The following is a 108,200-nucleotide window of genomic DNA, read 5'->3' as shown; positions in this document are numbered from 1 at the left end:
ATACCAGTTCCCGCGGACACCGCCGCCCGCAGATCTGCCCGCCAACACCTGCGCCCGAACGGTCAGCGCGGTGGGCAACATCGGACTGAACTCAGTCGCCTACAAGGTCGGTGCCCAATACGCCTTTCAACAGGTTCTCGTCGTCAGTGACGGCGACAACATCATCATCACCGATCTGGACGGCGAGGTCCTCGCCGAACGAACCCGACCCGCACCCGGCGTCAAATACGTCGGCAACGGCCGACCCCGCGGCCCACGCGCCAAAGACGACGAAGCGTCACCGAAGTCCTGACACACCTACTGTCACCAAAGTCCTGATACAGAACTGTCACCGATGTCCCGAGACATCACAAAGATATGTACGACTTTTCGCCTAAAAATCGAACATATGTTCACGCTCGGCGGTGGGGTTGGCGGTCGTTACCGGTCGGCGGCCGCGTTCGCGGCGAGCTGCGCGGCGGCCAGGCTGTCGGCCACGTCGCGGCGCCCGAGGAACATCTCGTCGAAGTAGGGCTTGATCGCCTGGAACCCGGCGGCGAAGCCGGGCCCGCCCGGTGCCGGGATACGCGGCCCGCTGAGCACCTTGAAGAACGGCGTGACGTCGACGCCACGGGACGCCCAGTACGCGAAGTAGGTCGGTTGGGCCGCGGTGACGGCGGGGATGGCCGCGCCGTTGGCGCCCAGGTACTGGTTGCCGCGCGCGCTGCCCATCCACGCCAGGACCTCCCGCACCGCCTCCGGGTGCTTGGTCGACGAATTCCCCGCCGCAGCAATGCCATTGGTGACGCTCACTCGACCCGTCGGGCCGGTCGGCAGCATCGCCACGCCCCACCTGAATTGGGCCTGATCGGCGACCGGCGCGAGGTTGTACGTGCCGGACTGGAACAGCGCCATCTTCCCGGACAGGAACTGGTTGCGGGAGAAGTCGCCGTTGTCGTTGGTGTCGGACGCCGGGGGAGCGACGTGGTCGCGGTTGATCAGTCCGACGAGGTACTCGAATGCCTGCGTCGCCGCGGAGTTGTCGAACGCGAACCGGTCGCCGTCCTGGAACACCCCGCCGGCCGAGCCGATGTAGTTGAGGTAGATGCCCTGCAGGTCGTTCGCCGCGTTGTAGCCCCACTGCCGGACTCGGCCGGGGTCGAATCCCGGTGTCCCCGGATGGTTTCCGTCGGCGTCGACGGTGAGCCGGGCCAGCAGCGGCCGCAGCGTGTCACCTGCGCCCGGCGACCAGCGCAACCGCAGCAGGTCGACGAGGTCGACGCCCGCCGCGTCGAGGAGGTCGGCGTTGAAGTACACCGCGATTCCGGCGTCGGTGAGCTGCGGAACGCCCCACAGCGCGCCACCGCGGGTGAACTGTGCGACCACCGACCGTTCCCAGGCGCGCGACGCGTCCTGCCCCAGCGTCTTGCCGATGTCGAGCAGCCTGCCGGTGTCGGCGTAGCCGGCGAAGTAGGCGTTCGACAGCCAGAACACGTCATCCGCACCGCCGCCCGCGACGTCGGTGCGCAGTGTGTCGAAGTAGGACTTGTAGGCGACGACGTTGATGCGCACCTCGATGTCGGGATGCTCACGGCTGAACTCGTCGAACGACTGCCGGTAGGCCGCCGCCACCTGCTGATCCCACAGCCGCACCGTCACCACGGTGCGGCCGTCGGCTCCGTCGGTACGGCCCAGCAACAGCGCCGCCACGAGTAGCACGGCCATCGTCGCGGCGATCCCGGCCGCCACGAGCGTGGAGCGTCTCGGCATCACTTGATCCCCGTCACGACGATCGACGAGACGATGTGGCGGCCCAGCGCCACGAACACCACGATCAACGGCACGATCGCGACCGTCGTCGCCGCCATCACCAGCGTCCACTGGCCGTCGTACTGCGACTGCAGGCCCGCGGTGGCCACGGTCAGCACCCGCCACTGGTCGCCGCTGGTGATGACCAACGGCCACATGAAGTTGTTCCATTGCGACACAACGGTGATGAGCGCCAGTGTGACGAGGATCGGGCGGCTAGCGGGCAGTACCACGTGCACGATGACGTCGAGCGTGTTCGCACCGTCGACGCGGGCGGCCCTGATCAGGTCGGCCGGGATGGTGCGGAAGTACTCGCGCAGCAGGAAGATCGCATACGGCGAGCCGAACATGAACGGCAGCACCAGCGCCCAGAACGTGTTGCGCAGCCCGGCCTCGGCCATCATCAGATACAGCGGCACCACCGTCACCGTCGCAGGAACCATCAGCGTCGCCACGTACACCCAGAACAACGCGTCACGGCCCGGAAACTCCAGGCGCGCAAACGCATACGCCGCGAGCACGGAAAACGTCAGCTGCCCGAGCAGGATCACCGCGGTCATCAACGCCGTCACCACGAGGGCCCGGCCGAATCCGGCGTCGGCCAGACCGGTGTAGTTGGCCAGCGTCGGTGGGGTCGGCAGGGACAGCGGCGACTCGGTGTTGAACTGCCGAGCGGAGGTGAACGACGTCAGCAGGCCCAGTCCGAACGGGAGCAGCGTGATCACCGCGCCGACTATCAGCAGAGAATAGATGGCGATGCCGGACGCCCGGCTGACGCGCACTTTAGACGACGTCACACATCAGCCAACGCGGTAAGGGTCAGGCATTCGCAGAGCACAGTCTTGGACGGTAGTCGGTGCATTCGAAGATCTCGACGATCGGGGATCAACACTCACCGCGGCTACCGAGAATCACCGCATGGGCCGAAGACTTCCGTCGGGCCACCACCGGGGACCACAGCTTGGCCATGCGCAGCGAACGTCCCGCACGAGTTCACCGGCACCCTCGCCGCCAGCACCGAGGACCCGTGTGGGCACGAGCGGTGCCGTGTTGGTTGGCACGCACCAGACGCCACCGCCGGCGCCGGTACCGCTGCCGCAGCCATCCGCTGAAGCTACGCCCACCGAACCAACCGGCCCGCCAAGGACGCCAGCCATCGGTGCGCCCACGATGGCCAGCGCGATGGCCGTCCCGGCCACCAAGTTGCGAATTTCCATGCGCTTCTTCTTCCCCGTGCGCGGATCAGGCGCTGCCCGCCGCCGGCGGTTGCCGTCATTGGAATCGTCCGGCGGGCTCGGAGTAAACGCACGCGTAGCCGACTACTCGTTCCGGTGGACGGCAGGGTCATTCATTAGACGAGGTCATAGCTGATCCGCCGTCGGAAGTAGAGGTGCTGGGCGATGGTGACACCGACCAGCAGCACGAACAGCACCACCGCCATGACCGCTGCCCTGCCGACCGCGGCCGCGCCGAACGCTTCGGCGTAAATGCGGTGCGCCACCAGGTCGGTGCGACCCTGGGGTCCGCCGCCGGTCAACGCGTAGACGGTGTCGAAAACCTGTGCAGCGCTGACGATCCCCGTCACCAGGACGAAGAACAGCGTGGGCCGAAGCATCGGCACGGTGATGTGCCGGAACCGCTGCCACGACGTCGCGCCGTCGGTGCGCGCCGCGTTCTGCACGTCCTTGGGGATCGCCAGGATGCCGGCGAGGAAGAACAGGGTCACGTAGCCGACGTTGGTCCACACCGTCACCGCCGAGACCACCGGCAACGCCAAGTCCGGATCGGTTAGCCATTCGATGCGCTGCCCGAGCACGGTGCCGACCGCGCCGTCGGTGGGCGCCAGGATCCAGCGCCACAGCACGGCGATCGCCAGCGGTGAGCAGATCCACGGAAGCACGTAGAGCGTGCGGAAGGCGCCGGTGCCCGGCAGGCCACGGGCGAGCATCGCCGCCGCGAACAAGCCGAGCACGGTTTGCACGGGGACCACCATCGCGATGAACAGCACCGTCACCACCAACGACGTGCCGAACGACGAGTCGGTCAGCACCGCGCGCCAATTGGACAGTCCGACATACTCGATCGGCGCGAGGAGATCCCAGTGCTGCAGGCTCAGCCACGCCACCACCAGCATCGGCAGGAGAAGGAAGACCACCACGCCGAACAGGCTGGGCGCGAGCAGGCTGTATCCGAGCGCAGTCCGCCTCAGCCCTACCCCCGACACTCTCACCCTCGACATTAAAGGCCATCCCGGCCCGTCGACGGCGATGCCACTACCGTGTAGGGCGTGACAGCGCACCGCCCCGTCGATGCCGACTTCCTCGCGCTGCCGCGCCACGAGCTTGCTGACGCCGCCCTGTCGACGGCCGTGAGCGCAGGCGCCAGCCACGCCGACGTGCGGATCCACCGCATCACCACCGAGGTCGTGCAGTTGCGCGACGGTGAGCTGGAGACCTCCGTGCTTACCCGGGAGATCGGGTTGGCCGTGCGGGTGATCGTCGACGGAACGTGGGGGTTCGCCTCGCACGCCGAGCTCGATCCTGCGGTGGCCGCCGACACCGCGCGCCGGGCCGTTCGGGTGGCCACCACGTTGGCCGCGCTGAACGGCGAGCGCATAGAACTGGCCCCCGAACCGGTCTACGCCGACGCGACCTGGGTGTCGGACTACCGGATCGATCCGTTCGAGATCGCCGCCGCCGACAAGATCGGCGTGCTCGACGAATACTCCGGGCGCCTGCTCGCCGCCGACGGCGTCGACCACGTATCGGCGGGGCTGCAGGCCGTGAAGGAGCAGGCCTTCTACGCCGACACGTTCGGCTCGTCGATCACCCAGCAGCGGGTGCGGATCCAGCCGACGTTGGAGGCGGTCGCCGTCGACGCCTCGGCAGGCACGTTCGAGACCATGCGCACCCTGGCGCCACCGACCGCGCGCGGCTGGGAGGTCGTCGCCGGCGACGACGTCTGGGACTGGTCGACCGAGCTCGCGCAGCTGCCGTCGCTGCTGGCGGAGAAGACGAAGGCGCCCAGCGTCGTGGCCGGGCCCACCGATCTGGTCATCGACCCGTCGAACCTCTGGCTGACCATCCACGAATCCATCGGCCACGCCACCGAATACGACCGGGCCATCGGCTACGAGGCGGCCTACGCGGGCACCTCGTTCGCCACGCCGGAGAAGCTGAACACCATGAAGTACGGCTCCCCGGTGATGAACGTGACCGCCGACCGGACCGTCGAGTTCGGCCTGGCCTCCGTCGGTTTCGACGACGAAGGCGTGCGCTCGCAGAGCTGGGATCTGGTGCGCGACGGGATCTTCGTCGGTTATCAACTCGACCGGGTGTTCGCCCCGCGGCTCGGGGAGGCGCGGTCCAACGGCTGCTCGTACGCCGACTCACCGCATCACGTGCCGATCCAGCGGATGGCCAACGTGTCGCTGCAACCCGGCGTCGACGACCTCAGCACCGAGGATCTGATCAGCCGGGTCAACGACGGCATCTACGTCGTCGGGGACAAGTCGTGGTCGATCGACATGCAGCGGTACAACTTTCAGTTCACCGGGCAGCGGTTCTTCCGGATCCGCGGCGGACGCCTCGACGGGCAACTGCGTGACGTCGCCTATCAGGCCACCACGACGGACTTCTGGGGCGCGATGGAGGCCGTCGGCGGTCCGTCGACGTGGCGGCTGGGTGGCGCGTTCAACTGCGGCAAGGCCCAGCCCGGTCAGGTCGCTCCGGTCAGTCACGGCTGCCCGTCCGCATTGTTCCGCGGCATCAACGTACTGAACACCCGCACCGAATCGGGGCGCGACTGATGATCAGTGCTCCGCAGGTCGTCGAGATCGCGCTGGCCGAGGCGGCGCGGCTGGGCGGCGCCGACGAGACCATCGTCCTGGTCACCGACCGTGCGGCAGCATCGCTGCGCTGGGCGGGCAACTCGATGACCACCAACGGCGAATCGTTCAGCCGCGACACCACGGTGATTTCGATTGTGCGCCAGGGTGAGAAGGCGTTCGTCGGCTCGGTGAAGTCCAGTGAGGTGGACCCCACGTCGATCGGCGGTCTGGTTGCAGCGTCCCAGGCGACGGCGCGCTCGGCGCCGGAAGCCCGCGACAGCGCGCCGGCGTTGGCCGGCACCGACACCCCGGCCGACTGGGACGCACCGATCCCCGTGACCGGTGCGGACGTCTTCGCCGACGTCGCGAAGAGCCTCGCGGCCGGCTTCCGCGGGACCGACCGGCTGTACGGCTTCGCCCGCCACGAACTGGACACCACGTTCGTCGCGACGTCGAGCGGTCTGCGACGGCGCTTCACACAGCCGACGGGCTCGGTGGAGATCAACGCCAAGCGCGACGGCGCGAGTGCCTGGGCGGGCGTCAGCACTCCCGACTTCGCTGCGGTCCCAACGGATTCCATGCTCGACGATCTGTCGACGCGGCTGGACTGGTCGCGGCGCACCATCGAATTGCCGCCCGGCCGGTACGAGACGCTGATGCCGCCGTCGACCGTCGCGGACATGATGATCTACCTCGCGTGGACCATGGACGGCCGGGGTGCGCAGGAGGGCCGCACGGCCCTGTCGGCGCCGGGCGGCGGAACCCGGGTGGGGGAGAAGCTCACCGATCTCGGGTTGACGTTGTACTCGGATCCCTTTGCGGCGGGGCTGGAGTGCGCGCCGTACGTGGCGACGACGAATTCGTCGGAGCGGGTGTCGGTCTTCGACAACGGCATGGACGTTTCGCGGGTCGACTGGATCCGCGACGGGGTGATCAACGCGTTGGCCTACCCGCGGGCGGTGGCCGCCGAGTTCGACGCACCCGTCGCGGTGCCCGCCGACAATCTGTTGATGACGGGCGGCGCGGCCAGCCTGGCGGACATGATCGCGGCGACCGAGCGCGGCCTGCTGCTGACCACGATGTGGTACATCCGCGAGGTCGACCCGACGGTGCTGCTGCTGACCGGGCTGACCCGGGACGGCGTCTACCTGGTCGAGGACGGTGAGGTCACTGCGGCCGTCAACAACTTCCGCTTCAACGAAAGCCCGCTGGACCTGCTGCGTCGTGCCACCGAGGCCGGGGTCAGCGAGGTCAATCTGCCCCGGGAGTGGGGTGACTGGGCGACGCGCGCGTCCATGCCGTCGCTGCGAATCCCCGACTTTCACATGTCCTCGGTGAGTCAGGCGCAATAATCCGGGCATGGACGATGATGTCTACGGCCTGCTGACCCGACTCATCGCGCTGTCTCCCGAAGGGGACGCCGCGCGCAACGCGCTGGTGCGCGAGACGTGCGCCCGCGCGGTGTCACTGCCTGCGCTGGCATCTGAGGCTGCGCCCGACGACGATTCGTTGCTCGCCGCGTTCGCCGAACAGTTCGCGGTCGATGTGTCGATGATCGGCGCCGAGCAGCGCGCAGCCTTCTTCGCGGCTTTGGGCGCCAACGCGTTTCGGGTGACGGCGTTGATCTTCGTGGCCGACTTCGTGCCGCGGGTGCGGGCGGGTCTCGGCGCGCTCGGCCTGCCGCCGATCACAGAGCCGACGGAGTGGGATCACGTCACCGATCCGGTCGATCTGCTGCTGAACCGGTTCGCGTCGACGGTCGGGGCGTTGCGGTCGCTGGATCCGGTGACCACCGAGGTGGTCCGGCTGCGTGGTGCGGTGCAGCACAACTGCCGGCTGTGCAAGTCGCTGCGCGAGGGGGCTGCACTGGATGCGGGTGGGACGGAGTCGATGTACGCCGACATCGAGCGCTACGAGACGTCTGCGCTGCTGGATGAGCGGCAGAAGGCGGCGCTGCGCTACGTCGACGCGCTGATCTGGACGCCGTCCTCGATCTCGCCCGACGTCGCCGCCGGGGTGCGGGCGCACTTCTCGGACGGGGAGGCCCTCGAGATCACGTTCGACGTGATGCGCAACGGGATCAACAAGATCGCCGTGGCGCTTGGCGGGGACGCGCCCCGGGTTGAGGAGGGGACGGAGCGCTACCTGCTGGGTCTGGACGGCCAGCCGGTATACAGCTGACCCGTATCTCCACGCAGTCTCCACACTTTCTCCAAGTTCGGACGTCCGCGCCCGAGCAGGCTGGTGAGCACCAGGAACCCCGACATGAGGGGTCCAGCCAAGGAGAAGCCATGAAGAAGTTCGTCGTTAGCGCCGCCGCTGTCGCCTCGCTCGCCGCAGGAGGTCTGGCGTTGGCCAGCAGCGCCGCTGCCATTCCGTTGACCGGGAACCCGGCGGACCAAGCCGTCCGCGTCCTGGAGGCGGAGGGCTACACCGTGCGGATCAACCAGACCGTCGACGTGCCGTTGTCGTCATGCAGCGTCACCGGCGTCAGCGGCCTGCGCGGAGCCGAGGAGAACGGCGTGCTGCGGGACCCCGGCAGTTTGAACGTCGCGTTCCTCGACGTCAACTGCCCTCCCCGCTCGTAGCCCACACGGCGGCGGACCCGTCTGCGGCTTCACCTCGCGACGTGGGAACATTGGTGCGCTTTCGCGCACGGGGCGGTAGCTCAGTTGGTTAGAGCCGGGGACTCATAATCCCTTGGTCGCGGGTTCGAGCCCCGCCCGCCCCACTTGAGATGTGTATTGCGTCGGGTGATGGCTGACATTTCGTCTCCGGTTGATGGGCGACAGTGTTTCGGCTGATGCTTGACACTCCCGCGATGAGGGAGCATCAAGAGTCTCCCAAGGCGCCCGTCGCGGCGGCCGCCGACGGCTTGGTAGCCGGCTTGCTCGGCGTGGCGTCCGGCGTCGACGGGTCGGGTTCGTCGGGCGCCTTTAATGATGTGGTGGGTTTGGCCGCCGTGGCGGATTCGGCTGATGTGGTGGGTTCGGCCGCCGTGGTGGGTTTGGTCGATTTGGTCGGTTCGGCGGCCGTCGTGGGCTCGGGTGATGCGGTGGACTCGGCGATCACGACACGCTCAGGGACGTCGCCGGATTTCCCGGTTATCGAGGTTTCCGCGACACCCGAAGTCCCGGCCTCCGCCGTATCGACGGCAGCCACGCGCGCCACCTTGACTGATGATCGCTGGGCAGGGGGATCGATCGCGTCGACGGCGGGTTGTGTGGCACGCACCGCGGCGGTCGACGACAAGGCGGTGACGGCCGTGGCGGGCGGCGGCGGGCGGTCGGTGATCCGATCCACGAAGTCACGGACCAGCTGTGCCCCGGCCTGGATTAGGCCCACGGTGAAGTCGACCAGGCCCCTGATCACCGATACCGTCGCGTTCACCGCGAATCGGATCGCGTCGACGAAGAGGCCGGCTACGTTCCGTGTGATCTGCGCGAGCGCGTAGGCCACCGCCTTGATGGCTGCGAGGATGGGTCGCGACGGGATCGCCCCCGGTGGCTGCGCGCCGAGGAACTCGGCGACGATCGCCGCTGCCGGCTTGGGTTGCCCGGTGTCATAGAAGAGTCCGAGTGTTTCGCTCGGTTTCGTGCTGGCGGAATTGATGTCCTTCGTGGTGTAGATGAACATGGGGCCGGTGCCGTCGACGGTGTGCCAGGAGTTCAGGAAATCCTCGGTGAAGTCGGCCTGTTGCTGAACCCCGCCTTCCGAGGCGGGCTCCCCGTACTCGGTGGCCCAGACCTTGAGGCCGCCGTCGCCGTTGAGGTCCATCAACTGCCTGATGGCCATGAGCTGACGCATGGGAGATTGCGGTACGTCCGCGCCCTCGGAGAATGGAAGCGTGTAGTGGTACGGGTGAAATGACAGCGCGTCGAAGTACCCGTGTGCACCTGCCGCGTACATGCCAGCGACGAAGTCCACCGGATTCATGGTGATCTGCCCGATGGTGAGGGTCGAGCCCACGACTGCCCCGATGACGAGCGCCGACGGATCAGCTTGCTTGATCGCCGGATAAGCGACCTTCAACAGATCGGTGTACGCGGCGGGGTCGACCGGGTCGAAGAAGAACTTGGCGTTCGGCTCGTTCCAGACCTCGTAGGCGGCAATCTTGCCCTCGTAGCGTTCGGCCACCTTGCCGACGAACGTCGCGTACGCCTCCGGTGAGTTCGGTTGCCCGTTGATGGGAGGACTGCCTGCCCACCACGGGGTGGCGTTGATCTCAGCGAGCACGCCCATGTTTCGGGCATACGCAGCGTTGACCTCGTTATCGACGTACTGCCATAGGTACGAATTGGGGCCCAGCAGTTGCACTCCCGCCCAGGGGATCTGAATCCGCACGTTCTGCACGCCCATCGCCTGGAGGGCATCCAGCGTTTCCTCGATCTGTTCGGGAGTTTCGAAGTACAGCGCCGAGTCCGCGACGCCCACCGTGGTCGGCGTCTCGCTGATCGAGGCAACGGACTGTACGGCGATCGCGACGGATTTCGGTCCCGCGACGGCGAATTGCGTGGCACCGCCGCAAACCATCGAGATGGCCGCGACAGCTATGCCGAAACGAACCCCAAACCGTCGAAACGGCCCACTAGTGAATTGCGTCATCACGCGCCCCCGGAGCCGACGCTACGTCTACGGCAGGCCGTCGGTCGGAGATCCGCCAAACCCACAGGATCAATGTGGCAAGCCGTGACAACGTTCGGATGGCCCAGACAGTGAACGCCCTGGGATATTGGGACGCGTCAGCTCTGGCGCGCTCCCACGCCAGCGAGGTAACGCCCAGTAACACTCGCCGCGGAGTGGGCGATGTCGGCCGGCGTGCCCGTGGCGACGATGGTTCCGCCCGCGGCGCCGCCTCCAGGCCCCAAGTCGACGACGTAGTCGGCGTTGGCGATCATGTCGAGATCGTGTTCGATGACGATCACCGTGGCGCCCTTCGCGCCCAAGCGGTCGATGACGCCGAGGAGGACGCGGATGTCGAGCGGATGAAGGCCGACGCTGGGTTCGTCGAGCACGAACATTGCGTTGGACTGTGTGCGGCCGAGTTCGGTTGCGAGCTTTAGTCTTTGCGCTTCTCCACCGGAAAGCGCTGGGGTGTCCTCGCCGAGAGTCAGGTAGCCCAGCCCGAGGTCGATGAGGGTCTGCAGCTTGCGGTGCACCTTGGGGAGGTCCTCGGTTGCCTTCAGGGCTTGTTTCACCGTGAGGCAGAGCAGTTCGGGCAGCGACAGCCCTCCGGGTCGTCGGATTTCCTGTGCCGCAGGGGCGTAGCGGGTGCCGTCGCAGTCCGGGCACGGGATGTCGACGTCGGGCAGGAACTGGACGTCCAGCGAGATCTGCCCCGTCCCTTCGCAGCGCGGGCATCGCAGGGAGCCGGTGTTGTACGAGAAGTCGGATGCGGTCAGGCCAAGGCGTTTCGACTCGTCGAGGGCGGCGTAGTAACGACGTAGGTCGTCCAGGACGCCGCTGTAGGTGGCGATCGTCGATCGCACGTTGGTGCCGATGGGCGTGGCGTCGACGACGTTGACCCGCTGGATACCCGACGGGTCGACCGACGCGATGTGCGCGGGCAGGCGTTCCCCGGCCGCCGTTGTTTGCAACGCTGGCACCAGGCTTTCCAGAACCAGCGTGGTCTTGCCGGACCCCGAGACTCCGGTGACCGCCGTGAGTCTGCCCTTGGGGATCTCGACGTCGAGCGCGTGTACGGTGTGCAGCGGTCGGGTGGCCAGCCGGATCCGGCCGTCTTCGAACAGCTGCCCCGAGGCGACGGTGTCTCGCACGCGGATCGGCTCGGTGCCGTCGAGGAAACCGGCGATCAACGACGACGGGTCGTCCACCAGATCTTTCAACGTTCCTTCGGCGAGGACGGTGCCGCCCTCGCTGCCGGATCCAGGCCCGATCTCGATGAACCAGTCGGCTTCGCGGAGGACCTGGACGTCATGGTCGACCAGCACGACGGAGTTCCCGTCGCGCAGCAGGTCGCGGATGACGCCGTTGAGGCCGTCGATGTTGGACGGATGCAGGCCGATCGAGGGTTCGTCGAGGACGTAGAGCACTCCGGTGGTCTGATTGCGCACGGCGCGGGAGAGCTGAACCCGTTGCCGCTCACCGGTGGACAGCGTGGAGCTCGGCCGATCCAGGCCGAGATATCCCAGGCCGAGTTCGACGAGCCGCTCCGCCATCTCGAGCAACTGCGCGACGATCGCGGTCGCCATCGTGCGCATGTCGTCGGGCAGGGTGTCGATGACCGTTGGCGCCCAGCCGATTACGTCGTCGAGGGTCTTGGCCGTCGCCTCGGCCAGGTTGATGCCGGTGACGTGGGTGGCCAGCACCCGTTCGCTCAGCCGGGTGCCGTGGCACGTCGGGCACGTGCCGGTGTGAATGAACTTGTTGACTCGGTTGACGCCGCCCTCGCTCGCCGCCTTGTCGAGCGCCTCCTGCACCGCAAGGCGGGCGTTGCGATAGACGAAGTTGACCTCGAACAACTTCCCGCTCTTCGACGGCACCGTGATGCGGTGCTTCTCCGCGGGGCCGTGCAGGACGACGTCGCGCTCCTCGTCGGTGAGATCGCGGTACGGCACGTCGGTGCGCACGCCGAGTTCACCGACCATCTGCGGCATGACGGTCAACCCCATCATCTTCCACGGCGCCACCGCCCCGTCGGCGATCGTCCGCGAGGGGTCGGGAACCAACAGCGCGTCGTCGATCTCCCGCACGACACCCAGGCCGCCACAGGTCGGACATGCCCCGTCGGAGTTGAAGGCCATCGCTTCGGCGCCGGGCGGGGTGAACGTGACGCCGCAGACCGGGCAGGTGAGGTCCAGGCCTGCCGCCACGTCGATCGTGGGCTCCTGACGGTGGCCGTTCGGGCAGACGTGTTCTCCCAAGCGGGAGAACAGCAGGCGCAGGACGTTGAGGAGTTCCGTCGACGTGCCGAAGGTGCTGCGTGCACCGGAAACACCCGGTCGTTGCCGCAGCGCCAGCGCTGCGGGGACGTGGCGGACGCTGTCGACGGTAGCCTTGGTGGCGTGCGACATCCTGCGCCGGGTGTAGGTCGACAGCGCCTCGATGTAGCGCCGGGAACCCTCCGCGTACAAGACTCCCATCGCCAGCGACGACTTTCCCGACCCGGAAACCCCTGCGATGGCGACCATTTGGTTCAACGGCACGTCGACGTCGACGTTGGCGAGGTTATGCACGCGCGCGCCGCGCACCTCGATGGTCGTGGGTGCGGCCGGCTTCTCGCCCGCGGTGCTCTCTGGACTGGACACTGCGTCGCACCTCTTCTGTCGGACGACGGAAGCCTAGCGGCAACCCCCGACAGCGGGGGTTCGTGAATGGGAACGCTGAATCGGTCGTTCAGTCGCCGCCCACACCCCGGTCGGGTGCGCTCATGTCGCCCGTCGCGGGCGTGCCCTCGGCGAGCCCGTAGCGCAGGTACACGCTGCCCTTTGGTCCGACGATCGGCGCTTCGAGGAGGGTGACGTTCGTGGGCACCGTGCCGTCTTCGAACACCTTCTTCCCGACGCCGAGCAAGATCGGGTGCACCCAGAGGTCGAGACGGTCGAACAGCTTCTCGCGCAGCAGGGTCTGCACCAGGTTCAGGCTTCCGACGACCTTTATGTGCTCGTGCCGATCACGGATCTCACGTACCGCGTCGGCCAGATTTGGCCCGAGCTGCGTGGACCCGGCCCACGACAGGTCGGGCTTGCCGCGGGACGCCACGTACTTCGGCACGCGGTTGAAGAGCGTGGCGATCTCGTTGTCCTCGCCGCCCTCCTGATGCGGCCAGTAGCCGGCGAAGATGTCGTACGTCCGCCTGCCGAGCAGGAGGGCGTCCGTGTCCTCGTACGCGGCCATGATCTGCGCCCCGGCGACGTCGTCCATCAACGGCGCCTGCCAGCCGCCGAACGGGAAGCCCTCTGGGTCCTCGTCGGGGCCGCCGGGCGCCTGCCCGACGAGGTCGAGGGTGGCGAACAGTTCGATGTGGATGAGGCCCATGGCTGGCTCCTGATGAGTCGATTGTCTCGGTCGGGAGGTAGACCAATGTGCAGCACCAAACTCATCGCTGTGATGAGATTTACGTCCGGTCCCGCGGCCGAAGGATTGGGGAGCATGCACAACGTTACCGAGGTTGTGATATCGATCGTTATGCAATTTTTCGTATACTTGCTGCGGTTCGTAGGGCGACGCGCCTCGCGAGGATGACATGAGATATCCACCGGATCACAAGGCGAAAGCGCGTGACGCACTCCTGCGCGCCGGCATGCGGTCGATGAAGATCGCTGGCTTCAACGGAGTGGGAGTGGACGGACTCGCTGCCGCAGCCGAAGTGACCTCAGGTGCGTTCTATTCGAGCTTCGCGAATAAGGAGGCGATGCTCGAGGCGATAGTCGAGGCTGGGGTCGGCGAGCCGTTTCTCTCCGATACCGAGTCTGGGAGTAAAGCCGCGCGTCGGTCTCAGCTGGAAGACTTTCTCGCGGAGTACATTAGCGCCGACCACGTTGCGGACCCGGGAGCCGGTTGTGTGATGCCCACGCTGAGCGCGGACGTTGCGAGGGCGGGGCCGCCCGCACAAGAGGCGTACGAACGCAAAATCACCGCACTGGCAGCGCGAGTAGCTGATTCGCTCGACGGCGTGCGCTCCGACCGGGACCGCCGAGCGTGGAGCATTGTGGCGCTTATGGTTGGGGCGATCTCGATCTCGCGCGCCATGCCCGACGCTGCAGCGCGGGGGCAAGTCATTGGCGCGGCGCGGCGGACGGCCGACATGCTCATGGCGCCTGCGAAACCACGCAAGTGACGCCAAGGGTATGACCTGAGTTCCCGGACCCACAGTCCGTGGCGTCTGGACCGAATCCAGAGGATCCGTCAGGGGATCCGCTCCTGCGTGAGCTCGGCGCGGTCACAGCAAGGGTGTCAGCGATTTCCGAATTATCCTGGCGGATAACGGATGCTGGCTGGCTACTACCACTTGTCTGTAGCTCAGCTGAGCTCCCTTATGCAATAACGATGGTGAGATTACGCTCGTTATTCTAAGGCTTGAGGCCCTTCCCAAGTCCTAGTCCGGCCGCGTGCACGAGTGCGCCCCGCGTTGACACGATCGACACACTCAGACGGAGGCTTCAATGTCGGTAAATCCCGGACACACCCATCTGGTCCGGCCCATCGGGGCGCTCGAGCGTCAGTTCTTCCGGTATAGCGAGCGCAATCCCCTGCATTTTCTACTGGTTGCCGAATTCGACGTCGTCGTGGACGCCGAAGACTTGCACAATGCCCTGGACGCCGTTCAGCGACGGCATCCCCTGCTATCGGTGCACGTCGAAGATGACCCGTCGATCCGCCTTGGGTTCTTTCGAGCACCCACGGTGGCTCGGATACCGCTGACAGTGCACGAGGGAATCACTGACTGGCGGTCACTGGCCGCAACGGAATTGGCCCGGCCACTCGACCGGTCGATTGCTCCTCTAATGCGTGCGGCCCTTCTGAGGGCACATGGGTCGTCGGCGATCGTGCTGACGTTCGATCACACCATCAGCGATGGCGTCTCCTCATTTCTTGTTCTCAACGACCTAGTGTCTGCGTTGAACGGTCGCCAGCCCGAGATCCGGCCGGTCCCGCCCGCCATCGAGGACTTGATCGAGCGCTCGTTGGGAGGCGCTGCCGCCGAGGCACTTCCCGAGCTCGATGAGCGAATGGCCCGCGCGATATCGCAGCGACCGTTCGACGGCACACCCCCATTTCTGCATACCTTGGCTATGACCGAGGCCGAGACCACCCGGCTGGTGGTGCGGAGCCGCGCCGAACACACCACCGTTCACGCGGCCATTATCGTGGCCGCCTGCCGGGTCCGCGGCCAGCAGGGCGGTGACACGTTCGTCCGCGCGCTCAGCCCGATCAACGTGCGCGAATTGATACACGCCGATGGTGATTGTGCGGCCTATTTCACCGGCACGTGCACGGGATTGGCGCCCGCCGACGGAAACTCGTTCTGGGACCAGGCCCGCGCGATGTCGGCCGATCTCGCCGGTGCTCGCTCTGCGGCCGGCGTCGTTGCGACCGCACAGGCAATCGGACAAGCCATGACTGTGGACGCGACGACCGAGACCGCCGAACACGTCTTCGGCAAGGTCTTCGCATGGGAAGTGTTGACCACCAATCTGGGCCGAAAGGAACTCACCGACACCGGACCCATTGCGCCATCGGCCGTCTGGGCGCCGATCGTTCACATGCAGTCGGCTGGCGAGTACGCCATCGGCATCATCACCTACCGAGGCCGGCTACGGATGACCTGCGTCGGTTACACGCCGGTCGCCGACTACCTGCAGCAGGTGGGGGACACACTGACGGCGTCGTTGGTCGCCGCCTAGACGGGATGTGCGAGACGACCGATTGGAATTCCTCTGCGCCCGGAGGTCGTTCACTCCTGTCCGCGACGCGCCCGCCAGTCACCGATCGCCGCGAGGCGCCGTCGCTGCTGCGCGGCGGCTGCCCCGTCGAGTCCGCGGCCCCGCTGCTCGAGATTCTCGATGACGCGTTCGCGGTGTTCGACGGGGTTGGCGTCGTCGTACTTGAACTTGGCCTCCACGCGCAGCACCTCCAACCGGATGCCGCGGATCCCGGCGAGCATCCGCCCGTACGGATCCTCGCCGACGGCGATCTCGGCGTGGCGGCCTTCGGGTTGGAAGTCGCCGAGTTGCGCACGCAGGATCTGCGTCTTGCCTTCGGGATCGTCGATCACCGTTGGGCGGCAAACGAATTGCACGGCTGAGTAGTAGCTGGTCGGCACGCCGTCCTCGTCGGGTCCGCCCGCCTTGGCCCGCCAGTACGTCGGGATGTACGCGTAGTCACCGATCACGGCAAGCCGCACTTCGGCGGCCGCCTCCAGATGCGGCCACACGGGATTGGGCCGGGCGAGGTGCATCAACAGTTCGTCGCCGGCGAGCGTGAAGTGCGTTGGCACGATGACGGGGGCTTCGGCTGGGGCGACGTTGTTGACCGCTAGGACGCCGAACCGGTCGGTGGCGGCCAGCCAGTTCTGCCATTCCTGTTTGTCCAGTGCGGCATCCCACGGGTGGATGAGCATGTCAGTCTCCTTGGTCGGGTGCGGGCTCGCCGGAGAGCACGCGGCGAACGATGTGGACGTCGGGCCCGAGCCGATCGAGGTGGCCGCTCAACTCGTCGGCGGCCGCGTGCAGCGCCTCGTCGGTCATCGGGTGGAGCGCGTCGAGGATGAACAACGCGCTCGTGGTGTCGTCGCGAAGTTGAGTGCGCCGAGCCTGGCGCCAGTTCCAGCGCCGGCAGGTCACGCCGGTGTCGTCGCACCACACCACTTCGCCCGGCTCGGGGTGCTCGATCACCACGGCGCCGTCGGCGGTGGTGTCGAAGGGTTCGGTACCGGTGGCGCGGATCAGTTGCGGCGCACCGACGTACCGGGCCAGGTCCTCACCGCCGAGGGGCAACTGATGCAGGACGGACACCGCGTTGTAGATGTCGGTGAGCCGGTTCACGCGTGGCAGCCCCGACTCCGCACGGCGCAGCAGCGCCTCCACGCTGTTGCGCGTGCGCTGCGGTTTGGCGCCGAATGCTCGGTACGCCTCCCGCCACGCCGCGACGTGCGGCAGCTGGTCCACGGGTTGCGTGCTGATCGCTTGGCGTGCTGTGGTTTCCGCCGTCTGCAGCAGCGCGTCGCTTCGGTCGTCGCTCGGCGCAGGCACCAGGCCGTCGACCGCCAGCAGCAAGGCGCGGTAATCGGGTCGCAACGCGAACACCGCGGCATCGACGTGCGCGTCGGCCAAAGACCCTGCGAGCTCAGTCATCACGCGCCTTCCGTCCGCGGTGGTCCCGTCCCGACACCGGGCTCGAAGACGGCCAGCGAGAACCGTGCCGGCTTGGTGTGCTGATTGGCATAGGAATGTGCGACGTCGCCCGGGAACGCGACCGCGTCGCCGACACCGAGAGTGACCGATTGGCCGGCGACCTCGACGGTGATCGAGCCCTCCTGCACGTGGATCAGTTCCTTGGTACCAGGGGCGTGCGCCTCGCTGGTGTGCTGCTCACCCGGGCACAGGGTCCAATCCCACAGTTCGACGACGTCCGGGGGAGTGGTGCCGGCAACCAGCACGCCGCGTCCACCGGCCTCGCCACTCCAGAGTGTGGCGCCCTCGCCCCGGCGGGTCACCTTCACGGACTTGGGCTCGGGTCGCTCGACCAATGCCGGCAGTCCTACGCCGAGTGCGTCGCTGATCTTGAGAAGGGTTCCCACGCTGGGATTCACGGCACCTTGCTCGACGCTGACCAACATGCGACGGCTGACCCCGGCAGCCTCGGCCAACTGGTCCAGCGTCCACACGCGTGCCTGCCGTTCCTGCTTGACCCGGGCGCCGATCGCCGACGCAAGGTCGGCGGCGCTCTGATCCATGAGTGCACTATAGCGCACTGATAGTGCGCTATAAGCCGCCGTCAGTTCGGCTTGCGTGACGCTTCGTAGCCGCTCGTCAGCCAGTACACCGTGCGATCGAGGCCCGGCACGATCTCGGTGATGTCGAGCTCGCCCACCGCGAAGCGGCCAAGCAGTCCGTAGATCACCGTCGAGAGAATCGTCTCGAGGTCACGGAGAAAGTCGTCATCGACGTCGGCGAGCACCTCCATGAAGGACGGACTGACGATGCCAAGGCCCTGGCGGAACAGCTGCTGTCCGCCCGGCGAAGCCCTCGCCCGATAGAACGCCCTGAGCATCGCCGGATGCTGCTCCCACGGCTCGAAGATCGTCCGCAGCAGGCGCATCATGCCGTCGTAGACCGACTCGCCGGGCCGGGGAGTTTGGTGGACGAGGCCCGAATATCGGTTCTCGTCCATCCAGCTCTGCAGTGCGGCGAGGATCAATTCGTCGCGGTTCGCGTAGCGTTTGTAGATCGTCGCCAGCGACGTCCGCGCGCGGCGCGCGACCTCGCGGAGCTGAACCGCGTCGTATCCCTCGGTCTCGAGCAGCTCGGCGACGATGTCGAGGATCTTGTCCCGCGGGACGGCGGTTTCTTGGCGGCTCACTTCGGCGCTGTTCATTCGCTCAACACCCCCCTTGCCGTCGCCCAGTAACCAAGTTACCGTACCTTGAGTAACACGGTTACTCACGTCACACGACACAGCGGTTGTGGCAGGCGCAACGGAGCGAGGGTCAATGAGTTCTCTAGAAGGCAAGGTCGCATTCATCACGGGAGTGGCCCGTGGGCAGGGACGCAGTCACGCGGTCCGGTTGGCTGCCGACGGCGCCGACATCATCGGCGTGGATATCTGCGCCGACATCCCGTCCAACGGCTACCCGATGGCCAGTCGTGACGAACTCGACGAGACCATCGCCCTCGTCGAAGCGGCGGGCGGCAAGATGCTCGGCTCGGTGGCCGACGTCCGCGACTTCGCCGCGGTCAACGCGGCGCTCACCGCGGGTGTGGAGCACTTCGGGCGCCTCGACATCGTCTGCGCCAACGCAGGCATCGCCACGATGGCGTTTCGCGAGCTGACCATCGAGGAAGAACTCGAGCAGTGGACCGACGTGCTCGACGTCAACCTCGTCGGCGCCTTCCACACGGCGCGGGCGGCCATCCCGCACCTGATCGCAGGCAAGCGTGGCGGATCGATCGTGTTCACGAGTTCGACTGCGGGCCTTCGCGGATTCGGCGGCCAGCAAGGCGGCGGGCTCGCGTACGCCGCGTCCAAGCACGGCATCGTCGGCCTGATGCGGACACTCTCCAATGCGCTTGCGCCAGAGAGCATCCGGGTCAACACCGTCCACCCGACGGCGGTGAACACGATGATGGCCACCAACCCCGCGATGACGTCCTTCCTGGAGAACTATCCCGACGGCGGCATTCACCTGCAGAATCCCATGCCGGTCTCGCTCCTCGAACCCGAGGACATCAGCGCGGCGATCGCCTACCTCGTCTCCGACCAAGCCAAGTACGTCACCGGGGTCACGTTCCCGGTCGACGCCGGCTTCTGCAACAAGCTGTGAGCGACGCGACCGGCCGCGCCGCCGGCAAGCGGGTCCTGGTCACCGGTGCCGCCCGCGGGATGGGACGCAGCCACGCCGTACGACTGGCCGAGGAGGGCGCGGACCTCATCCTCGTCGACATCTGTGAGTCCCTGCCCGAGATCGAGTATCCACTCGCCTCGGTCGAGGACCTCGAGGAGACGGCGCGGCTGGTGGAAAAGCAAGGGCGCCAAGCCGTCACGAAGGTCGTCGACATCCGCGACGCGGCCGCACTGGCAGCTGCCGTCGACGACGGCGTCGCCCAGCTGGGCGGCCTGGACGCGTCGGTGGCCAACGCCGGCGTGCTGACCGTCGGCACCTGGGACACCACCACGCCGGAGCAGTGGCGCACGGTGGTCGACATCAACCTGATCGGGACGTGGAACACGTGCGCCGCCGCACTGCCCCACCTGGTCGAGCGCGGCGGCAGCCTGGTGAACATCAGCTCGGCTGCCGGATTGAAGGGCACCCCACTGCACACGCCGTACACCGCGTCGAAACACGGCGTCGTCGGATTGAGCCGGGCGCTCGCCAATGAACTTGCCGCCCAGAATATCCGGGTCAACACGGTGCATCCCACCGGTGTCGCGACCGGCATGCAGCCCGCATCGCTGCATTCGTTGCTCGCCGAGTCGCGCCCCGACCTCGTGCCGCTCTTCCTCAACGCCATGCCGATCGTCATGGCCGAACCGATCGACATCAGCAACGCCGTGCTGTTTCTCGTCTCCGACGAATCCCGGTACGTGACAGGGCTGGAATTCAAGGTCGACGCAGGCGTCACGCTGCGATGAACAGAAGGAATCGACTTCAATGACGACGCTCGACACCGAACGCTCCAGCCGGGGGAGGCGAGCCTTCGCCGACGTGATGACGTTCGCCGCGCCCGACGACACGACGCCCGCGAACGCCGGTCTCGTCGACTTCGTCTTCGGCGAGGTCTGGGACCGACCAGGACTCAGCCGTCGAGACCGACGCTTCGTGACGCTGCCGTGCGTCGCAGCGGCCGATGCCGAAGGGCCGCTGCGAGACCACGTGTACGCGGCGCTGAACAGCGGCGACGTCACGATTACCGAAATGCGGGAAACGGTATTGCATTTCGCCGTCTACAGCGGCTGGCCGAAGGCGTCGCGATTCAACTCGATCGTCGACGAACAGTGGGAGCGCATCAATCGCGATCGTGGGCAGACCGTTCCACCGCCGGAGCCGCTGTTGCCGCTGCCCACGCCCAGCGACCCGGAAGCCCGGCTGCTGACCGGCGAGCAGGCGTTCCGCGACGTCAACTGCCTGCCCTTCGTCCCCATTCGGGACAATCCCTACTCGGGCGCCGGGATCCTCAACTTCGTGTTCGGCGAGATGTGGCTGCGGCCGGGATTGGGCATGAAGGAACGGCGGCTGGTCACCGTGGCCTGCGTCGCGTTTCAGGACGCGCCGTACCCGATCCTCAGCCACGTCTACGCGGCGTTGAAGAGCCGCGATATCTCGTTCGACGAGATGGACGAGCTGGCCTTGCATTTCGCGGCCTACTATGGCTGGGCGAAGGGTTCGCATCTCAACGACGAGATCGAGCGGCAGAAGCAACGCGTGCTCGAGGAGTGGCGCGCCGAAGCGGGTGGGCCGGAGTGAGCACCGCGGTGTCGTTGGCCGCTGGCCTGCTGATCGGGGGAGACCTGATCACCAGCGCCTCGGGCGGAAGCCACGAGCACATCTACCCTGCGACCGGGCAGCCCAATGTGACGGTCCCGCTTGCGGGTTCGGCGGAGATTGACCGTGCGGTCGCGTCCGCGTGGGAAGCGCATCGCGCGTGGATGGCGTTGACGGTGGATCGCCGCCGCGACATGCTGATCGACCTGGCCGACGTGGTGCACGACCACCTCGACGAACTCGCCGTGCTCAACGTGCACGACTATGCGGTGCCGATCTCCTTCGCCGGCACCGCGCACATGCTCGAATGGTTCTTGCGTCACTTCGCCGGCTACGTCGACAAGCCGCACGGCACTAGTTCGCCGGTCAACGGCTCGTTCGACGTGAACCTGATCGAGCGTGAACCCTACGGGGTGGTCGGTGTCATCACGCCGTGGAACGGCGCACTGGCCGTCACCGCGTCGTGTGTGGCTCCCGCGCTCGCCGCGGGCAACGCCGTGGTCCTGAAGCCGTCGGAGTTGGCGTCGTTGGCCGCGTTGCGGTTCGGGGAACTGTGCCTCGAGGCGGGTCTGCCGGCCGGACTGGTCAACGTCGTTCCGGCCGGCGCCGAAGGCGGTGAGGCACTCGTCCGCCATCCGGGCATCCGCAAGGTCCACTTCACCGGTGGCGATGTCACCGCACGGCGCGTGCTCGCGACGGCTGCGGTCAACTTGACGCCGGTGGTGGCAGAACTGGGCGGCAAGTCGGCCAACGTCGTCTTCGAGGACGCGGACCTCGACATGGCGGCGGGAATGGCGGCCCATCAGGGACCGCTGATGCAGTCTGGTCAGAGCTGTGCGTGCGCCAGCCGCGTGCTGGTGCACGAGTCGGTGTACGACGCGTTCACCGAGAAGTTCCTCGCGGCCGTCGGATCGGCCAAAGTCGGTGACCCGCTTGACCCCAGCGTCTTCTTCGGCCCCGTCATCACCGAGGCGTCCGCCGACCGGATCGTCGGCGTCATCGACGACGCCGTTGCGCAGAAGTCCGGCGAACTGCTCCTCGGCGGCAAGCGGATCGGCGGCGAGCTCGCGGCCGGTTACTACATCGAGCCGACGGTGTTCGGCGGCGTCGACAACTCATCCCTGCTCGCGCAGACCGAAACGTTCGGTCCCGTCGTCTCTCTCATCAGATTCCGCGACGACGCCGAGGCGTTGCGGATCGCCAACGACACCCCCTACGGCCTGAACGCGTTCGTGCAGACCCGCGACCTCACCAGGGCCCACCGGTTCGCGCGGCAACTGGAGTCGGGATCGGTGTGGATCAACCAACTCAGCATCATCTCGCCGCAAGGACCGTACGGTGGCTACAAGCAGAGCGGATTCGGCCGCACCGGCGGCGTCGACGGGTTGCACGAGTTCATGCAAGTCAAGAACATTCGCATCGGAATGAGCTGACGGGAGCCCGATGAACACGACGGCCGCCACCGACGTCTACTACGACCCCTACGACATCGGTATCGTCGGTGACCCGTACCCCGTCTACGCCCGCCTGGTCGAGGAGGCGCCGCTCTACTACAACGAGCGATACGACTTCTGGGCGCTGTCCCGGCACGCCGACGTCGACAAGGCGCTGAGCAACTGGGAGACGTTCTCCAACCGGCGAAGCGACATCCTCGAACTGGTGCAGTCGAAGTTCGACATGCCGCCGGGCGTGATGATGTTCGAGGACCCGCCGCTGCACACGATGCTGCGCGGCTTGATGTCTCGAGTGTTCACACCGCGGCGGATGGCGGCGATCGAAGACCAGATCCGGCAGTACTGCGTGCGCTGCCTCGACCCGCACGTCGGGTCCGACGGGTTCGACATCGTGGCCGAGCTCGCCGCGATGATGCCGATGCGGGTGATCGGCATGCTGCTTGGCATTCCGGAGTCGGCCCAGACCGAGTTCCGCGACGCCAACGACGCCAACCTGCGCACCAAGCCGGGCGCACCGATGAAGGTCGCCAACGCCGACAAGATCGCCGACGGGCGGATGTACGCCGAGTACGTCGAGTGGCGCGCCAACAACCCGTCCGACGACCTGATGACCGCGCTGCTGAACGTCGAGTTCGAGGACGAGCACGGCGTCACGCGCAAGCTCACCCGCAAGGAAGTGCTGCACTACACCCAGGTGGTAGCCGGCGCGGGCAACGAGACCACCGGCCGGCTCATCGGCTGGTTGGCGAAGGTGCTCGCCGAACATCCCGACCAGCGCCGCGAGGTGGAGCAGGACCGCTCACTCCTCATTCCGGCGATCGACGAGACGCTGCGGTTCGAGCCGACCGGGCCGCACGTCGCCCGGTGGATGGCACGCGACTTCGAGGCCTACGGTCAGACGGTGCCCGCGGGCAGCGCGATGCTGCTGCTGTTCGGTGCGGCAAACCGCGACCCGCGGCGCTTCCCGAACCCCGACACGTTCGACATCCACCGCACCAACAGCCATCTCACGTTCGGCAAGGGCATGCACTACTGCCTCGGCGCGAACCTGGCCAGGCTGGAGGGCCGCGTCGCGCTCGACGAACTGCTCAACCGCTGGCCCGAATGGGGCATCGACTACGACACCGCACGCCTCGCCCCGACGTCGACCGTGCGCGGCTGGGAAGAGCTGCGAATCCTGTTGCCGTGATCCTCCGCGGCGGCACCAACCCGTTCCACCCCGAACTGCGTCGCATCGCGCGGGTTCTGCCGCGCACGGCCGTTACACCCCTGACGGTCAAGCTGTTTCGAGCGTTGCCGACGCCGCGCAAGTCCGGCCGTGGGAACGGCGTCGAGGTCGTGACCTTGCCGTCGGGGGTCGACGTCCGCGTCCACCGACCGCGGGGTGTCCGAGCTCAGGTCGGCCCCGCGCTGCTCTGGATCCATGGTGGCGGCTACGTCCTCGGCCACGCGGGCATGGACGACGTCCTCTGTGCTCGGCTCGCCCGCGACCTAGGTGTCACCGTCGCTGCGGTGGACTACCGGCTGGCGCCGGCGTACCCATACCCCACCCCGCTGCACGACTGTTACGACGCGCTGGCGTGGCTGGCGGGACAAGCCGCGGTCGACCCGACGCGGATCGCCGTCGCGGGGGCCAGTGCTGGCGGAGGCCTGGCCGCGGCGCTCGCCCAACTAACTCGCGACCGATCCGAAATCACCCTGGCAGCACAAGTACTGGCATATCCGATGCTCGATGACCGCACCGCTCAGCGGCCAGATCCCGCCAGGCGGAGTCGGCGGATGTGGAACGACACCAGCAATCGACTGGGTTGGCGGGCATACCTCGGCGCGGCAGACCCGAACGTCGCCGTACCGGCGCGGCGGGAGGACCTGAGCGGACTTCCACCGGCGTGGATCGGCGTGGGGACGTTGGACGTCCTGCACGACGAAGCCGTGGCGTACGCACGGCGATTGCGAGCGGCCGGTGTGCCATGTGAATTGGAGGTCGTCGAAGGCGCATTCCACGGCTTCGATGCGGTGGCGCCGAAGACGGCGATTGCGCGAGAGTTCATCGCCAGCCAGCACTCCGTGCTGCGTCGGGCCTTCGCGGCGGGTTAGCGCTGGTCCGTCGGTTCTCAGAAGCGACGCAACGCAAACGCATACGTATCGGTGCCACCGGGCGCGCCGTAGCAGCCCGCGTCGTAGGTGGTGACGATCGTCCCAGCCAATGACACGGCGTCCCAGGTGTACACGTCGTGCGACGGCAGGTTGTAGCCGATGCACCGCACGCCGTCGGGCACGTCGACCGTCAGCGTGTACTGGCCGTTGGCGAAGAACGCCGACTGCTGAAAGGCCTGGCTCTTCAACGGTCGTGGGATGGCTTGCACGTTCATGGTGTCGGTTGCTGGAGCGACGACCGGGTCCTGCAGCCAGGTACCGCAATCGGGAGCACCGCAGGAGTGCTTCACCGACCAGATGAACGAGTGGTCATTCCACCGGTCGGTGAGCACTTCGTAGTTGCCGATGTGCATTGCGGCGCTTGCTGGGGGAGCGAACGCCGTCGCCATGACGGCGAGCGCCGCGCTTGCTCCGGACACGAAAAGCCTAGCCAATCGGCTCATTTACCATTCCCATCGGTGAAGTGGACGCAGAGCGGCGGTGTCAGAGCTGGGCCCAGACCGCCTTGGTCTTCAGGTAGGCCTCGATGCCCTCTTGCCCGTGCTCGTAGCCCCAGCCGGACTGCTTGTAGCCGCCGAAGGGCACGGCGTGGTCGAACACCAACTGGCAGTTGATCGAGACGGTCCCCGCCTGGAGTCGCTTGCCGAGCCGATGTGCACGGCTGAGATCGTTGGTCCACGCCGTGGCGGCCAATCCATATGAGCTGTCGTTGGCCATCGCGACGGCTTGGTCGTCGTCGTCGAACGGCAGGATCGACACCACGGGCCCGAAGATCTCCTCCCGGTACAGCCGCATTTTGGGATCGACGTCGGTGAGCACCGTCGGGTGCACGAAGTAGCCCTTGCGGTCCAACCGGTGTCCGCCGGTGACGACCTCGACGCCCTCGGAGCGGCCCTCGTCGATGTATCCCATGACGCGGGCGAGCTGTTTGGCGCTGATGAGTGGCCCACTCGCGCAGCCCTCTTCGTCGGGCCCGCCCAGTTTCATGTTATTGGCCACGCGTGCGACGCCCTCGACCACGTGGTCGTAGACCCCGCGCTGGACGAAGATTCGCGAGCCACACACACATCCCTGGCCGGAGTGCACGAAGATGCCCATCGCTGCCATGAAGATGGCCTTCTTCAAGTCGGCGTCGTCGTAGATCAGCACAGGGGACTTGCCGCCCAGCTCGAGGGCGACCTTCTTCAGGTTGCCCGCAGATGCCCGGACGATCTCCTTGCCGATCTCTGTCGAGCCGGTGAAGGCGACCTTCTCGACGTCGGGATGTGCGGTGATCGCCGCGCCTGCGGTGTGCCCGTAGCCGGTGACGAGATTGACGACGCCGTCGGGCACTCCGGCTTCGGCGATCAGCCGGGTCAGCAACAGGGCCGAGAGCGGTGTCTCCTCAGCGGGTTTCACGATCGTGCTGCAGCCGGCCGCCAGTGCGGGAGCGAGCTTGGCGCACGCGTTGAAGATCGGCCCGTTCCACGGGAAGATCAGGCCGACGACGCCGTAGGGCTCCTTGAGCGTGTAGGTGTGCATGTCGACCCAGGCATCCGACGCAATGCCCGCGGTCTTTACGTCGTAGGCGTTGCCGCTGATCTTGGAGCACCAACCCGCGTGGTAGCGGAAGAACTCGGCGCAGTTGGGTAGGCCTAGCCGCGCCTGCATCAACGGCATGCCGGTGTTGAGGGCGTCGAGCTGGGCCAGTTCCTCGGCGTGTTCGTCGATCAGATCGGCGATGCGCCACATGATCTTGGCCCGTGCGCGTCCCGGCAGCTCGGACCACACACCCGCTTCGAAGGCCGCCTTGGCGCGTGCCACGGCGTCGTCGACCGCTTCGGCACCGCAGTCGGTGAACTCCGTGATCTGTTCTTCCGTCACGGGATTGATGATCGGTATGACGTCACCCGTCCCGGGCCGCTTCCGGATGTCGTCCAGGAGGTCTTGGACCGTCACTGTGAACTTCCAGCCGACGGCACGGCGGTGAACTCGATGTGCAGTTCGGTGAGTCCGCGCAGCAGAAACGTTGGCTCGTAGGCGTACCGGCGCTGATCGATGGAGCCGTGGTCGGCTTCGCTGATGGTGATGTCCCTCATCCGGTCCAGCAGCCGGTGCACGGTGATGCGGCCTTCGACACGGGCCAGGGGCGCGCCGGCGCAGGTGTGGATGCCGCGGCCAAAGGTGATGTGCTCGCGGACGTTCTTGCGATCCAGCTGGAACTCGTGGGGGTTGTCGAACTTCCGCGGGTCGCGGTTCGCCGCACCGAGGCACAGCATCAGGACGGTGCCCGCGGGGATGTGGACACCGGCCAGCGTGGTTGTCTTGCGCGCCAGGCGGAAGTCGACCTTCGTGGGGCTCTGTATGCGCAGGGCCTCTTCGATGAACGCCGGTATCAGGTCACGGTTGTCGCGGAGCAGCTTTTGGAACTCCGGCCGATCACCCAGGGTTTGCACCACGGCGCTCAAGAGCTTCGTGACGGTCTCCTGGCCGGCGGCGAACAGGAAGGTGGCGGGCTTGGTCACCTCCATGACCTCCGGGGTGGAGCCGTCGGGGTATGTCGCGGTGGCCATTCCGCTCAGCACGTCACCGCGCGGTTCACGACGTCGCTCGGCGATGTAGCCGCTGAACTTGTCGTCGAGGTATTCGAGGGGATTCAGGCCAACGGGTTCGCCGTCGAGCGCGCCGACCCGGTTGCCTGCCGGCTTCTCCGCCCCGAGGGCACGGCGGAACTCGGCCCGGTCCTCCTCGGGCACACCGAGCAGGTCGGTGATGGCGAGGGTGGCGAACGGTCGGGCGTACTCGGACAGGAACTCGCACTTGCCGTTCTCGATGAACTCGTCGAGTTGGGTGTCGACGAGCTGCCACATGAAGTCTTCGTTTTCCTTGAGCCGCCGCGGTGTCAGCAGCTTGCTCAACAGCGACCGTGCCCGCTCGTGTGCGGGCGGGTCCATGACGACCATGTGCTCGAAGATCGGAAACTCGTGCCGATGCGCTTCGATCTGCTCGGTGATGTCGTCGCCCGCGGGTTCGAACGGCAACGGGGGGAAGGGGCCGCCGATCGCATTGACCGCGGAGAAGGAGTCCACGTCCTTGAACGCCGCCATGACCTCTGCGTAACCGGTGACCGCCACGACGCCGTGGTGTGGTTCCTGATAGACGGGACCCTTGCTCCGCAGATATTCGTAGTAGTCGTACGGATCCTGGGCGATGGCCGCGTCGGTGAAGTAGTCCGCTGCTGCGAGATCGGTCATGTTGTCGAGGTCCTGTTCTGGGCTGATGAGTACTGCGCCAATTCGACGGTTATCGCTCCGCGCGGGCAGGCATCCACGGCGGCGGTCACCCTGTCCCACAACGCGTCTGCTGGCTCCGCTTCGCAGGTGGCGACGTCGTCGTCGGAGAGTTCGAATACCTCGGGGGCGAGGTCCATGCAGAGTGCGTGCCCCTCGCACAGCCGAGGGTCGACGCGGACGCGTCGCTGCGGCGCAGACATTGGCACCACCTCTCCAAAAACTGATCGATCGATCAAATTGTGCATTGGGTCATGGATATCACGCTTGCGACGAAGTGGTCAAGGTCGAATGCGGCAATGCCGTATATGCTTCTCGGAGGCCAAGATCGTGGAGAGATTTGAGATGACTGTCGCCAAGAGCAAGGACAAGGACGCTGGAGCTCGCCTTCGTCTGATGGAGGCAACTGCTCAAATCATGCGCGACGAGGGGTATGCCGCCGCGACGTCGAGGCGGGTAGCCGCCCTCGCGGGAGTGAAGCCCGCGTTGGTCTACTACTACTTCGACACCATGGACGAACTCTTCCTCGCGGTGTTGCGCGCCGGCGCCGAAGTCTCGCTGAACGAGATGCGCCAAGCGCTGACGGCCGACGATCCGCTGCGGACGCTATGGCAGATCAACACGGATCCCCGGCGCACCGGACTGAACACGGAGTTCATGGCATTGGCCAACCACCGCAAGGTGATTGGCGCCGAACTGAAGGCCTTTGCCGAGCGCGCCCGCGACATCGAAACGGCTGCAGCCACCGTCGCTCTGCGCGCACACGGGGTCGACTTGGACGAGTATCCGCCGGTGGTGATCTCGATGTTGGTGGCTCAGATGGCGCGCAGCATGTGCAACGAGATCGCCATCGGCGTCACGGACGGCCACGACCAGATGCGGGCCTTCTTCGACCGCTTCTTCGCCGAATACGGCCCGACTGCGTCGTCGGGCCGTATTCGGTGACTCCAGCTCGACCTACTTGAGCATGCTTCCGGCGTCGATGGTCATGGGCAGACCGGTGACGTAACGGGACTCGTCGGAGGCCAGGAACAGCACGGCGTTGCTGATGTCCTGTGGCTCGACCCACCCGACGGGCAGCACGTGCATCATCTTGGCGACGACGGCCATGTCGTCTGGGCCTGGGATTTCGAGGTCGGGGCGGAACAACTTCATCGTGCCCTCGTTCATGAACATCGGAGTGTTCACGTTGGTGGGATGCACGGAGTTGACCCGAATCGAATGCTCGCCCAGTTCGACGGCGAACGTGCGCATCAGCCCGACCACGCCGTGCTTGGCGGCGATGTAGTGACCGGTGTGCGCATAGGGCTTCAGCCCGCCCACCGAACTGGTCAGCACGATCGAGCCGCCACGGCCACCGGACAGGAGGTGCGGGACACCGGCCTTCACCGTCTTCCAGACGCCGGACAGGTTGACGTCGATCATGTCGTTCCAGTCCTGCTCGCTGGTCTTGTCCAGCGTCAGGCCGCCGTTCCCGATGCCTGCGTTGGCGATGATGATGTCCAGTCGCCCAAGCTGTTCGACACCGCTGTCCACGGAAGCCTTCAGGCCGTCGTAGTCGCGGACGTCGACCTGTGCGGTGACGATGCGACGATTCAGTCCCTTGACCAGGTCCGCGGTCTCCGCGAGATCGTCTGGCGTGGACGCTGGGATCACGGTGTTGCTGCTGATCGGGCCGCAGACGTCGATCGCGATGATGTCGGCGCCTTCCTGCGCGAGTCGCAGCGCATGGCTGCGGCCCTGCCCTCGCGCCGCGCCGGTGACGAACGCGACCTTGCCCTCTACGCGACCACTCATCATTTCCACCTTACTGACATACGTACTGATCGATTGATCAGGATGTTGTCAGCATCGATCGGCTGAGTCAAGGGACCCTTCTGTCGAGCAGACGCAAATGTCCCCTGATTCAGGGAGTTTTCCGGACATTTGCGTCTGCTCGCGGACGCGGACCGTACACACATTGGACATTTTGGTTCTTGACAAACGGCTCCGCGCGTTGCAACGCTCCTGATCGATCGATCAACACAATCGAATCAGGCAATCATCCCTACGGCACCGGAGCCGATCCCATGACCGAAGACCACTCGCCCGTCAACCCTCTGTTTGCTACACCCTCGTCGAGCGCGCCGACGAGACCTGCACCTTCTCGAAGGGCAGCCCAGCGCGCCGTGAAGTTCGGCGGATATGGGGGGATGGCGGTCGCGGCGTGGCTCGTCACGGCCATAGCGACCGGGCATGGAGTGGCCGCGGCCGACACGACCGGCACCTCCTCGGACTCGTCCACGACGAGCTCGAGCACGACGTCGGGTGGGTCGACGACCGGCACCGCGACGACGTCGACCACGGGAACGGCCCCTTCGCCCACCACGACTACTGGGTCGACGGGGACCGGCGGCGGTTCGACGTCGACCAGTACCGGAACGACTAGTACGACTGGAACCCCGACGACGTCGGGCACGACATCGTCGACCACCCAGGTCTCATCCGGTGTCACCATCAGCAGCAGCGGGGGAGCGCAATCCGGCACGCCCGAGTCGGGAACGTCGACACCTCCGAGTTCGACCACGCCCGAGCCGCCGAAAGAGACCGGTACCGTTGAGGTTCCGCCGACTTCGACCGAGCCCACTCAGCCGAGCACTGCCCCGCTGACTCCGGCACCGGCGACCGAACAGACGCCATCGAACTCCGCCAAGACCGAGTCGAACTCCACGCCGTCAGTCACGGTGAACGCCGCGACGACACCGACCCCGGCCGGCGTGGTCAATGCCGCGACAGTCACGCAAAAGACCGCGACGGTCACCGCGTCGAGCGCGGTGCCTGCGGCACAGGCGTCGACGAGCACCACCGCGAGAAACGCGCTGACGACCCAGACGGTCGCCGCGGCAACCGCACCAGTCGCGCCGACGGCGCAAGTCGCCGCCCCCAGCGTCGGATTGATCGGATTCCTCGGCGGCATCGTCAGCAACCTGCTCAACCCGTTCCTGGCCGCCCCTCCCAACACGCCGGAACCCGTCACCCCGGTCATCTGGGCGGTGCTCGGCTGGGTTCGGCGCAACCTCTTCAACGAGGCGCCGACGATCGCATACAACCCCACCACTTCGGTGCAAACCGGGCAGACGGTGACGGGCAACCTCGGCGCCACCGACCCCGAGGGTGATGCGTTGACCTACAAGGTCACCCAGGGTCCGCAGCACGGCACTCTGACGATCGATCAGGCGACGGGCAACTTCACCTACACGCCCGACGACATCGATTACGATGCAGTGCAGACTGATTCGTTCACCGTGTCGGTCAGCGACGGCAAGTTCAACCTGCTGAGCTTGTTCACCCCGCACAGTGATCAGGAAAGCCTCGGCCTCGACGTGCTCAACCCCACGGTCGAGCGCGTGATCGTCAACATGCCGGACGGCGTGACGAAGCCCGTAAATCCGCGGTTCTCCGAAGACGGAAAGTCCATCTACTTCTCCGGCACGCCGACTGCCGGAGGTCGCGGCGAGCTCTATCAGATCAACATCGATGGGACGGACGCGAAGTGCCTCACCTGTGGCCTCGTCGCCCCGGCAGTCGCGGGGACGGACCCCTCGGTGCAGATCAACATTCAGAAACCGGTTCCGTTCTACGACGGTAGCGGGCGAGTCGTGGTGCTCCTCAACAATCCGGATCCTCGCTATGCGATCTTCGAGCCGGCCGGCTACAACGGCATCGGCTCGCCGGCGCGGCTCGTGAACGTCAACACGCCCGATGGCGGCGGGGCCACACTGCCGGGCCTTCCCCCAGGTGGGATCTTGAACCGGCAGCGTGAGATGAGGCCGTCACCGGATGGCACCCATGTGTTGTTCACTCGCATCGTCTTTGGGCAAACCGGTAACTTCCAGGCTCTTCCGATCGTGGGCGAGTTGACGGCGAGCGGTGACCACTATGAGGTCACCAACGCGCGGGTGGTGTGGCCGACCGGTGAGTCCAAGCAGTGGACCCCCGACGGTAAGGGCGTCATCATTCAAGGCGGGTCGATCGATGCCGGCAGTGTCGACGACATCATGGTCGACCTGTCGGGCCAAACCGGGGATTACTTGTACCCGGGCAGCACGTTCCGCGGCACCCGGGTGACGGGCAACCTCGACTACGACGAGGACATCGACATGTCGCCCAACAAGCAGTGGATCGCGGTCGGGAGCCTGCGCGGCTTCGAGGCGCTCACGCCGATGACCCGGATCGTGCGGCAGAACTTCCTTCCGGTCTACGTCGCCGCGCCGATCTACGACCAGTATGCGGACGGGCAGGTGCGCAACGTCTCGAACCAGAACTGGGCGGTCGCCATCCAAGACGACCTCAACCGCGAGAACGGCATCCCGCTCTTCCTTCAGGACGATCCCACTACCCCCGGGGTGGACGAAGGTGACGGATGGATTTCCCGAAGCATGCCCAGCTGGAATGCCGACGGCACCGCGGTCGCGTTCTGGGAGTCCGGTAACGGCGACGAGCACGGGATTGCGCCGACGGATTCACGAATCGTCATCGCCAACCTGAAGTACACGACCAGTGTCGGAACGGTCGGGGATAAGACGACGGACTTCAACGCCTCTGCGTTCCCGGATCTGACCACCTACGTCGCCAAGACCACTCCGTTGCCGCCGACCGGAACCTACAACGGCGTGGGTGGTGGCACCGCATTGGTCAGCGAGGTGATCGACCCGACGACACACCAAACGACCCGCACGGTGCAGTACTCCAATTACGTCAATGAGGACGGATTGATCCTCAACGGAACCGAATCCGCGAAGTACGGACCCTCCCAACTCAGCGTGACGTACCTCGCCGACGTCGATGTCACGGACGCCACGGGAGCAAACCGGGGCAGTTTGGATGCCAACGCGGTTGTGACCCTGCTGCCCACCCAATCGGTGAACGGGTTCATCACGTCGACGCTCGACGGTGACACGCAGACCATCCCGGATCCGGCGAAGGTGGAGGAAGTGAAGACCGGCGCGTAACGGCGCAGTCGTCATCGACTCAACACGTGTACGCGGGGTGGGCCATCGGCTCACCCCGCGTACACGTCTGCGCTGGCAGTGACGCCTTGGGGACTACGTGCTTTTGTCGGTGCGGGCGGAGGGCACCATTTCGGCGGCGGAGTCGGGGTTGTATTCGGGTGGGGGTTGGCGCAGTCCTCGGGTGATGATGGCTAGGTAGACGACTCCGAGGATCAGCCAGGTGATGCCGAGGAGGATCGCGGTGCGGCTGAGTTGGGTGATGAGGTAGAGGTCGATTGCGGCGCCGGCTGCCGGGAGAGCGATCCAGGTGAGTATGGATCGTTCGGATCTGTTGTCGCGGTGACGGTTCCATGCGGTGATGACGCAGATGTTGACCAGGGTGAAGGCGAGGAATGCGCCGAAGTTGATGAACGATGTGGCGACCGCGAGGGACAGTTTGACGGCCAGCATGCCGACGGCCGCGATGAGGATCAGGTTGAACACGGGGGTACGGAATTTGGGGTGCAGGTAGCCGAAGATTCGGCGGGGTAGCACGTTGTCGCGGCCCATGACGAACATCAGGCGGCTGGTGCTGGCTTGGATGGCGACGCAGGAGGCGAAGCCGCCGAGGAGGCCGATGGCGTTGGTGATGTTGGCGAAGTGTTCGCCCCCGGCGAGGTTGGCGACTTCGTAACCGGCGGTGGACTCGTCGGCGAAGGTGGCGCCTGGGTGGACCCACTGCATGAGCAGGGAGATGAAGACGAAGATGGTTCCGCCGATGATCACGGTGAGCACGATGCCGCGTGGAACGTTTCGCTTGGCGTCGCGCACTTCTTCGCTGAGGGTGCTGACGGCATCGAATCCGAGGAAGGAGTAGGCGGCGATCGCCGCTGCGGCTGTGATGGCGCCGATCGAAGTGGCCGGGTTCCAGAGGGCATGGGCGACGTGTGCGGGTGGTGTCGCCGCGATGTGGTGCAGGCAGACGGTAACGATGGCAAGGAGTCCGAGAGTGGTGAGGCCAAGCAGCACTTTGTTGACTTTGTCGGCGATGACGATGCCGAGGATGTTGACCAGGGTGCTGGCTGCGATCACGACGATCAGCCAGCCCCAGACGGGCAGTACCGAAAACTGCACGTTCAGATACAGGGATTCGATGAGCCAGGCGGCCATCGGCAGGAAGAAGTAGTCGAGCAGGATGGTCCACCCGGCGAGGAAGCCGATGCGGGAGCCGAGCAGTTTTCGAGCGTAGGTGTAGACCGATCCCGATGCGGGATAGGTGCGCGACATCTTGGCGTAACTGAGTCCGGTGAGCGTCATGGCCAGGGTGGCAACGAGATACGCGGTGGGGGCCGCACCGTGTGACGTCGTGGCAATGACCCCGAAGGTCGATACGACGATGACGGGAGCCATGTAGGACAGGCCGAAGACCACGATCGAGGTCAGGCCGAGGGTGGGTACCAGGTGACCCTGCGTTTCCGACATGTCAGGCCTCCATTTCGGAGAGCAGAGCGGCGCCGTTGCCGGCGCCCCACGTGGCTGGGTCGATCTTTCCGGAGTAGATCGGGAGGTCGAGGGGAGCGTCGCCGGGGCGGAACTGGTTCCAGGGCCTGTTGAGGCCGGCGGTGCCGTACTGGCGGACGCGGGCGGCTTCGGCGAGGTCGATGACGTCGGTGAGGACGCAGTCTTCGGCGCTTGGTGCGGATGTGCGGACTCGGCCTTCGGGGTCCACGAGCAGGCTTCGGCCGACGCCGGTCGGTGCGGCGGCATTGACGCTGGCGACGAAGATTTGGTTGGTGATCGCGGTGGCGCGGGCAAGGATCACTTCTTGTTCTCGGTCGCTGCTCGGTGTCTGGACGAGGTTGACGATGAGGTCGGCGCCCATCCAGGTCAGTGTGCGGGCGATCTCGGGGAACCAGGCGTCGTAGCAGATCGAAAGACCGACCCGACCGTGGCCGTCCATGTCGAAGACCACGAAATCGGCGCCGGGGGTGGTTGTTTCGTACGGCCGCCAAGGGAAGATCTTGCGGTAGGCGGCCACTCGTCGTCCGGCGGGGGAGTACACCAGCGCCGTGTTGTAGATCTGCTGGCCGCCGCCTCGTTCATAGACGGTCCCGGGAATGAGCCAGATGCCGAGATCACCGGCGAGTTTGGCGAGGAGGCGATCTCGGGCGCCATCCAGCGGCTCCGCCAACTCCTCCGGGGTGACCGTCTCCGAGTCCCTCGCAGGCCTCGGCGTGGGGCTGCTCAGATGCAGCTCCGGATAAACGAACAACTCGACGTCGGGACGGAGCCGGGCGAGCCGCTCGACATCGGCGGCGAACGAATCGACGTCCACGCCGGGGTTGGCGGGAGTTTGAACGAGTGCGAGAGGCAAGGGTGACGCCATCAGGACCACTTTCGAGAGGCTGCGAGTTAATTAAATAAACTTTAACGAAAGAAAAACGAGGGTGTCAAGGGTCACAGTGGGCTCGTGCTTGAATGGCGCTATGCCCCGCCCTCGAAAGCAGGAGGCCCGGCGGGCACAGTTGGTCGATGCTGCGGCGCAGACCGTGCTCCAATTGGGCGCGAACGCACGGCTGCGCGACATCGCCGAGCAGGCGGGTCTGACGCCGGCGGCCGTGTCGTACTACTACCCCGATTTGCTCGAATTGCTGGCACTGGTCTTCGAACAGGGCACCGAGACCTACATCCGTCGCCGCCTGGAGGCGGTCGAAGAGTGCCCCACCGCTTGGGCGAAACTGGGTGCCTGCATCCGATCGGGTGTTCCGTTTCCCGGTGAGGCCGAGACCACGAGTCGGCTGCTCTACGAATTGCTTCCGGTCACCTTCCGCAACGCCGCTGCAGCACAACAACAAGAACGCTTCGTCGCCCAACAAACCGAGCTGTACCAACAAGTCCTCGACGAGGGTGCCCGCGCGGGCGAGTTTCGCTTGGTCGCTCCCGCCGACTTCCTCGCCCGCAGTTTCGTCGCGCTCGAGGACGGTTACGGAATGGACGTGCTCGCCGGTAGCGCGACGCCGGAAGACATCGAAGGTCGGCTGCTTCACCATGCCCGGCTGGCGACTGGGACAACCGACGGTTAGGCGGTCGTTCGCCGATCAGCGGGTTGCCGGTCTGCCTGCCTTGGAATGAGTGTGAAAGGTGGCGCTCCGCGTGGACTTCCGCGATCAGCAGCGCACCTGCGCGTTGAATCCTGGGGCGGTGGTGGTTCACGGATACGACCGGAAATCGTCAGCTTCATCCGCGGCGCGGAGTCGAGACAGGCGGAGTGCGAGGTGCGTGTCGAGGCTGCTGGGTGCGCGGCGCCAACTCTCACCCAGGATGGTGTCGATGCGGTCAATACGCTGTCGCACGGTGCTCACGTGGACGTGGAGTGCCGCAGCAGTCCTAGCCAGATGTCCACCGTTCTCGAAGTAATGCCATGCAGTTTCACACAACTGCGTGTGGCGATCCCGGTCGTACGAGATGAGCCGACCGAGGAAACGGTCGATCAGGCGGGCCACCCACTTCTGATCTCGCGCCCCCGAAATCGCTCCTGCCAGACCGAGGTCGATGACGTCGGCAGATCCCTGAGATCGGCCAAGAGTTCGCATCGCCGAGACCACTGCGCGCGCCTCGTCGTGCGCGGCCCGCACTGCGGCAACGCCGGACGCTTTCGCACTTCCGACCAGGACGGTCAGCCCCGCGGCTTTCAACGCGTCCGCGATCGTTGCGCCTCGGTTGAGCGGTTCGGTGGCCGGGCACAGCACGCAGATGTGTCCAGCGTGCACTGCGACAACGGCGGGGGTACTGGCCGTCGCGGTCTTGATCGCCGCGACCGTCGCGCTCTGCTGCACCGAAGCCGTTCCTTCGCACACGTGCACTTCGAGAGCGTCCCCCTTGTTGAAGCCGTATGACTGCAGTCGCAGTTGTAGCGCAGGCTCGTTGCGTTCGCGCATGTTCATCAGCAGTTCGATCAGTTCGAACTGTTCTCGATTGAACGAGGCCTCCAACGTCCGCTCGAACAGGTGGGCCGTGGACACGAAGACCGATGCGCGGGAGATGATCTCGCGTCGCCCACTCCCGTCCTTCGCAACGAGCGTCGCGAGATGTTCCTCTCCCGCGGATACCGCCATGACGAGCAATGAGACGCCACCGGCGTTGACGGGAACCGCGCCCTGTTCGCGATGGGAGATCGTCACCGACGTCCGCGCCTCCGGCGTGCGTAGCCATCCGTCGGCTGCTATCGCCTGCCCCACAACGAGATTGCCATCAGGGTCATGAATGCTCACCGGCTCGCCGAGGAACTCACCGAGCACGTCGATGATGCTCACCAAGGCGTTGGAGCCGCGGAGGGCCGCCATGAGACGGTCATCGAGGAGTAGCAGTGATTCCAGTTCGTGCTGGCGGCGCTCCGTCGACGACACGGTCTGGGACAACGCTGTCCGCAACCCTGTGACCTCCCGCCGAATGCGCAGGTGCTCGAAGGCAACACCAGCCTGTGCGGCGAAGTCGACCAAGGCGGCGACCGACTGTTCGGAGAACACGGATTGCCGTCGGCACGCAACGAGGAGCGCTGCCACCACCCGGCCGCCAACCCGGATCGGCGCTCCGAGGATCGACCGAACCCCTTCGCCTCGGACGATCGCGTCGATACCGGGCAGATGGTTCATGTTCGGGTCCGTGAGGTAGTCACTGGTCTGCACGGGCGCATTCCCCGCAGCGACGGCTCCGAGGATTCCCGTCCCGAGCGGCATTCGGATCGAGCGGTAGGCGTCCGTCTGCACCCCGACGCCCTCTTCGATGCACGTCTCGCCGCGCTCCAGGTCGTTGACGCTGAGATATGCCATGTCGGCACCCAAGAGAGTCCGGGCGCGACGAAGGATTCCCTGCAGTACCACTCCACGGTCCCGGACGCTGGTCAGGTCCTCCGCGCACTCGCGGAGTGCTCGGCGCACCTCGTCCGTCGAGGGAGGCGTGAGCACCGGAACCTGCATCTGTCCCCCGAACACTCCTGTGTCACCGTCTGACACCTTCACAGGCTACATATGTCACTCTGCGCCGTATGCGCCACCGAAAAAATCGGCCAGAGTGAGCGACACCACAGAAGTGAAGGAGATCGCAGTGGTCGATATGAAGGTGCACGTCCTCTCCACCGGCGTGATGGAGACCGACTTGACGTGGTTGCTGCTGAAGGGCGGCCGCACGATCCGCGACAGGAACCACAAGCATGACCCAGTGGTGTGGGGCGAATGCCCTACCCATGCCGTACTGATCGATCATCCCGAGGGAAGAATTCTGTGGGACACCGGGGTCCCACGCGACTGGGAGCAGCGGTGGGCGCCGACCGGTTTTCAGGACTTCTTTCCGGTTAGCGATCCTGCGGACGGGCCGGGATACCTCGACACGTCGCTGGCGAGCCTTGAGCTCACTCCGGACGATGTCGACATCTTGATCTTGTCCCACCTGCACTTCGATCACGCCGCCAACGCGAAGATGTTCACCAACCCGAAGACAAGGGTCCTCGCGCAAGCCGACGAGATCGAGGGCGCGCGAGGCATCACGGGGTACTCGAGCGGCGCGCACATCGTCAGCGACTACGACGGCCTCGATCTGGAGGCGGTCCACGGAGATGCCGAGATCCTTCCCGGCGTGAGCGTGATCCACACTCCCGGCCACACCTGGGGAACCATGTCGTTGCAGCTGGACCTGGAGAACGACGGCACGAAGATCTTCACCTCCGATGCGGTGTACCTCGGCGACAGCTGGGGACCGCCGGCCACCGGAGCCGCGATCGTCTGGGACAACCTCCGTTGGCTCGAGTCGGTGGACAAGCTGCGCGGTATCGCCGACCGCACCGGGGCGGAAGTCATCTTCGGACACGACGCCGCACAGTTCAAGACATTGCGGCTCGCGCCCAACGGTTACTACAGCTAGGCGAGCAGATGATCCTCTACGACTTCGGCTGCGAGAACGGACACCGTTTCGAGGATGTCCTACCGAGCATGGACTCCGCGGCACCCGACTGCGTCGTGTGCGGCAGGGCCACCAGGCGGCGAATCTCAAAGGCGCACATCGGCGGACTGGCGAAGCCGGGACCCAGCCGCGAGCACATGCCGAACACGTGGCGGGCAGTGAGGCAAGGCGACAGGGACACCGTTGCCCACTGGCACGAGCTCGCTCGTAAGCGTGAGGCACTCGAAGAGCGGTACCCCGAGCTGGCCGGCGACCGCCGCCCGGTGCTCGCTCACGAAGGGATCTTCGCGGACAACCCCCTCCGCGCCGGCGACGACATCCGGGCATCCGTTGCCAGCGCGCTCGCGACATCGAAACCCACTGCAAAGGAGAGTGATTCGGCGTGAAGATCGTGGGAGCCGTACTCGAGGAAATCGGCATGCCCCGGCCCTACGCCGAGTCCCGGCCGATCGGCATCTGTGAGCTCGAGCTGGATCCGCCTGGACCTGGAGAGCTTCTGGTCAAGATCGAGGCCGCGGGCCTGTGCCACTCCGACCTGTCCGTCGTGGACGGCAACCGGGTCCGTCCCCTCCCCATGCTCCTCGGGCACGAGGCCGCGGGGCGCGTGGTCGAGGTCGGGTCGGGAGTGGACGACCTGCGCCCAGGCCAGCGGGTCGTGATGGCGTTCTTGCCGCGATGCGGCGAGTGCGCGAACTGTCGGACCAACGGAAGGCTGCCCTGCACTCCCGGTTCGGCCTCGAACAACGCCGGCGAACTGCTCGCAGGAGGCCACCGACTGCACCGCGACGGTCGAGACGTGCATCATCACTTGGGCGTCTCCGGTTTCGCCGACCATGCGGTCGTCAGCCGCCGATCGGTCGTGCCGGTGGATGACGACGTCCCTCCGCAGATCGCGGCCGTTCTCGGCTGCGCGGTCCTCACCGGGGGCGGCGCCGTCATCAACGCCGGTGATCCGCAGGAGGGCGACACCGTCGTCGTCGTCGGACTCGGTGGAGTCGGCATGGCCGCACTGATCACCGCGGTGTCACTCAGGCGCGGCCCAGTGATCGGGATCGACGCTGTCGCCGACAAACTCGAGCGCGCCCGCGAACTGGGCGCGACCGCCGTGTATACACCGCAAGAAGCGATCGAGGCGGGCCTCAAAGCACCGATCGTCATCGAGGCGGCGGGGAATGCCCGCGCCTTCGAAACTGCGGTGCAGGTTACAGACATGGGCGGCAAGACGATCACTGTCGGCTTGCCAGCGCCCACCGCAACAGCCACGATCTCCCCGCTCGGGATAACCGCGGAAGCGCGCACCATCGTCGGCAGCTACCTCGGATCGGCCGTCCCCGCACGGGACATCCCCATCTTCGCTCAATTGTGGCGCGAGGGAAGGCTTCCGGTCGAGGCGCTCATCTCGTCGACGATCACGCTCGACGACATCAACCAGGCGATGGACAACCTTGCCGACGGCACCGCTGTCCGCCAGGTGATCCTTTTCGAGAACGGGGTAAACGCATGACCGCACAGCTCATTGGGCAGCAACCGAACACCACACCGCGCGAGCGGGAACTTCTCGCGACGACACCGACTGGGCTGTTCATCGCCGGCGAATGGCGTGAATCCTCGACCGGTTCACGATTCACGGTGGACGACCCTGCCACCGGCCAGGTGTTGGTATCGGTTGCCGACGCCGCACCGGACGACGCACGCGCTGCGCTCGCCGCGGCCGTTGCGGCACAGGGGTTATGGGCCGCGACGCCTCCCCGGGTTCGCGGCGAGTTGCTCCGCAAGGCGTATGAGGCGATCCTCGCCAGGATTGATGACTTCGCTCTCCTCATTTCCATGGAAATGGGAAAATCGTTGCCCGAGGCCAGAGGTGAAGTTACCTACGGCGCCGAGTTCCTCCGCTGGTTCAGCGAGGAGGCGGTGCGCATCGACGGTCGCTACACGACATCACCCGACGGCAATTCACGTCTGCTCGTGCTGAAGAAGCCGGTGGGGCCCTGCCTGCTCATCACACCGTGGAACTTCCCCCTCGCCATGGCGACACGCAAGATCGCCCCGGCGCTCGCAGCAGGATGCACGATGGTCGTCAAACCCTCGGAACTCACACCGCTGACGACCTTGCTGTTCACCCAGATCCTCAACGAAGTCGGCGTGCCCGCAGGCGTGATCAACGTGATACCGACGACTCGCGCGGGAGCTGCGGCGGGACCGCTGATCGCCGATCCTCGGCTGCGGAAGCTGTCGTTCACGGGCTCGACCGAGGTCGGCCGGAAACTGCTCGAACAGGCATCCGCCAACGTGCTGCGCACGTCGATGGAGTTGGGCGGCAACGCACCGTTCCTGGTCTTCGAGGACGCGGACATCAATGCGGCGATCGAAGGCGCGCTCGCGGCGAAGCTACGCAACATCGGACAGGCGTGCACCGCGGCGAACCGCTTCTACGTGCACGAGGACGTTGCCGACGAGTTCGTGCAGCGCCTGGCCGCCCGTTTCGAGGCCAAACGCGTAGGCCGCGGCACCGAGGAGGGTGTGGAGCTTGGCCCGCTGATCGACGAGAAGAGTCGCGGCAAGGTTTCGGATCTGGTCGACGATGCAGTGAGCCGAGGTGCCAAAGTCGCGACCGGCGGGTCCCCAATTCCGGGGGACGGATGGTTCTTTCAGCCGACCATCCTGACCGAGGTACCGAGCGACGCGAAGATTCTGTCCGCGGAAATCTTCGGCCCGGTAGCACCGGTCGTCACCTTCCGCACTGAGGACGAGGCCGTTGCCTTGGCCAATGCCACTCCATTCGGTCTGGTCGCCTACGTCTACACACGCGACGTGGGACGCGGGCTCCGCCTCCCCGAGCGTCTGGAAACCGGGATGCTGGGCCTGAATTCGGGTGTGATCTCGAATCCCGCCGCCCCCTTCGGTGGAGTGAAGCACTCCGGCGTCGGGCGCGAGGGCGGAAGCGAAGGAATCAACGAATACCTGGAGACGATGTACGTCGGCATCTCCGGACTGTGACCCATGTCCGGTAGAGGTGCACGCACGACAACTCAAGCCCAACAACGTTTGTCACTATCGGAAAGACGAGGAAATCCACTATGAGCGTCGACAACGAGCCGAAACCCGAGAGCGACGCCCCACCATCGGGGCTCAAGAAGGTGGTCGGCGCGTCCATGGCCGGCACCGTCGTCGAATGGTACGAGTTCTTCCTCTACGGAACTGCGGCGACGCTCGTGTTCAGCAAGGTCTTCTTCGCGGCCGGAGTCAACGAACTCGACGCGATCATCGCGGCATTCGCCACCTACGCCGTCGGCTTCGTCGCCCGGCCTCTCGGCGGCATCGTGTTCGGTCACTTCGGCGATAAGTTCGGCCGCAAGCAACTGCTCCAGTTCAGTCTCGTCCTCGTCGGCGCGGCCACCTTCCTGATGGGCTGCCTGCCCACCTACGGTCAGATCGGCTACTGGGCTCCTGTTTTACTCGTTACCCTCCGCTTCATCCAGGGATTCGCCGTCGGCGGCGAGTGGGGTGGCGCGGTGCTGCTGGTAGCCGAGCACAGCCCGAACCGGTCCCGCGGCTTCTGGGCGTCGTGGCCGCAGGCCGGCGTACCCGCAGGCAACCTCGTCGCGACCGTCGTCCTACTGATCCTGACGACGACACTGTCCGATTCGGCGTTCCTCGGCTGGGGCTGGCGCGTGGCGTTCTGGCTGTCGGCAGTGATCGTCCTCGTCGGCTATTACATCCGCACGAAGGTGACAGACGCCCCGATCTTCATCCAGGCGCAAAGGGAAGCGGAGCACGTCAAGGAGACGTCGTTCAGCGTCTTCGAGGTGCTCAAGCGTTACCCGCGCGGCGTGCTGACGGCGATGGGTCTGCGTTTCGGCGAGAACGTCATGTACTACCTCGTGGTGACGTTCTCGATCACCTACCTCAAGGTGGTGGTCCACACGGACACCGCGCAGATCCTCTGGTGGATGCTGATCGCGCACGCCGTGCACTTCGCGGTGATCCCGATCGTCGGGCGCCTCTCCGACACCATCGGCCGCCGTCTCGTCTACATGATCGGTGCGCTGACCGCAGGCTCCTGGGGCTTCTTCGCCTTCCCGATGATGAACAGCGGGCACAACGCAGTCATCCTCGGAGCGATCATCATCGGCTTGGTGTTCCACGCGTTCATGTACGCCGGCCAGCCGGCGATCATGGCCGAGATGTTCCCGACGCGCATGCGATATTCGGGTGTCTCCCTCGGCTACCAGGTGACGTCGATCGTGGCCGGTTCGCTGGCGCCGATCATCGCGACCAGCCTGCTCAGCAGGTACGACTCATCCGTTCCGATCGCCATCTACCTGGCGCTGGCCTGCGTGGTCACCGGAGTCGCCGTCATCGCCGCCAGGGAAACCAAGGGCATCTCGCTCGAATCCATCGACGAGGCCGACGCACGGCTCCTCGCCGATGAAAAGGTCGGAGCCCGTGCATGATCGAGCAGAATCTGCTCGGACAAACGGCCAGGAGTGCGCCAGCGCGGCTAGGTGGCGATCATCCGGAACTGGCGCTACGCGGTGTTGCGGCGACGGCGTTGAGGAACACTTGCCAGTCGGGAAATAGTGCGCGGTTGACGATTTCGATACGCACCCCCACCGGATCGACGAAGTAGGCGAATGTCGAGGCATCACCAGCCGGTCGCGCCTCCAGCTGGAACCCGGACCGCTCGAGATGAACGGACGCGGCTGCGATGTCGTCGACGAAGTAACCCAAGTGGTGCACCGCGCGCGCTCCGGTTGCCGTCCACAGGGTGCCAGGCACTTCTGTTATCAGTTCGATGTGCGGCGCCTGTAAGGAATAGACGAACCGAAACGGCACTCGCTGTGTGCCTGTGGCGGTGACGACGTCCATGGGGTACTCGATGACGTTCGTCCACTCGTATCCTGCGCTAGCGGTGAGTCGCTTTGCCGCGGGATCGATTTCGGGCACGACCAGCCCGATGTGGTAGCAATCCGCGGCGTCCAGGGGTGAGCCGGTCATCATGCGGTTCCCTCGAGCTCGATGTCGAATGTCGCAAGGTATTCGGCGAAGATCGGTTGCAACTCGTCAGTTGTCAGCCCGTACTGATCCAGGCTGTAGGCGTTGGGTGCGAACCGGTTCTGCGGATGTGCGTCGAGCCACGTCTGCATGCGAGCCTCGGTATCGGGTTTCAATTCGTCGCCGGCCCAGTCGTAGATCCGCCGCATGACGTCCATCGGAGCGGTCATCATGTCGTGGTAGTACATGTGAAAGAACCGGTCGTCGCCGATGCGCGCACGCGCCCGCAGCGGGCGTTCGACGTGGGCCTGCATCTGGCGCATGGCGTTGCGGCCCATCGCCTCGAGGTCCATGACGTCGGGTTTCATCACCATGCTCTTGGGGAGCTTCCAGAGGTTGCACAGTGATCCGGTCGCCTTGTACGGGTCACGGTGGGCCCAGATCAAACGGGCATCGGGGAACACCGTTAGCAGCGCGTCGACGTGCACTGCGTGCGACGGCATCTTCAGGTTCCAGGTCCCGGGTGCGTGGGCCTGCAGGACTTGCAAATACCGCTTTTGGTACTCGTAGGTGCTCGTCATGTCGGCTTCGTCGATGAGCCATTCGGCGTACCGGGATGACGACAGGTACGAATCCCAGGACAACCCTTTGAAGTCCTGGTTGTGGATGAACATGCACTCGGTTGGACCGTCGGCGTCCTCCCAATGCGGCAGCGGCATGTTGGCCTCCTTCACGAAGGCGAGCATCTGCTGTTGTTCTTCGAGCAGTGCCAGGCAGCGCGGGTCGGTTCGTAGCGTTGCGGTGGTGGCCGGGGGGACGGGATGGACGCACTCCCAGTGCAGCAACGAGCGCCGCGCCGGGTCCTGGTCGAGCAGGTAACTGATGACGGTGGTGCCCGTCCGGGGCATTCCCAGTGTGAAGATCGGGCGCTCGACGGGTGTATCGAGCACCTCGGGGTGGCGCCGGATGTAGTCGTGAACCTGGAGCCGACGGGCGAGCGCGTCGACGGAGTCATCGATGATGTGATCGCGGCCATGTGGGGTGAACGACGTTGACGTGTTGACTTCGTCGAGCAGGGCTTCGAGGCCCGCTCGCCAGGAATCGGAATCGATGTGGGTCTGCCCGGTGCGCTGCTGCGCGAGTTTGAGAACGTCGTCTGGTGTTGATACCGAATCGAATTCGCTCATGAGTCTTGCCTTCCTGGATTACGGCGGTCTAGACCGTGAGGTATCCGCCGTCGACGGCGATGCTGGAACCGGTGATGTAGGAGGCGGCTTCTGTGCACAGAAACAGGACTGCGCCAGCGCAATCCTGTGGTGTGCCCGGCCGGCCGAGGGGCGTGTGGAAACCGATTTCGACGTCGATGACTTCTGGCATGTTCATCGCCGGGTGTGTCGCACGGGTATCGATGAGGCCGGGTGCGATGGTGTTGACGCGGATGTCGTCGTTCGCCCACCGCCGAGCCAGGTTCATCGTCAGGGAGACCAGGCCCATCTTCGATGAGGCGTAACCAGGGACGAACATCGACGAGCGGAACGCCGACATGGACACGATGCTGACGACGCTGGCACCGCCGGGCGCCGCACTCGATTTGAGCCTGTCGTAACACTTCATCGTCAGACGCATGGGCCCGAACATGTTCTGCGTCACCGAGGCGATGTAGCCGTCGGGATCGTATTCATCGCCTGCCGGATACGGTCCGCCGGCGTTGTTGATCAAGATGTCGAGGCCACCCAGCGAATCGACCAGCGAGTCAATGGATTCGATGTCGCGCATTTGACACTGTCGGTAGGTGAACGCGGACAGGTCGTCGTCGTAGTCGGACGCCGATGCGCGGGTACCGGTGATCGTCACGCCGGCGCCAGCGTCGGCGAACGCGGTGGCGATGCCGTTGCCGATCCCCGATGTTCCGCCCGTCACCAAGACGTTCGCGCCGCTGAAATCAAAGCTGACGGTATTCATTTGGTCGTACCCAATTCGTTGATGGACCTGGTGAGCCATGCGCGTTCCCAGAAGTTGTCTGCGCCGGCCAGCAGCGCGGTGTGAGCGTCGAGGGCAACGGCGTGGGCCGCGACGGTGCCGGGTTCTGCGGTGAGAACCAAGTCGGTCAGGTGCAGCGCTTCGACAGGGCGACTGTTGGCGAGGTGTGTGCGGGCCGCCTCGATGAGCTGATCGGCACCTGCGGCCGACACGATGTCGGCGGCAATCGAAGTCGGTGCGACTCCGTACAGTTCGGTTGTGGAGCGGTGTTGGAACCAGCCTGCGTACATCTCCCAGATCGCGCGTACGTTCCACGAGGTCTTGCCGTAGCCCTCGCCTACGTCGAGATGCGCCGGCACACGTACGTCGCGCATCGCGGTGTAGACGTCTGCGCCCGTCACCATGAGCTCCGCTGTTCGATCGTGCACGGTCTGCATGGCATCGCGCATCGCGGTGACCTCTTCGGCGATACGGTCAGCTCCGTCGATCGGGTCGAAGTGACCGGTGATGAGTCGTTCGGGTGCGTAGGAGAGCACGGTGTTCAGCGATTCGATGTAGAGGATTGGGTCGCGGTATCGGTCACCGCGGATCGTCATCAGGTTCGGTACGTGGCCGAACAGCGGGCCGAAGAGATTGCCCGCAAAGAGAGTTCGGTCATCGGCTAGCCACACCACCATCGAGTCGGTGGTCTCGCCGCCGGGCGTCCACGCCAGTTCGAAGCGGCGCTGGCCGTATTGCAATTCGAGGCGTCGATCGACGGTCGTGGTGGGTTCAGGAAAGCTGAAGTCCATCGATGCCGGATCGATCGTCTCGAAGTGCTTCATCATGGCGATCGAGAACTTCTCGAATGCGAAGGCCGCCTTGGGCGCTCGATAGGCGGCGAGCAGTTCGTGGTCGTTGCGCCAGTACCGGTAGTTGCTGTGCATCACCACGTCGGTGTCGGACTCGCGCAGCGCATTGACCCCACCCCAGTGGTCGGCATGCCCCTGGGTGACGATGATTGCGCGGGTCCGCCCCGAGACATCGGCGAAGGCCTTCTGATGCAGGGCACCTTCGAACACCAGACCGGCGTTGACGATCACCCGGCCATCCGCGGTTCCCACAGCGTAGGAATTCGATACGCCCGCCGACATCCAGATGTCGTCGCCGACCGATACCGCCGGGTTACCCGTGGCCGCTTCGAGTGCATCGGCGCCGGGACGGTCCCGGTGAATTCCTGCCATGCGGAGCCCTCTCATCCGTCCTCTAAGTCTTTAGAGGACACACTCTAAGATGTTAGAGGTAAAGTCAATGCCGTATTCCCGCGCGATAACTCGAGAGGATGTGGCGGGTAGAGGAGGATCGACATGCCGGGGTTTGGCCGGACTTGGAGGGCTCCGCGCTGCGACGCATCGAAGCCCTCGAATCGGTATCCCCGATACACTCAGCGCCATCGCCACACCACGAAGACGCGACGGGCAGCAACGTCGCCGCGAACTATGCGACGCGGCGATTTACGTGCTGGCCGAGCATGGCTCTCACGGCCTGAGTCATCCGCGGGTCGACCGGCAGGCCGGCGTGCCGAACGGTACGACGTCCTACTACTACCGAACGCGAGCTGCGCTGTTGCGCGGCGTCGCCGAACGCGTCGTGGAGATGGACACGGCGAACCTGCGCTCCGTGACCGAAGAACCGACCACGACGGATTCGCCATTCAGCCGTATCGCTCAGCTCGTCATGATGCAGGGTGACGGGGCTGGGTTGATGCTGAACAAAGCACGTCACGAACTGCTTCTCGCCTCGACCCGCGACCCTGCGCTGGCCGAGGTCTATCAGGACTTCGTCCCGCGCATCATCACCATGTCTCGAGACGCCATCGCGCAGATACTCCCTCCCGCAGCATCGTCCGATGCGGGTCTGCTCGATGCGCAGAGCACCGCCATGTTGACCTTCATCGAGGGCGTTTACGGCCGACTGCTCGTCGGTGATCGGACGATCTCCAGCGCCCAAGAACTCGAACGGCTCCTTGGAGCCATCGTCAAGGCGGTCTCGGCAGAGTACGGCGACACCACGACGAAACGCCAGAGCCGGCGGGCTCAGCGCGGATAAGCCGCGATCACGGACTCGCCGAACTCTGCAATGGAGTCGACCGGCGCGAAATCCGCGAACCACACGTAAAAGCGTTCAGCCCCCAACTGTTCCAGGCCTGCGAAATACTCGATCAACTCACCGGCGTCCCCGCACGCCAGACCTGGCCCAAGATGGCCGAACCGCCGTCGGCTCTTGTCGACGATCGCGGCGCGGTCATCGCCCTTGCGGACGAACCCAACCATCTGCTGTACCGACACCCGTGCAGGACCGATCGAAGGCAAGTACTCCTGTAGCTTGTCGACCTTGGTTGCGGGCAGATTCCACCAATCGGCGTGTTCGCGTACCAGCTTGAGCATGCGATCGCCGGTGCCGCCGAGCACGATTGGGATCGGCTGGGCCGGGGTGGGAGCTTGCACCACGTCGCGGTTCTGGCCCGTCCCCCAATAGTCCTTCAGCATCGCCAGAGTCTCGCCGAGTGCTTCTATCCTTGCGACCGGGCCGGCGGTGCTCAAATCAAACCTGGCCAATTCATCGGGCATCGACCCTGATCCGAGCCCTAGTTCGAAACGGCCGCCGCTGGCCTGGGCGAGGGTCACGGCCTGTTTTGCGAGCACCGCAGGCTGGCGGAACGAATCACAAAGCACTAGGTGCCCCAAGGTCACTCGCCGGGTGTGCGCGGCGACCCAGGTCGCCACGGTCATCGCCTCCCAGATCGCGACGTCGGGCGCCATCGGCGTCTCGACATGGTCGAGGAACGCCACCCCGTCGAATCCGCTCGCCTCCGCGGCCTGAGAACGGTCGACGAGGTCGGTGATGCCTAGTCGGCTCTGCGGCAGGTAGAGAAACCATTCCGCCATGTGTGCGCCCCTTCCGAGTACCCTGCTACCGTGGTCGCTAATATACGGTGTCGGTTATTAGGATAGGGCCGAGGCCCGACGAAACACCAGCCCGTCGCGAGGCGGATACGGTGACGAGTCCAGAAGGGGCGGACGCGGCGATGACAAGCTGTGAGGGAAGAGTAGCGCTGGTCACCGGGACCAGTCGCGGTCTGGGCAAGGCGATAGCTCAACGGCTTGCGGCATCTGGCGCAACGGTCGCACTGACGGCCCGGACAATGGAGCCGGACCCGAAATACGATGGCTCCCTTCGTCAAACACTCTCCGAGATCATCGAGCAGGGCGGCTCGGCAATCGCGGTTCAGGCCGATTTGTCACGGCCAGAAGATCGTGAACGGCTGTTCGCCGAGGTGGTCGAACGCGTTGGGGCACCGGATATCTTGGTGAACAACGCGGCGGTGACGTTCTTGCGGCCCCTGGATGCATTCCCTGAGAAACGCGTGCGGTTGATGTTCGACATGCATGTACTGGCGCCGCTTCATCTGACGCAGTTGGCCATTCCGGCGATGCGCGAGCGTGGCCGAGGTTGGGTCCTCAACGTCACGTCCGTCGGTGGTGACCTACCGGACGGCCCGCCGTTCTCCGAGTTCGACAGCGCTGCTGGCTTTGGTATCTACGGAACGGTCAAGGCCGCGCTGAACCGGCTGACGAAAAGCCTTGCCGCTGAGCTCTATGACGACGGCATCGCGGTCAACGCCGCGGCTCCGTCGAATCCGGTGGCCACCCCTGGGGCGGGCACTCTCGACCTTGCCAAGACCGATACCGAAGACATCGAGCTCATCACGCAAACTGCTTTGACGCTGTGTACCGGCGACCCGAGGAAGCTAACCGGGCGGATCGCGCATACGCAACCGTTCCTGCGCGAGATCGGTTGGCTGGTTTGACGGATGCCGAGTTGGCCCTTCTCGAGGGCCGGCTCGCATCGAAGGGGGTCAGCGCTCTTCGCCCACTGGCCGGGGGCGCTTCGAGCCTGACCTACGCCGGGTACATCGCCGGGAGACGGATCGTCATCAAGGTGGCACCCGCCGGCGTTGAGCCCATCGCCCACCGCAACGTGCTTCGGCAGTCGCGCATCATCCGGGCGCTGGAGCGCACCAACGTCCCCGTCCCTCACATCCTGTTCGAAGACGCCGGTCGCCCGCCACAGGTTCCACCGCTGTACGCCATGTCGTTTCTGGAGGGAACCTCGACCGAGCCGTTGTTCGATCTGCACGCCCCGCATCAGTCGGGCGCGATGATCGCGGCGCGGTTTCGCAACTCGGCGCGGGCTCTGGCGCGGTTGCACACTCTTGATCCCACCACGGTGGACGTTGGTGACGAACCTACCTTGCGCCCGCACGACGAGATCGACCGGTGGTCACGCACCCTTGAGACCGTCGACCCCGCACTGGTGCCCGGTTGGCGGGATGTGAGCGCCTCATTGGAGTCACTGCTGCCCTCACCAGTGCGCCCGGCCATCGTGCACGGCGACTTCCGGCTGGGCAACCTGCTCGCCGTGGGCGAGCAGATCACCGCGGTGATCGACTGGGAGATCTGGTCGATCAGCGATCCCCGTATCGACCTCGGCTGGTATCTCATCAACAGCGATCCGGCAACGTACCAACGCGCCACCTCGTATGCCGACGCTGCACCATCGACGGATGAACTCACTGCGACATACTGCGAAGAGTTCGGTGCCGATCTGCCTGAGCTGCAATGGTTTCAGTCGCTGGCATGCTTCAAGTCCGCAGCCACCTGGTCACTCATCGTCAAACACAATCGACGCCGTCCTACACCCGATCCGGACCTGGAGGCGATGGCAACCGCCCCGCCGCGACTGCTGGGTCGCGCAGCCGAGTTCCTGAGTTCGTACCGCGGGCGCCATCACCCGAACACCGATCAGCCGTGAAACGACCATCCATTCGTGCGACAGCACCACGTCCGTGAAAAGTGAGGCACTGATGCCCGAGACCATCGCGTTGAGCCCCGAACTCGGGGCCGAACTACGGCAAGTCGACGATCTTCTCGATGAGGCGATCGTCGTTCAATGCCGCGAGGCGCTGAAGTGGCGAGGGGTGCTGCTGATCCGTGCCGGCCATCTCGACGATGACGCGCAGCTGGCATTCAGCCGGCGGCTGGGCACGGTATTGGCTCCGGGCGGGCAGGAAATCTTCACCGTGTCGTTGGATCCGGCCAAGAGCCGGTCGGCGGAGTACCTCAAGGGCACCTTCGAGTGGCACATCGACGACACCGTGCATGCCGTTCCGGCCAGGTTCACGATGCTCACTGCGCGGCACGTCGCGATGGTCGGGGGAGGCACCGAGTTCGCAAGTACCTACGCCGCCTACGAGAACCTTCCCCCCCGTGAACGCAACCGTTACGACGGGCTGCGCGTCGTGCACAGCCTTGAAGCCGCTCAACGACGCGTGTGCCCGAACCCCACGGCTGACCAACTGGCCGCATGGCGCTCAGTACCCAGCCGCGAGACTTCCTTGATTTGGCAGCGTCGCGACGGACGCCGCTCGTTGGTCATCGGCGCAACCGCGGATCACGTCGTGGGCATGGATCGCGAAGAAGGCCGCCGGCTGCTCGCCGAACTCGAAGCGTGGGCCACGCAGAAACGGTTCTGCCACCGCCACGAATGGGCGGTCGGCGACGTGGTGATCTGGGACAACACCGGAATGCTGCACCGCGCGCTGCCATACGACCCGTCCTCGGAGCGCACCATGCACCGCACGACGATCGCCGGGGACGAGGCCTGGACGTGAGGACCGCAGTCGTGACCGGTGGTGCATCCGGAATCGGTTGCGCCGTCGCGCATCGATTGCGCCGCGACGGCCACGCGGTCGCCACCATCGATCTCACCGAGGGCACCGATGAACACGGCTATGTCGCCGACGTCACCGATCCGGCGGCGATCCAGGCCGTCCTCACCCACATCCGGGCAGACCTAGGGCCGGTGACCATTTTGGTCAACGCCGCCGGACTCGAGGGCCACGACCGGTTCACCGACATCGACTTCGCCTCCTGGCAGAAGGTGATCGACGTCAACTTGAACGGCGTCTATCACTGCATTCAGGCCATTCTTCCAGACATGCTCGACTCCGCGTGGGGCCGCATCGTGAACATCTCGTCGTCGAGCACGCATTCGGGTGTGCAGCGCATGGCGCATTACGTCGCCGCGAAATCCGCGGTCAACGGCCTCACCAAATCGCTGGCCCTGGAATACGGGCCACACGGCATCACCGTCAACGCCGTACCACCCGGATTCATCGATACCCCCATGTTGCGCAAAGCCGAACAGCGCGGGGTACTCGGCGGGGCGGTGGAACAGATCGTCGAGCGGACTCCCGTACGCCGCGCAGGGCGACCAGAAGACATCGCCGCGGCATGCGCGTTTCTCGCCTCCGACGACGCCAGCTACATCACCGGGCAAATCCTGGGTGTCAACGGAGGCCGCAATACGTGACGCCGGCGCGCATCGCCAACGACTCCGACCGCGGATACGCAGTGGCGGCGCGTGTCCACACCGGCTCATTTGGGATCAACGGGGCAACGCACCCCGCAAGAAGAGATCGACGGCATGAGTGATGTGGCGCTGTTGGGACTTCTGGCTTCGGTAGATCCCAAACTCGGCCAATCGCGCGGGGAACGCCTCCACCATCGCGAGAAAATGCTCAGCGGCAAGTTCTACGTCGTCGAGCTCGATGGCACCAGAGTCGACGTGCCGCTGCAGCAATTCCATCAGTTGGCGCTGACGCGTGGCCCAGCCCAAATTCTCTGCGCCAACGGAGAATTCGGGAAAGCGATGCGCCTCGACACGGGCGACGAGATGAAGTCGAACGATGTCGGGGTCGAGCGCACGCTTGAGCGCACCACGGCCGATCGCGATCAATGCCGCTCTCAAGTCGTTGCCCTTGATCCTGGACACGGTGTCGTTTTCCACGGCCCGGGTGAATGCCCACGGGATCGCATCGAGAAAGACTGCACGCTTGTCCGGGTAGCGGGAATACAGCGTCCGCTTGGTGACTCCAGCCGCCTCGGCGATCGCCTCCATACTGGTTCCGTCATAACCCTTGTCGAGGAACGTCGCCAACGCGGCTTCGCGCAATTGTTGCCGGACAGCGCGAGATTGCGCCTCCGTCGGGTGCCCTCGCCGGGACTTCACCACCATCACAGACATTTTACGTTGCGGCATGGGAGTTCAGCCGCCCGGTCACTACTCTCGGGAGGCCGGTAAATGGGGCCGCCGCCGGAAACGGAGCTCTCATGGGCGCTCGTCGAGCATGCGACCGCACATTTGACTCTCCGAAAGCGCTCGGAGATCTGCATGCACATCGGCGCCGGCGACGCTCGCCTGGCCATCGAGATCGTGCTGAAGAGCTACGTCGCTGCCCAGCGTGTGCTGCCGGCCTACCTTGCGGCAGGCGCCAACGCATGGATCGACTGCTATCGCGGCAACGTCGACGAGCCACGCATCCGACGCCTCATCCACGACGCGTCAACACCGGCGACCAGCGGGGAGCACACGTGACGATCACGACGAAGTTCACCGGGCTTCGCCCGACTCAGCCGCGGGGGAGACCGAGGACGCGTTGAGCGATGATGTTGCGTTGAATCTCCGACGTGCCACCGGCGATGGTTGATGAGAAGCTGCGCGCGTAGCGTTCGAACCAACTGCCGAAGTAGTGGTCGAGATTCAGTGGCGCGTAGGGTCCGCTGTTCGCGGGATGGATGAGGCCCGGCGCGCCAGACGCTTCCAGCGCGTGTTCGGCCACCGTCTGTTCGGCTTCCGAGCCGAGCAATTTGAGAACCGACAGCCCCGCCACGTCGTCTTCCCCGCGCGCGGCGCGAGCCAGCGCGGCAGAACCCATCAACCGCAGCGCGTATTGGTCCATGACCGAGGTGGCATAGCGGTCCCGCTCCAGCGGCGTGGTCGGGATGAAATCGGCGATCAGGTTCTCCAGCCGATCGGCGTAACTCAGCCAGAGCATGGAACGTTCGTGGCCGAGCGATTTGTTGGCCACTGTCCAACCGGCGTTGAGTGGCCCGACGAGGTTCTCTACGGGCACTGCCACGTCATCGAAGAAGACCTCGTTGAGGTCCAGGTCATCGAGGCCGACGATGGAGCCCATCGGGCGGCACGTCAGTCCCGGGCTGTGGGTCGGGATGATCAACGTGCTGATGCCCGCGTGCCTGGGAGCATCGGGGTCGGTACGCACGAACGTCAGCAGAAAGTCGGCGTCGTGTGCTCCCGAGGTCCACACCTTTTGTCCGTTGACCACGAAGTAGTCGCCATCCCGGATGGCGCGGGTACGCAGCGACGCGAGGTCGGAACCTGCCCCGGGCTCGCTCATCCCGAGCGATGCGGTGATGTCGGCGCGCAGCACCGGTACGGCCCAGCGCTTCTTCTGCTCCTCGGTGCCGAATGACAGCAGGGACGCGGCAACGATGTCAACACCCTGCGGGTTGAAGCTGTGATAGATCCTGCGCCGGTTGAGCTCCTCGAGGTAGACGAAGTGTTGCAGCACAGAGGCGTTGCGGCCACCGAACTCTGGTGGTTGCTGGGGGAGCAGCCAGCCCTGATCGAACAGGAGCCGTTGCCATCGTCGCGCCCATTCCGGCATGTGCGACACCGATCGTGGACGCTCGAGCGTGTCAGCCTCCGGAGGCTGATGTTCGTCGAGGAAGGCGGCGAACTCTGCCCGGAAGTGCTCCACGCCGTCGTCGAAATGCAGCTTCACTGCGACTCCTTGATGTTCTAGCGGCGGGGAATGCCGGCCAGCTTGTCGGCGAACTTGGCTTCAGCGGCTTCTCGTAGCCGCAGCAGATGTTCAGAGGGAAAGACGTCGGGCGCTGGTTGGTACTCCTTGAGCAATAGGCGCGCCAAGGTCACCTTGTGGACCTCGGTGGGACCGTCGGCGAGTCCGAGCACGAACGACTCCGTCAGGTATTGCACGAACGGCATTTCATGTGTGGTGCCGAGTGAGCCGTGGATCTGCAATGCGCGCGCGGAAACGTCGTGCAGCACCTTCTGCATCATCGCCTTGACCGCCGAGATGTCGGCGCGTACCGCCTTGTAGTCGTTGTGCTGGTCGATCTTCCACGCAGTCTGCAGGGTGAGCAGGCGGAACGCCTCGATCTCCATCCACGAGTCGGCGACCATTTCCTGCACCATCTGCTTGTGGGACAACATCTCCCCCTGGGTGTAACGGGACACCGCTCGCTCACAGATCATGTCGAAGATGCGCCGGATCAGGCCCACCGTGCGCATGGCGTGATGGATGCGTCCCCCGCCGAGGCGGGTCTGGGCGACGACGAACGCGCCGCCACGCGGGCCGAGCATGTGGTCGGCCGGCACCCGTACGTCCTCATAGCGCACGTAGCCTTCGCGGCCACCACCCGTCGGCTGATACCCCAACCCGACATCGCGCAATACGTTGATGCCAGGAGTTTCGGCTGGCACGACGAACATCGAATGCCGTTCGTACGGCGGCGCATCCGGGTCCGTGACGGCCATGACGATCAGAAACGACGCCATCGACGCAAAGGACGAGAACCACTTCTCGCCATTGATGACCCAGTGATCACCGTCCTGAACGGCGTTGGTGGTGAACACCTTCGGATCTGCACCGCCCTGCGGTTCGGTCATCGAGAAACACGAGATGATCCTGTTGTCTAGCAGCGGCTCTAGGTAGCGCTTCTTCAACTCCGGTGTGCCGTAATGAGCCAGGATCTCGCTGTTGCCCGAGTCGGGCGCATGAGACCCGAACACGATCGGCGCGCATTCGGAGCGGCCGAGGATTTCGTTGAGCAGCGCCAGCTTTACCTGCCCGTAGCCCGGACCACCCAGGTGCGGCCCGAGGTGGGTGGCCCACAGCCCGCGTTCCTTGACGATCTTCTGCAGCGGAGGGATCAGCGCCTGACGCACCGGGTCGTTCAGGTCGTGTGATTCCTTGACGATGAGATCGATCGGCTCGCACTCCTCGCGTACGAATTCCTCGACCCACTTCAGCTGCTGTGCCCACTCCGGATCGGTGGAAAAACCCCAGGCCATTTCGTCACCCTTCTTCGTCTTGTTGTATGCCGGTGCCGCGCAAGCCGCTTTGGCGTGCGGTGCCCGTGTCGAGCAGCTTCGTCACCGCAGCCGGCTCGATGCCGATCTCGGCGAGGACCTCACGCGTGTGGTCGCCGGGGAGCGACGGCGACGCGGGGTGCCCGGGGTCGGTGCGGGAGAAGCGTGGTGCGGGGGCAGGCTGAATCACACCGTCCACCTCGACGAAGCTTCCGCGGGCGACGTGATGCGGATGGCGAGGCGCTTCACCGATACTGAGCACCGGCGCCGCGCAAGTGTCCGGAGAGTTCAGGATCTGCTCCCACTCCTCGCGTGTCTTCTCGGCGAACCGGGTAGCGAGCGTGCTGCGATGCGCGGTCCATGCCAAGTGGTTCACATCATCGTGTGGCACTTCGACTTCGAGATGTCGGCACAGTTCGGTGTAGAACTGGGGCTCCATGGCACCGACGGCGATGTGTTGGTGATCGGCTGTCTCGTACACGCCATAGAAGTGCGCAGCACCGTCGAGCAGGTTGCCGCAGCGGTGGTCGCGCCACATGTTCGCGGCGACCATGCCGTAATACGGCATCATCAGCGTTGCGGCGCCGTCGACCATCGCGACGTCAAGTATCTGGCCCGTTCCCGATTCGCGGGCCTCCAGCAGCGCACTGAGCAGCCCCACGGCCAAGAGCATGCCGCCCCCGCCGTAATCGCCGAGCAGATTCAGCGGAGGCACCGGCGCATCGGCCGGGCCGATCGCATGTAGCGCGCCCACCAACGCGATGTAGTTGATGTCATGGCCGGCGTGGTCCGCCAACGGGCCGTCCTGCCCGTAGCCGGTCATCCTGGCGTACACCAGCTTGGGGTTGCGCGGGCACAAGTCGCCCGGTCCGATGCCGAGTCGCTCGGCCACGCCGGGACGGAACACGTCGACGAACGCATCCGCCTCGGATACCAGCCGGCGCACCACATCTCGGCCATCAGGGTTCTTCACGTCCACTGCGACGGATCGCTGGTTGCGGCGCACCGTAAAGTCAACCGGCAGCGGACCGTCGACGTGCCCGATCGGGTCGACGCGCACCACGTCGGCGCCAAGATCGCCAAGCAGCATCCCGCAGAACGGGCCTGGCCCTAGCCCGCCCATCGATACCACCCGCACACCGCGCAGCGGTCCGGTCACCTTGACCACTTCTGACGGCGACCGGCGGCATCGTCGGTGGCGTGGCTCAGTACCTGATTTCGATTCTCCAGCTCCAAGGCTGCCGACAGGCTGCCCGCGTCGGTGTTGACTTGCAACGTGCGTTTGGTCAGCTGCACGCCCAGTGGCGCCAATTGCGCTATTCCGCAAGCTAACTCGATTGCCTTGTCGAGCAATTCCTCGGGTGAGACCAGCTGGCTGACCAGGCCGCGGCGATCGGCTTCGTCGGCGGTTACCGTGCGTCCGGTGAGCATCCAGTCCGCGGCGACACTGGTGCCTACGATACGAGGAAGGTGATAGCTCATTCCCATCTCTGCGCCAGAGAGGCCGAGCAGGATCGCCGCGTTTCCGAACGATGCGGCCGTCGAGGCGATGCGAATGTCGGCGGCCAGGCTCAGCGCGAGACCGCCACCCACACATGGCCCGTTGATCGCGGCGATCACCGGTTGTGGCAGCGCCTCGACGGCCAACGGCAGTGCCGCCATGGCCTCTTGAAATCGCATCCGGTCGATGGTCGGATCGGCGGCGTCCAACATGCCCGGCCCGAAATCGCGCATGTCGATACCCGAGCAGAATCCTCTCCCCGCCCCCGTGAGGACGACCACGTTGACCGTGGTGTCGACGGCCAGCGCCGCACAGGTCTGCCGCAACTCGGCGACCATGGTTTCGTTGATCGCATTGAGCCGCTGCGGGCGGTTGAGCCGCAGCACGGTCACACCGGCGTGCGGTGACTCCAGAGCGAGAGTTTCTGCCATGTCAGATCCGTTCGATGATCGTCGCGGTACCCATCCCGCCGCCGGTACACATAGTCACCAAACCGGTCTCCAAATCCCTGCGCTCGAGTTCGTCGAGCACCGTGCCGATCAGCATCGCACCGGTGGCACCAATGGGGTGCCCGAGCGCGATGGCCCCACCATTGACGTTGACCTTCTCGGGATCCAGGTCAAGGTCACGGATCGTCTTCAGCACGACGGCGGCGAATGCTTCGTTGATTTCCCACAGGTCGACGTCGGCGACCGTCATGCCGGCCTTGGCAAGACAGCGCTGTGCGGCTGGACCCGGGCCGGTCAGCATGATGATCGGCTCAGTGCCGACCGCTGCACTTGCGCGGATTCGGGCACGGGGTGACAGGCCGTGCGCCTGCGCATACGCATGGGACGCGAGCACGGCGGCGGCTGCGCCGTCGACGACTCCGGACGAGTTGCCTGCATGGTGCACATGGTCGACTCGGTCGATCTGCGGGTAGCGGTCCAAACAAATCTCGTCGAACGTCCGGCTCTCCCCGTCCACTCTGAGTAGCCCCATCTCAGCGAAGGCGGGACGCAGTGTGGCCAGCGTCCCTTCGGTGGTGCCAGGCCGGGGATGCTCATCACGGTCGAGCAATACCGCGCCGTCGCCATCCGTAACGGCGATCAGCGACCGGGCAAAGCGTCCCTCGGTTACGGCCTCGGCGGCGCGACGCTGGCTCTGGGCGGCGAACCCGTCGACGTCTTCTCGGGTGAAGCCCTCCAACGACGCGATGAGATCGGCGGATACCCCCTGTGGCACGGTCGGGTACTGGCGGCGCAGATCCGGGTTCTGGCCGTCGATGGTCGGCACGCCGACCGTGACGTCCCAACGCGACATCGATTCCACACCGCCAGCAACGACGACATCTTGTGCTCCGCTGGCGATTCCGGCCGCCGCCACGGTGATGGACTGTTGCCCGGAGCCACAGAACCGATTGAGTGTCATGCCCGGAACGGTCTCCGGCCAACCGGCGAGCAATACCGACAGTCGAGCGATGTCGTCGCCGTGGTCGCCGGTGAGAATGCCGTTGCCGACGATGACGTCCTCCACGTCGGCGGGCTCCACACCGGTGCGGGAGATCAGGGTTCGGAGACACTGCGCCAGCAGCTCCTGCGGATGGCAGTCGTGTAGCCCGCCATCGTGGCGGCCACGGCCGCGCGGGGTCCGGATGACATCGAGGATGAGTGCGTCATTGCGCGGCATGGCTCAGTGAACCGTCCTGTCGTATCGGGAAGAGTCAACCCGCTGGACCGGTCGTGGCATGGATCCTCCTGATGGCGTAGGCCCTCTACGGTGCATCGAGCTCGAGTTCGAGAGGTCGCCACAACGAGGTCATCGAGCATTGTTCTGCTGCACGCTATCGTATATTAGACAGGCTCGCGAACAGGCCGACAATCCGTCTGATCAAGGCGGGTACGCGGCTCAACTCTGCCCAATATCACTGTCTTCCATGTGCTCGCCGGGGCCGAATCGACGTTATCCATGTTGGACTCTATGATACGGCATCGTATATTAGAGCCGGTTCATTCCCTCGGCACGCATGAGAGGTGGTCGCAGTGCCCACTACCGATGACGTCGTTGAAATACAGCAGTTGTTGGCTCGCTATGCGTTGTCGCTGACCCAGAACGACATCGAGGGCCTGGTTGCCGTATTTGCACCGGACGCGACCTACAGCGCATTCGGCGACACGTACACCCTCGACCGCTTTCCAGATCTGGTGGGCGCGGCCCCGAAAGGGTTGTTCCTCGGCGGCATCCCTGTCTTGGACATCATCGGAGACACCGGAAAGGGCACCCAGCCTTACTGTTTCGTCGAGCATGCAACACACGACATGCGCATCGGGTACTACCGCGACACCTACCTTCGCACCGACGTCGGGTGGCGCCTACAGACGCGGTCGTCCACATTCATTCGGCGCAACGGCACCCACGACGCCGGGCGCCCACACGACGTCGGGCGCCCGCGCCCGTGAACATCGCCGACTTTCGCGCCCAACTGTGCTCGTGGCTCGAGGACAACGACCTTACCCGGGAGCCCGACCTGCGGATAGAAGCAGAGATCGAACATCTCAGCCACGTGCGGCGAGCGCTCTACGATGCCGACTGGATGCGCTACGGCTGGCCCAAGCAGATTGGCGGACTCGGCGGATCGGCCAAGCTGCGCGCCGTGGTCGGAGAGGAGGTGTCGCTGCGTGACCTCACCGAACCGGGCCTGTATTCGATGGTCGAGGTGATGGTGCCTTCGATGATGTCTTTCGCAGCACCGGCGTTGGCTGCTCAGATGGTGCCCAAACTGCTCAACGGTGACGAGCATTGGTGTCAGGGTTTTTCCGAACCCGGCTCAGGCAGTGACCTTGCCTCGCTGAGGACTCGGGCCGAGCTCCGCGGAGACGAATGGGTGGTCAATGGCCAGAAGGTATGGACAAGTCTCGCGCAGTTCGCGTCCCGATGCATTCTGCTGACCCGCACCGGACCGGGGCGCGAAGGCATCACCGCGTTCTTCGTGGATATGAATTCCCCTGGTGTGACGGTCCGTCCGCTGCGCACCATGCACGGCGTCGATGAATTCGCCGAGGTCTACTTCGACGATGTGACCGTGCCCGCCGACCGGATGCTCGGATCGATCGGCGATGGGTGGAAGCTGGCGATGGACCTGCTGCCCTATGAGCGGTCGACCTCGTTCTGGCACCGGATTGCCTACCTGTACAACCGGCTAGACAGGCTGATCGACCAGACCGATGAGGACGACGATGCCGCCCTCGGCGCAGCGTATCTCGCTCTGCACACGGCCCGCTGTCGATCACAACGCACCCAGGGACGACTCGATGCAGGATCGACGCTGGGCCCTGAAACCTCCGTCGACAAGGTGCTGCTGGCCACTGCCGAACAACGAATCTTCGACACGGCACGCGACCTGCTACCCGGCACGATCGAACTCGACGAATCAGCTTGGCGCTCAGAGTTTTTGTATTCACGCGCCGCCACCATCTACGGCGGAACCGCCGAAATCCAACGCAACATCATCGCCCGCCGACTGCTCGACCTCGGCAAGGAATCATAGAGAGGACCAGCATCATGACTGGTGTAGAGGACCGTGTCATCGTGGTCACCGGAGCCGGTGGTGGATTGGGTCGTGAGTACGCGCTGGCCCTGGCCCGTGAGGGCGCCAGCGTCGTGGTCAACGACCTCGGTGGTTCCCGTGACGGCACGGGTGCCGGACACAACATGGCCGACCAGGTGGTCGACGAGATCAAGGAGGCCGGCGGTCGCGCCGTCGCCAACTATGACAGCGTGGCCGAGCCCGAGGGCGCCGCGAACATCATCAAGACGGCGGTCGACGAGTTCGGCGCCGTGCATGGCGTGGTCAGCAATGCCGGCATCCTGCGTGACGGCACCTTCCACAAGATGACGTACGAGAACTGGGACGCCGTGCTGAAGGTGCATCTCTACGGCGGCTACAACGTGATCCGCGCGGCCTGGCCGCACTTTCGCGAGCAGAGCTTCGGGCGCGTCGTGGTGGCCACGTCGACCAGCGGGTTGTTCGGCAACTTCGGGCAGGCCAATTACGGTGCGGCGAAGCTGGGCCTGGTGGGCCTGATCAACACGCTGGCCCAGGAAGGCGCGAAGTACAACATCAAGACCAACGCCGTCGCGCCGATCGCCGCCACCCGCATGACGCAGGATGTCTTCGACGACGAGATCCAACGAAAGCTGGCAACCGAGTTCGTCGCACCCGTGGTCGCCCACTTGTGCACCGACGAGATCAACGAAACAGCAGCAGTATTCGTCGTCGGCGGTGGAAAGGTGCAGCGCATCACGTTATCCCAGAATCCCGCAGTCAACTTCGCAGCTCCGCCGACGGTGGAGGACGTGGCACGGCGGTGGGCCGAGATCGTGGACATCACCTCGACGGTGCCGGCGGTCTTGGACATCGGGTGAGCCGTTGAGCGAAGGGCCGCATAGCTGCACAACTCAATACGAGTACGTGGGGTGCAGTGCGAGCGCACCCCCACGTACACGTCTGTACTCCCCGCAGACGGCGGTCACCGATTCGGCTCGAAGCAGGGCCTGGTGACCGGGCCCCGTCGATGGACTCCGAGGCGACGCCGCCCCTGCCGAATGGGTTCCAGGACCAGTCAGGTGATTCGCGCCGTCAGGCCGGGCGCCCCGCGGTGGAGCCTGCGTCGACGGCAAAATCGGCGCCGGTGACGAAACGACTCTCATCGGAGGCGAGGAACAGCGCACAGTAGGCGACGTCGATGGGCTCGATGGCACCATCCAGCAAGTTGACCCACCGTGCCACGAAGTCCCTGCCTGCCTGGGGTATGGCGCTGGTGCCAGGCGTGGCGATGAAGCCGGGAGTGATCGCGTTGACCCGGACCCGTTGTGGCGCGCCCTCAGCAGCGAGTTGGCGTGTCAATGCGAGTACACCGCCCTTGGCGGCGCCGTGTGCGGCGAAACCGAAGGCCTGCATGCCGATCGATCCCACACTCGAGGCGATGTTGATGACGCTGCCACCGTGTTCGAGGAGCGCGGGCCATGCCGCCGATGTCACCGTGAACACGATCTCGAGTTCGTTGGAGAGCGTGAATCGCCATTGGTCGAGCGTCATTTCACCGAACGGTGCGACCGCGGCCGCCGAGGCGTTGTTGTACAGGACATCGATGCCGCCGAGCGTGGAGATGGAGTTCTCCACCCATGCACGGGCCGCAGTGGGGTCGGCGAGGTCAACGTCGTGGCCCTCGGCCGACAGTCCTTGCGCGGACAGCGCCGCGGCGGTGGCGGCGGCGGCGCCCGGTCGGACGTCACAGCCGATGACGTACGCGCCGTGGTTGCAGAAGAGTTCTTGCGCGACCGCACCCTGCCCTCCGCCGGTGCCGGTGATGAGGACTCGCTTGCCGGCGAGCCGCCCGCTGTTGGCGACGGCCGTGTTCAGCGGTGGTGTTTGGACGGTCATGTTTACTCGCTATCTCGGTGGTTGCAGAGGGCGGATCTTCGGAGTGGTACTACCGAACGAACGAGTTCGTTTGGCATTTCATTCCCGTCGAGAAACTCCAGCAAGGGGTGCATCTCCGGGCGCTTCGGCGACGAAGAGACCGCCACTCAGTCCACCGAAGGCGCCCGACGGGCGCGTTCGCGCGGGGTCGTAGCTCCCCAAATGCCGTGCACCTCAGGAGCTTCCATCGCATGCTGCCGGCAGCGTCGCAGCACCGGACAGTCCCGGCAGATCGCCTTCGCCCGTTCTTCGATGCCGTGCAGAGTCTCGCCGCGAATACCCTCGGGGAAGAAGTCGTTGACAGGTAGATCGCGGCATTTGCCCGCCACCTGCCAATCCCACCGGTTCCGACGCACCACTCCAGTGTGACGACCACCACAGCCGTCCGTAATGGCCCAATGGGACAATCCCATGGCCAAAGTTGTCCAACTGGGCGCTCCACCGGCGATAGCATGAACTGGCAACATGCGAACAGGCCAGCATCCTGGCGCGGTCAGGAGGCGACATGGCAATCACCCCACGCGACCTGGTCAAGGCAAAGGGTCTCGGTCTGTCATTGGCTGCCGGGAAGGGCGGCGAGGACCGTCACATCACCTGGGCGCACCCGATCGAGCTGGCGGATCCGACGCCGTATCTCTCTGGGGGAGAGCTGGTCATGACGACGGGTATCAACATCGGCACCGTCGCCTCGGAACAGTTCGAGTACGTGTCCCGGTTGTCGTGCGCCGGCATCGCCGCACTCGCGGTAGATACCGGGACCACTCTCCCGGAGATCCCCAAGGGAATTCTGGCCGCAGGCAACGAGCTCGGCCTGCCCGTCCTCAAGGTCCCCGCCTCCACGCCCTTCATCGCCATCACCCGGGTGGTGATCGACGGACTGAAGGCCGACGAACTCCGGTCCGTCCAGCAGGTCGTCGATCAACAGGAGGTGCTCGCCAGAGCCACCCTGCGGGGCAGCATCCCCGGTGTCGTCAGCACACTGGCCGATTCGCTCTCCGCCGGGGTCGTCGTCATCGGCGTCGACGGCAGAGTGCTGGCGGCCAGCGGAGCGGAGCAGGAACGCTTGATCGCGCTGATGTCCGATCCGGCGCACACGACCGGGAGTTCCCGCGGCCACGCCGGCCGCGTCATCGCGGATGGTGAGGCATTCGTCGTGGTGCAGAGCCTTCGCGCTGCGCAGGCGCTTCGCGGCTATCTTGCCGTGAGAACGCCGGCGCCGCTTCCCAACTCGGGTCGGCTGCTCGTCGCTCATGCGGTGTCGTTGGTCTCGATTGCGATCGAGAAGCCGGCCAGAGTGGCTGACGCCGAACAACGCCTGAGAATGGCCGTGACCCGCAACCTGCTCGGGGGCGCCAGCACTGACGGCAGCGTCCTGAGGTACTTCGGTTTCGACCCTCGAGGCGACGTCGTGGTGCTGATGCTGATGGGGGTGGGTCCGGTTCTGGCGGCAGAACAGCATGTTGCGCGCCTCGTCGCGAATGTGGGTCCGTATCTGATGGCGTCGCTGGGTGAGGACATCGTGATCGTCGTTCCCGCTGGAAGCAAGCGACGAATCCTCGCTCTGCACGACGAACTCGGCAGGCACCTGCACAGGAAACTCGGCGGTGGGCTGAGTCGGCCCGCCCGCCTTTCCGACGTCAACGTGGGTGTCGCCCAGGCCCGGATCGCGGCCGGTGCAGGTAACCACCCCACGTTCACCGAGTTCGACGAACTGGGCCCCTACGGCGTGCTTCTCGGCGCTCGGACTCCAGCCGAACTGCGTATCCTCGCCGGACTGCTGGAACCACTGATCGGTCAGCGCGACGATCTGATGGATGCCTTGACGGCCTTCCTCGAATACAACGGCCAAGTGGAGGCTGCCGCTGCCGCGCTCCAGGTCCACCGGCACACGATGCGCAATCGCATCCAGCGGATCGCCGAGCTGCTTCGCGACGACCTCACCTCCGCGGACACGCGTGCACAACTATGGCTGGCGCTTAGGGCCAGGAATCTTCTCGCGACGGTCTACGCCGACGATGATCGCACGTGACACGTCACCCGTGTGCACCGAGTCGCGGTGGCCCGCTGCGGTACATCGCGGGAGTCGCCGACATCGAGATCGGATTGGCGACCTGCGGCGTGGGAGATCCCGCGACGGTGACCGTGGCAGTGAGCCCGAGGCGGTCGGCGAAGGCGAACGCCTCGGACATGTCGTTGATCGGACCGACGGGGACACCCACCGCGGTGAGTTCGGTGTACCAATGGTCCGCGCCGTCGGTCTTGAATACCTGCTCGAGGACGTCGCACAACGCATCCCGATTGCGGACCCGTAATGCGTTGGAGGCGAAGCGTTCGTCTTCGGCCAAGCCGTCTAGGTCGAGGACCGTCGCGAGCAGCTTGAACTGCTTGTCGTTGCCGACTGCCACGGCGATGGGCCGGTCGGCGGTCGAAAACGTCTGATAGGGAGCGATACTCGGATGCCGGTTGCCCATGCTGGTCGGGATGCTGCCCGCGCCGAGGAACCCCGAGGCCTGATTCACCATGGACGACAACAGCACCGAAAGCAGGTTCGTGTCGACACGCTGGCCTTCGCCGGTGTGATCACGGTGCGTCAACGCCAGCAGGATCCCCGTCAGCGCGTGCATCCCCGCGAGCACGTCGACGACCGCGACACCGACCTTCGTCGGCTCGTCCGCCGAGGGACCGGTGATGCTCATCAGCCCGCCGACGGCCTGGACGAGCAGGTCGTAACCGGGTAGGTCGGCACCGCCGTCTCGCCCGAATCCGGTGATGGCGCAATAGATCAGGTCCGGCTTGAGCTCGCGAAGCACGTCGTAGCCGAGCCCGAGTTTCTCCATCGTGCCGGGCCGGAAGTTCTCGACGACGATGTCGGCGCCCGTCACCAGCTCGCGGGCGCGTGCGACGTCTACGGGGTCGGTGAGGTCCAGCGCCACCGATCGCTTGTTTCGGTTGACCGAGTTGAAGTAGGTGGCTACGCCGTTGACGTCATAGGGAGGGCCCCATTCCCGGGTGTCGTCACCGACGCGTGGCCGCTCGATCTTGACGATGTCGGCGCCGAAGTCGCCCAGCATCATCGTCGCGTAGGGGCCCGCCAGCACGCGGCTGAAGTCGACGACCACGATTCCGTCGAGCGCTGAGCGGCTCATGATCGGACGGCTCCGCCGCGCAGGTACACCGTGGTGGTGTGCGTGTAGAACTCTCGGGCCGCGCCGCCTTGCTCCTTGGGTCCGAGCCCGCTCTTCTTCGCACCGCCGAACGGCACGTGCGGGTCGGCTCCCGCCGACTCGGAGTTGACGTGCAGAACCCCGACGTCGATGTGCTCCACCGCCTGTAGGGCCCGGGTAAGGTCCTGCGTGAAAACCGCTGCCGACAAACCGAACTCGCCGTCATTTGCCAAGGAGAATGCCTCCTCGGCATCCGCGGCTCGCCGCACCGTCAGCACGGGCCCGAAGAGTTCGTCGGTCCAGATGTCGGCGGGCTGACCATTGAGCTCCATGATGGTGGGTGCGACGAAGTACCCGTCGGCCAGCGGTCCGTGCACCGGGATCTGACCACCGGCCAGCGTGGTGGCGCCTTGGTAGGTGGCCCTCTCGATCCCCGTGACAATCGTCTGGTGAGCACCCGCGCTGACGACCGGACCGATCTGCGTGTCGTCCGCGGTCGGGTCGCCGACCACGAGTGCGCGCACGCGATCCGCCAACACGTCCAACAGCCGGTCGGCGATTCCCGGGGTGACGATCAAACGCGAGGTGGCCGTGCACTTTTGGCCGGACGACCGGAAGGCGCCCAACAACACCTGTTCGGCGGCAAGGTCGACGTCTGCGTCGTCCAGCACCACGGCGGCGTTCTTGCCTCCCATCTCGGCCTGAACCGGAACGCCACGTGCTGCCGCGGTGGCGGCGATGCGACGCCCGATCCCGGTCGATCCGGTGAAGCTGATGGCGTCGACCGAGGGATGGTTGACGATTCCGTCGCCGACGCTCGTGCCACCGATGAGGAGGTTGAGCACGCCTGCAGGCAACCCCACGCTGGTCAGTGCGGACGCGAGTCGCAATGCCAGCAGCGGTACCGTGCTGGCCGGCTTCCATACGACGGTGTTGCCGTAGATCAACGCAGGCGCGATCTTCCACGCCGGGATGGCGATGGGGAAGTTGAACGGGGTGATCACGCCGACCACACCAACCGGTTTGCGGGTGACGAGGATCTGCTCGCCGCTGCGTGGTGACGCATAGATCTCGCCGGACTGTCGATCGCCCTCATTGCCGTAATAGCGCAGGATTTGAGCTGCCCGTCGTACTTCGGCGATGCCTTCGGCTCGGGTCTTGCCCTCTTCGGCGGTCAGGTCGAGTCCCCAATCCTCCGCGTTCCGCTCGAGGACGTCGGCGGCCGCGAGCAGCACGGCACCCCGCTGGTGCATCGGGGTGGCGGCCCACCCCGCCCGCGCCTGCGTGGCTGCCGACACGGCGGTGTCCACGTCGGCAGTGGTGGCCGAACCGCCGTGGGCGACGACGATGCGCGGCTGCGCTGGGTTGACGCTGCGCAACTCCTCGCCGCTGCCGAAGGTCCACTGGCCGGCGATGAGATGTTGCAGCGGTGTAGTCGTGGATGAGGTCATTGGGTTTCCAATCGAACGGCGGTTAGCGGAAGGCGGCGTGTCCGGTGAGCGCCTTGCCGATGGACAGCAGGTGCATCTCGGAGGTGCCTTCGTAGGTCAGCACCGATTCCAGGTTGTTGGCGTGCCGCAGTGGCGAGTACTCCAGGGTGACTCCGCTGGCGCCCAACAGCGTTCGGCATTCCCGGGCGATCGCGATGGCCTCGCGCACGTTGTTGAGCTTGCCCAAGCTGACCTGCTCGGGCCGCAGGCCCTCGGCGTCCTTGATGCGACCGAGGTGCAGGGCAAGAAGCATGCCCTTTCCGAGCTCCACGGTCATGTTGGCCAGTTTTTCCTGCGACAGTTGGAAACTCGCCAGCGGTCGATCGAAGACATCGCGTGACTGCGTGTAGGCGATGGTCGCCTCCAGGCTGTCCCGCGCGGCGCCCAACGCGCCGAAGACGATCCCGAAACGTGCCTCGTTCAGACACGACAGTGGTGCACTGAGGCCCGCGGCGTGTGGCAGTTGAGCGGATGCCGGCAGTCGCACGTTGTCGAGGACGAGCTCCGAGGTGACCGAGGCACGCAGCGACAGCTTGCGGTGAATCTCGTTGGCAGTGAAGCCCGGGGTATCGGTGGGCACCAGGAATCCGCGGACCCCGTCATCGGTGTGTGCCCACACGGTCGCGACGTCGGCGAGATTGCCGTTGGTGATCCACATCTTGGTGCCGTTGAGCACCCAGTCGCTGCCGTCCCTGCGGGCGCGCGTGCGCATACCGGCCGGGTTGGAACCGAAGTCGGGTTCGGTCAGACCGAAGCAGCCGATCGCGTCGCCGGCCGCCAACCGCGGCAGCCACTCGGTCTTCTGCTCCTCGGAGCCGTAGCGGTGGATGGAGAACATCGAGAGAGAGCCCTGCACGGATACGAAACTCCGAAAGCCGCTGTCGCCGGCTTCCAGTTCCAGGCAGGCCAGCCCGTAGCTGACGGCGTTGGTTCCCGCGCACCCGTAACCGTCGAGGTGCATGCCGAGCACGCCGAGCTCGCCGAACTCCTTCGCCAATTCCTTGGGCAAGGTCGCGGACTCGAACCACCCTTCGACGTTCGGCCGCAGCCGGGTTTCGACGAACTTGCGCACCGTCGAGGCGATGTCGCGTTCATCGGCGTCCAGTAGCCGGTCGGTGTCGAACAGTCCCAGTGGCGTGTACGTCTTGGCGGAGGGGGGTGCGGCGGTTGCGGTCATGGCTCTTCCTTGGGGGCGTTGGGTTGTGAGTGTCAGAGTGAGGCGAAGCCGTCGCGCAGGACGCCGAGGCCTTCGATGAGCAGATCGTCGGGAATGGTCAGCGGTGGCAGGAATCGAAGGACGTTGCCGAAAGTGCCTGCGGTCAGGGTCAGTACGCCGTTGTCATGGCAGTGCCGCGCGATCTCGGCGACCGCCTCCCGATTGGGCGTACGGGTGCCGGGCAACACGAGTTCGGCGGCGATCATCGCCCCTCGCCCTCGGATCTCGCCGATGACGGCGGTGCCTGCCGCGATGTCCTTGAGTTCGTGCGTCAGGATTTCGCCGATCACCTGTGCGCGCGTGAGTAGTTGGCCGTTCTCGATCTCGTCGAACACGCCGAGCGCGGCCGCGCAGGAGAGGGGGTTACCGCTGAAGGTGCCGCCGATGCCGCCCGGGTGCGCTGCGTCCATGATGTCGGCGCGGCCGGTGACCGCGGCCAGTGGAAGTCCGCCGGCCAACCCCTTGGCCGTCGTGATCAGATCGGGGACGATGCCTTCGTGCTCACTGGCGAACCATGCGCCGGTGCGCGCAATTCCGGTCTGAACCTCATCGGCGACGAGCACGATGCCGCGGTCGCGGCAGAAGTCGGCCACCTTCGTCAGGAAGCCTTCGGCCGGGACGATGAACCCGCCCTCGCCTTGAATCGGTTCGATCACCACGCAGGCGACGGCATCCGAGCCGATCTGGCTGTCCACCAACTGGGTGAACTGGCTGAAGGCTTCGGCCGCGCAGTTCTGCGGTCCTGACGGCCATCGGTAGGGGTAGGCCATCGGCGCCCGATAGACCTCTGGCGCGAACGGCCCGAAGCCGTGCTTGTACGGAAGGTTCTTCGCCGTCATGGACATCGTCAGCAGCGAACGTCCGTGGAATGCGTGGTCGAACACCACCACCGCGGGCCGGCCGGTGGCGGAGCGGGCGTACTTGACGGCGTTCTCCAGCGCTTCGCTGCCGGTGTTGAACAGCGCGGTGCGCTTCTCGTGTTCGCCGGGGGCGAGTCGGTTGAGTGTCTCGGCCACCTCGATGTAGGGCTCGTACGGGGTGGCGAGAAAACAGGTGTGGGTGTATTGGTTCAGCTGCGCCGACGTGCGGGAGACGACGCCGGGGGCAGCGTTACCGACGGTGGTCACCGCGATGCCGCTGCCCAGATCGATGAACGAATTTCCGTCGACGTCGACGATGACACCACCCCCGGCTGCCGCGGCGTATACACCCGCGCTACTCGTCAGACCGGCTGGCAGAGCGGAGTGCCGGCGACTGGCCAGTGCGATGGAGCGGGGCCCCGGGATGGCCGTGACCAACTTGCGCTCCTGGGGCAGGCCGGGACCGCCGACTACGGAGTCCAAGGTCATTTCGATCGTCCCTTTCCTCGATGTCACGCCAGCGTAGGAAAGCATGGTGAGGCGGTGCCATCGCCGAAGTGGACAAGCCTTGGCCGTCGCATGTCCAACTCGGCGATGCCGCGCGGGGATCGGTTTCCACGACACTGTGCATCGTGAAGGAAGGACGCCGCCATGGGCAACGTCAGCGCGACAGCTGATCGGCAAGCGCTCAGCGCCAGTGCCGAGGACGCGATCAAACACGTGCTCGCGTGGCCCACTGGCGGAGCACGCATGAGGTTCCTCGACGAAGAGGGTCCGATCGGCATCGTTCAAGCGGTGGTGGTGTGGCCGGGGGAGCATCCGTTGTTGACCGACGTCTGCGCGCTCTTCGAACGCTTCGGTCTGCGGGTTGCCAGTCAGCAGCCGCTCACCGTCACGTCTGCGCATTCCGCGGCGTTGTCGCTGTTCGACTTCGTCCTTCCGCCCCGGTGGCACCATGCATCGCCGGCGAAGATCGCCGAGGCATTCGGAGCGTCCGACACGCAGGGGTTTGCGATCGACGACTTTGCGAGCTTGATCGCGTCCGCAAACGTGACGTGGCGCGAGGTCATGCTGGTGCGCTGTGCCAGTAGGTTCTTGCGCCAAGCGGGCCTTGGGTTCTCGATGAGTTACATCATCTCGACACTCAACGACAATCCCGAGTTCGTCACCGCGCTGGTGGCGTACTTCACCGCCCGATTCGATCCCGACGTCGCTAACCGCGAATCGGTGGTGGCGGCGGCGCTGGCCGAGCTGTCCATACCGATCGAGGCGACCACCACCGTCGACGAGGACCGAATCCTTCGTGCGTTCGCCGCGTTCGTGTCGGCGACGCTGCGCACCAACTGGTTCCAGCGTGACGCCGATGGTGCGCCCAAACGGCATGCGGCATTCATGTTCGACTCGACACAGCTTCAACCACGCGGTGCCATCGTGCCGTTTCGCGAGATCTTCGTCGATTCCGAAGACGTCGAGGGCACGCACGTGCGCAGCGGCCCAGTCGCGAGAGGCGGACTGCGATTCTCGGATCGACCAGAGGATTACCGCACAGAGGTATTGGGTCTGATGAAGACGCAGACGGTCAAGAATTCGCCGATCGTCCCCGTGGGGGCGAAAGGGGCCTTCATTCGCAAGAATTCGTTGATCAGCGTCGAACACGCCTACCGGACGTTCATCACGGGCTTACTCGACGTCACCGACAACCAGGTCGACGGCCGCGTGGAAGCTCCGCGCAGGACAGTCGTCTACGGGGGCGACGACGCCTACCTGGTCGTGGCGGCAGACAAGGGCACGGCACGATTCTCCGACCTGGCCAACGAGATTGCGCTCCAACGCGGATTCTGGCTGGGTGATGCATTCGCCTCCGGCGGCTCGGCGGGTTATGACCACAAGGCGATGGGCATTACCGCGCGTGGCGCGTGGGTGTCGGTACGGCAGCATCTCGCCGACCTGGGCATCGATGTCGACACCGACGAGATTCGTGTGGTGGGTATTGGCGACATGTCGGGCGATGTGTTCGGCAACGGCATGCTGCTTTCACGCGGCATCCGGCTGGTCGCCGCCTTCGATCACCGGCACGTCTTCATCGACCCGGACCCCGATCCCGTTGCCGGCTACGCCGAAAGACTCCGACTCGCGCAGCTGCCTGCGAGCAGTTGGGGTGACTACGACACCACGAAGTTGTCGGTGGGTGGCGGCGTATGGCCGCGCGGCGCCAAGCGCATCATGTTGCCTGCGGCTGCCCGTGCAGCACTGGCGATCACGGCGGAGACGGTCACGCCGAACGACCTCATCCGGGCGATTCTGACGGCTGACGTCGACCTGCTCTGGAACGGCGGCATCGGTACCTACGTCAAGTCGGGACTGGAAGGGCACGCCGACGCCGCCGACCCGACCAACGATGCCATTCGCGTCGATGCGGATCAGTTGCGCGCCAAGGTCGTAGGCGAGGGCGGCAACCTCGGTCTGACGCAGCGCGCACGCGTCGACTACGCCTTGGGCGGGGGAAGGATCAACGCGGACTTCATCGACAATGCTGCGGGAGTTGCCACGTCCGACCGTGAGGTCAACCTCAAGATCGCCCTCGACGCCGCTCGCCGGACGAATCGCATCACTGCGTCCGAACGAAACGACCTCCTGCTGCAGTCGCACGACGAGGTGGCTGCCGCCGTGCTGGACAGCTGCGAGAACCAGGTGTCCGCCATCAGCCTGGCCGAGGCGCAAGCGCCGCAACTGCTCAATCGTCACGAGCGGTTGATCGACGATCTGGAGCGCGCGAGCGGCATCAATCGCATCGGCGAAACATTGCCCAGCCGTGCCGAATTGGTCTCGCGCACGCGGGCTGGACGCGGACTTACCCGCCCCGAGATCGCGATACTGCTGGCGCACTCCAAGAACGTCGTGCGCGACGAATTATTGGCCTCCCCAGTACCGGATTGTCCGATCTTCGGTGCCGCCCTGCGGTCCTACTTTCCTTCGCGATTCCAGCACCACCTCTCGTCCGAGATCGCCAACCACCGATTGGCCAGGGAGATCATCGCGACTCAGATCGCCGACGACCTCATCAATCACGTTGGGCCGGGCCTCATCTACCAGCTCAACGAGCGCCTCGGCGTGCCGACGCCTGCGGTAGCCGCCGCCTATGCGGTGGTTCGCCAGCTCTTCCCAATCGATGCCATGTGGCAGCAGGCCCGGAAAGAATCTCAGTTGACCCCCTCGCAACGCTGGCAAGGGCTGCATGCCGTACAGCATTTCATCGAGTACACGGCTGCACGGCTTCTGCGCCACCACGGTGGTCACTTGGACATCGCGGCGACCGTCGGCCGCTACCAGAGCGACGTCCAGGCACTTCGAGCAGACGTTTCGCAGGGTGAGTCGCATCAGAACCGGCTTCGGGTGGAGGCATTCGATCTCAGTCAAACCGCGACGCGGCTGGGTGTCGACGTCTGCGACGTGGCCAGTGTCTACGCTGCGGTAGGCGATGCACTCGACTTGAATTGGATCGTGGAAGGCCTTGGCGCGCACACGGCCTCGGGCTGGTGGGATGCCATGGCCGCGGCAGCCGTGCGGGACGAACTTGCCGACACCCATCACCGCTTGGCGGCGGCCGTGATGCGTCTGGACGATGAGTGCAAATCGGCCACGAGTGTTTGGCAACGCGATGCTGCGCCCGCGATCGCACGGTTCCTTCGCCTTCGCTCAGAACTCGGGCGAGACGGCTTGATCGACGTCGCCCGTGCCGCGACGGCGAATGCCGAACTGTTACTGCTCTGCCGGCACAGCGAATCACTCCAGCGCCAGTGTACGGAGGTCGACCCATGGTGATGACGGTGCGACGCCTAATGGCTACCCCGACACTCGGCTTGTCGCTCGCTGGTGGTGCAGCCGGTCTCGACCGTGTCATCAGTTGGGTGCATGCGATCGAACTCGCCGACCCGAGCCCCTGGCTCGCCGGTGGAGAGCTCGTCATGACCACGGGCCTGCAACTGCCCGACGACGATGCCGGGCAGCGGCGATATCTCACCCGTATCGCGGAGTCGGGATGCGCCGCAGTGGCCTTCGACACGGGTTGTCGCTTCGACCGGGTTCCGGATTCGATCTGCGCAGCGGCGGATGAGGTGGGGATTCCCGTGCTGGCGGTCGCACCGTCGATCCCGTTCACCGCGATCTCGCACGCAGTCATCGATGAGATCGCGCACGAGCGCGTCGAGCTGATGCGGCGGACGGTCCAGGGGCAGGAGAATCTCGCGCGGGCGACGATTCACGGCGGCATTGCCGGCCTGATCAAGGCACTGAGCGCCGCTCTCAATTGTTCCGCGTGCGTGATCGACCGCTCCGGACGGGTGCTCGCAGAGTCGACGACTGATCGAGGTGACCTCAGGTCCAGGGTGCACGAGCAGATCAGTAGGGACAACACCCGCAGCCGCGCCTTCGTCGACGACAACGGAAGCCTCACGATCCAACAGCTGCGTGGCTCCAGCGGAAATCAGGTGTACCTCGCAGTGGCGTCTGCGACTCCACTTGGCCCGGCCGAACGCCAGCTCGTTTCCCACACCGTCTCGCTACTCACCATCGAACTGGCCAAACCGGCGCGCGTCATCGACGCCGAACAAAGACTGCGGACGAGCGTCGCCAAATCACTCTTCCGCAACGGTCTCGAAGCAGACACGTCATTGCTCGAATTCTTCGGATTCGCGACGGACGACACGGTCACCGTGGCGGCGTTCACCGCGGTGGGGCCTTCGCTTCAAGCGCAACGGGAACTGGCGACGGCGTTGCAGCAGGAGTCGACGCCGTACCTGATGGCCGACCTGCCCGGCGGCGATGGTGTGGCCTTCGCCGTTCACGCCGAAGGCGCAACCGATCTCGTCGGTCGCGTTTACCACAAGATGCGCTCCGGATTGCGGCGGAGCATCAACGGGGGTATTGGCGGCCCGACCTCCATAGGTGGCATGAAACGGAGCCTGCAGCAGGCGATTTCAGCGTCGCGGGCGGCTGCGACGAATGGCAGGAAACTGGTCGCGTTCGACGACCTTGGTACGTTCAGCCTGCTGCTCAGCACCCAATCCGATGACGTCCTTCGAACCATCGCGACTGGTTGGCTGTGCGCCATAGAAGACCACGACCGGGATCGCGGAACACAGCTGTTGCAGTCACTGGATTCCTATCTGCATCACAATGGCCACTGGGACGCGGCGGCATCAGAACTGGGAGTGCACCGGCACACGCTGCGCAAGCGAATGGAGCGAGTAGCGGAGTTGGTCGGGCGTGACATGGATTCGGCTCACACCCGATCGGAGCTCTGGATCGCGTTGAAGGCCAGAGAGTTACTGACCTGTGGCACTGACCACGACGACCAGCCCGCCACCGGCATCGCGGGATAGCGCCGCAGCGCCTACTTGACCGGAGGGAACGGTGCGAAGGCCGGCGCATCGGCTACGGGTATCGAGCGGTATTGCGCGCGGATGCCATCGATGTAGCGGAGGCATCGTGGCGTCAGGCCGTCTGCGGTCTGCATCCGCCCCTTGGTCACCAAGATGCCGAGATCGGCCCCTCGGAATCGATAATCACCGGCCTGGTAAACGCGCAGGAAGAATGCCTCGTCTTCACCGGTGATGTCGTGCCAGTCGTTGGTGATCTGAGCGAATGTGAGCTCGCCGTCTTCGCCCAAATGCCACGTGCCGGTATGCGGACTGCTGAGAATCTGCTCGAGCGAATCCACGGGCTCCTTCATGATCAACTGCGACCAAACATCCACCGCGGCAAGGTCATGCCACCGCTCGTTGATCTCCTCGACGTTGATCGAGTACTTGACGTCCATGAACTCCAACAGGTGGAACAAGAACAACGGAACGTCCGCGTAAGCGCCCGCAGTCACGTTCGTCATCGATGAAGCGCCCGAAATGCGGGGATTGATCTCGCCCAGGTACACGTCGTCGGTGTCGAGGTCGATCAGAACGTCCACTTCGAGGAACCCGAGGTAGCCCTCCTCTGCCAGTCGATCGCCCATCTTGCGGACGTGGCTGATCGCGGTCGCGCGCTGATTCTCGGACAACGCCTCCGGGAACAAGTCGTTGCCACACCATCCGCCCTTGTAGGGGGTGAGTTCTGGGTATCCGGTGAGGTCGGTCATGAATGGACCGACGATGGTGCCGTGCCGGGTGATGCAGGCTTCGACCGCGGCGGCCTTGTTGTTGATCCGCTTCATGACCTTCAGGTCGTGGCCGATGATGTCGTCGGCGTCCTTGTCCCACCCTTCCCGCGACTTGATGAAGAACGTCGTCTTGCCCGAGTCGCCGTATGGCGTCTGCACCACGAGGTCAGTGCCAAGGCCGTGCTCGGCTGCCAATGCGGTGAGCTCGGCGTAAGTGCTTGCCACACCAATGACGTTCGGCACGGAGGGGGCACCTGCCTCGTTGCCGAGTTGCGTGGTCACGATCTTCGAATCCAGGCGCTGGCGTAGCGAATGGGGAGGCAGAATGAGGTTGTAGCCGAGTTCGGCGCAGATCTCCTCGGTCTCTTCGTTGAAGAAGACCATGGCCACCATCGGATTGCCGCCGCGCTTCTTGATGTATGCCTGCACTTCCGGGTCGCGCAGCAAGTAGTTGGTGATGTCTTCGCTCGACTCGAACTCGACGTAGGGCTTGTTCTTCGGACTGAAGACGCGCGGATGACCGCCATCCCACGAATCGAAGTAGGTGATGTAGCGGAAGTTTCGCACCCAACGGTCGATTCCCAGCAGATTAAATGCCGTCGGCCCGAAGAAGTAGATCGGCTGCTCATTGGTCCGGAAGAAGGTCCGGATTTCCGCGATCCCGCTCAACGACGTGCGCGAAAACGGCAGTGCCAGTCGCGACTTCCGGGGGGCGGCAGCACGCCGGCGACGCGGCGCTCGAGCCTTCGGTTCGGTCATTGGTGTCTCCTCTATGGTGGTGGGACGGATCTGAAGGATTGTTCGTAGAATCCAAAGAACGACAGCGCAATTCACTTACACATCTCGAAACTTCGGCGCCCGGTCAACGACGCCGTGGCGCTTCAATCCGGAGGCGATGCCGGGCGGCAATCGGTGTTCGCCCGCCTGGTCGTGGCCACTCAGTGCGCCGCCGATGTTGTCGAATGCGCGCAGCGTGTCCTCTAGGAAACGGGGGTTCTGCGGCTCGGGCCAGGTCGAGAACTTCACGCACACCGTGCGGGTGCGCCGGCTGACATGGACCATCTGGCCATGGATCCCCAGACACAGCAGAACATCTCCGAATCTGCCGGGTCGAAACCAGAACTGGTTGCGGTACCAACCACCGGGCAGCGACGTCCCGGCGGGAGAGTCGGCGAAGAGTGCGCGGGACTTCGCGTCCGCCGTGGACGACTCACGCAGCCAAGCCGGTCCGAGCACGGTACGGACTTCGCCGGCACCATCTACCGCCGTGCCGCCGTCAAGGAGTAGCTGACCGAAACGAGCGACGTCACGAGCCGTGGCGCAGAGTCCACCGTCGTGGTACGCAGTGCCCTTCGGATCAGTGAGGATCTCGGCGTCGAACTCCGCACCCATCGGCTGCCAGATCAGTGTCGACATCAACTCGGCCATGGGCAGGCCGGCCACGCGTTCGCAGACCCATCCTGCGACGTCGGTCTCGGCCGAGCGGTACAGGAACCTCTCACCGTGGGCTGCCTCTGCCCGAAGACCCGTCAGGTAGGGATAGATTCCCGACTCAGACAGTGCTAGCTGCCGGACCTCGGACGTGGGATCGGTGTAGTCCTCGCCGAACCGGACGCCGCTGCGCATGTCGAGTACCTGTGAGACCGTCGCTCCGCCGTAGCCGCTGCGCGCGAGTTCCGGAATGTAGGCGCTCACAGGAGCGCTCGTGTCGAGCACCCGTTGATCGACCAACGCGGCCGCCACACAGCTGACGATCGACTTCGTCACGGACATCAGCGCATGGGTGCGCGCATGCGTGCCTTCGTCGCAGTACCACTCCGCAACCAACGCTCCGTCATGGAGTACGACGAAGGCGTCGGTATACGTGTCGGCCAGAACCCGCCCAACCGTCGATTCGGTCCCGTCGACGCGAAGCACCGTTTGCGCCAATGGACTCGCCAGGCCATCGGGTGCTGGATGGAATCCACGTGCCGTCGTCGGAGCTGCCACTCGCGTGGTCGGCAGGATGTCCTTCACGCGCCAGAAGGCCCAGCGGTTGTAGGGTGGCAGCCGCCAGTTGTACGCCGTGACCCCGTCGGCAGAAGCCGATCTTTCGCCGCCTTGGGCCATGGCCGCAGATCATAAGCGATCCCACGGATTTCACAAGGGCAAGCGTTCCAAGAGGGTTCCTCGCACCAGATACGATGCGCGGCATGCCAAAAGACATCGACGTTCCAGCGAGCGCGCCAGACGCGGGCGCAGAAATGATGAGCGGGTTCCCGCCGAAGGCGCCGCTGCAGGTCAACGTGTCGAATTGGCAGCAACCGCCGCATCTGAGGTGGTCGTTTCGGCACATGCGTGAAATCATTCCGACGCAATTGATTTCAGCGGGTGCTCGGCAGCGGCTACTAACCACCGGCGCGTTGGAGGTCGGCGATACCGCGGTCGTCCTGGCTGATGGACCGTCGACGGTCGGCAAAGTCTTCGACGCCACGTTCACCGACGCGGTGCTGGTAATTCACGATGGCACTGTCGTGCACGAGCAGTACGTCGATGGCATGACCGCGCGCACACCACATCTCGTCATGTCGATATCGAAGTCCATCGTCGGTTGCGTGGCCGGCGTACTGGTGGACCGCGGTCAGCTCGACCCGTCAGCCAACGTGGCCGACTGCGTGCCCGAAGTCGACGACTGCGGGTACCACGGGGCGACCGTTCGAGACGTGCTCGACATGCGCACCGGTGTCATGTTCCGGGAGACGTACGCAGCCAGCGATTCCGAGGTCAGGGCCATGGAACGTTCGATGGGATGGGCACCTCGGCTCGATGGGGACCCGTGTGGTGCGTATGCCTACTTGACCGGCATCGGAACGTCCGGTCCGCACGGTGGCGGCTTCGTGTACCGATCGTGTGACACGGACATGCTCGGTTGGATCTGCGAGAGGGTGGCGGGCCGGCGGATGTCTGACTTGATCTCAGAACTGCTGTGGAAACCGCTGGGTGCCGAGTACGACGCCGACGTCACGTGCGATTCCGTCGGTACTGCGGTGCACGATGGGGGAGTTTCGACAACCCTGCGTGACCTGGGCAGATTCGGCCAGATGTTGCTCGACGACGGCATGGTCGACGACCGACGAGTTGTCCCCGCGCAGTGGCTGGCCGACGCATTCGCCCCGCCGCAAGACGTGCGGCAAGTCTTCGCGCGCACGGACAACGCGCTGATGCTGCCTGGCGGTTGGTACCGCAACCAGTTCTGGTTCTTCGAAGCCGCAACCGGTCCGGTGTTGCTCTGCTTGGGGATTCACGGCCAGCTGGTCTACGTCGACCGCGCGTCCCGCACCGTCGTGGCCAAGATGTCGTCGTGGCCGCAGGCGCAGAACCCGGTTTACCTGGCGGCAACCCTGCGTGCCTGCGGGGCACTGGCAGCCGCGCTCGACGAGCCGTGATGTGACGTGAAACGGCACTCCATGGCCTAGCCATGGACAAAATGGCGCGTCGTTGCACCTCGGCGCGACATTCTGGCAGGTGGACGGGGGTGCTCCCTACCGCATACTTGGCCGACCGGGGCGACGGCCGTCACATTCTGACTAAACCCAAACTCCCTCCATTCAGCCTGAATATCCAACGGAGGACGTATCCACGTGGTCGACAAGAAGACGTTCCACAACATCATCGGCGGTGAGATCCAGGCCGCCGCCGACGGCCAGATGATGGACATCATCAACCCATCGACCGGCGAGGTGTATGCATCGGCGCCCAACTCCTCTCCGAAGGACGTGGACGATGCATACCGTGCAGCCGCGTCAGCGTTCGAGACGTGGCGTTGGTTCACTCCGAGCGAGCGGCAGCGTGCACTGCTGAAGCTGGCGGACGTGATCGAAGAAGGTGCCGAAGAGCTCGTCGCGATCGAGAGCGAGAATACGGGTAAACCCCTGTCGCTCACGATGTCCGAAGAGATCCCGGCGATGATCGATCAGATCCGGTTCTTCGCGGGAGGGGCGCGGGTACTCGAAGGCCGTTCCCAGGGCGAGTACATGCGCGGGCACACGTCGTCGATTCGTCGGGAACCGATTGGGCCCGTCGGCCAGGTGGCGCCGTGGAACTACCCGATGATGATGTCGGTGTGGAAGTTCGCGCCCGCGCTGGCCGCGGGCTGTACGGTCGTGCTCAAACCTTCTGATACCACGCCAGCTTCGTCGTTCTGGATGGTCGAGAAGATGCAGGAGATCTTCCCTCCTGGCGTGTGCAATCTGGTCTGCGGCGATCGCGACACCGGTGCGGCGCTTGTGGCTCACCCCGTGCCGCAACTGGTTTCCATCACCGGCTCAACCCGCGCAGGCATCGCTGTGGCGGCCAGTGCGGCCAATACCGTCAAGCGCGCACATCTCGAGCTCGGTGGCAAGGCTCCGGTGCTGATCTTCAACGACGTCGACATCGAATCGGCCGTGGAAGGTCTCACTGCGGCAGGGTATTTCAACGCAGGCCAAGACTGCACCGCCGCCACGAGGCTCGTCATCCAGGACGGCGTGTACGACGAATTCCTCTCGGCGATGGCGGAATCGGTGGCCAACACCAAGACGGGTTATGACCCGCACGACGACGAAATCCTGTTTGGCCCTGTGAACAACGCGAATCAACTCAACCACGTCTCCGGACTCGTTTCGCGCGCACCCGATCATGCTCGAGTTCTCGCAGGCGGTCGGCAAAAGGACGACGTCGGCTACTTCTACGAACCCACACTGATCGCCGACCTGCAGCAGACCGACGAGTTGATTCAAACCGAGATCTTCGGTCCGGTGATGACGGCTCAGTCGTTCGTCGACGAAGAAGAAGCTCTCGCCTTCGCCAACGGCACCGTCTACGGGCTCGCGTCGTCGGTGTGGACCAAGAACGTCGACACGGCGACGCGAATGTCAGCTCGTCTGGACTTCGGTTGCGTGTGGATCAATACGCACATTCCGCTGGTGGCGGAGATGCCGCACGGGGGATTCAAGCAGTCCGGTTATGGAAAGGATCTGTCCATGTATGGGTTGGAGGACTACACCCGTATCAAACACGTCATGCAGTACCACGGCTTCGAAGGTGGTCAGCACTGATGTCGGATCTGACAACCCCCCAATCCTCGGTCGACAACGAGAGCGCTCACCTGGAAGCTCTCGGTTACACGGGCACGGACTTTCACCGGTCGATGAGCTTGTGGTCGAACCTGGCGCTCGGCTTCACCTACCTCTCACCGCTCGTCGGTGTGTATTCGTTGTTCGCCTACAGCCTTTCGCTCGGCGGTCCACCATCCTTGTGGTGGATCATCATCGTCGGATGCGGTCAATTCCTGGTGGCGCTCATCTTCGGCGAAGTGGTTTCGCAATACCCCATCGCCGGGGGGATCTACCCGTGGACCCGACGGCTGTGGGGCCGAAGGTACGCATGGATGGTGTCCTGGGTGTACGTGTGGGCGGTCATCGTCACGGTGACTGCGGTCGCGGAGTTCGGCGGTAGTTTCGTCGCCTCCCTCTTTGGGATGACCTTCAGCAAGGAGGTTGGCCTTGCCACCGCGGTGGCGTTGCTGTTGTTGGCCTTGGCATTCAACTTCACCGGCACCCGCACCCTGGCGCGGGTGGCACAGATCGGTCTTGGCGCCGAGCTCATAGGTGTCATCGCGCTGGGCCTGTATCTGCTCATCTTCAAACGGGTCAACTCGTTCTCGGTGTTCTTCGACTCGATGGGCGCCGGCGGCAGCCAATCGTATTTCCTTACCTTCTTGGGTGCTGCGCTGAGCGGTCTGTTCCTGTTCTACGGTTTCGAGGCGTGTGGTGACGTCGCAGAAGAGGTCGACAACCCGACACGCCGCATCCCCCGGGCGATGATGCTGACCATCCTCGTCGGTGGCGTTTCCAGCCTCATGTCCTATGTCGGGTACGTGCTCGCGGCGCCGAACCTCCAAGACATCGTCAGCGGCAACGATCCCGATCCGATCCCCTCCATCCTGGAGAGTTCGCTCGGCCACATCGGCGCGAAGTTGTTCCTGTGCATAGCGATTACCGCGTTCGTATCGTGCGTCCTGTCACTGCAGGCCGCCGGTAGCCGGCTGATCTTCGCGTTCGCCCGGGACAAGATGTTGCCTGGCAGCACGTGGCTGTCGAAGATGTCCGAGCGGCACGCGGTTCCCGCGAATGCGCTACTGGTGGCGTGCGTGATTCCGATCGTCATCTGCGTGTACGTGTACGCCTTCCCCGATCAGCTGCCGCGCATCACCGCGTTCGCCGTGCTGGGCATCTACATCGCGTTCCAGGCCGTCGTACTGGCCGCCCTGCGACAGCGACTCCGTGGCTGGCGTCCAGCCGGCGACTGGAATCTCGGGCGGTGGGGCATGATCATCAACATTGCTGCGCTCGGCTACGGCGTCGTGGCGATGATCCTCCTACTCAAGCCGGTGGACGGCGGAACGTTCCTGGACAAGTGGATCGTGGCGATCGGCCTCGTCGCCGTCGTCGGCGTCGGCCTCATCTACATGCTCCTGGCCCGCCCGTACCAGCATTCCGATGACGTCGGCGAGGGCGACGCGATCGAGGTTGCGGAGAAGCTCCGCATGATGCGCTCGAACACGACGCGGCATTCCGCATGACGACGCAACGGATTTGGATGCTCGTGCTGCTGTCGGCGACCGTGGTCGCAGCCGGCGGATGCGCGAAACCCGACGATCCGAAGCCGACGACGCTGCACGTGGTCGAGCATGCCGAAACGGACACGCTGCAACACGTCGGCAAACCGGACGAGAAGGACTCCCTCGGCGACATCCTTGCCTTCCTCAACCCGCTGTATGACGAGACCAATGTGAACAAGGTGGGTACCAGCAGCGGCGTGTGCTTCCGCACGAAGGTCGGCTCTGCGTATGAGTGTTTCTGGACCGCGACGGTTCCGGGGGGCCAGTTGACTGTGGAGGGTCCGTTCTACGATGGGAAGGATTCCACCCTTGCCATTACCGGCGGCACAGGCGATTTCGAGCAGGCCCGCGGCGAAATGGCCTTGCACGCCCGGAATCCGGAGGGAACGGAGTACGACTTCACGTACACGATCGTGAAGTGAGTTCGCCTCAGCCGGCGCGAATCGGTGATGCGAGTCCTGGGTCGACCCGGGCGCGCGAGCGCACCGATTCGGATGCCGCGCGCACGATCATCACGGCATCGGACTCGTGGCCCTTTGGGATCTCGATGGCGGCGCTGTCGGGATCCTCGCGGTGTGCCATCAGCCAGTCGTAGAGCAGCCAGTCGAGTGCACATGCTACGGCGAAGGGATCGGCATCAGTAGCGGACGCGGCCGCGACGCAGCCGTCGATCACCTCGCCGTGTTCGCGTCTGGCGGAGTCCTTGTTCACCCCTGAGCTATCGAACAGCATCATCGACAGCGTGAGTGGGTACCGTTGGCCGGTTTCCGATTTCAGGATCCACCGGCCACCGCGCCACGGTTCCTCCGGGTCGACGAGGACCATCTGCCCGAATCCACTGAGGACGCCGAGGGACGGTTCGGCGAGTTCACCGTCGAACGGCGCCGGGCCGAGCAGGCCAACGGGCTGACGCGCGCAAATCGAGAACAGCGCAGCGGTCCCGATGATCTTGCCCGCCCGCAGGTCGGGGACGATGGCGGCGATCTCGGCGCCCGACGCGTAATCACGCACCAAGTGATCCAGGCAACGATGTAGCGCCACCAGATCCTCGCGTTCGCGGGGATCTGGGTGCTTGCCGCCGCCGAGCAGTTCCCCGAACTGCGCAGCGGCGATGATCAACGCGTCGTCGAGCGCCTCGAGATGGGTCGCCACCAGCCGGTCGGCCTCGTCATCGCCGACGACCAGCTCGGCCAAGGTCGTGGCGACACCGTCGGGCGTCGCCCAGTAGAAGCCGATTTGTCCGTCGGTCTGAACGATTCTGGGCCTCATGGCTTTACGGCGCCAAGCCGACGATTGGTGGCCTGCAGTTGCCGTTCAGTGCTGGCCTCCAGGGTTGCGACCTGTTCGGGTGTGAGGTGATCGCACACCCTTCCCCAGTGCAGTGCGACATGATCACCCGGCACGACGTCGGCGTGTCGATTCGAATCGATGCGCGTCTCGACTCTGCGCGTCTGCCGTGGCGATAGCGACAGCGCCGAGCCGTCCCAGCACAGGCTTCGGGAAAGAACGACGGCCATGACGCCGTCGCTCGACAACACGGTGCCCCAGGATATGCGGCAGTTGTCGAGGACGAACAGGGGATGTTCGTGCGCGGCGGTCCCGAGCAACCGTGACCAGGGGTACACGGCGAACACGTGGAAGCCGTGGTCGGGTGCCGCCTCGTCGGCGAGCTCGGGGGTGAGATGACTCCAGTAGTGACCGGCCTGCGGACCGATCACGGCCAATAGCTCGGCGGTGAACGCTTCGGGGTCCAGTGCGGAACCGACTCCGCCGCCGAGCCAATACGATTCGACGATGCGATGATCCAGGGGATCGTCGATGCCGGTCATCTGGGACAGCACCCGCAGATATGGCCACGCGCCGGTGAACTGTTTGGCCGCCGCCTGGATCTGGTCGCGCGAGCCACCCACTAGCGCGGGGGAGTCAGGAGGCCCGCAGTATCCGAGTTGATTGGGAGCATGGGCGTAGCGGGCGAACATGTCCGCACCGCGAGTATCTGCGAGGGGGGCGGCTGTCACGCTGAAGTACCTTGCCCGATCAGCGTGGCGGCGTCGCGGTGTAGCCGCCCGAAGTTGTAGTACGCCGCGCACGCGCCCTCGGGGGAGACCATGCAGGTACCGATGGGGGTCTCTGGGGTGCACGCCGTGCCGAAGACCTTGCATTCCCACGGTTTGAGGACGCCTTTGAGCACCTCGCCACACTGACAGGCCTTCGGGTCGGCGACCCGCACTCCCGGCAACGCGTACCGCTGCTCGGCATCGAAGTCGGCCAGTTCATCGCGAAGCCGCAACGCACTCTGAGAGATGAATCCCAAGCCACGCCACTCGAAGTGTGGCCGCAACGCGAACACCTCGGCCATCAGTGCCAGTGCCGCCGGGTTGCCCTCTTCCTGCACCACGCGCGAGTACTGATTCTCGACTTCGCAGCGCCCCTCGCGGATCTGCCGCAGCAGCATGGCGACCGAAGCCAGAATGTCGAGCGGCTCGAACCCGGCGACGACCAACGGCTTGCCGTAGACGTCGGGTACGAAACGGTACGGCCGGTTGCCGACGACGGTGGAGACGTGCCCCGGCCCGAGGAAGCCGGACAGTCGAAGGTCGGGGGATTCCAGTATCGCCTTGATCGGCGGCACGATGGTCACGTGGTTGCAGAACACGCTGAAGTTCGCGATACCGAGCTCCCGCGCCCGAACGAGCGTGACTGCCGTTGAGGGCGCGGTCGTTTCGAAGCCGATGGCGAAGAACACGACCTGCTTGCCGGGGTTGTCGACGGCCAGCTTCAGAGCGTCCAACGGCGAGTAGACGAACCGAACATCGGCCCCGCCGGCTTTGGCGTCGAGGAGGCTGCCGTCCGAGCCGGGGACTCGCATCATGTCGCCGAAGCACGTGAAGATGACATTCGGTTGGCGCGCCAACCAGATCGCGTCGTCCACCCTGCCCATCGGGATCACGCACACGGGGCAGCCGGGCCCGTGCACCAGCTCGACGTTCTCCGGCAGCAGGTGCTCGATGCCGTGCCTGTAGATGGTGTGGGTATGCCCGCCGCACACCTCCATGAACTTGAAATGGTCGTCCGACGCGCCTGAACGTGCCAGCGTCTCGATGGCCGTCAACAGCTTTCGCGCTGCAGCGGGGTCACGGAACTCATCAACGAATCGCATGTTCTCGCCTCCAGGTCAGATGATCGATGACGAGTCGAATGCTTCGATCTCGTCGGAATAGGCTTCGCCCAGCTTCTGGACCGCGGCCAGTGTGAGCAGGGCCTCCGTTTCGTCGATCTTCGCCATCGCGAACCCGACGTGGACCAGCACCCACTCGTCGGGGTTCGGCATGTCCTTCTCGAGCAGTCGAACGCTGATGATCCTGCGCACGCCACTGACGTCCACCTTCGCCAGGCAGTTCACGGCGTCGGTGATTTCGACGATCCGTCCGGGAATTCCCAAACACATACGAGTGTCCTCTCAGCAGATCCGGGGCAATGGGTCGCCGACGAGCATGTCGACGATTCGGGTGCCGCCAAATGCGGTGCGTAGCACCACGGTGGCGGCCGGTTCGTCGGCGATGCGTCCGATTTCGGTGGCGAAGAGGCCAGCGGGGTCCGAACGAAGCGCAGCAAGCGCCGCGTCTGCCTCTTGCGGGTCGACGACGGCGAGGAACTTTCCTTCGTTGGCGACGTAAAGCGGGTCTATGCCGAGCATTTCACATGCGCCCGCGACCTCGGGCCGTACCGGCAGGCGGTCTTCCTCGATGACGACCGCGAGGCCGCAGGCCTGCGCGAGCTCGTTGCACACCGTGCCGACACCGCCGCGGGTGGGATCGCGCATCCAACGTGTCGACGGAGCCGCTTCGAGCAACCGCTCCACCATGCCGCTGACCGAGGCGGTATCGGAGCGGATGTCCGCCTCGATCGCGAGATCCCCGCGGGCCAGCATCACGGCCATGCCGTGGTCGCCGATGGTCCCGGAGATGAGCAACTTGTCGCCCGGTCGGACGTTCGCCGGGGACAACTCGCGACCGGTCGGGACGATGCCGGCGCCGGCGGTCGTGATGAACATGCCATCGGCTGCGCCCCTCGGGACGACTTTCGTGTCGCCCGTGACGATCTGGACGTTGGCGGCCACTGCCGCCGCGGCCATGTCGCCGACGATCTCGCGCAGTTCGTCGATCGGAAAGCCCTCTTCGAGAACGAATGCCGCGGTGAGCCACGACGGTACCGCCCCCGCCATCGCGAGGTCGTTGAGCGTGCCGTGCACTGCGAGGTGTCCGATCGACCCGCCGGGAAAACGCAGTGGCTGCACGACGAATGAATCGGTGGACATCGCCATTCGGTGTCCGCCGGGCAGGGCGATGACGGCTCCGTCGCCGAGTGATTCGAGGTGCGGATTGCGGAATGCCTCGACGAACACCGCGTCGACCAAAGCGGCCGACGCCTTGCCGCCCGCACCATGGGCGAGGGTGACGACGGTGTCGCGCAGTCGGGGCCGCCGCTTGCGGAACGTGTCGATGCGTTCGATCACTTCGCCCTCGCGAAATGACGGTCCGGAGTCCAGGTATTCGGTGACGTGGTCTCTCATCGCAGGCTCGTTTCCGCTTGTACCGTCGCCCATAGCTCGTATGCCAAGCGGGCCTGGGATTCCTGGATCCGGTGGACGCTCTGTGACCGGACGACCAGGCAGACGTCGACGTCGGGGTTGGCGGCGAAGTCACCGCCGTCGTACCCGGCGAACCCGACGGTGTACATCCCGCGTCTGTGTGCTTCCCGCAATCCCAGAACCAAGTCGGTCGAGTTGCCGCTGGTCGACATCGCGACCGCGATGTCGCCGGCGCCGGCCCGCGCGATCAGCTGACGGGCGAACACCAGATCGAAGCCAACGTCATTGCCCAGCGCGGTCAGAACCGCCTGGTCGGCCGTCAGTGACCACGCCGGAAGCGGCTGTCCCGTCGGAGGTTGGGCGAACAACGCGGCCAACGTGCTGGCATCCGTCGAGCTTCCGCCGTTGCCGAACGTGAAGAGGCGGCCCCCCGCGCTGAACCGGCGCGCCATCTCACCGCCCGCTCGACGGACGAGTTCTGCACAAGAGTCAAGCGTAGATCGGCGCAGCGCAGCGCTTTCTGCGGCCTTGCCCAGTGCCGACTCGGCAAGATCGGTGAGAAGCGTGCCCACGTCATCTTCATCGCCGTCGATGAACGGATACAGGAAACTGGTCGCTTCGTCGAGACGCTGTTGGTTCATCGTCCGTCCTCACCGAGCCTGCTGATCGCCATTCCGGCGTGGACGAGAACCAGATCGCCGGACGACACGGGACCGGTCAGTGCGGTGATGATGCTCTCGGTGCCCTGGGCGCTACGCACCGACGCGGTTCCATCGGCCGCAGCCGAAATGACCTCCGCAAGACGACCTTCGTCACTGCAGGTGATGCAGACCTCTTCGGTGCACTCCTGCGCCGGAGGCGTCAACAAACCCGGGTGTTCGAAGCACACGTGGCTCAGCTCCCAGAGCAGGTGGTACATCAAGACGTAGTCGCCGGTCGCACGCAGGCGCGGATCGGGATCGTCAAGCCAGAGGACGTGGTCGGCGGCACCTGCCTCGGGTCGCTCACCGTTGCCGATCCAGATCGTGGACACTCCCCACGCCGGAGCGCGCCGCATCACCGCACGTAGGTCGTGGTCGGTCGCGTCACCAACCGCGATCACTACGTCGCCGGCGCGGGCCGATACCCGTACCTGCCCAATCAGATCCGGTCCGGCCAATGCGACGGCGGGTAGGGCCCGTTTGCCGATGATCGCTGGGTGAACGAACTCCACTGCGATGTGTTGGGCGTGCGGTGAACAGCTTGGCGCGATGCACCACAGCGTTGCTCCTGCCGAGAACCGTTGCGCGAGAGCAAAGGAGGTGGTCGCGAGGTCAGCTGCCAGGTCGGGTGACATCTCGAAGCGCGTTGCCGCGGTCACGAAGCGGCCTCCTGATCGCCGAATACGCCATACTCGCGCATCGTCGCGAGCGTCTGTTGCGCGGACGCTTCATCGATGCGGGTAAGCGCGAACCCTGCATGCACGATGGTGTAGTCACCAATCTCGAGATCCGGAAGGTACGCCAGGCACGCGGTCTTGATCTGGTCGCCGAACGCGATCTTCGCGAACCGGCCCCCGGTGGGAGCGTCCCAGATCTCGGTGATCCGCCCGGGGATCCCTAGACACATTGCGTGGTCCTTCCCATCGTTGCGTCGGCTCGTGCCGACGCGTCCAGCGCGGTCAGCGCCGATATCGCGGCCTGACCAAGAGCGAGCCCGCCATCGTTGGGCGGAACCAGTCGATGGGTGAGCACTGTGAAACCCGCATTCTCTAGGAGGTCACGGCATAGCCGCAGCAGCAGCACATTCTGGAAGACTCCGCCCGTGAGACCGACCGTCCGCGTGTCGCCGGCAACGTCGCTGACCACCTCGGTGACCGCCACGGCGACCGCGTGATGGAAAGCCGCGGCAAGCGCTGCCGGTGCCGCACCGTCACGCAGCGCTCCGGCGATGGCGACGATCATCGGCGCGGGATCGAAGATTCCGTCGGCGCCGACAGCCATGCGCAGCGAGACTCCTGCGGGCTCATCATGGACCGATCCCGCGAGCACTTCGAGTTCGATCGCGGCCTGGCCTTCGTAGTCGATGTGGTGTCGCACGTCGAGCAGGGAAGCGACCGCGTCGAACAGACGACCCATGCTGGTTGTCATCACGCAGCCGCGACCTGTCGCGAATTGCGTGCGCAACAACCGCAATTCGGCCGGAGTGGCGGCTCGGACGGGGGCCATCTCGGCCGACCACAACACGCGGGCGTGCCAAAGGTGGGCCAGCGCCATGCGCCAAGGGTTGCGTACCGCGGCATCCCCTCCAGCCAACGGTGTCTCGGCGAGGTGCCCCACGCGAGTGAAGCGATGACTGTCTGCGCCCAGCCGCAGGATCTCGCCACCCCAAACGGTGTCGTCGCACCCGAAACCGGTGCCGTCGAATGCGACCCCGATGATGGGTTCACCCAGCATTCCGTGTTCCGTCAGTAGTGAAACGACGTGGGCATGATGGTGTTGGACGAGATCGAGCGGACGGTCACCGGCGTTGTGCTCGGCCCAGTTTCGCGTCACGTAGCGCGGATGCAGGTCGGCGGCCAGCCGCGCGGGGTGCCCCCGCATCTCGTAGAGCTGGCGCACCGACCGGGTAAAGGCCTTCAATGTGGCGACGGTTCCCATGTCGCCGATGTGCGCCGAGCAGTACGCCCGCTGGCCGTCGGTCAGGCAGAAGGTGTTCTTGAGCTCGCCGCCCACGGCAAGCACCGGAGGGCCGACGAATCCGAGTTCGACGGGGAGCGGTGCGTATCCCCGCGAGCGGCGGATCGGATACTCCCGGTCATCGAGGACCCGCACCACCGAGTCGTCGCACGGAAGATGGATCGGCCGGTCGTGGTCGAGGACCGCATCGGCGAGGGCGGGTAGCCGTTTGGCCACGTCGTCTTCGGTGTAGCAGATCGGGTCGTCGGAACGGTTGGCGCTCGTCAGGACTATCGCTCGGGGCGGGTCGATGCCCGAATCGGGTACGGGTGCGAACAACAGATGATGAATCGGCGAGTACGGGAGCAGCACGCCGATGAACGGGTTGCCTGGCGCCACTGCGGCATCGATGGGCGCGTCGGTTCTGCGTCGCAACAACACCACGGGCCGAGCGGGGCTGCTCAGAAGTGCGGCCTCGGCGTCGTTGATCTCGGCGTAGGCGTGCGCGGCGGCAAGCCCGTCGACCATGATGGCGAAGGGCTTGCCAAGCCGCGCCTTTCGTTGCCGCAGCTTCGCGATGGCTGTGGGATTGTCGGCCGCACATCCGAGGTGATAGCCGCCGATGCCCTTGATGGCGACGATGGCGCCGGTGGCAAGTGCCTGCTGCGTCGCCACCAGCGCCGCGTCGACCTGGGTGTTCCGGACGCCGGGGCCGGTGAACCACAACGTCGGCCCGCACTGCGGACACGCGATGGGCTGTGCGTGGAACCGGCGATCGGCGGGGTCGTCGTATTCCACCGCGCAGCGTTCGCACATGGGGAAGTCGGCCATCGTGGTCGCGGGCCGGTCATATGGAAGTCCGCGGATGATCGTGAAACGCGGACCGCAGTTCGTGCACGTGACGAAGGGGTGCCGGAACCGCCGGTTCGAGGGATCGAAGAGCTCACTGACGCAGTCTCCGCAGACTGCGACGTCCGGCGGAATGGGCGTCGGCGCCGCGTCGACGGTCTGGCTGCTGACGATGTGAAAACCCGTGTCGCCTGGCGATTGTGCGGTGACGTCGCTCCAGGAAACATCGCTGATCACTGCCAGCGGAGGAGCTTCGGTGGTGAGACGGCGACTGAACGCACTGATCGCAGCTGGCGGCCCTTCGACTTCGATGAAGACGGCCGCCGAGTCATTGCCGACGAAACCCCGCAGACCCAGCTCGGTCGCCACACGGTGAACGAAGGGGCGGAAGCCCACTCCCTGCACCACTCCGGTCACGGTGCAGCGGCGCCGCTGCGACGGCGCGAGTTGTGGCGGTGCCGGCGCGTCGATCATCGTCTTCGCCAAACGACGATGCGGTTGTTGCCCGAGTCTGCGACCGCCAAGCGGTCACCATGTAGCCACACGCCATACGGCCAACACAGGGAGTCACGAGTGACTGCGTTCCAGCGGTTTTCGCCGTTGGCCGCGAATGTCGGTTGGGCCAGGACATAGTCGGCGGCCTGCCCGTCGATCGACGGTTCGTCCCACAGAAGTACCCGGTTGTTCGCGGTGTCCGCGATCGCCAACCGGTCGCCATACTCGCCGCTGCCGTCCATGCAGGCGGCGTAGGGGAACCTGAACCGGTCGGCGCGGTGGGGGCCGTACGGCCATTCGCGGGCGGTGACCAGGTCTGGTTGGCCGAGTACCCGGTCAGCGGCACGGTCTGCGTCGGGCGCAGGTGACCAGCCGAGCACGCGATGGTCGCCGGCATCTGCGACGAGTAGCAGATCTTCGTTGCCGGTGATGTTGTGCGGCCACCGAAAACTGGCCGGCCCAACGTCTTCCCCGCGGTTTTCCTCGCGACTGGAACCGTCGGGCTGGCCGAGTACGACGTCGGCGGGCTGGCCGGGCTCCGGTAGTCCGCCGTGCCATCCCAGCACCCGTCGGTTTCCGGTGTCTGCGACCCAGAACGTCGAGCCGACGATCGCAATGCCGAATGGCCAGTAAAGCGACGACGCGGTGCACTCGCCCCCGGCATTCGGCTCGACCGCCGAGAAATCCACCTGTCCGAGCACGAAATCTGGTGGTACAGAGTTTGTTTCCGGAATCGTCGACCACACCAGGATGCGGTGATGCCAGGCGTCGGCGACGACGAGCCGCCCGTCGTGGATCAGCACGCCGGTGGGCAGGTTCATTCCGTTCTCGGGACCGCGGCCGCCCGCGGCGTGGCCCTCGGTGGTGCCGTCGGGCTGCCCGAGTACCACGTCGGCGGGCTGTTCATCGTGGGTCGGCATCCCGTGCCAGATCAGCACCCGATGGTTGCCCGAATCCGCGACCACGAAGTGATCCTGGTCGAAGAACACCCCGCGCGGGGAGTACATCCATGCCATGGTCGGGTTGGCTGGCGGCAGTGCCAATCCGCCAGGCGCGGGTGCGCCAAGCCAGACGTCCGGCGCCCAACCCCCGGAAAGGTCTTCGCCTGGCAGCGATTCGTTGCGCAAGGGGCGCGGCAACAGGCTGGACCGTACGGTCAGACCCGTCATGCCCCGACCCGGATCCAGATCTGTCCGTCGTCGACGCGCAGCGGCAACTGCTCCAGTTGCGCGGCAGGAGAAGACAGACATTCGCCGGATTCGGCGTCGTAGCAGAAGCCGTGCCACGGACATGTCAGCGTGCCGTTGGTGGCGTCGAGCACCGCATTGTCCATGGGCGCCGCTTCGTGCGCGCATTCGTTGACGTAGGCGCTCAACTTCTCGTTGAGGCTGACGATCAACACCGAGACCGCTTGGTTGGTGTTCGGCGCGGTCAGCTCGAGCACGGTCAGATCACCATCCGGCACGTCGGTGACCCGTCCGGCGTCTGCCCAGCCCTCTTCGGGGAGACGTGGAGAGGAAAACAGGCTCTCCGCCGAAATCAGCGTCGGCTCAGGCTCGTTGGGCAACACCTCGATGCCCGTGACCGACGAGACGCTTTCGACTAGTGCCTTCTCCACCAGATTGCGCAGCGTCACCGACGACATCGAGCAGCCGTTGCAGGCGCCCTGCAAGCGTACGAACGCGATGCCATCCTCGATGCGCACCAGTGACACGTCGCCACCGTGGCCTTGCAGTTGCGGTCGCACCGCATCAAGCGCCTTCTTCGCCTGCGTCATCGGGTCTGGCCGGACGATCTCGTGCAGCGAAAGCAGCAAGTGCACGACGGGGTCGTCGACGAGGTCGAAGAGTACCTGCCGAGCTGCCTCGTCGGCACGCATGCGACGGACGATCGTCACGAGACCGGCCCGATGGATCGCCTCGATGGAACCCTTGAGTTCCTCGGCGACCGCACGCGCCGAGGGATCGAGCTTCTGCAACGCTTGTGTGGCGTCGTCAACCCGCTTCGCGAGCTCTTCGAAACCGGGATCCTGCGGCGGCTCGGCGGGTTGGGGCTGTGCGACTTCGGACAGGGCGGTCGACATCACGGCGTTCCCTTCTCGTCGTTCAAAAGCACACGCTGGCGGGCAATCTCGTCGAGCACGCCGCGGACGGTGCGCACCGAGTCATTGTCGCCCAGCTCTTCGAAGAGGAAGCGTGCTTCGTACAACTTCGCCTTGGCGTCGTCGAACACACCAAGATGGGCAAGCACATTGCCCTGATTGGCGAGCACCCTGGCGCGGCCGAGCGGATCGGTTGCGCGGTCACGCGTGGCCAGAACGGCCTCGTACAGCTCGACGGCTTCTACGAGGTTCTCCTCATGATGGCGTGACGGCGTGTATACCAGTGAATTCGCCAAGTTCAGTTGGACACTTGCCCATTCCTGCGGGTGCTCCTCGAGCGTGTAGACGGTCAGGGCCGAGCGCAAGGATTGTGCCGCCACGCCAAGTCGCAACTGGCCGGACGCCTCGACCATCGGCATGGTCAGGTAAGCCGCGGCGAGACCGGCGTGTGCTGCCGCCCACAGCAATGGGGCGTCGTCGCACTTGATGAGTTGAAGCGCCGAGTGATAGTGCGGGATGGCGGCAGGAAGCAGCTCCGGACGTTTCTCTGCTTGCTCGTGCATCACCCCGGCCAGGCACAGGTGGATCTCGGCGCGAGCGACGCGCAACCCGTCGGCACCGTCAAGGGCGACTAGCGACTGTTGCAGCCGTGTCGTGCAGGTTGGGTCGCCGATGTCTCGGCCGACGGCACCCGCTGCGCTGAGGAGTGTCCCGGCCAGGGCCAGGGACACCGGCCTGGCGGCTTCGACGGCCGCGTCGAGCAATCCGATGGCGGTTTGGGAATCACCCTCTGCCAGAGCGTGTCCCGCTTGCGCGGCCAATACCGCTGCGGCGATCTCACGTTCGGCACTTCCGGCGCGCGGCGGTGCATCCGTTCGTCCCAGCATGAACAGCACGACGTCGACGAGGACCCCGAACTCGCCGAGTTCCGTTCGCAGCCCATCGGCGTCGACGCCGTCGGGGTCGAGCACGAAGCGGTTGTAGCGCGCCACCGGGTCGGTGGAGTCGCGCAGGGCGGCGATGGCCGCATCCCGGTCACCGGCGGCCGCCAGTTGATGCGCGCGCAGACTCGCCGGCCAGACGTCGGGAACTCGACCCGCCAGCATGGCCACCCGGGCGGCCTCGGTGTCGTCACCTGCCGGAATCAGCATGTAGCCCATCGGAAGTGGGAAGAGTCCCAACGGTTGCGGCGGCAGCGTCAGGCGGGAATCCGACCGATAGGTGCCCAGCTCGGATGTCGGTGTCGTCAATGCCTCAGCCATTCAGGGGTCCTCCGATGTCACGTTCTGCGGCTCGCTTGATCATCCGGGCGGACAATTCCGCGCGAGCCCTTGTCGAGTGTGTGTCTATGCGCTTGCGCACGATGCCGTCGGCGAACAGCACCACGATGTCGACGGCCCAGCGCCCACGCTCCTCGAGAACCACGGTGTCGACGCTGAGTGCCTCGTCGGCAGAGCTGTCGGCGCGTCGACGGGTCGGCCGCATGCGCAGTTCGTCGGCAGGACCGTCGTCGTCGTCGGCGTACGGGCCGACGTCGCGTTGCTCGTCCACCATCGTCACTCCCGCTGCTCCAATGGAATTCGCAACGCGCCATGGTCGTCATCCCAGAATGCCCGTCGTACACCGGTGGGGATGACGTCATCGAGCAGCTCGCGGACCAGCACGGCGCGATCGCCGGCGGGGGAGCGCTGCTTGAGCAACATTCCACCGTTGCGCGGCCCTCGCAGCGGCAGCAGCCACAGCTGGCCGTCACGGACGTCGCCGACCGTCACATGGGCAGGAAAGTGGGCATTGGACAGCGCAGCGCTAAGACGTAGGTAGCCGTCTTCGGTGAACTGCACTGTGAGGTCGTCCGGTTCGCTGGGCTCCGATGGTCGAAGCGGCGAGATGAAGTCGGCTTCGATGATGTCGATCACCTGCTCCATCGCCGCAGCGACCTCGGGGGAGAGTTCAGCCCCCATGGCGACGTTGGCCGCTTCGATCAGAAAGACCGTGATGTCGGTAGGGCATTCCTCCGCCAATGCCCACCGCGCGAACGAAATTGCATGATCCCACCGAAAGGAGTGCGTGTGCAGACCCTGCAGCGGCGGCAACTCGGCGAACTCCGCCCCCGGAACGCGGTAAATCGTTCCCGGAGTGCACCCAGTGGCCGACGCATCGACGATCACTACCCTTTCGGCGCCGCGCATCTGGAACGCGACGTCCATGCCGGCCGTGCCGCCATCGACCAGCCGGAGCCCGTCCGGCATGCCACGCTCCCACAGGTGGCGCACCATGACGGGTCCCACCCCGTCGTCGCCACGTAGGAGATTTCCACACCCCACGATCAGGACCTCACAACCCGGCGGGTCGAGATTCGGGTCCGACTCGCCGGGTTGTGTGGTGTCGTGTGAAGCGGAGGAAGTCGTTGGAATCACACCATTCCGTTGATCACGAACTTCGACAGCTCACGACCGGACTTTCCGTCGTAGGCATGGACCGTGCAGACCAGGCACGAGTCGAAGCTGCGGGCCACGTGGCCCAACTCCACCGGGTCCTCCGGATCGACGATGGGTGATCCCACCAATGCCTTCTCGATCGGGCCGAGCACCTCGGCGCCGTCGCGCGGACCGATGTTCCACGCCGTCGGGGTGACGACCTGATAGTTCTTGATCTTGTTGTCTTCGATCACGATCCAGTCCGACAGGGACCCGCGGGCGGCTTCGGTCGATCCGAAACCCATGCCCTCGGCGTGCTCAGTGGGCTTGGTGTAGAAGCTCTCCTTGAGGTCGAGCTGATTGAGCCATTCGCGTGTCCACTTGTAGTACTTCGGCGCCTCGTGCATGCGCGCCAGCTGGCGCACGAACACACTCGGCCCGATCTTGTTGAAGATGTCCACGAACAACGGGTCGTTGTCCTGATGTGCTGCGGCGCCGGGCCCACCGGCGGCCATGCGCCGCGCGAGCGGGCCGGCCTCCAGCGGGATGTGACCCTGGCCCGGCACGTCGTACCGCGGTGACTTGGCCCAGCTGTACTTGCCCTGCTTGCGGCCCTCTTCGGGGTCGACCGGAATGGTCTCGCCCTCGAACGGGTGTAGCGATCCCGTCCCCTGGTAGAAGGAGTGGGTGACGTCTTCGCGAACCCTGGCCTGGTCGAAGTCGGACCACGTACCGCCCGTGTAGATTCCGGACCGCCCGATCAGCGCCGGGTTGCGGCCGTCGATCGTCGGGTTCTCGTACAGGGACGGTTCGAAGTAGGTGCCGGTGGCGATGTAGTTTCCGACACCCTGGCCGTACTTGTCCAGGCCGACGTCGAGGCAGAAGCGGATGAAGAACCCGCAGTCGCTGTTGTGTTGCGACTCATTCTCGTCGACCCACTCGAGCACGTCCTCCCACGTCTTGTTCTCCAGCCAGCGGTCCACCGAGCAACCGAGCCAATGCTTCTCGAGCCACTGGTCCTTCCAGTGCTCGAGGATCGCGATCGACCGGGTGACGTCGGAGAGTGTCGGTGCGCACATCACACCGCCGGGCACCATGAAGCTGGAGTGCGGCCACTGCCCGCCGAAGATCGCGTACACCTCAACGGGTTTGCTCGACAGCACCACGCCGGGCTGGTAGCTCGTCCCGACATACGGCGCGAACCGGCGAACCGATTCGGCGTACAACTTCGACTTCGCGTAGTTCTTGTTGGTCAGGTCGATGGCGAACAGCGCATAGAAGTAACGCGGAATCGACTGCAGGGTCTCGGCTGCCTGACAGATGTTGCGGACCAACGTGGCGTTCTGCGGCACATGGGTGCGCCATGCGGTGTCCAGCGCGTAGGCGGACTTGTACAGGTGGCTACCCCCGCAGATGCCGCAGATGCGCGGTGTGACCACCAGCCCGGCCTGTGGGTCCTTTCCCTGCAGGATGATTTCGAAGCCGCGGAACATCGCGGCCTCGGTCCATGCCGAGGTGACGATCCCGTCTTCGATCGTGACGCGCACGTCGAGGTCGCCCTCGACGCGCCCGAGGGGGCTGACGAATAGATCTAGTGCAGTCATTCGGTGTCCTTTCAAAGACTGTTCAGGCTGGGATGTTTCGAACCGCAGTGATCAGACGACGAACATGTCTTCCTTGGACCATTGCGGCGCCGCGATGCGAGCCGCTGCCGCGTGGGCCATGTACGTTAGATGGTCGCTGCCCTCTGGAACTTCCTTCGGAATCATCCCGCTGACCTTCTGCGTTTTGAAGACGGTGCCGGGAGCCAGGTCGAAGTGAGGGAACTCGGGTTCGGTGCAGCCCAGGCACGGCATGCCGGCGCGGGTCTTCGACGATTGCCGGTTCCACAGGATCCGGTTGCACGGCGAGTGCGTCATCGGCCCACGGCAGCCGAACTCGTAGAACAGGCAGCCCGTACGGGTGCCTTCCCCGAACGACATCGTGGACTGCTTGTACTCGAAGAATTGCACACGCGTGCAACCGGTTTGGGTGAACGTCTTGAAGAAGGTCTCGGGCCTGTGCAGTTCGTCCAGGGTGATGTCACCGGCACGACCGGTGGCCAGTGCGACGATGATCTGGGTGATCCAGTCCGGGTGCGCCGGGCATCCTGGAATGTTGATGACCGGAAGGCCCATCTTGGAGCGGAAGTCGGGGCCGAGGAAGCCGCCCTTTCCGCGCTTGTGAAACTGCAGACCCGTCGACGCCGAGGGATTCGGCTCGGTCGCGGGAATGCCGCCCCAACAGGCACAGTCACCGATCGCGACGACGATCTGCGCGGCTTCGCAGAGGTCGGTCACCCAGTCCTTCATCGGCCGGTCGGCGAACATGTCCATGCGCCCGGTTCCGTTGGGCGCCTTGATGACCGAGCCCTCGAAGACGAAGATGTCCAGCGGCCGCTCGCCGCGGGCGCAGTCCCAGAACACCTTCTGGGCATTGTTGCCCAGTTCGAGGCCAAGGGACGGATGCCACAGCAAGTCCAACCCGAAGTCGACGATGAGATCGACGACGTTGGGTTCCTCGGCGTTGAGGAACGACATCGTGTTGCCGCTGCACGCCCCTCCTTGTAGCCAGAGCACGGACGCCATGAAAACTCCTCTCACTGCTTGCGGTTTGGAAGGTTTGGTCGGATTGTTGGTCGTCCGGTTACGGAGCGGAGTGGCGCGCACCCGGCTTGTCGGCTGTCTCCGGCGTGACGGCGAGGCGGCGACCGAAGGCCCGCGCGATGTGAATCATGAAGCCCAAACCGCGTGATACATCGGGGTCCTTGGTCACCTTCATGAGGGCGAAGACGCCCTTCGGGCCGCGCGGGTCGGCGGCTGCGGCTTGTTTGCCCTCGAGCAGCGCCTCGCCGACTTCGGCGAGAATGTCGGCGGTCTGGGGGTCCGTCAGCGAGGAGTGCATCAGCCTGTCGATGGCCGGGGTGGCGTCGACGAGGGCCGCGGACAACCGCGTGACGGTGTCACTGAGTCCCGCCAAGTCCAACTTCGGCCAGGGCCCAAGACCGCCAGCGCTCGCGGCCAGCTCCCTGGCATCTGCGACGCCGGATGCCAGGCTGTCGCCGATGGTGTCCGCACGCCGGATCAGACCGTCGAGCCCAACGATGAGCGTTGCCAGGAGGTCCGCGTGGTCGAGGATCAGCGAAATAGAAGAAGCGACTTTCGGGTCCTCGAGCCTGGCGATCAGCTCGTCTCCTGGCGACTCGGCGATGAACGCATCGGTGTCCAGGCTTTCGATCAGCGAAGCATGTGCAGCCACTCAGGTCCTCCTAGCCGATGTGTCAGTGGTCACAGACGCTAGCCCTGTGTGACCTCTGGGCCTATCGCATTCGCGCAGCGGCTGTCAGAATTGCGCAGACATATGCGCGCAGATGCGCGCAATGCTCCAAGGAGACTTGAATGATCGCCGAGAACCCTTCAGCAAATAGTCGATTCGCGGGGTACGGCGATGCGGGCGGACGCTGATGTCGCGCCTGGCCAGACTCGGTTTCATTGACATCCGCCGCACCGGACAACCGGTCCGGCGCAAGGTTCGTTCCCGTGGCGTACCACCGGCGCTGGCAAACAACGAAATCTTCTACACCGAGAGTGTCCGGGAAGCGGGTTCGCTGGTGAGTCGTGCGCTGGCACCCTGCCGGCTCGCCGTCCACGACGACGCGTCACCGTTCGCCGCAACCATGCACGGCATCCGGCTCCGCAACGTCAGCATGCTCTATCTCGACCTGCACGTGCGCGCAACGCTCGAAATCCCTTCCCTTGGGAAGTATTTCGCAGTGCACATGCCGATGAACGGTCGTGCTCTGTGCCAACACAACGGCCACGAGTTCGAGGCGAACACGATCAGTGCGCTCGTGACGAGCCCAGGAGCTGCGCTCACCATGCAGTTCGACGATGATTCGCCGCAGTTGTTGGTCCGCATCGAGGAACCCGCGCTGCTGCAGTACCTCACTCGGCTCCGCGGCCGACGGCTGTCACGGCCGTTGGTATTTCATCCCGAATTCGACCTGACCAGTGATGTCGCGGTGCGCTGGCACGCGGCGGTGCAACTCCTGCACACGGAGGTCTATCAGTCGGGGTCCCTGGTCCAACTCGGGCACGGCATCAGCGGCATCGAGGAGTTGCTGATGAACAGCCTTCTGCACGTGCAGCCATCGAACTACCACGAAGAGTTCATCCGCCCGGCTGCCGATCCGGCTCGCCGGGTGGTCGAGGAGGCGATCACCTTCATCGACGCCCACCTGGGGGAGACGATCACGATGGAGTCGATCGCGCGAAACGTTCACATGAGTGTCCGCTCCATTCAGCAGGGGTTCCGAGACGCGCTCGGGGTGTCGCCGATGACCTACGTCCGCGACATGAGGCTGGAGCGTGTGCACGCCGAACTTGCCGATGCGCTGCCGAGCGATGGCGTGACGGTGACCGATGTCGCAACCCGTTGGGGTTTCAATCATCTCGGAAGCTTCGCGGTCGAGTACCGGAAGCGATGGGGAGTCACTCCTTCAGAAACGCTGCGCCAGTAGCCCGCCGAAGAGTGTATGGTCGCGTCTGACTCGAGGAGGGTCGACAGTGCACGAGCTCTCGATCTGCAGTTCCATGGCGAAGATCGTGACGAAGCACGCCGCCGGAAGGGCAGTGCGCACCGTGCACGTCCAGATCGGTGCGATGCGGCAGATAGTCCCAGACACGTTGGTGTACTGCTGGTCTCTAGTGACCGAAGGCTCCGAGCTGGACGGTGCCGAATTGCTGGTGGAGCGCATACCCGCCAAGATCCGCTGCGCCGGTTGCGGCCACGAGCAGGTCCTCGACGAGGTCGCGATGGTCTGCGGATCCTGCACCGGTCACGCGGTCACCCTGGTCGAGGGAGACGAGTTCCTCATTACTTCACTCGATTTGGCGGAGGTGTAACGGTATGGGCAGATTTCACCGACACGACGGCGATCACGATCACGACCACCCTCATGATCATGGCCACGATCACGAACACGAACAGGACGCTCACGGTCACGACCACGGTGACCACTCTGGTTACGCCACCGGGACCGACCGGATCGTGGTGCTCGAGCGGATCTTCGAGGAGAACGACCACACTGCGGCCGCCAATCGAGGCGACTTCGACGCTGCGGGCGTGACGGCCATCAACTTGATGTCGTCTCCCGGCGCGGGCAAGACGGCGGTACTTCGGGAGACCCTTCTCCAGCTCGATAGTCGGCTGCGCGTCGGCATCGTCGAAGGGGACATCGAGACCAGCATCGACGCCGACCGGCTCAGTGGCCTGGGCGCCGTCATCTCGCTGATCAACACCAGCAACGGATTCGGCGGCGAATGCCACCTCGACGCGCCAATGGTGCGTTCTGCCCTCGCGCGGCTGTCCTTGACCGATCTCGACCTGCTTCTGATCGAGAACGTCGGAAACCTGGTCTGCCCCGCAGAGTTCGATGTCGGAGCGCATGCCAGTGCGATGGTCTACTCCGTGACCGAGGGGGAGGAGAAGCCGCTGAAGTATCCGGTCATGTTCCGGTCAGCCGACGTCGTCATCGTCAACAAGATGGACCTGATCCCGCACCTCGACTACGACCTGTCGGCGTTCTACGCCAACTTGAATGCCGTGAATCCCGGCGTCGCGGTGATCGAGACAAGTGCCCGGACGTCGCTGGGAATCGACAAGTGGTGCGGCTGGCTGTCCGACCTGCACCGCAACACTCGCGTCGCAACGGTGACCAGCTGATCGGGAGGCTGCCACCCAGCTGCCCACCCATAAGGGGGATGGCCGAAAGTCGGCTGCCAGACAACCTTGGAGCATGCTTGCCGATCGCACCACATTGGTTCAGTTCCTGATTGAAGAACGCCGACGCCATCCCGACGCATCAGGAGACCTGAACGGGTTGATCCTCGATGTCGCGCTCGCCTGCAAGGCGATCTCGAAACGCGTTGCGGCCGGCGCGCTCGCCGACGTACTGGGATCGGCGGACCAGACCAATGTCCAAGGCGAGGTGCAGCAGAAGCTGGACGTGCTTGCCAACAACTACTTCCTGCGCGCCAACGAGTGGAGTGGTCGCGTCGCCGGGATGGTGTCCGAGGAGCTGGACGAGCCCTACCGATTGCCCGCCGAACATCCCAGGGGGAAGTACCTGCTGTTGTTCGATCCGCTCGACGGTTCATCGAACATCGACGTGAATGTGTCGGTCGGCAGCATCTTTTCGATCCTCCGCGCACCGGAGCCGGGTTCCGATCCTGAGACGCAGGACTTCCTGCAGCCTGGAACGCAACAGGTGTGCGCGGGATACGCGATCTACGGGCCGTCGACGATGTTGGTTCTCACGGTGGGAACGGGAGTGCACGCGTTCACCCTCGACCCGAGCCTCGGAGAATTCCTGCTGACCCGCGAGTCCATCCAGATTCCGTCGACGACCAAGGAATTCGCGATCAATGCGTCGAACCAGCGATTCTGGGAGCCGGCCGTGCAGCGATACGTGCAGGAGTGTCTCGCCGGCAAGTCGGGTCCCCGGCAGAAGGACTTCAACATGCGCTGGGTCGCCTCTCTGGTGGCCGAGACGCACAGAATCCTTACCCGGGGTGGTGTCTTCCTCTACCCGCGCGACTACCGCGAGCCCGTTCGGCCTGGCCGGTTGCGGCTGATGTACGAAGCGAACCCAGTGGCGTTCCTCGTCGAGCAGGCCGGCGGCGCGGCCAGTACCGGCAGGCAACGTCTCCTCGAGGTGGAGCCCACCGATGTGCACCAACGGGTTTCGCTCGTGTTCGGGGCTAGTGAAGAGGTGACACGCATCGAGGAGTACCACGCCGAATCGTATGAGCAGGTGTCCCAGTTGCCGCTATACGGTACGCGGGGTCTCTTCCGGACAGCGGCGGGATAGGTCGACATGTCACGCAAACACCCCATCGTCTCGGTCACTGGCTCCTCCGGGGCTGGCACCACCTCGGTGATGCGCACCTTCGAGCAGATCTTCCGCCGTGAAGGAATCAACGTCGCCTACGTCGAAGGCGACAGCTTTCACCGCTTCGATCGCGTAGAGATGAAGGCGGCGATCGAAGAGGCGCACGCCCGAGGTGACCACACGTTCAGTCACTTCGGTCCGGAAGCGAACCTGTTCGAAGACCTCGAGGACCTCTTCCGTTCGTACTCGGAGGTAGGCGGTGGCAAGTTCCGCAAATACCTCCATGACGAGCAAGAAGCGAAGCCGTACGAACAGCAGCCCGGCACGTTTACGCCATGGGAATCTCTGCCGGATGACACCGACATGCTCTTCTACGAGGGACTGCACGGCGCCATCGAGACCGGTACGGTCAGCGTCGCCCAGCATGCCGATCTGCGCATCGGTGTGGTGCCGGTGATCAACCTCGAGTGGCTGCAGAAACTGCATCGAGACAAAGTCGTGCGCGGCTACACATCGGAGGCGGTCACCGACACCATCCTGCGGAGGATGCCGGACTACGTGAACTACATCTGTCCGCAGTTCTCGAACACGGATGTCAACTTCCAACGCGTGCCCATGGTCGACACGTCGAATCCGTTCGTCGCCAGGAACATTCCTACGCCGGACGAATCGATGTTGATCATCCGGTTCCGTGATCCGCACGGCATCGACTTCCCGTATCTGCTGTCGATGCTGCATGATTCGTTCATGTCCCGGCCGAACACGATCGTGTGTCCCGGCGGCAAGATGGACCTCGCGATGCAGCTGATCTTCACACCGATGATCCTGCGCCTGGTGGACCGCCGGAATGCCGAGTTGAAGGACGGGGTCTCGGCTGGCCGCTGAGCCTACGGCGGCACTTCGCATGATCGGCGGCGTACTGGGCCGCCAACAGCGACGACTAAACGCCGGGCCGCACGTGATCGTGCGACCCGGCGTTGCTCGTGTACTAGCGCGATAGCACGCGCATCACGATCTCGGTGGTGAGTTGAGCCGTGAAGTGCCGCGAGCTGCGCGGTCCTGCCAGTTCCAATAGTCGAAACTCGCCGTGAACGTGCCGCTTGCTCGCGCGGGCGGCAGCATGTGCTGAGTGTGTGCTGACCAACATGGTCGTATCGGCAGCCACTGCGGGACAACGCTTGTCGCGAATCAAGCCGCTGTCGCTGGCAACGCGTGGATGTCCACAGTCGATCACCACGAGACCCGTAAAGCGTTCGCGGTGGGCGGCGGCGAGCTTCCATGCCAGCTCGCCGCCGGCTCCATCCCCGACGAGCAGACCACCGGCCACTTTCAGCCGGTCGAGAATATCGATGACGTCCTTCGGTCTGAGGCACTTGTGCACCGGCAAGGTAACCGTGCGGAACATGGCTACGTGGAGCCGCTCGCGGACGACGTCGTAAGACTCGGTCCGATCCGGCGATCCGTCGAACATGATGACTACTCGACCCGTGTCCGGGCCGGCCAACCTCACCGGCACACGGAATCCGTCAATGGTGGGAACGTGGCGTATCGATTCGGGATGCGTGGGAACGGCTGCACTGGTCACAGTCATCCGTAACGGTGCCCGGAGGGCTTTTGAGTGGCATACGAGAACGTCGTGTAGCCGATGCGCCGGTCGGACCCTTCGGCCCGATCGAGCCGGAAGCCCGGCTCCTCGGCCGGCCGCTGCACGATGAACGAGAACGCGGTGGTCTGGCGCCCCAGATTCGAGTCATAGGCGTTCAACCGGACGTACGTACCGGGATAGGCACTGCGGCATGCATTGACCTCGAGCAGGACGCCTGCGGCATCCTTGAGGTCGAACATCGGCAGTCCCCACATCTCCCAGTACACGTTGCGCGGGTGCGGGTCGTCGGTGAACTCCACCGACAGTGGCCAGCCGTTGTCGAGCGCATAACTGATCTGAGCGGTTATCTCCTCGTCGGTGAAGTCCGGCAGGTAAGAGAAGGTGCCTTGTGTGACTCGCATGAGTTCTCCGATCGGGTTCAGGAAAGAGTGGGGGTTGCGACGACGTCGGGGGTGTCGGTGGATTCGTAGTTGAACGAGATGTCACCCCATGTGGCCAGAGCGGTTTCGAGGGGAAGGTTGGTCGATGCCGCCTTCTTGAGGATCTCCGGGCCCTCCTTGTAGAAGTCGCGACCTTCGTTGCGCGCCTTGATCATGGCCTCGAGAGCCACGCGGTTGGCTTCGGCACCAGCGGAGATTCCCATCGGGTGGCCGATGGTGCCGCCGCCGAACTGCAGGATGACGTCTTCGCCGAGATAGTGCAGCAGTTGGTGCATCTGGCCGGCGTGGATGCCGCCCGATGCAACCGGCATGACGCCGGGCATCGATGCCCACTCCTGGTCGAAGTACAGGCCCTTGACGGGATCGGCCGCCACGCTGTCGAGTCGCAGCGTGTCGTAGAACCCGGCGGTGGAGGCCGGGTCGCCTTCGAGCTTGCCGACGACGGTGCCCGCGTGGATGTGGTCGACGCCAGCCAACCGCATCCACTTGGAGATCACCCTGAAGCTGATGCCGTGAGACTTCTGCCGGGTGTACGTGCCGTGGCCGGCGCGGTGCAGGTGCAGCAGCACGCCGTTGGCGCGAGCCCAATTGGCCATCGACTGGATGGCGGTGTAGCCGATCGTCAGGTCGACCATGACGACGACGGATCCGAGTTCCTTTGCGAATTCGGACCGCTCGTACATCTGCTCCATGGTCCCTGCGGTCACGTTCAGGTAGTGACCCTTGATCTCACCGGTCGCGGCCTGCGCGCGGTTGACGGCCTCCATGCAGAAGAGGGAGCGGTCGCGCCACCGCATGAACGGTTGCGAGTTGATGTTCTCGTCATCCTTGGTGAAGTCGAGTCCGCCACGCAGGGCTTCGTAGACCACGCGGCCGTAGTTGCGTGCTGACAAGCCGAGCTTCGGCTTGGTCGTTGCGCCGAGCAGGGGTCGTCCGAACTTGTTCAGGTGTTCGCGTTCCATGACCACGCCGTGGGCGGGACCCTGGAAGGTCTTCACGTACTGGGTGGGTATGCGCATGTCTTCCAGGCGAAGCGCTTTGAGCGGCTTGAACCCGAAGACGTTCCCGATGATCGAACTGGTGAGGTTGGCGATCGAGCCTTCTTCGAAGAGGTCGAGGTCGTACGCGATCCAGGCGATCCACTGCCCGGGCGCGTTGGGAACCGCGTCGACGCGGTAACACTTGGCCTGATAGTGCTCGAAGGTGGTCAGCCGGTCGGTCCAGACCACGGTCCACGTTGCGGTGCTCGATTCACCGGCAACCGCTGCGCCGGCCTCCTCCGGCGGGACGCCGGGTTGTGGGGTTATCCTGAAGGCGCACAGCACATCCGAGTCCTTCGGGATGTAGTCGGGCTGCCAGTAGCCCATTTCGGCGTAGGGAATTACTCCAGCGTTCCAACGATCTGTCGTCATGCCGGGAATGCTGCCAGTCGATCATCAACGTGTCTATTGCGAATACGCCTCGTACTCTGAAGCATTCGCTTAACTCTCTCACCCTGCGTATCCACCATGTAGGTGAGGCCGTGGCCATCTTCAGCCCGATAACTTGCGACCGATGACTACGTACCGAAGGGCAACATTCAAATGACGACATGTCGAGAGACCGCGGCACGAATGGTGGCGCCCGGCAAGGGCATCCTGGCCGCTGACGAGAGCATCGGGACCATGTCGAAGCGTCTCGAGGAGGCGGGGGCGCAGCCGACCGCCGAGAACCGCCGCAGGTATCGCGAGCTGCTCGCGACGGCCCCGGGATTGTCCGAAAGCGTTTCGGGCATCATCTTCTGCGACGAGACGCTGCGCCAGACGTTCAGCGATGGCACGCCCTTCGCACAGGCCGTGCGCGCCCTGGGCATCCTGCCCGGCATCAAAGTGGATACCGGCGCGAAGCAGAGCCCAGGCCTGGACGGCGAGCTGGTCACCGAGGGGCTCGACGGGCTACCCGCGCGTCTAGCCGAGTATGCCGAGATGGGCGCTGCGTTTGCGAAGTGGCGCGCGGTATTCGAGATCGGCTCCGACACGCCCAGTCGCGGCTCGATAAGCGCGAACGCGAGCGCCCTCGCGCGCTATGCGGCGGCCTGCCAGGAGGCGGGCATCGTGCCGATCGTCGAGCCCGAGGTCCTCATGACCGGCACTCACAACCGCGGAGTGTGCCGCGACGTGACCGGTGAGGTTCACGCGGCGGTGCGAGCCGAATTAGCGCTCTTTCACGTTGATTTGGCGGGTATCGTCCTCAAGCCGAACATGATTCTCGAGGGCGAGGACTATGCACGGCAGTCCACGCCGGCGGAGACGGCCGAGCTCACCGTCGGCGTGCTGCGGGCGTGGCCCGGCGACCTTGCCGGGGTGGCCTTCCTGTCCGGTGGCCAGACACCCAAGCGGGCGACGGCCAATCTCGAGGCCATGCAGGCCCACCGGACACCGTGGCCGCTGACGTTCTCCTTCGGACGTGCGTTGGTGTCGCCGGCGCTGGCTGCCTGGCACGGAGATCCCGACCTCGTCACCGATGGCCAGACGGCCCTGCTCGAACGCGTGGCGGCCAACGGCGCCGCGGCACGGCTACGCGCCGAGCTTCAATCTGCCTGAATGACGCACGGGGGCAGCGCGTTTACTTTCCCTTTTCGAACACGCTGTCCCCGTGTGGCCACGCACCGTCAACGAAGAACGAACAGTGGACGTCGGCTCGGGTCGACGATTTCCCGGCCACCGTCGTCGTAATGGACGACGACGTGGCCGGGTGACGTCGAGCCGACGCGGCCGAGACGTCCTAGGACGCCCCTGGCAACGCGAATGCGGTCGCCTGTGACGGGGAAACAAGACAATGCCGTCTGCGCCGACCCGACGATGCCGATCTGGCTCATTTCCGTCCTCCGATGATGTGGGCGTCAGATCTACCTTGCCGCCGCAGACGCTGTCGCGGCACCCCTCATTGGGGGAGCGGGCGCGGGACGTGAATGCGGTTGAACAGCTCCCCATCTGGGGGATGTCGAACGACGATTGAAGGAGAACACATAGTGGCGGTTCGGGTAGGCGTCAACGGCTTCGGCCGAATCGGGCGCAACTTCTTTCGGGCTCTGGATGCGCAGCAGGCGCTGGGTGCGAACAAGGACATCGAGATCGTGGCGGTCAACGATCTGACCGACAATGCGACGTTGGCGCATCTGTTGAAGTTCGATTCGATCCTGGGTCGGTTGCCGTATGAGGTGAGCTTGGAGGGTGACGACACGATCGTGGTGGGTTCCACCAAGATCAAGGCGTTGGAGGTCAAGGCCGGTCCCGCCGAGTTGCCGTGGGGTGATCTGGGTGTTGACGTGGTGGTCGAGTCGACCGGCATCTTCACCAACGCCGCCAAGGCCAAGGGTCACCTGGATGCGGGGGCGAAGAAGGTGATCATCTCTGCGCCGGCCACCGATCCCGACATCACGATCGTGATCGGGGTCAACGACGACAAGTACGACGGCAGCCAGAACATCATCTCCAACGCGTCGTGCACGACGAACTGCCTGGGTCCGTTGGCCAAGGTGCTCAACGACGAGTTCGGCATCGTCAAGGG

Annotated in this window: 103 protein-coding genes, 1 tRNA gene and 1 pseudogene; 45 read left to right on the top strand and 60 right to left on the bottom strand. The window is 65.0% G+C overall.

Annotated features, from left to right (window positions below; translation table 11 throughout):
• A pseudogene (locus tag N536_RS42705) lies at positions 1–292 on the top strand (IS481 family transposase); the annotation flags it as partial.
• Between the two features lie 128 nt (positions 293–420).
• Here N536_RS42705 and N536_RS0132500 read toward each other — a convergent pair.
• The 4 genes from N536_RS0132500 to N536_RS0132490 form a co-directional block, all read right to left on the bottom strand.
• Positions 421–1,749, bottom strand: coding sequence for a sugar ABC transporter substrate-binding protein (locus N536_RS0132500; RefSeq protein WP_036438356.1), 1,329 nt, complete (start codon positions 1,747–1,749; stop codon positions 421–423).
• Positions 1,749–2,570 (bottom strand): carbohydrate ABC transporter permease, encoded by an 822-nt coding sequence (locus tag N536_RS0132495; RefSeq protein ID WP_029117435.1) that lies wholly within the window; start codon positions 2,568–2,570, stop codon positions 1,749–1,751. The genes N536_RS0132500 and N536_RS0132495 overlap by 1 nt, the downstream gene beginning before the upstream one ends.
• Positions 2,571–2,699: 129 nt before the next feature.
• Complete coding sequence (locus tag N536_RS42440; RefSeq protein WP_155948839.1) at positions 2,700–3,005, bottom strand: hypothetical protein; 306 nt, start codon at positions 3,003–3,005, stop codon at positions 2,700–2,702.
• Between the two features lie 134 nt (positions 3,006–3,139).
• Positions 3,140–4,027: a carbohydrate ABC transporter permease gene (locus tag N536_RS0132490; RefSeq protein WP_036438354.1), complete on the bottom strand. Its 888-nt coding sequence runs from the start codon at positions 4,025–4,027 to the stop codon at positions 3,140–3,142.
• Positions 4,028–4,075: 48 nt separating this feature from the next.
• Here N536_RS0132490 and N536_RS0132485 point away from each other — a divergent pair, with 48 nt between their 5' ends.
• The 5 genes from N536_RS0132485 (at position 4,076) to N536_RS0132465 (ending at position 8,348) form a co-directional block, all read left to right on the top strand.
• Positions 4,076–5,596, top strand: coding sequence for a TldD/PmbA family protein (locus N536_RS0132485; RefSeq protein WP_029117433.1), 1,521 nt, complete (start codon positions 4,076–4,078; stop codon positions 5,594–5,596).
• On the top strand, positions 5,596–6,969 hold the full coding sequence (locus tag N536_RS0132480) for a metallopeptidase TldD-related protein (protein ID WP_029117432.1): 1,374 nt from the start codon (positions 5,596–5,598) through the stop codon (positions 6,967–6,969). Before N536_RS0132485 ends, N536_RS0132480 begins: the two co-directional genes overlap by 1 nt.
• 7 nt (positions 6,970–6,976) lie before the next feature.
• On the top strand, positions 6,977–7,798 hold the full coding sequence (locus N536_RS0132475; protein WP_029117431.1) for a carboxymuconolactone decarboxylase family protein: 822 nt from the start codon (positions 6,977–6,979) through the stop codon (positions 7,796–7,798).
• Positions 7,799–7,908: 110 nt separating this feature from the next.
• Positions 7,909–8,205: a hypothetical protein gene (locus N536_RS0132470; protein WP_051574917.1), complete on the top strand. Its 297-nt coding sequence runs from the start codon at positions 7,909–7,911 to the stop codon at positions 8,203–8,205.
• A gap of 69 nt (positions 8,206–8,274) precedes the next feature.
• Positions 8,275–8,348, top strand: a tRNA-Ile gene (locus N536_RS0132465).
• Positions 8,349–8,449: 101 nt separating this feature from the next.
• Here the strand turns inward: N536_RS0132465 and N536_RS40990 are convergent.
• From N536_RS40990 to N536_RS0132450, 3 genes are all read right to left on the bottom strand, one after another.
• Positions 8,450–10,222, bottom strand: coding sequence for a cellulase family glycosylhydrolase (locus tag N536_RS40990; RefSeq protein WP_081809476.1), 1,773 nt, complete (start codon positions 10,220–10,222; stop codon positions 8,450–8,452).
• Positions 10,223–10,359: 137 nt separating this feature from the next.
• Positions 10,360–12,885, bottom strand: coding sequence for an excinuclease ABC subunit UvrA (locus N536_RS0132455; RefSeq protein WP_029117429.1), 2,526 nt, complete (start codon positions 12,883–12,885; stop codon positions 10,360–10,362).
• Positions 12,886–12,973: 88 nt separating this feature from the next.
• The gene (locus tag N536_RS0132450) at positions 12,974–13,615 is read right to left on the bottom strand and encodes a dihydrofolate reductase family protein (protein ID WP_029117428.1); all 642 of its coding nucleotides are present in this window, start codon (positions 13,613–13,615) and stop codon (positions 12,974–12,976) included.
• A 208-nt stretch (positions 13,616–13,823) separates the two neighbouring features.
• On the opposite strand from N536_RS0132450, the gene N536_RS0132445 reads away from it, so the two are divergent.
• Together N536_RS0132445 and N536_RS0132440 are read left to right on the top strand one after the other, a co-directional pair.
• Positions 13,824–14,417, top strand: a complete 594-nt coding sequence (locus tag N536_RS0132445; protein WP_029117427.1) for a TetR/AcrR family transcriptional regulator — start codon at positions 13,824–13,826, stop codon at positions 14,415–14,417.
• 325 nt (positions 14,418–14,742) lie between these two features.
• Complete coding sequence (locus N536_RS0132440; protein WP_029117426.1) at positions 14,743–15,984, top strand: hypothetical protein; 1,242 nt, start codon at positions 14,743–14,745, stop codon at positions 15,982–15,984.
• Between the two features lie 50 nt (positions 15,985–16,034).
• On the opposite strand, the gene N536_RS0132435 is transcribed toward N536_RS0132440, so the two are convergent.
• Genes N536_RS0132435 through N536_RS0132420 form a run of 4 tightly spaced genes read right to left on the bottom strand, consistent with a single transcriptional unit; the run spans position 16,035 to position 18,676 of the window.
• Positions 16,035–16,700: an FMN-binding negative transcriptional regulator gene (locus N536_RS0132435; RefSeq protein WP_029117425.1), complete on the bottom strand. Its 666-nt coding sequence runs from the start codon at positions 16,698–16,700 to the stop codon at positions 16,035–16,037.
• Position 16,701: 1 nt separating this feature from the next.
• Positions 16,702–17,433 carry a B3/4 domain-containing protein gene (locus tag N536_RS0132430; protein ID WP_029117424.1) on the bottom strand — a complete coding sequence of 244 codons (732 nt, stop codon included), beginning with the start codon at positions 17,431–17,433 and terminating at the stop codon, positions 16,702–16,704.
• Positions 17,433–18,035, bottom strand: coding sequence for an XRE family transcriptional regulator (locus N536_RS0132425; protein WP_029117423.1), 603 nt, complete (start codon positions 18,033–18,035; stop codon positions 17,433–17,435). The genes N536_RS0132430 and N536_RS0132425 overlap by 1 nt, the downstream gene beginning before the upstream one ends.
• Positions 18,036–18,076: 41 nt before the next feature.
• Positions 18,077–18,676, bottom strand: a complete 600-nt coding sequence (locus tag N536_RS0132420) for a TetR family transcriptional regulator (RefSeq protein ID WP_051574915.1) — start codon at positions 18,674–18,676, stop codon at positions 18,077–18,079.
• Between the two features lie 115 nt (positions 18,677–18,791).
• On the opposite strand from N536_RS0132420, the gene N536_RS0132415 reads away from it, so the two are divergent.
• Genes N536_RS0132415 through N536_RS0132390 form a run of 6 tightly spaced genes read left to right on the top strand, consistent with a single transcriptional unit; the run spans position 18,792 to position 24,832 of the window.
• Entirely contained in the window at positions 18,792–19,622 is an 831-nt protein-coding gene (locus N536_RS0132415) for a mycofactocin-coupled SDR family oxidoreductase (RefSeq protein WP_029117421.1), read from the top strand.
• Entirely contained in the window at positions 19,619–20,431 is an 813-nt protein-coding gene (locus N536_RS0132410) for a mycofactocin-coupled SDR family oxidoreductase (RefSeq protein WP_029117420.1), read from the top strand. The genes N536_RS0132415 and N536_RS0132410 overlap by 4 nt, the downstream gene beginning before the upstream one ends.
• A gap of 19 nt (positions 20,432–20,450) precedes the next feature.
• Positions 20,451–21,263, top strand: a complete 813-nt coding sequence (locus N536_RS0132405; RefSeq protein WP_029117419.1) for a carboxymuconolactone decarboxylase family protein — start codon at positions 20,451–20,453, stop codon at positions 21,261–21,263.
• Positions 21,260–22,714: an aldehyde dehydrogenase gene (locus N536_RS0132400; protein WP_029117418.1), complete on the top strand. Its 1,455-nt coding sequence runs from the start codon at positions 21,260–21,262 to the stop codon at positions 22,712–22,714. Before N536_RS0132405 ends, N536_RS0132400 begins: the two co-directional genes overlap by 4 nt.
• A gap of 10 nt (positions 22,715–22,724) precedes the next feature.
• Positions 22,725–23,924, top strand: a complete 1,200-nt coding sequence (locus N536_RS0132395) for a cytochrome P450 (protein ID WP_029117417.1) — start codon at positions 22,725–22,727, stop codon at positions 23,922–23,924.
• Entirely contained in the window at positions 23,921–24,832 is a 912-nt protein-coding gene (locus N536_RS0132390) for an alpha/beta hydrolase (RefSeq protein WP_029117416.1), read from the top strand. The genes N536_RS0132395 and N536_RS0132390 overlap by 4 nt, the downstream gene beginning before the upstream one ends.
• A gap of 17 nt (positions 24,833–24,849) precedes the next feature.
• Here N536_RS0132390 and N536_RS0132385 read toward each other — a convergent pair whose 3' ends face one another.
• The 4 genes from N536_RS0132385 to N536_RS0132370 form a co-directional block, all read right to left on the bottom strand.
• A complete protein-coding gene (locus N536_RS0132385; protein ID WP_231514702.1) occupies positions 24,850–25,311 on the bottom strand; it encodes a hypothetical protein in 462 nt (153 codons plus the stop codon).
• Between the two features lie 64 nt (positions 25,312–25,375).
• Positions 25,376–26,830 carry an aldehyde dehydrogenase gene (locus tag N536_RS0132380; protein ID WP_029117414.1) on the bottom strand — a complete coding sequence of 485 codons (1,455 nt, stop codon included), beginning with the start codon at positions 26,828–26,830 and terminating at the stop codon, positions 25,376–25,378.
• Entirely contained in the window at positions 26,827–28,125 is a 1,299-nt protein-coding gene (locus N536_RS0132375; RefSeq protein ID WP_029117413.1) for a cytochrome P450, read from the bottom strand. The genes N536_RS0132380 and N536_RS0132375 overlap by 4 nt, the downstream gene beginning before the upstream one ends.
• Positions 28,122–28,364, bottom strand: a complete 243-nt coding sequence (locus tag N536_RS0132370; RefSeq protein ID WP_029117412.1) for a ferredoxin — start codon at positions 28,362–28,364, stop codon at positions 28,122–28,124. Before N536_RS0132370 ends, N536_RS0132375 begins: the two co-directional genes overlap by 4 nt.
• Before the next feature lie 142 nt (positions 28,365–28,506).
• Here N536_RS0132370 and N536_RS40085 point away from each other — a divergent pair, with 142 nt between their 5' ends.
• Complete coding sequence (locus N536_RS40085) at positions 28,507–29,106, top strand: TetR/AcrR family transcriptional regulator (RefSeq protein WP_036438349.1); 600 nt, start codon at positions 28,507–28,509, stop codon at positions 29,104–29,106.
• Positions 29,107–29,118: 12 nt separating this feature from the next.
• Here N536_RS40085 and N536_RS0132360 read toward each other — a convergent pair whose 3' ends face one another.
• From N536_RS0132360 to N536_RS0132350, 3 genes are all read right to left on the bottom strand, one after another.
• Complete coding sequence (locus N536_RS0132360; RefSeq protein WP_029117411.1) at positions 29,119–29,958, bottom strand: mycofactocin-coupled SDR family oxidoreductase; 840 nt, start codon at positions 29,956–29,958, stop codon at positions 29,119–29,121.
• 250 nt (positions 29,959–30,208) lie between these two features.
• Positions 30,209–30,727: a hypothetical protein gene (locus N536_RS0132355; RefSeq protein ID WP_155948838.1), complete on the bottom strand. Its 519-nt coding sequence runs from the start codon at positions 30,725–30,727 to the stop codon at positions 30,209–30,211.
• 60 nt (positions 30,728–30,787) lie between these two features.
• The gene (locus N536_RS0132350) at positions 30,788–31,117 is read right to left on the bottom strand and encodes a hypothetical protein (protein WP_029117409.1); all 330 of its coding nucleotides are present in this window, start codon (positions 31,115–31,117) and stop codon (positions 30,788–30,790) included.
• Here N536_RS0132350 and N536_RS40080 point away from each other — a divergent pair.
• On the top strand, positions 31,095–33,152 hold the full coding sequence (locus tag N536_RS40080) for a hypothetical protein (RefSeq protein ID WP_231514701.1): 2,058 nt from the start codon (positions 31,095–31,097) through the stop codon (positions 33,150–33,152). The two genes, N536_RS0132350 and N536_RS40080, sit on opposite strands and share 23 nt — an antisense overlap.
• 93 nt (positions 33,153–33,245) lie before the next feature.
• Here the strand turns inward: N536_RS40080 and N536_RS0132340 are convergent, their stop codons facing one another.
• Both N536_RS0132340 and N536_RS0132335 read right to left on the bottom strand, forming a co-directional pair.
• Complete coding sequence (locus N536_RS0132340; protein WP_029117407.1) at positions 33,246–34,613, bottom strand: APC family permease; 1,368 nt, start codon at positions 34,611–34,613, stop codon at positions 33,246–33,248.
• Between the two features lies 1 nt (position 34,614).
• Positions 34,615–35,517 carry a carbon-nitrogen hydrolase family protein gene (locus N536_RS0132335; RefSeq protein ID WP_029117406.1) on the bottom strand — a complete coding sequence of 301 codons (903 nt, stop codon included), beginning with the start codon at positions 35,515–35,517 and terminating at the stop codon, positions 34,615–34,617.
• A gap of 100 nt (positions 35,518–35,617) precedes the next feature.
• Here N536_RS0132335 and N536_RS0132330 point away from each other — a divergent pair, with 100 nt between their 5' ends.
• Complete coding sequence (locus N536_RS0132330) at positions 35,618–36,214, top strand: TetR/AcrR family transcriptional regulator (protein WP_029117405.1); 597 nt, start codon at positions 35,618–35,620, stop codon at positions 36,212–36,214.
• 126 nt (positions 36,215–36,340) lie between these two features.
• Here the strand turns inward: N536_RS0132330 and N536_RS0132325 are convergent, their stop codons facing one another.
• Entirely contained in the window at positions 36,341–38,143 is a 1,803-nt protein-coding gene (locus N536_RS0132325) for a GAF domain-containing protein (RefSeq protein WP_155948837.1), read from the bottom strand.
• Positions 38,144–38,201: 58 nt separating this feature from the next.
• Between N536_RS0132325 and N536_RS0132320 the strand changes: the two genes are divergently transcribed.
• The 5 genes from N536_RS0132320 (at position 38,202) to N536_RS0132300 (ending at position 43,540) form a co-directional block, all read left to right on the top strand.
• Positions 38,202–39,047 carry an N-acyl homoserine lactonase family protein gene (locus N536_RS0132320; RefSeq protein WP_197040279.1) on the top strand — a complete coding sequence of 282 codons (846 nt, stop codon included), beginning with the start codon at positions 38,202–38,204 and terminating at the stop codon, positions 39,045–39,047.
• Between the two features lie 8 nt (positions 39,048–39,055).
• Complete coding sequence (locus N536_RS40075; RefSeq protein ID WP_051574913.1) at positions 39,056–39,472, top strand: hypothetical protein; 417 nt, start codon at positions 39,056–39,058, stop codon at positions 39,470–39,472.
• Positions 39,469–40,590 carry an alcohol dehydrogenase catalytic domain-containing protein gene (locus N536_RS0132310; protein ID WP_029117402.1) on the top strand — a complete coding sequence of 374 codons (1,122 nt, stop codon included), beginning with the start codon at positions 39,469–39,471 and terminating at the stop codon, positions 40,588–40,590. The genes N536_RS40075 and N536_RS0132310 overlap by 4 nt, the downstream gene beginning before the upstream one ends.
• A complete protein-coding gene (locus N536_RS0132305) occupies positions 40,587–42,083 on the top strand; it encodes an NAD-dependent succinate-semialdehyde dehydrogenase (RefSeq protein WP_051574912.1) in 1,497 nt (498 codons plus the stop codon). Before N536_RS0132310 ends, N536_RS0132305 begins: the two co-directional genes overlap by 4 nt.
• Before the next feature lie 80 nt (positions 42,084–42,163).
• Positions 42,164–43,540, top strand: a complete 1,377-nt coding sequence (locus N536_RS0132300) for an MFS transporter (protein WP_029117400.1) — start codon at positions 42,164–42,166, stop codon at positions 43,538–43,540.
• Between the two features lie 58 nt (positions 43,541–43,598).
• On the opposite strand, the gene N536_RS0132295 is transcribed toward N536_RS0132300, so the two are convergent.
• From N536_RS0132295 to N536_RS0132280, 4 genes are read right to left on the bottom strand one after another with little or no spacing between them, the layout of a single operon-like run.
• Positions 43,599–44,084 (bottom strand): VOC family protein, encoded by a 486-nt coding sequence (locus N536_RS0132295; protein WP_029117399.1) that lies wholly within the window; start codon positions 44,082–44,084, stop codon positions 43,599–43,601.
• The gene (locus N536_RS0132290) at positions 44,084–45,268 is read right to left on the bottom strand and encodes a sulfotransferase (protein ID WP_029117398.1); all 1,185 of its coding nucleotides are present in this window, start codon (positions 45,266–45,268) and stop codon (positions 44,084–44,086) included. Before N536_RS0132290 ends, N536_RS0132295 begins: the two co-directional genes overlap by 1 nt.
• Before the next feature lie 28 nt (positions 45,269–45,296).
• The gene (locus N536_RS0132285; protein ID WP_029117397.1) at positions 45,297–46,043 is read right to left on the bottom strand and encodes an SDR family NAD(P)-dependent oxidoreductase; all 747 of its coding nucleotides are present in this window, start codon (positions 46,041–46,043) and stop codon (positions 45,297–45,299) included.
• Positions 46,040–47,284 (bottom strand): alkyl sulfatase dimerization domain-containing protein, encoded by a 1,245-nt coding sequence (locus N536_RS0132280; RefSeq protein WP_029117396.1) that lies wholly within the window; start codon positions 47,282–47,284, stop codon positions 46,040–46,042. Before N536_RS0132280 ends, N536_RS0132285 begins: the two co-directional genes overlap by 4 nt.
• Before the next feature lie 208 nt (positions 47,285–47,492).
• Here N536_RS0132280 and N536_RS40070 point away from each other — a divergent pair, with 208 nt between their 5' ends.
• Positions 47,493–48,149 (top strand): TetR/AcrR family transcriptional regulator, encoded by a 657-nt coding sequence (locus N536_RS40070; RefSeq protein WP_369798493.1) that lies wholly within the window; start codon positions 47,493–47,495, stop codon positions 48,147–48,149.
• On the opposite strand, the gene N536_RS0132270 is transcribed toward N536_RS40070, so the two are convergent.
• Positions 48,137–48,988, bottom strand: coding sequence for an LLM class flavin-dependent oxidoreductase (locus tag N536_RS0132270; RefSeq protein WP_029117395.1), 852 nt, complete (start codon positions 48,986–48,988; stop codon positions 48,137–48,139). The two genes, N536_RS40070 and N536_RS0132270, sit on opposite strands and share 13 nt — an antisense overlap.
• 140 nt (positions 48,989–49,128) lie before the next feature.
• On the opposite strand from N536_RS0132270, the gene N536_RS0132265 reads away from it, so the two are divergent.
• From N536_RS0132265 to N536_RS0132250, 4 genes are read left to right on the top strand one after another with little or no spacing between them, the layout of a single operon-like run.
• Positions 49,129–49,911: an SDR family NAD(P)-dependent oxidoreductase gene (locus N536_RS0132265; protein WP_029117394.1), complete on the top strand. Its 783-nt coding sequence runs from the start codon at positions 49,129–49,131 to the stop codon at positions 49,909–49,911.
• Entirely contained in the window at positions 49,908–50,915 is a 1,008-nt protein-coding gene (locus N536_RS40065) for a phosphotransferase family protein (protein ID WP_051574911.1), read from the top strand. Before N536_RS0132265 ends, N536_RS40065 begins: the two co-directional genes overlap by 4 nt.
• Positions 50,916–50,967: 52 nt before the next feature.
• The gene (locus N536_RS0132255; RefSeq protein WP_029117393.1) at positions 50,968–51,774 is read left to right on the top strand and encodes a TauD/TfdA family dioxygenase; all 807 of its coding nucleotides are present in this window, start codon (positions 50,968–50,970) and stop codon (positions 51,772–51,774) included.
• Positions 51,771–52,475 (top strand): SDR family NAD(P)-dependent oxidoreductase, encoded by a 705-nt coding sequence (locus N536_RS0132250; protein ID WP_029117392.1) that lies wholly within the window; start codon positions 51,771–51,773, stop codon positions 52,473–52,475. Before N536_RS0132255 ends, N536_RS0132250 begins: the two co-directional genes overlap by 4 nt.
• 75 nt (positions 52,476–52,550) lie before the next feature.
• Here the strand turns inward: N536_RS0132250 and N536_RS0132245 are convergent, their stop codons facing one another.
• On the bottom strand, positions 52,551–53,204 hold the full coding sequence (locus tag N536_RS0132245) for a TetR/AcrR family transcriptional regulator (protein ID WP_231514700.1): 654 nt from the start codon (positions 53,202–53,204) through the stop codon (positions 52,551–52,553).
• A gap of 132 nt (positions 53,205–53,336) precedes the next feature.
• Between N536_RS0132245 and N536_RS0132240 the strand changes: the two genes are divergently transcribed.
• Positions 53,337–53,540 carry a hypothetical protein gene (locus N536_RS0132240; RefSeq protein WP_029117390.1) on the top strand — a complete coding sequence of 68 codons (204 nt, stop codon included), beginning with the start codon at positions 53,337–53,339 and terminating at the stop codon, positions 53,538–53,540.
• 34 nt (positions 53,541–53,574) lie between these two features.
• Here the strand turns inward: N536_RS0132240 and N536_RS0132235 are convergent, their stop codons facing one another.
• From N536_RS0132235 to N536_RS0132215, 5 genes are read right to left on the bottom strand one after another with little or no spacing between them, the layout of a single operon-like run.
• Positions 53,575–54,750: an acyl-CoA dehydrogenase family protein gene (locus N536_RS0132235; protein WP_029117389.1), complete on the bottom strand. Its 1,176-nt coding sequence runs from the start codon at positions 54,748–54,750 to the stop codon at positions 53,575–53,577.
• 17 nt (positions 54,751–54,767) lie between these two features.
• The gene (locus N536_RS0132230; RefSeq protein WP_029117388.1) at positions 54,768–56,063 is read right to left on the bottom strand and encodes an acyl-CoA dehydrogenase family protein; all 1,296 of its coding nucleotides are present in this window, start codon (positions 56,061–56,063) and stop codon (positions 54,768–54,770) included.
• 4 nt (positions 56,064–56,067) lie between these two features.
• A complete protein-coding gene (locus N536_RS40060) occupies positions 56,068–57,240 on the bottom strand; it encodes a CaiB/BaiF CoA-transferase family protein (protein ID WP_051574921.1) in 1,173 nt (390 codons plus the stop codon).
• Positions 57,237–58,013: an enoyl-CoA hydratase/isomerase family protein gene (locus N536_RS0132220; RefSeq protein ID WP_029117387.1), complete on the bottom strand. Its 777-nt coding sequence runs from the start codon at positions 58,011–58,013 to the stop codon at positions 57,237–57,239. Before N536_RS0132220 ends, N536_RS40060 begins: the two co-directional genes overlap by 4 nt.
• A 1-nt stretch (position 58,014) precedes the next feature.
• Entirely contained in the window at positions 58,015–59,250 is a 1,236-nt protein-coding gene (locus N536_RS0132215) for an acetyl-CoA C-acetyltransferase (RefSeq protein WP_081809474.1), read from the bottom strand.
• Positions 59,251–59,603: 353 nt separating this feature from the next.
• Between N536_RS0132215 and N536_RS0132210 the strand changes: the two genes are divergently transcribed.
• Genes N536_RS0132210 through N536_RS0132200 form a run of 3 tightly spaced genes read left to right on the top strand, consistent with a single transcriptional unit; the run spans position 59,604 to position 61,986 of the window.
• A complete protein-coding gene (locus tag N536_RS0132210) occupies positions 59,604–60,020 on the top strand; it encodes a nuclear transport factor 2 family protein (protein WP_029117385.1) in 417 nt (138 codons plus the stop codon).
• The gene (locus tag N536_RS0132205) at positions 60,017–61,108 is read left to right on the top strand and encodes an acyl-CoA dehydrogenase family protein (RefSeq protein ID WP_029117384.1); all 1,092 of its coding nucleotides are present in this window, start codon (positions 60,017–60,019) and stop codon (positions 61,106–61,108) included. Before N536_RS0132210 ends, N536_RS0132205 begins: the two co-directional genes overlap by 4 nt.
• Before the next feature lie 14 nt (positions 61,109–61,122).
• Complete coding sequence (locus tag N536_RS0132200) at positions 61,123–61,986, top strand: SDR family oxidoreductase (RefSeq protein ID WP_029117383.1); 864 nt, start codon at positions 61,123–61,125, stop codon at positions 61,984–61,986.
• Between the two features lie 214 nt (positions 61,987–62,200).
• Here the strand turns inward: N536_RS0132200 and N536_RS0132195 are convergent, their stop codons facing one another.
• Together N536_RS0132195 and N536_RS41915 are read right to left on the bottom strand one after the other, a co-directional pair.
• Positions 62,201–63,004: an SDR family NAD(P)-dependent oxidoreductase gene (locus tag N536_RS0132195; RefSeq protein WP_051574910.1), complete on the bottom strand. Its 804-nt coding sequence runs from the start codon at positions 63,002–63,004 to the stop codon at positions 62,201–62,203.
• Between the two features lie 146 nt (positions 63,005–63,150).
• Positions 63,151–63,456 (bottom strand): WhiB family transcriptional regulator, encoded by a 306-nt coding sequence (locus N536_RS41915; protein WP_081809473.1) that lies wholly within the window; start codon positions 63,454–63,456, stop codon positions 63,151–63,153.
• Between the two features lie 71 nt (positions 63,457–63,527).
• Between N536_RS41915 and N536_RS0132190 the strand changes: the two genes are divergently transcribed.
• Complete coding sequence (locus N536_RS0132190) at positions 63,528–65,072, top strand: PucR family transcriptional regulator (protein ID WP_369798492.1); 1,545 nt, start codon at positions 63,528–63,530, stop codon at positions 65,070–65,072.
• Positions 65,073–65,076: 4 nt separating this feature from the next.
• On the opposite strand, the gene N536_RS0132185 is transcribed toward N536_RS0132190, so the two are convergent.
• The 4 genes from N536_RS0132185 to gabT are packed head-to-tail and all read right to left on the bottom strand — an operon-like array spanning position 65,077 to position 70,262.
• Positions 65,077–66,189: a CaiB/BaiF CoA-transferase family protein gene (locus N536_RS0132185; RefSeq protein ID WP_029117380.1), complete on the bottom strand. Its 1,113-nt coding sequence runs from the start codon at positions 66,187–66,189 to the stop codon at positions 65,077–65,079.
• Entirely contained in the window at positions 66,186–67,658 is a 1,473-nt protein-coding gene (locus N536_RS0132180) for an aldehyde dehydrogenase family protein (protein ID WP_036438344.1), read from the bottom strand. The genes N536_RS0132185 and N536_RS0132180 overlap by 4 nt, the downstream gene beginning before the upstream one ends.
• A gap of 22 nt (positions 67,659–67,680) precedes the next feature.
• Entirely contained in the window at positions 67,681–68,874 is a 1,194-nt protein-coding gene (locus N536_RS0132175) for an acyl-CoA dehydrogenase family protein (protein ID WP_029117378.1), read from the bottom strand.
• 32 nt (positions 68,875–68,906) lie between these two features.
• Positions 68,907–70,262, bottom strand: coding sequence for a 4-aminobutyrate--2-oxoglutarate transaminase (gene gabT, locus N536_RS0132170; RefSeq protein WP_029117377.1), 1,356 nt, complete (start codon positions 70,260–70,262; stop codon positions 68,907–68,909).
• Between the two features lie 162 nt (positions 70,263–70,424).
• Here gabT and N536_RS40055 point away from each other — a divergent pair, with 162 nt between their 5' ends.
• Together N536_RS40055 and N536_RS40050 are read left to right on the top strand one after the other, a co-directional pair.
• Positions 70,425–73,595 carry an NAD-glutamate dehydrogenase domain-containing protein gene (locus N536_RS40055; protein WP_155948835.1) on the top strand — a complete coding sequence of 1,057 codons (3,171 nt, stop codon included), beginning with the start codon at positions 70,425–70,427 and terminating at the stop codon, positions 73,593–73,595.
• A 17-nt stretch (positions 73,596–73,612) separates the two neighbouring features.
• Entirely contained in the window at positions 73,613–75,154 is a 1,542-nt protein-coding gene (locus N536_RS40050; RefSeq protein ID WP_231514699.1) for a PucR family transcriptional regulator, read from the top strand.
• 11 nt (positions 75,155–75,165) lie between these two features.
• Here N536_RS40050 and N536_RS40045 read toward each other — a convergent pair whose 3' ends face one another.
• The gene (locus N536_RS40045) at positions 75,166–76,683 is read right to left on the bottom strand and encodes a biotin carboxylase (RefSeq protein WP_081809472.1); all 1,518 of its coding nucleotides are present in this window, start codon (positions 76,681–76,683) and stop codon (positions 75,166–75,168) included.
• Between the two features lie 75 nt (positions 76,684–76,758).
• A complete protein-coding gene (locus N536_RS40040; RefSeq protein ID WP_051574908.1) occupies positions 76,759–78,033 on the bottom strand; it encodes a serine hydrolase in 1,275 nt (424 codons plus the stop codon).
• An 83-nt stretch (positions 78,034–78,116) separates the two neighbouring features.
• On the opposite strand from N536_RS40040, the gene N536_RS0132145 reads away from it, so the two are divergent.
• The 4 genes from N536_RS0132145 to N536_RS0132130 all read left to right on the top strand — a co-directional run bounded on the left by N536_RS0132145 (position 78,117) and on the right by N536_RS0132130 (position 82,986).
• Positions 78,117–79,349, top strand: a complete 1,233-nt coding sequence (locus N536_RS0132145; protein ID WP_197040278.1) for a serine hydrolase — start codon at positions 78,117–78,119, stop codon at positions 79,347–79,349.
• A 195-nt stretch (positions 79,350–79,544) separates the two neighbouring features.
• The gene (locus N536_RS0132140; RefSeq protein WP_029117375.1) at positions 79,545–80,999 is read left to right on the top strand and encodes a gamma-aminobutyraldehyde dehydrogenase; all 1,455 of its coding nucleotides are present in this window, start codon (positions 79,545–79,547) and stop codon (positions 80,997–80,999) included.
• Positions 80,999–82,525 (top strand): APC family permease, encoded by a 1,527-nt coding sequence (locus N536_RS0132135; protein WP_029117374.1) that lies wholly within the window; start codon positions 80,999–81,001, stop codon positions 82,523–82,525. The genes N536_RS0132140 and N536_RS0132135 overlap by 1 nt, the downstream gene beginning before the upstream one ends.
• A gap of 17 nt (positions 82,526–82,542) precedes the next feature.
• Entirely contained in the window at positions 82,543–82,986 is a 444-nt protein-coding gene (locus N536_RS0132130) for a dirigent protein (protein ID WP_197040277.1), read from the top strand.
• A gap of 7 nt (positions 82,987–82,993) precedes the next feature.
• Here the strand turns inward: N536_RS0132130 and N536_RS0132125 are convergent, their stop codons facing one another.
• From N536_RS0132125 to N536_RS0132045, 17 genes are read right to left on the bottom strand one after another with little or no spacing between them, the layout of a single operon-like run.
• The gene (locus tag N536_RS0132125; RefSeq protein WP_029117372.1) at positions 82,994–83,833 is read right to left on the bottom strand and encodes a hypothetical protein; all 840 of its coding nucleotides are present in this window, start codon (positions 83,831–83,833) and stop codon (positions 82,994–82,996) included.
• Positions 83,830–84,582, bottom strand: a complete 753-nt coding sequence (locus tag N536_RS0132120) for a DUF6390 family protein (RefSeq protein ID WP_029117371.1) — start codon at positions 84,580–84,582, stop codon at positions 83,830–83,832. The genes N536_RS0132125 and N536_RS0132120 overlap by 4 nt, the downstream gene beginning before the upstream one ends.
• On the bottom strand, positions 84,579–85,724 hold the full coding sequence (gene hypD, locus N536_RS0132115; protein WP_029117370.1) for a hydrogenase formation protein HypD: 1,146 nt from the start codon (positions 85,722–85,724) through the stop codon (positions 84,579–84,581). The genes N536_RS0132120 and hypD overlap by 4 nt, the downstream gene beginning before the upstream one ends.
• Before the next feature lie 15 nt (positions 85,725–85,739).
• Entirely contained in the window at positions 85,740–86,012 is a 273-nt protein-coding gene (locus N536_RS0132110) for a HypC/HybG/HupF family hydrogenase formation chaperone (protein ID WP_029117369.1), read from the bottom strand.
• Between the two features lie 12 nt (positions 86,013–86,024).
• Positions 86,025–87,137 (bottom strand): hydrogenase expression/formation protein HypE, encoded by a 1,113-nt coding sequence (hypE, locus tag N536_RS0132105; RefSeq protein WP_051574906.1) that lies wholly within the window; start codon positions 87,135–87,137, stop codon positions 86,025–86,027.
• Positions 87,134–87,796, bottom strand: a complete 663-nt coding sequence (locus N536_RS0132100) for an SIS domain-containing protein (protein WP_029117367.1) — start codon at positions 87,794–87,796, stop codon at positions 87,134–87,136. Before N536_RS0132100 ends, hypE begins: the two co-directional genes overlap by 4 nt.
• Positions 87,793–88,491, bottom strand: a complete 699-nt coding sequence (locus tag N536_RS0132095; protein ID WP_051574919.1) for a HypC/HybG/HupF family hydrogenase formation chaperone — start codon at positions 88,489–88,491, stop codon at positions 87,793–87,795. Before N536_RS0132095 ends, N536_RS0132100 begins: the two co-directional genes overlap by 4 nt.
• Positions 88,492–88,511: 20 nt before the next feature.
• Positions 88,512–88,763 (bottom strand): HypC/HybG/HupF family hydrogenase formation chaperone, encoded by a 252-nt coding sequence (locus tag N536_RS0132090; protein ID WP_029117365.1) that lies wholly within the window; start codon positions 88,761–88,763, stop codon positions 88,512–88,514.
• Positions 88,754–91,135 carry a carbamoyltransferase HypF gene (gene hypF, locus N536_RS40035; protein WP_051574905.1) on the bottom strand — a complete coding sequence of 794 codons (2,382 nt, stop codon included), beginning with the start codon at positions 91,133–91,135 and terminating at the stop codon, positions 88,754–88,756. Before hypF ends, N536_RS0132090 begins: the two co-directional genes overlap by 10 nt.
• Entirely contained in the window at positions 91,132–92,325 is a 1,194-nt protein-coding gene (locus N536_RS0132080; RefSeq protein ID WP_029117364.1) for an NHL repeat-containing protein, read from the bottom strand. The genes hypF and N536_RS0132080 overlap by 4 nt, the downstream gene beginning before the upstream one ends.
• Positions 92,322–93,239, bottom strand: coding sequence for a NifU family protein (locus N536_RS0132075; RefSeq protein ID WP_155948834.1), 918 nt, complete (start codon positions 93,237–93,239; stop codon positions 92,322–92,324). The genes N536_RS0132080 and N536_RS0132075 overlap by 4 nt, the downstream gene beginning before the upstream one ends.
• Positions 93,239–94,519, bottom strand: coding sequence for a hypothetical protein (locus N536_RS0132070; protein WP_155948833.1), 1,281 nt, complete (start codon positions 94,517–94,519; stop codon positions 93,239–93,241). Before N536_RS0132070 ends, N536_RS0132075 begins: the two co-directional genes overlap by 1 nt.
• Positions 94,512–94,811, bottom strand: coding sequence for a hypothetical protein (locus tag N536_RS0132065; protein WP_231514703.1), 300 nt, complete (start codon positions 94,809–94,811; stop codon positions 94,512–94,514). The genes N536_RS0132070 and N536_RS0132065 overlap by 8 nt, the downstream gene beginning before the upstream one ends.
• A 2-nt stretch (positions 94,812–94,813) precedes the next feature.
• A complete protein-coding gene (locus tag N536_RS0132060) occupies positions 94,814–95,674 on the bottom strand; it encodes a hydrogenase maturation protease (RefSeq protein WP_029117360.1) in 861 nt (286 codons plus the stop codon).
• A complete protein-coding gene (locus N536_RS0132055) occupies positions 95,671–97,278 on the bottom strand; it encodes a nickel-dependent hydrogenase large subunit (RefSeq protein WP_029117359.1) in 1,608 nt (535 codons plus the stop codon). Before N536_RS0132055 ends, N536_RS0132060 begins: the two co-directional genes overlap by 4 nt.
• A gap of 51 nt (positions 97,279–97,329) precedes the next feature.
• Complete coding sequence (locus N536_RS0132050; protein WP_029117358.1) at positions 97,330–98,301, bottom strand: hydrogenase; 972 nt, start codon at positions 98,299–98,301, stop codon at positions 97,330–97,332.
• 58 nt (positions 98,302–98,359) lie between these two features.
• A complete protein-coding gene (locus tag N536_RS0132045) occupies positions 98,360–98,971 on the bottom strand; it encodes a DUF1641 domain-containing protein (protein WP_029117357.1) in 612 nt (203 codons plus the stop codon).
• Between the two features lie 352 nt (positions 98,972–99,323).
• Between N536_RS0132045 and N536_RS0132040 the strand changes: the two genes are divergently transcribed.
• From N536_RS0132040 to N536_RS0132020, 5 genes are all read left to right on the top strand, one after another.
• Positions 99,324–100,232 carry an AraC family transcriptional regulator gene (locus tag N536_RS0132040; RefSeq protein WP_231514698.1) on the top strand — a complete coding sequence of 303 codons (909 nt, stop codon included), beginning with the start codon at positions 99,324–99,326 and terminating at the stop codon, positions 100,230–100,232.
• 46 nt (positions 100,233–100,278) lie between these two features.
• Entirely contained in the window at positions 100,279–100,617 is a 339-nt protein-coding gene (locus N536_RS0132035; protein WP_029117355.1) for a hydrogenase maturation nickel metallochaperone HypA, read from the top strand.
• 4 nt (positions 100,618–100,621) lie between these two features.
• Positions 100,622–101,437: a hydrogenase nickel incorporation protein HypB gene (hypB, locus tag N536_RS0132030; protein ID WP_029117354.1), complete on the top strand. Its 816-nt coding sequence runs from the start codon at positions 100,622–100,624 to the stop codon at positions 101,435–101,437.
• A gap of 73 nt (positions 101,438–101,510) precedes the next feature.
• Complete coding sequence (locus tag N536_RS0132025; RefSeq protein ID WP_029117353.1) at positions 101,511–102,584, top strand: class 1 fructose-bisphosphatase; 1,074 nt, start codon at positions 101,511–101,513, stop codon at positions 102,582–102,584.
• 6 nt (positions 102,585–102,590) lie between these two features.
• Complete coding sequence (locus tag N536_RS0132020; protein ID WP_029117352.1) at positions 102,591–103,490, top strand: phosphoribulokinase; 900 nt, start codon at positions 102,591–102,593, stop codon at positions 103,488–103,490.
• Positions 103,491–103,593: 103 nt separating this feature from the next.
• On the opposite strand, the gene N536_RS0132015 is transcribed toward N536_RS0132020, so the two are convergent.
• The 3 genes from N536_RS0132015 to N536_RS0132005 all read right to left on the bottom strand — a co-directional run bounded on the left by N536_RS0132015 (position 103,594) and on the right by N536_RS0132005 (position 106,063).
• A complete protein-coding gene (locus tag N536_RS0132015; protein ID WP_231514697.1) occupies positions 103,594–104,076 on the bottom strand; it encodes an alpha/beta hydrolase in 483 nt (160 codons plus the stop codon).
• A gap of 116 nt (positions 104,077–104,192) precedes the next feature.
• Entirely contained in the window at positions 104,193–104,612 is a 420-nt protein-coding gene (locus N536_RS0132010; RefSeq protein ID WP_029117350.1) for a ribulose bisphosphate carboxylase small subunit, read from the bottom strand.
• A 17-nt stretch (positions 104,613–104,629) separates the two neighbouring features.
• Positions 104,630–106,063, bottom strand: coding sequence for a form I ribulose bisphosphate carboxylase large subunit (locus N536_RS0132005; protein ID WP_029117349.1), 1,434 nt, complete (start codon positions 106,061–106,063; stop codon positions 104,630–104,632).
• A 171-nt stretch (positions 106,064–106,234) separates the two neighbouring features.
• On the opposite strand from N536_RS0132005, the gene N536_RS0132000 reads away from it, so the two are divergent.
• Together N536_RS0132000 and N536_RS0131990 are read left to right on the top strand one after the other, a co-directional pair.
• On the top strand, positions 106,235–107,233 hold the full coding sequence (locus tag N536_RS0132000) for a class I fructose-bisphosphate aldolase (RefSeq protein ID WP_029117348.1): 999 nt from the start codon (positions 106,235–106,237) through the stop codon (positions 107,231–107,233).
• Positions 107,234–107,661: 428 nt separating this feature from the next.
• On the top strand, positions 107,662–108,200 hold a 539-nt coding region (locus tag N536_RS0131990; RefSeq protein WP_029117346.1), incomplete at its 3' end, for a type I glyceraldehyde-3-phosphate dehydrogenase.

It is taken from the genome of Mycobacterium sp. URHB0044, from assembly GCF_000620625.1.
Taxonomy (GTDB): domain Bacteria; phylum Actinomycetota; class Actinomycetes; order Mycobacteriales; family Mycobacteriaceae; genus Mycobacterium.
The sequence above is the reverse complement of the archived record's forward strand: the minus strand, read 5'-3'. Positions and strand labels throughout refer to the sequence as shown.

Bases quoted from the DNA above. Each gene is read 5' to 3' on its own strand.
- N536_RS0132500 (WP_036438356.1), bottom strand. From the start codon at position 1,749: ATGCCGAGACGCTCCACGCTCGTGGCGGCCGGGATCGCCGCGACGATG.
- N536_RS42440 (WP_155948839.1), bottom strand. From the start codon at position 3,005: ATGGAAATTCGCAACTTGGTGGCCGGGACGGCCATCGCGCTGGCCATC.
- N536_RS0132490 (WP_036438354.1), bottom strand. From the start codon at position 4,027: ATGTCGAGGGTGAGAGTGTCGGGGGTAGGGCTGAGGCGGACTGCGCTC.
- N536_RS0132480 (WP_029117432.1), top strand. From the start codon at position 5,596: ATGATCAGTGCTCCGCAGGTCGTCGAGATCGCGCTGGCCGAGGCGGCG.
- N536_RS0132475 (WP_029117431.1), top strand. From the start codon at position 6,977: ATGGACGATGATGTCTACGGCCTGCTGACCCGACTCATCGCGCTGTCT.
- N536_RS0132470 (WP_051574917.1), top strand. From the start codon at position 7,909: ATGAAGAAGTTCGTCGTTAGCGCCGCCGCTGTCGCCTCGCTCGCCGCA.
- N536_RS40990 (WP_081809476.1), bottom strand. From the start codon at position 10,222: ATGACGCAATTCACTAGTGGGCCGTTTCGACGGTTTGGGGTTCGTTTC.
- N536_RS0132450 (WP_029117428.1), bottom strand. From the start codon at position 13,615: ATGGGCCTCATCCACATCGAACTGTTCGCCACCCTCGACCTCGTCGGG.
- N536_RS0132445 (WP_029117427.1), top strand. From the start codon at position 13,824: ATGAGATATCCACCGGATCACAAGGCGAAAGCGCGTGACGCACTCCTG.
- N536_RS0132440 (WP_029117426.1), top strand. From the start codon at position 14,743: ATGTCGGTAAATCCCGGACACACCCATCTGGTCCGGCCCATCGGGGCG.
- N536_RS0132435 (WP_029117425.1), bottom strand. From the start codon at position 16,700: ATGCTCATCCACCCGTGGGATGCCGCACTGGACAAACAGGAATGGCAG.
- N536_RS0132430 (WP_029117424.1), bottom strand. From the start codon at position 17,433: ATGACTGAGCTCGCAGGGTCTTTGGCCGACGCGCACGTCGATGCCGCG.
- N536_RS0132425 (WP_029117423.1), bottom strand. From the start codon at position 18,035: ATGGATCAGAGCGCCGCCGACCTTGCGTCGGCGATCGGCGCCCGGGTC.
- N536_RS0132420 (WP_051574915.1), bottom strand. From the start codon at position 18,676: ATGAACAGCGCCGAAGTGAGCCGCCAAGAAACCGCCGTCCCGCGGGAC.
- N536_RS0132415 (WP_029117421.1), top strand. From the start codon at position 18,792: ATGAGTTCTCTAGAAGGCAAGGTCGCATTCATCACGGGAGTGGCCCGT.
- N536_RS0132405 (WP_029117419.1), top strand. From the start codon at position 20,451: ATGACGACGCTCGACACCGAACGCTCCAGCCGGGGGAGGCGAGCCTTC.
- N536_RS0132395 (WP_029117417.1), top strand. From the start codon at position 22,725: ATGAACACGACGGCCGCCACCGACGTCTACTACGACCCCTACGACATC.
- N536_RS0132375 (WP_029117413.1), bottom strand. From the start codon at position 28,125: ATGACCGATCTCGCAGCAGCGGACTACTTCACCGACGCGGCCATCGCC.
- N536_RS0132370 (WP_029117412.1), bottom strand. From the start codon at position 28,364: ATGTCTGCGCCGCAGCGACGCGTCCGCGTCGACCCTCGGCTGTGCGAG.
- N536_RS40085 (WP_036438349.1), top strand. From the start codon at position 28,507: ATGACTGTCGCCAAGAGCAAGGACAAGGACGCTGGAGCTCGCCTTCGT.
- N536_RS0132360 (WP_029117411.1), bottom strand. From the start codon at position 29,958: ATGAGTGGTCGCGTAGAGGGCAAGGTCGCGTTCGTCACCGGCGCGGCG.
- N536_RS0132350 (WP_029117409.1), bottom strand. From the start codon at position 31,117: ATGCCGCCGAGGAATCCGATCAATCCGACGCTGGGGGCGGCGACTTGC.
- N536_RS0132340 (WP_029117407.1), bottom strand. From the start codon at position 34,613: ATGTCGGAAACGCAGGGTCACCTGGTACCCACCCTCGGCCTGACCTCG.
- N536_RS0132335 (WP_029117406.1), bottom strand. From the start codon at position 35,517: ATGGCGTCACCCTTGCCTCTCGCACTCGTTCAAACTCCCGCCAACCCC.
- N536_RS0132330 (WP_029117405.1), top strand. From the start codon at position 35,618: ATGCCCCGCCCTCGAAAGCAGGAGGCCCGGCGGGCACAGTTGGTCGAT.
- N536_RS40075 (WP_051574913.1), top strand. From the start codon at position 39,056: ATGATCCTCTACGACTTCGGCTGCGAGAACGGACACCGTTTCGAGGAT.
- N536_RS0132305 (WP_051574912.1), top strand. From the start codon at position 40,587: ATGACCGCACAGCTCATTGGGCAGCAACCGAACACCACACCGCGCGAG.
- N536_RS0132300 (WP_029117400.1), top strand. From the start codon at position 42,164: ATGAGCGTCGACAACGAGCCGAAACCCGAGAGCGACGCCCCACCATCG.
- N536_RS0132295 (WP_029117399.1), bottom strand. From the start codon at position 44,084: ATGACCGGCTCACCCCTGGACGCCGCGGATTGCTACCACATCGGGCTG.
- N536_RS0132290 (WP_029117398.1), bottom strand. From the start codon at position 45,268: ATGAGCGAATTCGATTCGGTATCAACACCAGACGACGTTCTCAAACTC.
- N536_RS0132285 (WP_029117397.1), bottom strand. From the start codon at position 46,043: ATGAATACCGTCAGCTTTGATTTCAGCGGCGCGAACGTCTTGGTGACG.
- N536_RS0132280 (WP_029117396.1), bottom strand. From the start codon at position 47,284: ATGGCAGGAATTCACCGGGACCGTCCCGGCGCCGATGCACTCGAAGCG.
- N536_RS0132270 (WP_029117395.1), bottom strand. From the start codon at position 48,988: ATGGCGGAATGGTTTCTCTACCTGCCGCAGAGCCGACTAGGCATCACC.
- N536_RS0132265 (WP_029117394.1), top strand. From the start codon at position 49,129: ATGACAAGCTGTGAGGGAAGAGTAGCGCTGGTCACCGGGACCAGTCGC.
- N536_RS0132255 (WP_029117393.1), top strand. From the start codon at position 50,968: ATGCCCGAGACCATCGCGTTGAGCCCCGAACTCGGGGCCGAACTACGG.
- N536_RS0132245 (WP_231514700.1), bottom strand. From the start codon at position 53,204: ATGCCGCAACGTAAAATGTCTGTGATGGTGGTGAAGTCCCGGCGAGGG.
- N536_RS0132240 (WP_029117390.1), top strand. From the start codon at position 53,337: ATGCACATCGGCGCCGGCGACGCTCGCCTGGCCATCGAGATCGTGCTG.
- N536_RS0132230 (WP_029117388.1), bottom strand. From the start codon at position 56,063: ATGGCCTGGGGTTTTTCCACCGATCCGGAGTGGGCACAGCAGCTGAAG.
- N536_RS0132220 (WP_029117387.1), bottom strand. From the start codon at position 58,013: ATGGCAGAAACTCTCGCTCTGGAGTCACCGCACGCCGGTGTGACCGTG.
- N536_RS0132215 (WP_081809474.1), bottom strand. From the start codon at position 59,250: ATGCCGCGCAATGACGCACTCATCCTCGATGTCATCCGGACCCCGCGC.
- N536_RS0132200 (WP_029117383.1), top strand. From the start codon at position 61,123: ATGACTGGTGTAGAGGACCGTGTCATCGTGGTCACCGGAGCCGGTGGT.
- N536_RS0132195 (WP_051574910.1), bottom strand. From the start codon at position 63,004: ATGACCGTCCAAACACCACCGCTGAACACGGCCGTCGCCAACAGCGGG.
- N536_RS41915 (WP_081809473.1), bottom strand. From the start codon at position 63,456: ATGGGATTGTCCCATTGGGCCATTACGGACGGCTGTGGTGGTCGTCAC.
- N536_RS0132185 (WP_029117380.1), bottom strand. From the start codon at position 66,189: ATGAGCCGCTCAGCGCTCGACGGAATCGTGGTCGTCGACTTCAGCCGC.
- N536_RS0132180 (WP_036438344.1), bottom strand. From the start codon at position 67,658: ATGACCTCATCCACGACTACACCGCTGCAACATCTCATCGCCGGCCAG.
- N536_RS0132175 (WP_029117378.1), bottom strand. From the start codon at position 68,874: ATGACCGCAACCGCCGCACCCCCCTCCGCCAAGACGTACACGCCACTG.
- gabT (WP_029117377.1), bottom strand. From the start codon at position 70,262: ATGACCTTGGACTCCGTAGTCGGCGGTCCCGGCCTGCCCCAGGAGCGC.
- N536_RS40055 (WP_155948835.1), top strand. From the start codon at position 70,425: ATGGGCAACGTCAGCGCGACAGCTGATCGGCAAGCGCTCAGCGCCAGT.
- N536_RS40050 (WP_231514699.1), top strand. From the start codon at position 73,613: ATGGCTACCCCGACACTCGGCTTGTCGCTCGCTGGTGGTGCAGCCGGT.
- N536_RS40045 (WP_081809472.1), bottom strand. From the start codon at position 76,683: ATGACCGAACCGAAGGCTCGAGCGCCGCGTCGCCGGCGTGCTGCCGCC.
- N536_RS40040 (WP_051574908.1), bottom strand. From the start codon at position 78,033: ATGGCCCAAGGCGGCGAAAGATCGGCTTCTGCCGACGGGGTCACGGCG.
- N536_RS0132145 (WP_197040278.1), top strand. From the start codon at position 78,117: ATGCCAAAAGACATCGACGTTCCAGCGAGCGCGCCAGACGCGGGCGCA.
- N536_RS0132135 (WP_029117374.1), top strand. From the start codon at position 80,999: ATGTCGGATCTGACAACCCCCCAATCCTCGGTCGACAACGAGAGCGCT.
- N536_RS0132130 (WP_197040277.1), top strand. From the start codon at position 82,543: ATGCTCGTGCTGCTGTCGGCGACCGTGGTCGCAGCCGGCGGATGCGCG.
- N536_RS0132125 (WP_029117372.1), bottom strand. From the start codon at position 83,833: ATGAGGCCCAGAATCGTTCAGACCGACGGACAAATCGGCTTCTACTGG.
- hypD (WP_029117370.1), bottom strand. From the start codon at position 85,724: ATGCGATTCGTTGATGAGTTCCGTGACCCCGCTGCAGCGCGAAAGCTG.
- N536_RS0132110 (WP_029117369.1), bottom strand. From the start codon at position 86,012: ATGTGTTTGGGAATTCCCGGACGGATCGTCGAAATCACCGACGCCGTG.
- hypE (WP_051574906.1), bottom strand. From the start codon at position 87,137: ATGAGAGACCACGTCACCGAATACCTGGACTCCGGACCGTCATTTCGC.
- N536_RS0132100 (WP_029117367.1), bottom strand. From the start codon at position 87,796: ATGAACCAACAGCGTCTCGACGAAGCGACCAGTTTCCTGTATCCGTTC.
- N536_RS0132095 (WP_051574919.1), bottom strand. From the start codon at position 88,491: ATGTCACCCGACCTGGCAGCTGACCTCGCGACCACCTCCTTTGCTCTC.
- N536_RS0132090 (WP_029117365.1), bottom strand. From the start codon at position 88,763: ATGTGTCTAGGGATCCCCGGGCGGATCACCGAGATCTGGGACGCTCCC.
- hypF (WP_051574905.1), bottom strand. From the start codon at position 91,135: ATGATCGACGCGCCGGCACCGCCACAACTCGCGCCGTCGCAGCGGCGC.
- N536_RS0132080 (WP_029117364.1), bottom strand. From the start codon at position 92,325: ATGACGGGTCTGACCGTACGGTCCAGCCTGTTGCCGCGCCCCTTGCGC.
- N536_RS0132075 (WP_155948834.1), bottom strand. From the start codon at position 93,239: ATGTCGACCGCCCTGTCCGAAGTCGCACAGCCCCAACCCGCCGAGCCG.
- N536_RS0132070 (WP_155948833.1), bottom strand. From the start codon at position 94,519: ATGGCTGAGGCATTGACGACACCGACATCCGAGCTGGGCACCTATCGG.
- N536_RS0132065 (WP_231514703.1), bottom strand. From the start codon at position 94,811: ATGGTGGACGAGCAACGCGACGTCGGCCCGTACGCCGACGACGACGAC.
- N536_RS0132055 (WP_029117359.1), bottom strand. From the start codon at position 97,278: ATGACTGCACTAGATCTATTCGTCAGCCCCCTCGGGCGCGTCGAGGGC.
- N536_RS0132050 (WP_029117358.1), bottom strand. From the start codon at position 98,301: ATGGCGTCCGTGCTCTGGCTACAAGGAGGGGCGTGCAGCGGCAACACG.
- hypB (WP_029117354.1), top strand. From the start codon at position 100,622: ATGGGCAGATTTCACCGACACGACGGCGATCACGATCACGACCACCCT.
- N536_RS0132025 (WP_029117353.1), top strand. From the start codon at position 101,511: ATGCTTGCCGATCGCACCACATTGGTTCAGTTCCTGATTGAAGAACGC.
- N536_RS0132020 (WP_029117352.1), top strand. From the start codon at position 102,591: ATGTCACGCAAACACCCCATCGTCTCGGTCACTGGCTCCTCCGGGGCT.
- N536_RS0132015 (WP_231514697.1), bottom strand. From the start codon at position 104,076: ATGTTCGACGGATCGCCGGATCGGACCGAGTCTTACGACGTCGTCCGC.
- N536_RS0132010 (WP_029117350.1), bottom strand. From the start codon at position 104,612: ATGCGAGTCACACAAGGCACCTTCTCTTACCTGCCGGACTTCACCGAC.
- N536_RS0132005 (WP_029117349.1), bottom strand. From the start codon at position 106,063: ATGACGACAGATCGTTGGAACGCTGGAGTAATTCCCTACGCCGAAATG.
- N536_RS0132000 (WP_029117348.1), top strand. From the start codon at position 106,235: ATGACGACATGTCGAGAGACCGCGGCACGAATGGTGGCGCCCGGCAAG.